Raw genomic sequence first — 115,343 nt, forward strand, 5'->3', positions numbered from 1 at the left:
GACCGCGCCCGAGCGGGTGTCCGTCGTCTTCCAGGACTCCCGGCTGCTGCCCTGGCGGCGGGTCCTCGACAACGTGCTGCTCGGCACGGGCGGCGCCAAAGCCGCCGAACGCGGTCGCGCCGCCCTCGCCGAGGTCGGGCTCGCGGGGCGGGAACGGGCCTGGCCGGGCGAGCTGTCCGGCGGTGAGGCGCAGCGCGCCGCGCTGGCACGCTCCCTGGTCCGGGAGCCGGAACTGCTGCTCGCCGACGAGCCGTTCGGCGCGCTGGACGCGCTGACCCGGATCCGGATGCACGCCCTGCTGCGCGAGCTGTGGGAGCGCCACCGGCCCTCCGTGCTGCTCGTCACCCACGACGTGGACGAGGCGATCGTGCTCGCGGACCGGGTGCTCGTGCTCGAACACGGCCGGATCAGCCTCGACCTGACCATCGAACCCGCTCATCCCCGCTCGTACCGCGACCCCCTTTTCAGTGAGTACCGGGAGCGGCTGCTCGCCGCGCTCGGCGTGACGGAGGAACACCAGTGACCCAGCCGCCGACGGCACAGCGCCAACTGCGTCTCAACGCCTTCCTGATGAACACCGGGCACCACGAGGTCTCCTGGCGGCTGCCCGAGAGCGACCCGTACGCGAGCGTCGACCTGGGCCACTACCGGGAGCTGGCCCGGATCGCCGAGCGCGGGACGTTCGACTCGCTGTTCCTCGCGGACGGCCCGGTGCTGTTCAGCAGCGTCGGCCAGCGCCCGTCCGGCGCCCTCGAACCGATCACCCTGCTCACCGCGCTGGCCACCGCCACCGAGCACATCGGGCTGATCGCCACCGCGTCGACCTCGTACAACTCGCCCTACAACCTGGCCCGCCGGTTCGCCTCCCTGGACCACCTCAGCGGGGGCCGGGCCGGCTGGAACATCGTCACCACCGCCGGCGCGGAGGCGGCCCGCAACTTCGGGCTCGACGAGGAGCCCGCCCACGCCTCGCGCTACGAGCGGGCCGCCGAGTTCCTGGACGTGGCGCTCAAGCTCTGGGACAGCTGGGAGGACGACCTGGTCGTCGCGGACAAGGCGTCCGGTGTCTGGGGCGACGAGACCAAGATCCATCCGCCGCATCACCGGGGCACCCACTTCCGCGTCGAGGGCGCGCTCAACGTGCCGCGTTCGCCGCAGGGCTATCCGCTCCTCGTGCAGGCGGGCTCGTCGCAGGACGGCAAGCGGTTCGCCGCCCGGTACGCGGAGGCCGTCTTCACCGCCCAGCAGACCCTGGCCGACGCACAGGCGTTCTACTCCGACCTCAAGTCCCGTGCCCGGGCGGCCGGACGGGACGGCGACCACCTCAAGATCCTGCCCGGCATCGTCCCGGTGATCGGCTCCACCGAGGCCGAGGCCCGCCGCCACGAGGAGGTGCTGGAGAACCACATCGTGTACGAGCACGGGCTGCACCGCCTCGAACACCTGCTGCACCTCGGGCCGGGGACGCTGGACCTGGACGCGCCGCTGCCCGCGGAGCTGCTCCCGGAGAGTGCCATCGAGGGCGCCAAGAGCCGCTACACGCTCGTGGTCGAGCTCGCCCGGCGGGAGAATTTGACGGTCCGCGAGCTGATCGGCCGGCTCGGCGGCGGGCGCGGTCATCTGACCTTCGCCGGCACGCCCGAGCAGGTCGCCGACGCGATCGAGACGTGGTTCACCGAGGGCGCGGCCGACGGCTTCAACATCATGCCCGCCGTCCTGCCGTCCGGTCTGGAGCTCTTCGTCGACCACGTGGTGCCGATCCTCCGCGCCCGCGGCCTGCTCCGCACGGAGTACGGCCCGCGGCGGACCCTGCGGGAGCGCTACGGGCTTCCGCGCCCCGCCAACCAGTACGTCACCGGGGCCCCGGCCGGCGCCGGCTCCGTCCCCGCCCCCGCTCTCACCGTCAGCTGACCCACCCACCGCTGCACCCACCGGAAGGACCACCGCACATGTCCGAGATCAGCATCCGCAAGGTCACCGCCCGCATCGGCGCGCCCAGGTGTCCGGAGTGGACATCGGCAGGCCGCTCACCGAGGAGACCGTCACCGCCCTGCGGTCCGCCCTCAACGAGCACAAGGCCCTGGTGTTCGACGGCGTCGGCCTGGACGACGCGGGCCAGGAGGACTTCGCCCGCCACTTCGGTGACCTCACCACCGCCCACCCGACCGTGCCGGCCGTCGAGGGCGCCCCGAACGTGCTGCCGGTCGACAGCGAGCGGGGCAGGGCCAACCACTGGCACACCGACGTCACGTTCGTCCTCGACCCGCCGCAGGCCAGCACCCTGCGCAGCATCACCGTCCCGCCGTACGGCGGCGAGACGCTGATCGCCAACGCGGCGGCCGCCTACCGGGACCTGCCCGAGCCGCTGCGGCTGTTCGCCGACACCCTGTGGGCCGACCACACCAACGACTACGACTACGCGGTGCCGGAGGAGTCCATCGACGAGGAGCGGGCCCGGCAACGCGCCCAGTTCACCTCCATCAAGTACCGCACCGCCCATCCGGTCGTGCGCGTGCATCCGCTGACGGGCGAGCGGGGGCTGTTCATCGGCGGCTTCGCCCAGCGGATCGTGGGTCTGTCGGCGGGCGAGTCCCGCAGGGTCCTCGACCTCCTCCAGGCGTACGTCACCCGTCCGGAGAACGTGCTGCGCTGGCGCTGGTCCCCGAACCAGCTGGTCCTCTTCGACAACCGGATCACCCAGCACTACGCCATCGACAACTACGACGGGCAGCCGCGCCGCCTCAACCGGGTGACGGTCGCCGGTGACGTGCCGGTGGGCGTGGACGGCAGGGAGAGCTACTCGATCGAGGGTGACGCGTCGCACTACACGCCGGTCTCCGGGACCGGCGCGGTCGCGGCGGCGGCGTAGCCGCGGCGGTACACGAACGGCTCCACCGCTCACCGGCAGGCGCACGCAGGAACCCCCCGCGAGGGCGTGACTCGCGGGGGGTTCCGACGGGAAGGGGGCCGCGCTCCCGCGGCCGCCCGGCTCACAGGTTGCTGAAGTCCGGGCCCTTCGTACGGGTGCGCTTGATCTCGTAGAAACCGGAGACCGAGGCGACCATGAGCGTGCCGTCCCAGAGCTTGGCCGCCTCCTCGCCCTTCGGGGCGGGCGTGACGACCGGCCCGAAGAAGGCGAGCGGCTCGCCGTCGGCTCCGGGCACCGCGATGACCGGCGTGCCGACGTCCTGGCCGACCTTGTCGATGCCCTCCTTGTGGGAGGCGCGCAGCTCGGCCTCGTACGGCGTCTCGTCCCAGTGCCCGAGGAGGGAGGCCGGCAGGCCCACGTCCTCGAGTGCGCCGGCGACGGCCTCCTTGGTCGGGCCCTCGCCGTCGTTGTGGATACGGGTGCCGAGCGCGGTGTAGAGGTCGCCGAGAACCTCCTGCCCGTGCTCCTGCTGAGCCGCGATGACGATACGGACCGGGCCCCAGGCCTTCGTGGCGAGCATCTCCCGGTACTCCTCGGGCAGCTCGTCCAGCTTGGGCTCGTTGAGCACGGCCAGGCTCATCACGTGCCAGCGCACCTCGATGTCCCGGACCTTCTCCACCTCGAGCACCCAGCGTGAGGTCATCCAGGCCCACGGGCACAGCGGGTCGAACCAGAAATCGACGGGGGTCTTCTGCGGCATGACTCTCCTCAAGAGATCGGTTACGCGGTCCGTGACAGGGCCCGATCCTGCCTGCGGGAACGCCGGGGGGCGTCGTGGCCATTCCCGGATGTCCGCCGTCAGGGGCACATGGCAGGATCACTCCTGTACCGATCTGTAGAGCGAGCCCAAGGGAGTGCCGCCCGTGCCCGGAGAGAATCTGTCCCGCGACGAGGCCCGGGAGCGGGCCGCGCTGCTGTCCGTCGACGGGTACGAGGTCTCCCTCGACCTGCGGTCCGCGATCGGGGAGCCCGCGGCCCCGGACGGCGACGCGCGTACGTTCCGGTCGGTGACCACCATCCGGTTCCGCTGCGCCGAGCCGGGCGCGGCGAGCTTCGCCGACCTGGTCGCCCCGAGCGTCACCGCCGTCTCGCTCAACGGCACGGACCTCGACCCGGGCGAGGTCTTCGACGGCGCGCGGATCCGGCTCGACGACCTCGCCGCGGAGAACGAGCTGGTCGTCGACGCCCGGTGCGCCTACTCCCGCACCGGCGAGGGCATGCACCGCTTCGTCGACCCCGAGGACGGCGAGGTTTACCTGTACACCCAGTACGAGCCGGCCGACGCGCGGCGCGTCTTCGCCAACTTCGAGCAGCCCGACCTGAAGGCGCCCTACCGCTTCGAGGTGTGCGCCCCCGAGGGCTGGACGGTGTGGAGCAACGGCACCGGTGAACTCACCGACGGGGTGTGGCGGTTCGCCGAGACCAAGCCGATCTCGACGTACATCACGGCGGTCGTGGCCGGCCCGTACCACCATGTGACGGACTCCTACACGCGCGCCTTCGACGACGGCACGACGCTGGAGATCCCGCTCGGCGCCATGTGCCGCAAGGGGCTCGCGCCGTACTTCGACGCGGACGACGTCTTCCTCGTCACCAAGCAGGGCCTGGACTTCTTCCACGACCACTTCGACTACCCGTACCCCTTCGGGAAGTACGACCAGGCGTTCGTGCCCGAGTACAACCTGGGCGCCATGGAGAACCCGGGGATGGTGACCTTCCGGGAGGAGTACATCTTCCGCGGGAAGGTGACGCGAGCGTCGTACGAGGGCCGCGCCAACACGATCCTGCACGAGATGGCGCACATGTGGTTCGGCGACCTGGTCACCATGGAGTGGTGGGACGACCTGTGGCTCAAGGAGTCCTTCGCCGACTTCATGGGCTCGTTCGCGAACGTCGGCGCGACCCGTTTCAAGGACGCCTGGATCACGTTCGCCAACCGCCGCAAGGCGTGGGCGTACCGCGCCGACCAGCTCCCCTCCACCCACCCGATCACGGCCGACATCCGTGACCTGGAGGACGCCAAGCTCAACTTCGACGGCATCACCTACGCCAAGGGCGCCTCCGCGCTCAAGCAACTGGTGGCGTACGTCGGGCAGGACGCGTTCCTGGAGGGCGCGCGGCGCTACTTCAAGCGGCACGCGTACGGCAACACCCGGCTGGGCGATCTGCTGTCGGTCCTCGAGGAGACCAGCGGGCGGGACATGGCGGCCTGGTCGCGTTCCTGGCTCCAGACGGCGGGCGTCAACTCGCTGACCCCGCAGGTGCTGCTGACCCAGGAGGGCACGGTCGACGAGCTGGCCGTGGTGCAGGAGGCCGCGGAGTCCCACCCCGAACTGCGCCCGCACCGGGTCGCGGTCGGCCTGTACCGGCGTACGGCCGAGGGCGCGCTGGAGCGGTACGCGCGCGCCGAGGTGGACGTCGAGGGACCGCGCACGGTGGTGGCGGAGCTGGCCGGCGCCGAGGCGCCCGAGCTGGTCCTGGTCAACGACGACGACCTCACGTACTGCAAGACGCGCTTCGACGAGACCTCGCTGGCCACGCTGCGCGAGCACCTGGGCGCGCTGACCGACCCGCTCGCCCGCGCTCTGTGCTGGTCGGCGCTGTGGAACCTGACGCGGGACGCGCTGATGCCGGCACGCGACTTCGCCGACCTGGTCCTGCGGTTCGCGGGGCGCGAGTCGGACATCGGCGTGCTGCAGATGCTGCACGCCTGGACGGACACCGCGCTCCTCCGCTACGCGGCGCCCGCCTGGCGCGAGGAGGGCGGCCGGCTTCTCGCCGAGGGCGCCCTCAAGGAGCTGCGGCTCGCCGAGCCGGGCAGCCAGCACCAGCTGACCTGGGCCCGGTTCTTCGCCCGGGTCGCCTCCGGCGCGGCCGATCTGCAGCTGCTCCAGGGCCTGCTGGAGGGCACCGAGAAGATCGACGGTCTGGACGTCGACCAGGAGCTGCGCTGGGCGTTCCTGGAGCCGCTCGCCGCGCACGGGGCGGCGGACGAGCGGGTCCTCGCGGCCGAGCTCGCCCGCGACGACACGGCGTCCGGCAAGCGGCACCAGGTGCGCTGCCTCGCCGCCCGGCCCTCGGCGTCCGTCAAGGCGGAGGCCTGGGCGTCCGTGGTCGGTTCCGACGCCCTGTCCAACGCGCTGGTCGAGGCGACCATCGCGGGCTTCGACCAGCCGTCGCAGCGGGAGCTGACCGCGCCGTACGCGGCGAGGTACTTCGACGCGATCGAGCGGGTCTGGGCGGAGCGGTCCATCCAGATCGGCATGGACGTGGTCAGGGGACTGTTCCCGTCGTTCCAGGACTCGCCGGCCACGCTGGAGGCGACGGACGCGTGGCTCGACGCCCACCGGGACGCGCCGCCGGCGCTGCGCCGCCTCGTCCTGGAGGCCCGTGACGACCTGGCCCGCGCGCTGCGCGCCCAGGCGTGCGACACGGCGGCGGGCTGACGGCACCGGCCCCGCCCGGCACACGCGCGCCCCGACCGGCCCCGTCGGCACGTCAGACGGGGCCGGTCGGCCGTTCGCGCGTCGCCGGGCGGTGTCGTGCGTCGCCGGGCGTTGTCGGGGTGCCGGTAACTGGTGGTCGGCTCAGACCGGGAGCGGCAGACCGGCGGCGTGGAAGAGCCGGTCACGGGAGGCCGCGGCCTCCTCGAAGACGGCGTCGCCTCCCTTCAGTACACCGTTCTCCTTGAGGATGGCACCGGCCACCACGACCAGGTCGACATTGCCGGCGTGGCCGCCCGCGACGATCGTGGCCGCGACGTCCGTGGCGGGCAGCATGTTGGCGTGATCGAGGCGGATCATGATCAGGTCTGCCTCCTTGCCCGGGGTCAGGCTGCCGGTGCGGTCGTCGATCCCCGCGGCCCGTGCGCCCTCGATGGTCGCGAAGGACAGCAGGTCGGCGGCGTTGAACGTGGGCAGGCCGGGAACACGGTCCATGGGGCCGGCCGCACCGGCGAGGATCAGCTGCTGGTAGGCGAGGGTCGCCCGCATGACGCCGAACATGTCACCGCTCACGATCGTCTCGGTGTCCACGCTGAGGCTCGGGCGGACACCGGCGGCCAGCAGCCGGTTGGTGGCCGGCTGGCCCAGGCCCGGCATGAAGACCTCGAGGGCGCCGGCCACGGACGCGGTGGCGCCGCGTGCGGCCAGCATTCTCAGCTCCTCGTCGGTCGACGTGCACAGGTGGATGAACGTCATGTCGGAGGCGAGCAGCCCGGCCTCCTCCAGTTGCCGTACGGCCTGCTGCTCCGCCCCCCACTCGCCGAGGCCCACGTGCATGCTGATGCGCAGGCCCAGTTCACGGGCGAGGCGGATGTCACGCTCGGACACATCGGGGGTGGACAGCTCCGGTCCGCGGAGCATTGCGTTGAGGGTCACCCGCGCCGAGTCGTCGGAGAGCACCTCGTTGCGGATGCGCCGAATGTCGTCGGGGTGGGTGCGGTCGCTGCCGAACTGCCACTGTTCGGCCTCCGTCGACGGCCAGCCGTGGTCGAAGACGGCACGGATGCCCGACTCCCAGTGCGCGGCGATAGCCGCGTCCGAGTGCTCGGGGCTGTTGCTGATGTGCGATTCGTCCCGAACGGTCGTCACCCCGGAGTCGAGGGACATCAGGTCCGCCGCCAGGTTGCCGCTGTGTACGTCCCGGGGGTCGAAGTACTGTCCGAGGCCGATCTGCACCTGGCTGCGGTACTCCTGGTAGGTCCAGGCGGGGCCGAGATTGCGCAGCGCTCCCTGCCAGTTGTGGCGGTGGGTATCAATGAAACCGGGCAGCACGGCGTTCCCTGTGCCGTCGATGACCCTGGCCCGGTCGTCGGACAGGTCCCGGCCGACCTTGAGGATCCTGCCGTGGGCGAGGATGTCGCCCACGAAGTTGCCGAGCTTGTCGTCCTGCGTCATCAGGTACGCGCCCTTGATCAGGATGCGTTCGTTGTTCTGCGGCTGGTTCTGGGACACCTGTGGTTCCTTTCGTGCCGTGGGCGGCACTGTGTTGCTTCTCCATCGAGAGAGGGGTTGGTGGGTCGGGTCCGCGTCCGGTCCGGGCGCGGTCGTGGATCACTTCGCGGTGGTGTCACGAGGGCGTCGGGAGGCAATCCAGACGGCGCCGAACGTGAGGAACGCACCGAGGACGGTGAGGCCGGAGGGGGACCGACCGCCCGAAGGGACCAGGAAGTCCAGGGCGATCGAACTGGCGAGCTGCCCCGCGACAGAGGCCATGCTCAGCAGCAGGACACCGATCCGGCGCACCAGGAACGCCGAGGCGCCGATGAACACCACGCCGCACAGACCACCGAGGTAGACCCACAAGCTGGTGGGCAGCGGGTCCCCCGCGGTCCCCTGCACGAGTGCTTTCACCCCCCAGGCCGCGGCGAGGAACACCGCACCGACAAGGAAGTTGAGCCAGGTCGCTGCGATCGGCGAGCCCGACGCGGCCGTCGTCGCTCCGTTGAGTGCCTGCTGCACACCGAGGAGGAAGCCGGCGGCGATGGCGGCGAGGGCCGGCAGGATGATCGTGGCCGGCGCGAGGGTGTCAGCGAAACGGGGCAGGGCGGACACGATTGCGGCCACCAGGATGACGGCCGCTCCCGTGAGCCGGGCGGCGCCCGGGCGCTGCCGCAGGCCGCCGCCGATACCCCGGCTGTCCACGATCAGACCGCCGAGGGTCTGACCGGCGATGGCCGACACGGTGAACACGGCGACTCCAGTGACCAGCGCGGCGGTGGACTGGGCCAGGGCGAACGTGCCGCCGAGCACACCGGCCAGCAGGTACCGGCGGGGGAGCCGGCCATCCCGTGAAGCGCCGGCCAGGCGGCGCAGCGCGCCGCGCAGCCCGGGGGAGAAGAGCGCGAGGAGGGACAACAGGACGAGTCCGCCCGAGAAACTGATCGCCGCCGCGGCGATGCCGTCGTCGAGGCGATGACTCAGCTCGCCGTTCAGACGGGCCTGTACCGGCACCACCATGCCGGCTGCGATGGCTGCCGCGACGGCCGGCGAGCCGCCGCGAGGCACGGATGGGCGGGACTGTTCCGCCGACTGGGGACCGGGCCCAGCAGGGCGGCGATGACCTGACCCGGTTGGAGCGGTGGGAGTACTCATGTCGAAGTTCCTCAAGAAGGGTTGCGGCCGGGCAGGGCCCGGTCGGCCCGGCCGCCGATGGCCGGTCGGGTTCCGCCTGCGGCGGGGCCCGGGGCGCGGGCCTTCCTCAGAAGTCAGTACGCGCGATGTCGTCGAGGACCGACGGTCCCGTGGGGGCCCAACCCAGGACACGCCGGGCCGTGTCGCCCGAAGCCTGCTGGTCGAGGAGAAGGGCCTCGCCGAGCAGGCCGAGCCGGTCGAGCGTCTGCACGACGGGTTCGGGCTCGACGCGTCCGGCCAGGCCGACGGAGCGGCTCACCGCTTCGGTGATCTCCCGTACGGTCGGGTTCGTACCGCTGGCGCCGATGAAGTACGAACCGGCCGGGGCCTTCTCCAGCGCGAGCACGTAAAGCTCGGCCAGGTCGTCCACGTGCACGGTGCTCCAGTGCTGGTCACCGGAACCGATCATGGTGAGCGCCGGGGTGCTTCCGGTGGTTCGAGGACCGGCGGCGACGAGGTTCAGCAGACCGCCGCCGTGGCCGTACACCACTGCCGGTGCGATGACCGAGGTCCGGACGCCCTGCGCGTCGCGCACGAGCTTGCCGAGCGGCGCCCGCCAGGCGGTCAGCCGCGGGGCGTTCATGCCGGCCGACTCGGTGATCGCCGAACCGCTGCCGTGCAGCCAGACGCCGGTGGTGTGCACGAACGGCCGGTCCGTGTTCCGCAGCGCGTGCAGGAAGCTGGTGACGGCCACCTCGTCGACGGTCGCGCTGGTCTCGTCGCCCGGCGACGCCAGGTGGATAACGCCGTCGCTCGCAGCCGCGAGTTCCTCCGGGGCGTGGCCGTCTGCCAGGTCGGCAACCGCAGGCTCGGCGCCCTTGGCCCGCACCAGCTCGGCCTTCTCGGCTGAGCGGACCAGGGCAGTGACCTGGTGGCCGCCGGAGAGGAGCCGATCGAGCACCGCGGCTCCGATGTAGCCGGTGCCGCCGGTGAGCAGTACGCGCATGGTCATCCTCTTTCGCTGACGTTTCCTGGTCCGGGCGTCGGCCCGCACGACAACAGTCGCCATGCCCAGCTATCGTGTCCAACGAATGTTTTCGAATTATCGATCGGACATTCCGATTAATAAGGAGGGGTGTGGACCAGAAGCGGCTGGAGTACTTCATCACCGTCGCCGAGGAGCTGAACTTCACGCGGGCGGCCCAGCGGCTGCACGTCACTCAGTCCACGCTCTCGGCCGGCATCAAGGCCCTGGAGCACGAACTCCGGACCGAACTGCTCCTCCGCTCCACGCGGTCGGTCAGACTGACGGAGGCCGGCTCGGCGTTCCTGCCCGAGGCGCGGACCGCGATCGAGGTACTCGACCGGGCCCGGGCGGCCGTGGAGCCGCTCTCCACGGGGCTGCGCGGCAGCCTCACCGTTGGCGTCCTCAGCGGGCTGACGGTGATCGACGTACCCGCGCTGGCCGGTGAATTCCACCGCCGTCATCCCGAGGTCCGGTTGCGTACCGAGACCTCCCAGCGGGGAACCTCCGGGCTGATCGAGCGGATCAAGGAGAGCCACGTCGACGTGGCCTTCGTAGGAGCCGACATCAAGGACGAACGCCTCAGATCGAGGGCCATCAAGAGGTACGAGGTCCAGCTGCTGGTCCCCGCCGATCACCCACTGGCCCGCCGGAAGCGTGTGCGGCTCAGCGACATCGCCGGGGAATCCTTCGTCGACATGCCCGCCGGTTTCGGGCAACGCCAGATCGCGGACGACGCGTTCACGAAGGAGGAGCTGTCCCGGCGGGTCCTGATCGAGGTCTCGGACATCACCACGATCGCGGACTACGTGGCGCACGGCTTGGGCGTGGCGCTGTTGCCCCCGGACTTCGCAGCGGCGGCCGGGGACGCCGTTTGTACCGTCCCCCTCGCGGACGCCCGACTGGCCTGGACGCTCAGCGTGGTCGCCTCCGCGACCCGTCCGCCGACGCGGGCGCTGCACGCCTTCCTCGACCTGATCCCACACCACATCCGGCGCAACCGCGTGTTCTGAACGGACATCCCCGGCCGTGTCCGGATCACTTCCCGAAATCCACCGGGCTCGCGGGGGCGGGGTACTTGCTCATGCCCGGTGACCCGGTTGAAGGCGTTCATGGAGATCGCGATCCAGATCACCGCGCCACGAGCCCGGGCAGCCACGCGTCGGGGTCTCGCCACGCGAGACGCCTGTACGGCCCCCGCTCGCAGTGCTGCGCAGGTTCATTTGTTCTCCACGGTGGATCGCGCCGCCTGGGCCCCGGGGAAACCGGCCGTACTGCGTATAGAACTTCAGCAATACGGCGAAGCCCAGTCGCGTCGCGCCTCGCTTGCCGGACACAAGTCCCTGCTCGTCCTTCAGCAGCGTCCAGTACTCGACCAGGTCGTCCAGGGCCAAAGGAGTACGGGCCACAGTCGCCGATCGCCCTCTCGGAACCTCACCCCGCGCAGCTGTACGAACCCCGGACTCACCCGCACGGGTGACACCCCACGAGATCACCACCTTTTGCGGCTGGTGACACGTCCTTACCGGCACCCCGTGTCGTGCGTCGATGAGCGCCGTTGTGCGTTGCCGTGCGCCGACGTGCGCCGCCGTGCGCTTGCGTCAACTTCGCGTAAACGACAAAAGGATGGTCTCAGCGGTTACGAAATACACGTATTCAAAGCCGTAACCCCGATGAACACCCTGTCGGACCAGCGGCTTTCGGTCGTCGAACGCGCGTACTTTAGGACGTCCCTGTCCGGGTTTGTCGACGAGCGTGTAACAGTGGTTGGAGGGTGCGCCGGAGTTGGGGACATTGCGGGTCATGAACCACGACACCCCGCTCTCCGCCCGCCCCCTGAGCCGGCCGTCCGACGTCCGGCTGCGCGTCGTGACCCACGCGCAGCTGCGGGCGCAGGGCGTCACCGCGGCCGAGACCAACGAGCGGTGCCGGCCCGGCGGACCCTGGCAGCAGATCCTCCCCGGCGTCTGCCTCCTCCACCCGGGCCCGCCCACCGGGGAGGAACGGCTGCACGCCGTACTGGCGTACGTGACCCGCTCGCCGCAGCGCGAGGCGGCGCCCGGTGTCCCCGTCCAGCCCGGCGCCGGGCGGCCGCGCCCGCCGCGCCGCCCCGACGCCCTCGTCACCGGCCTGGCCGCGCTCACCCTGCACGGCTTCTCGTCCGCACCCCCGCTGCTCGCGCTCGACCGCGTCGACGTCCTGGTCCCCCGGCTGCGGCGGCTGCGCGGCTCCGGTTTCGCGCGGATCGTCCGGACGGCCGCGCTGCCGGACGCGGAGTACGTCGACGGGGTGGCGGTGGCCCCGGTCCCGCGCGCCCTGGCCGACGCGGTGGCGGAGCCGTCCGACCCGGAGACCGTGCGCCGGATGCTCACCGAGGCGGTCCGCGGCGGCCACTGCGAACCGGCGGCGGTGGTACGGGAGCTGACCGCGGCCCGGCTGCTGGGCCGTCCGCACGTGGTGGACGCCGTGGACGCCCTGCTCGCCGAGGGCCGCGCGGTCGCCGAGGACCGGCTGTACCGCATGGTCGGCGAGTACGGTCTGCCCGACCCCGTGTGGAACGTCGACCTGCGTCTGCCCGGCGGCCCGCACCTCGGCGGCGTGGACGCGTACTGGCCCGAGCAGGCCGTCGCCGTGGAACTCGACACCCGGGCGCCCCGGGGGGACGAGGACGCCCAGTGGGCCGCCCACGCCCGCAAGCGCGAGCACCTCGAACGCCTGGGCGTCACCGTCGTGCACCTCACCCCCCGCAAGCTCCGGGACGCGGCGGAGCAGCAGGCCACGGTCGTGCGCACCGCCCTGATGGCGTCGGGCGACCGCGAGCCCGCGGCGTACGTGGTCGTCCGCCCCCGCTAGCACGGCGGTCCGGCCGCGTCAGTCCTTGGGCCGCCCCGGTTCCGTGCACGTCAGGCCCTCGGCGTCGGGCAGCGCCTCCAGGATGTCCGCCCGGGCGTCGGCGACACCCGGGCCGACCTCCCAGTCCTGCCGGTCCCGCGCGTGCACCGGTACACGGACCAGGGTGCGGACGCCCGGCTTCAGGTCCTCGCGCGCGAGGCCGTCCAGGGTGACGGCGAACGTCGGGTGGTCCGCCGCCGACCGCTCGGGCCGGTAGTACCGCTTCACCTCCAGGACGACCCGTACGTCCCCGTCGGCGCGGGGCGTGAGGCTCACGACGGTGCCCTCGACGAGGATCCTGGAGCAGGCGATGTGCATCGCGGGCCCGCCTGCGGCCGTGTCCCCGCCCGCCGCCTTCGCGGCGGACTCGTCCGAGACGCCGCCCGCCACACCGCCCGGCCCCGCGGTGACGAGCCAGCCCATCGTCCCCACCACCGTCGCCGCGCCCGCCGCCGCGAGGACGCCCAGGGCGAGGCGCAGCGGGCGGCGGCGGCCGGCCGGAGCGGCGGCAGGGCGGGGCTCGCGCCGCCGCTTCTCCCGGACCGCCTTCGCCGTCCGAGGGGGGCGGGCCAGTTCGTCCCCGATGGCCGTCAGCTGTTCGCGCAGCAGCGCCACGTCCGCCTCGGCCGCCCGGTGCTCCGCCATGAAGGCCGGGTCGTCCCGCAGCTCCGGGGTGAGGGGCTCGCCGGTGAGGGCGGCGAGCAGTGCGTCCACGGCCCCACCGCCGGCGCCGCTGTCGCGTTCGTTCCCGGCCACGTCACACCACCTCGTCCTCGTGCAGGCGGGACCGCAGCGCGCGGACCGCCGAGTGCAGCCTGCTCTTGACCGTGCCCTCCGGGACGCCGAGCCGTTCGGCGATCCCGCGCACCGGCAGGTCGGCGTAGAAGCGCAGGACGAGGACCTGACGCTGGGCGTCGGGCAGTTCGTCGAGGCCCCGGGCGACGGCGAGCGAGAGCAGGCCGGCCTCCTCGTCGCCGCCGTGCTCCGGTGCGCGCAGTGCGGCGAGACGTTCGCCGAGCCGCTCCTGGCGGCGCCTGGCCCGGTGCCAGTCCATCGCCAGGTTCGAGGCGACGACCGCCGCCCACGCGGACACGTCGCGCGGCGCCTCGTCCCCCTTGGCCGCGCGCTCCAGCAGCCGCAGCCGGACCTGCTGCACCCCGTCCGCCAGGTCCGCCCGCGGCACCCCGCCGAGCGCGAGCACCGCCCGCACCCTGTCCTCCTGGGCCGCGTCCAGGGGATCGTCCGTCCCCCGGCCGCGGCGCCCTCTTCCGAGCAGCACAGCCGCACCCTCCCCTCACCGCGTTTCCCCTACGACGCCGCACCGGGCCGAAACGTTCGGCTGCCGCCGGACCCGGCCGCCGGATTCTCCCTCCGCCGCCCTCCCGGCGTTCCCGCGGCGCCCCCGGGGGCCCGCTCCGGCGCCTCTCCGACGCCGGCCGCTCTGTGGCGCACGTCACGCGGATCCGGAAACCGGGACAAGGCTCACACCCCCGCGGCTGCCCCCCGTCCCATTCCTCGGGCAAAGAATTGGACAGGCGGGGCCGGGAGGGACGCATGATGGGTCACTGGGCCTTGTCGTACAGACGCAGGGACGCACGCTAGGAGTCACCGTGAAGGTAGGAATCGTCGGCGCCACCGGTCAGGTCGGCACGGTCATGCGCAGGATCCTCGTCGAGCGGGACTTCCCCGTCGAGGAGCTGCGCCTGTTCGCCTCGGCGCGGTCGGCCGGTTCGACGATCGACTTCAAGGGCACGGCGGTGACCGTCGAGGACGCCTCCGTGGCGGACTACTCGGGCCTGGACATCGTGCTGTTCTCGGCGGGCGGCGCGACCTCGAAGGCGCTGGCCGAGAAGGTCGCCTCGCAGGGCGCCGTCGTCATCGACAACTCCTCCGCCTGGCGCAAGGACCCGCAGGTGCCGCTGGTGGTCTCCGAGGTGAACCCGCACGCGATCGCGGACCGCCCCAAGGGCATCATCGCCAACCCGAACTGCACGACGATGGCCGCGATGCCCGTCCTGCGCCCGCTGCACGACGAGGCCGGGCTCGAGGCCCTGACCGTCGCCACCTACCAGGCCGTCTCCGGCTCGGGTCTCGCGGGCGTGGCGGAGCTGCACGGCCAGGCCCAGAAGGTCGTGGCGGAGGCCGACCGGCTGACCCACGACGGCGGCGCGGTCGACTTCCCCGAGCCGCAGGTCTACCAGCGCCCCATCGCCTTCAACGTCGTCCCGCTCGCGGGCAACATCGTCGACGACGGCCTGCACGAGACCGACGAGGAGCAGAAGCTCCGCAACGAGTCCCGCAAGATCCTGGAGATCCCCGGCCTCAAGGTGTCCGGCACCTGTGTGCGCGTCCCCGTCTTCTCCGGTCACTCCCTCCAGGTCAACGCCCGGTTCGCGCGCCCGCTGAGCGTGGAGCGCGCCACCGAGCTGCTGGCCGGCGCGCCGGGCGTCGCCCTCTCCGACATCCCGACGCCCCTGCAGGCCGCCGGCCAGGACGCCTCGTACGTCGGCCGCATCCGCGCGGACGAGACCGCCGAGCACGGGCTCGCGCTGTTCATCTCCAACGACAACCTGCGCAAGGGCGCGGCGCTCAACGCCGTGCAGATCGCCGAGCTGGTGGCGGCCGAGCTCAAGCGCTGACCGGACGAAACCGGACCGGCACCGTCCGGTTCGACCCGGTAGCGCCCGGTCCGGCCGGGGTCCGTGAAACCGGCGACACGGCCATGGTGTTCGTGTGAAGATCACGCCATGACGCGGATGGACAAGGGTGCGAATCTGCCCGTTCCCATGGAGACCCTGCACGTGGCGGTGACCTGGCAGCAGGGCCCCGGCGTTCCCGACGTGGACGTCTCGGCCCTGCTGCTGGACGCGACGGGCCGCGTCCGTTCGGACGCCGACCTCGTCTTCTACAACCAGCGCGAGCACCCCTCCGGCACCGCGCGGCACCTCGGCAAGGCACAGGGGCCCGGCGGCACGACCGCCGACTGGCTCGGTCTCGACCTGGCGCGGGTCGAGGCGACGGTGGACCGCGTCGTCGTGGCGGCCTCGGCCGACGGGGGCGCCTTCGGACAGATACCGATGCTGGACGTCCGGGTGACGCTCCCGGCGGGGCAGCCCGTCGCCTCGTTCGCGATCGGTGACGCGACGACGGAGACCGCCTTCGTCTTCGGCGAGTTCTACCGCAGGAACGGCGGCTGGAAGTTCCGAGCCGTCGGCCAGGGTTACGCCTCCGGGCTGGCCGGCCTCGCCACGGACTTCGGGATCGCCGTCGAAGGCCCGGGCCCGGCTCACCCCCCGGTCCAGCCCCCGGCGGCGCCGCCCGCGCCCGCCCCCGCGTACATCCCCGCCCCCGCCCCGATGCAGGCCGCACAGCCTCCGGTGCCGCAGGCGCACGCCCCGGCGGGGCAGTTCCCCGGCGGTGACTTCGCGCCCTTCGTCCACCAGGCCACCGGCAAGCAGCGCGTCACCTGTCCCCCGGTCATGCCGCCCGGAGGCCGGGTGGTCGTGGAGATCGAGTGCCGCGACAGCATCTCGGTGACGGTGCAGTCCTGCGACGAGTACGGCCGCAGCGACGAGTTCCTGCTGGAGAGCTACGAGGACGAGGTGCACGGCCGTACGGTGGCCACCGTCCCCACCGACCGACCGCTCGCGCTGAACGTCGAGGCCGACACCCCCTGGACCCTGCGGGTGCTGCCGCTCGGCCACGCCCGCCGGCTGGAGCACACCCTGCACGGCAACGGCCCGGACCTGCTCGTCTACGAGGGCGGGCAGGGCGTCCTGTCCTTCACGCACCAGGGCGAGAGCAACGTCACCATCTGGCACCACACCCGCCCCGCCGACGGCTACCTCGAGGACGACCTCGACCTCCTCGTCAACGAGGTCGGCCGCGTCGACCTCATGGCACCGGTGCAGGGCCCGGGACTCCTGCGGATCGGCGCCGACGGCCCGTGGCGCATCGCGGTGGGCGGCTGACGGCCGCGACGGGCGCCCGCGCACGCCTCAGGGCCTGCGCACCTCGTACAGGAAGCAGCCGTACTCGACGGCCCGGACGTGGACCAGGGCCACCTCCGGGTCGGCGAACGCCTCCTCGACCGACGCGGCGAGCCCGTCGGTCGTCTCCACGAGGCGTCCGCCCAGGATCCGGCCGTCGGCGGAGTAACGGCGCACGGTCCGGTGGGCGCCCGTGAACGGGTGCCCGCCGCCCTCCAGCCCGGCGCGCTCCGGCCCGGCGCACTCGTCCGCGTGCACGAAGACGGGCCCCTGCTCGTCGTAGGCGCCCGGTTCGGCGCCGGTCGCGGCCGCCCAGCGGCGCAGCGGGGCGTACGAGACCAGGGCGATCCGCTCGCCCGGCCGGCCGCGGCGCAGGCAGCAGCGGAGCGGCGCGCCGCCCTCGTCGTCGGTGAAGGGGACGCACGGCCGCCCCGCGTCGTCCGTGTCACGGAGCCGGGCCAGGACGTCCGGTGCGATGGGAAGCGGGGTGTACGGCGCGATGTGTGTCGTCATGCCCCCAGGCTCGCGCGGCGCGGCCCGGTTGCCCGGCGGGAAACGGACATCGCTTTCGGCCCGGCTCCCGTGGAAGGATGGCGCAACCCACACATAACGAGGAGATGACCGCGTGCCTGGCACAAACCTGACCCGCGAAGAGGCGCAGCAGCGGGCCGAGCTGCTCACCGTTGACTCGTACGAGATCGACCTCGATCTCTCCGGCGCGCAGGAGGGTGGCACCTACAGGTCGGTCACCACGGTGCGCTTCGACTCCGCCGAGACCGGCGCGGAGTCCTTCATCGACCTGGTCGCCCCGGCCGTCCACGAGGTCACCCTCAACGGCGACCCGCTCGACGTGGCCGACGTCTTCAAGGACTCCCGGATCGCGCTGCCCGGTCTGCTGGAGGGGCGCAACATCCTGCGGGTCGTCGCGGACTGCGCCTACACCAACACCGGCGAGGGTCTGCACCGTTTCGTCGACCCGGTCGACGAGCAGGCGTACCTGTACACGCAGTTCGAGGTCCCGGACGCCCGGCGCGTGTTCGCCTCCTTCGAGCAGCCGGACCTGAAGGCCACCTTCCAGTTCACCGTGAAGGCCCCGGCCGGCTGGACCGTGATCTCCAACTCGGCGACGCCCGAGCCCAAGGACGACGTCTGGACCTTCGAGCCGACGCCGCGGATCTCCACGTACATCACGGCGCTGATCGCCGGCCCGTACCACTCGGTGCACAGCGTGTACGAGAAGGACGGGCAGACGGTGCCGCTGGGCATCTACTGCCGTCCCTCGCTCGCCGAGTTCCTCGACTCCGACGCCATCTTCGACGTCACCCGCCAGGGCTTCGACTGGTTCCAGGAGAAGTTCGACTACGCGTACCCGTTCACGAAGTACGACCAGCTGTTCGTGCCGGAGTTCAACGCGGGCGCGATGGAGAACGCGGGCGCGGTGACCATCCGCGACCAGTACGTCTTCCGGTCGAAGGTGACCGACGCGGCGTACGAGGTGCGCGCGGAGACCATCCTGCACGAGCTGGCCCACATGTGGTTCGGCGACCTGGTCACCATGGAGTGGTGGAACGACCTGTGGCTGAACGAGTCGTTCGCCACCTACACGTCGATCGCCTGCCAGGCCGCCGCGCCCGGCTCGCGCTGGCCGCACTCGTGGACGACGTTCGCGAACTCGATGAAGACCTGGGCCTACCGCCAGGACCAGCTGCCGTCCACGCACCCGATCATGGCGGACATCAGCGACCTGGACGACGTCCTCGTCAACTTCGACGGCATCACGTACGCCAAGGGCGCCTCGGTGCTCAAGCAGCTCGTGGCGTACGTCGGTGAGGACGAGTTCTTCCGGGGCGTGCAGGCGTACTTCAAGCGGCACGCGTTCGGCAACACGCGCCTGTCCGACCTGCTCGGCGCCCTGGAGGAGACCTCGGGCCGCGACCTGAAGACCTGGTCGAAGGCGTGGCTGCAGACGGCCGGCATCAACGTCCTGCGCCCGGAGGTCGAGACGGACGAGCGGGGCGTCATCACGTCCTTCGCCATCCGCCAGGAGGCCCCCGCGCTGCCCGCAGGGGCCAAGGGCGAGCCGACGCTGCGCCCGCACCGCGTCGCGGTCGGCCTGTACGACCTCGACGAGGCGAGCGGCAAGCTGGTCCGCGGGGAGCGGCTGGAGCTGGACGTGGACGGCGAACTCACCGCCGTCCCGCAGCTGGTGGGCAAGGACCGCCCCGCGGTGGTCCTGCTCAACGACGACGACCTGTCGTACGCGAAGGTCCGTCTCGACGAGCGGTCTCTGGCCTTCGTCACCGAGCACCTGGGCGACTTCGAGGCGTCCCTGCCGCGCGCCCTGTGCTGGGCGTCGGCGTGGGACATGACGCGCGACGCGGAGCTCGCGACGCGCGACTACCTGTCGCTGGTGCTGTCCGGCATCGGCAAGGAGTCCGACATCGGCGTCGTGCAGTCGCTGCACCGCCAGGTGAAGCTGGCCATCGACCTGTACGCGGACCCGACGGCGCGCGAGGCGCTGCTGACCCGCTGGACGGACGCCACGCTCGCCCACCTGCGGTCCGCCGCGCCGGGCAGCGACCACCAGCTGGCCTGGGCGCGTGCCTTCGCGGCGACCGCGCGGACGCCGGAGCAGCTCGACCTGCTGGACGCGCTGCTCGACGGCTCGCAGACGGTCGAGGGCCTGGCCGTCGACACGGAGCTGCGCTGGGCGTTCGTGGAGCGGCTGGCCGCGGTGGGCCGTTTCGACGAGGCGGAGATCTCCGCCGAGTATGAGCGGGACCGTACGGCGGCCGGCGAGCGTCACGCGGCGACCGCCCGGGCGGCCCGTCCCACCGAGGAGGCGAAGGCGGAGGCCTGGGCCTCGGTCGTCGACTCGGACAAGCTGCCGAACGCCGTGCAGGAGGCGGTGATCGGCGGGTTCGTGCAGACCGACCAGCGTGAGCTGCTGGCCCCGTACACGGAGAGGTTCTTCTCCGTGGTCAAGGACGTCTGGGACGCCCGCTCGCACGAGATGGCCCAGCAGATCGCGGTCGGGCTCTTCCCGTCGGTGCAGGTCAGCGCGGACACGCTGGCGCGTACGGACGAGTGGCTGGCGTCCGCCGAGCCCAACGCGGCCCTGCGCCGCCTGGTCTCGGAGGCCCGTTCCGGCGTCGAGCGGGCCCTGAGGGCCCAGGCGGCGGACGCGCGTTCCTAGCCGCTCCGGCGTTCTCGGAGCGGGGAGCGGGGAGCGGGGTCCGGGGCGGAGCCCGGGACGGGACGGGAAGGGGCGGAGAGGGCGAACGAATCCCTCCGCCCCGCCCGGCACCTCGCCGCGGCGACATCGTGCCGTCCGGTCGCCCCGGGGCGGATACTCGTGCCATGAACACGCCCCGTTCCCCGCACCCGAGTGACCAGGACGGCCGGGACGACCAAGGTCACCCGGACGGCCGGGACGCCGTGGACGCGATCGTCGCGCAGTGGGCCGAGGTCAGGCCGGACCTCGACCCCACCCCGATGGCGGTCTTCGGCCGGATCTTCCGCCTCGCGCGGGCGATGGGCGACCGACTGGAGGAGGCGTACGCGCGGTTCGGCATCGCGCGCGGCGAGTTCGACGTGCTGGCGACACTGCGCCGCACGGGCGAGCCGTACGCCCTCTCGCCCCGGCAGCTCTCGGAGACCCTCATGCTCACCACCGGCGGCATGACCGGGCGGCTCGACAAGCTGGAGCGGGCGGGACTCGTCCGCCGCTCGCCCGACCCGCACGACCGGCGCGCACTCCAGGTGACGCTGACCGGCGAGGGACGGCGCCTCATCGACGAGGCGGCCGAGGCGGGGCTCGCCGTCCAGGCCCGGGCGCTGTCCCGCCTCGACGGGGAGCGTGCCGGTGAACTGAACGCGCTGCTGCGTCAGCTGCTCGCGGGCGCCACGGACTGAGGCTCGGCGCGGCCCACCCACTCGGCGACCGCGCTCTCGATGTCCCGCCCGCTCGCCGCCTCCGCGGCCCAGGCCACGTAGCCGTCGGGCCGCACCAGCAGCGTGGTGCGCTTCCCACTCGCCCAGCGCTCCACGGTGAGGCGGTCCTTGCGCTCCCCCGCCTCGTACGGCTCGGGGGTGATGAGCACGAACCGGCCGCCGCGCAGGGCCTCGTAGAGCCGCCCGTTCTCCAGGGCCACGTCCGGGACGCGCCTGCCGGTCGCCCGGTGGGCGCCGCGCGGCGCCGGGTAGGTGTAGCCGACGCCGGTGACCTGGCCGACGGCCCGCCTGCGGACCGGGCCCGCGTGGTCGAGGAACGTGGTGAGCGCGGTCCGGAAGGCCAGCGTCCAGGGGTACTTGGCCATCGCGAGCCGTACGATCCCGCCGCTGCTGCGCAGCACCGACCTGCCGACGGGGTGCCGTTCGGTCTGGTAGGTGTCCAGCAGGGCGGCGTCCGAGCGGCCGTCGACCACCGCGGCGAGCTTCCAGCCGAGGTTCGCCGCGTCCTGGAGGCCGGTGTTCATGCCCTGGCCGCCGGCCGGGGTGTGCACGTGCGCCGCGTCCCCGGCGAGGAAGACCCGGCCCACGCGGTACGAGGGCGCCTGGCGCTCGTCGCTGTGGAAGCGGGACATCCAGCGGGGGTCGTGCATGCCGTAGTCGCGGCCGAGGGCGAGCCGGGCGATGTTCTGGACCTCGTCGAGTTCGAGCGGGGCGTAGTCGGGGACGTTGCGGCCCCGGTGCCAGCCGATCACCCGGTAGTAGCCGTCGCCGAACGGGGCGATGAAGGCGAAGGCGTCCCCCACGGCGTTGACCGTGAGCAGCGTCTCGGGCTCCTCGCGCAGACGGACGTCGGCGAGGACGACCGAGCGGATCGCCGAGCGGCCGGGGAAGCCCAGCCGCAGCGCCTTGCGGACCACGCTGTGCAGCCCGTCCGTGCCGACGACGTACCCGGCGCTCATCCGCTCCCGCCCGCCGTCGGCGCCCCGCACGTCGAGCGTCACCCCCTCGGCGTCCTGGGTCAGCCCCGTCACCTCGGTGTCGTGGACGAACCGCACCCCGGCCTCGGTCGCGCGCCTCTCCAGGGCCTTCTCCACCTCGTACTGCGGGAGGACGAGGAGGTGGTTGAAGCGGGAGTGGAGGGTGTCGAGGCGGAAGGAGAGCCGGCCGAAGAGCTGGATGTCGTCGAGGGCCTGGCCCTTGGCCTCCAGCCCGTCGGCGAGACCGCGGGCGTCGAGCTGCTCCAGCGTGCGGGCGTGCAGGACGAAGGCGCGGGAGAGGTTGCTGATCTCGTGGGGGCGTTTCTCGACGAGGGTGACACGGACACCGGCGGTCGCGAGGTCGCCGGCGAGCAGGAGCCCGGTGGGGCCGCAGCCCACGACGATCACGTCGGGGGAAGCGGTGGAGCGGGTGTTGCCGTTCATGGCGGCCTCCTGATGCCGGGGCGTGTGCGGTCCGGCGCGCACGCTCTGCTCTCCGCGGTCCGCGGCCCGCCGTCCGGTCAACGCTTGTTGGTCAACGCTTGTTTGCCAACATAGGGTGACCCTCTCTGGACTGTCAACACATGTTGGCCTACGTTTGTTGGCATGGCTGATACTCATCCCTCCACCCTCGCCGGACCGCTCTCGCCCGACGGCACCGCGCGCCCGCCCCGCCGCTCCGACGCCACCCGGGGCGCGATCCTCGCCGCCGCCCGCGAGCGCTTCGCGGCCGACGGCTACGAGCGCGCCACGATCCGCGCGATAGCCCGTGACGCGCGGATCGACCCCTCGATGGTCATGCGGTACTACGGCTCCAAGGAGGGCTTGTTCACCGCCGCCCTCGACGTCGACCTGCGGATACCCGACCCGGACCGGATGAGCCCGCAGGAGGTGGGCCGCGTCCTGGTGGCCCATTTCCTCGATCTCTGGGAGGAGAACGAGGTGCTCACCGCGCTGCTGCGGGTCGGCGTCACCAACCCGGCCGGGGCGGAGCGGATGCACGCCATCTTCCGGGCCCAGCTGCTGCCGGTAGCCCTGCACGTGTGCCCCGATCCCGGGCAGGCGCCGGCGCGGGCGGCGCTCAGCGCCTCGCAGGTGCTCGGCATGGCCCTGACCCGCTACGTGCTGCGGTTCCCGCCCGCCGTGGAGCTGAGCCGGGAGGAGGTGCTGGCCTGGCTCGCGCCGACGGTGCAGCGGTACCTCACCGCCGCGCACCCGTGACGCGGGCGCGCGGCCGCGGGCACCGCTCGCACGGCCGGCCGCGGCGCACCTCGCACGGGCCGGCCGCCCACCCGCGCCCGGCGGCCCGTCAGAACGCGGGCATGAACGCCACGAACGCCACGAACGCGTCGAGGGAGTCCGCGCACCCCCACGGGTGCGCGGACTCCCTCGACGGAGAACTCGGGCCGGACAGGCCCTGGCGGCCGGTGACCGGCCGTCGCGTCAGCTCTGCTTCCGCGGCTTCCGCGACTTGTCGCCGGCCACCACGAGGCCGGCGATGACCAGGAACAGCACGATCGGCGCCGCGACGTACAGACCGAGCGTCTCGGCGACGCTCAGGCCCGTGCCCGGGTTGTCGCCGTCGTCGCGCATCAGGGCGAGCGCGGGGGTCGACATGAGCAGCATCATCAGCGTCGTACCGGCTGCCAGGGCGCCGGCCCGCAGGGCGTTCTTCTTGTCCACGGTGCAAACGTAGCGAACACCCGAACGGCGCGCGCGCCCGGGGTGCCGTACGGGGCCGCGCCGCCCCGCGGCCGCCGTGCGGAGCTCACTCCCGCAGCACGTCCAGCAGGGCGTGCAGGCGCGGTGAGACGGCGAGCTCATCCAGGGTGACCACGCGGCCCCCGGAGTCGGCGATGGGCAGCCGCCAGTTCGGATACTCCTCGCAGGTGCCCGGCAGGTTCTGCGGGCGGCGGTCGCCGACCGCGTCCGGGAGCCAGACGCCGATCATCCGGGCGGGGGTGCGCAGCAGGAACCGGTGCACGGCCTGGATCTCGGCCTCCTCGGACGCCGAGGGCCCCCCGCCGCCGGGCCCGGTGAGCAGCCCGAGCCGGGCGAGCAGGGCCAGCCACTCCCCCGCCTCGGCGGTGGCGGCGGCCCGCTCCTCCTCCGGGTCGCCGGTCAGCAGGCCGAGTCTCTCGCGCAGTCCGACATGGTCACCGGTGAGCCGGGAGGCGGTCGGGGGCAGGTCGTGGGTGGTGGCGGTGGCCAGGCAGTCGGCCCGCCAGCTCTCCGGCGGCAGCGGCGCCCCGCCGCCCTCCCAGTCCCGCTCGAACCAGAGGACGGAGGTGCCGAGCACCCCGCGCTCGTGCAGCGTCTCGCGCATGCCCGGCTCGACGGTGCCCAGGTCCTCGCCGATCACCAGGGCCCCGGCCCGCGAGGCCTCCAGCACCAGGACCGCGAGCATCGCCTCGGCGTCGTAGCGGACGTAGGTGCCCTCGGTGGGCGGGCGGCCCTCGGGGACCCACCAGAGCCGGAACAGGCCCATGACGTGGTCGATGCGCAGGGCGCCCGCGTGGCGCAGCAGGGCGTGCAGCAGCCGGCGGTAGGGGGCGTATCCGGAGGCGGCGAGGCGGTCGGGGCGCCACGGGGGCAGGCCCCAGTCCTGGCCACGGGCGTTGAAGGCGTCGGGCGGGGCGCCCACCGACATGCCGGCGGCGAGGTACTCCTGCTGCGCCCAGGCGTCCGCGCCGCGCGGGTGGACGCCGACCGCGAGGTCGTGGACGAGCCCCACGGGCATCCCCGCGTCGCGCGCGGACCGCTGGGCGGTGCCGAGCTGGGCGTCCGTCAGCCAGGCGAGGCGGCTGTGGAAGTCGACGCGGTCCAGCAGCTCGCCCCGGGCGCGGGCGGTCTCCGGTGAGCGGGGGTCGCGCAGGCCCTCGGGCCAGACCGTCCAGTCGGAGCCGTACACCTCGGCGAGCGCGCACCAGGTGGCGTGGTCCTCCAGCGCCTGGCCCTGAGCGGCGAGGAAGTCGACGTAGGCGGCCCGCCGGCCGGGGGCCAGGGGCACGGCGCGGAGCAGCTCCAGCGCCTCGCGCTTCAGCTCCCAGACGGCGTCGCGGTCGATCAGCGCGCCCTCGTGCAGCACGGAGGCGCGCAGCCGTGCGGCGCGCTCCAGGAGCGTCCGCATCCGCTCGCGGGTGCCCTCGTCGGCGTACGGGAACTCGGGGACGTCCTCGACGCGCAGGTGCACCGGGTCGGGGAAGCGGCGGGAGGAGGGCCGGTAGGGCGAGGGGTCGGCGGGGGTGCCGGGCACGGCCGCGTGCAGGGGGTTGACCTGGACGAAGCCGATGCCGTGCGCCCGTCCCGCCCAGGCCGTCAGTTCGGCGAGGTCACCGAGGTCGCCCATGCCCCAGGAGCGGTCCGACAGGAGGGAGTAGAGCTGGACGAGCAGGCCGTGGGCGCGCCGCTCGGGCGTGGGCAGCCGGGCGGGCGCGACGACGAGGTGGGCCTCGGCGGTGCGGCCGTCGGGCGCGACGGCCTTCAGCGTGTGGACGCCGTGCGGCAGCCCGTCGGCCGAGGTCCGCGTCTCGCCCTGCTCGGTGCGGACGGTGAGGCGGGTGCCGGCGGGCAGGGCGGACAGGGCGGGGCAGGGTTCGCCGTCCCAGCAGACCGCGGTCGGAGGCAGCAGCCGCCGCCCGAGCTCCGCCTCGGCCGCGCCGAGGGCGCGGGCGGCGGCGTCCGGGGTGCTCGCGTCGACGCCCAGGGCCGCCAGGGCCGCGACGACCGCGGCGTCCGAGGCGGCGACGGTACGGCCGGGAGACGGACTGTAGGAGGTGGCGACGCCGTGCAGTGCGGCGAGCCGGGACAACTCCATCTAGACCCCCGATGCGGCGCCGGTGCAGGTGGGTTCGCTGGTCAGCGGGGCGGCGTCCGCGAGGGGCGGCTCGCTGGTGAGGGGCGCGGCGTCGGGCAGCGGCGGCTCGCTGGTCAGCGGCACGTCGGCGCAGGCGCCCTCGGCGCTGAAGACGCACACGTGGGGCTCGGCGGGACCGGCGGACACGGTGGTGCCGTCCATCAGTCCGGCGGCCGGGTCCGCCGAAGGTTTGGAGAGGGCCGAGAGCAGAAGGTGTGCCGATGCGGCCACGGGGGACTCCTTGTCGTCGTACGGCTGGCGGGTCACGGCAGCCCTACCCAATGGGCGCGTTCGCAGACGTACGGATGTGAACAAGGTGTCCGTCGTCACATCGTGTCCGGTTCGGACCACTTCTCTCCGTCACCTCTTCCTCGTCGCCTCCCGCCGCGGACCTGCCCCGGCCGGTGCGGCACGCCCGTGCGACGCGCCATCACGGTCACGACACACCGTCATGTACCGCTACACAGCGTGCAGGTTAGGGTAATCGCCGCACTACCGGCCACTCCCGTTGACACCCCGCCGCACGAGTGGTGGGCTCGACGCCCGTGCGGAGCCACGGGGGTGGGACCGAGCGTCGAGGAGGGGCCGTGGAGTTGCGGCGGAGGAAGCGGGCGGCCGCCGTGGCGTTCGCCGTCGTCGCGAGTGCGCTGGGCACGGTGCCCGCCGTCGCCGCGCCGCATCGGGCCCCGGCGTCCGCCGGTGACCGTGAGGCCGCCGGGACCGGCGTGCCCGCGGTGTGGCCCCGGCCGCAGTCGCTGCGCGCGGCCGGCGGCACGGTCGCCGTCACCGACGAGGTGGTCCTGGTCCTCGACGCGGCGCCGACGACGGCTCCGGGCGTGACGCCCACCGCGACCGGCGCGGCGCCCGATCCGTACGCCCTCGACGCGCTGCGCGCGCTGCTCCGCGAGGCGGGCGCGCGGACGGTCACGACGGTGCGCGAGGGCGAGGCGGTGCCGGCGGGCGCGCTGGTCGTGCGCGTCGGCGAGGAACCGGCGCCGGCCGGCCCGGCCCCGGGGGCCTCCGGTCCGGGTGCCGTCTCCCCGCTGCCCCTGCGGCCCGCCGCCTCGCTGGACGGGACGCTCACCGCGCTCGGCGCCTCGCCCCGCGCGGATCTGCCCTCCGGCGGTTACCGGCTGGCGGTCGGCCGGGTGGGCGGCCGCGACGCGGTGGCGCTCGCGGGCGTGGGCGGCGACGGCCTGTTCCACGCCGTCCAGACGCTGCGTCAGCTGACCGCCGGCGCCGCCCCCGGCCCCGGCCGGATCGCCGGTGCCGTCGTGCGCGACTGGCCCGGCACCGCCGTGCGCGGCACCACCGAGGGCTTCTACGGGACTCCCTGGACGCACGGACAGCGCCTGGCCCAGCTGGACTTCATGGCCCGGACCAAGCAGAACCGCTACGTGTACGCGCCCGGCGACGACCTCTACCGGCAGGCCCGCTGGCGCGAGGCGTACCCGGCCCGGCAGCGGGCGGAGTTCCAGGAGCTGGCGGACCGGGCGCGCCGTGACCACGTCACCCTCGCCTGGACGGTGGCGCCCGGGCAGGCGATGTGCTTCTCGTCGGAGGCCGACGTGCGGGCGCTGACGCGCAAGGCCGACGCGATGTGGGCACTCGGCTTCCGGGCGTTCCAGCTGCAGTTCCAGGACGTCAGCTACAGCGAGTGGCACTGCCACGCGGACGCGGAGGCGTTCGGTTCGGGCCCCGAGGCGGCCGCGCGGGCGCAGGCACGGGTGGCGAACGCGATGGCCCGGCACCTGGCCGCGCGCCACCCCGGGGCGGCCGCCCTGTCCCTGATGCCGACCGAGTACTACCAGGACGGCTCGACGGAGTACCGCGCGGCGCTGGCGGCCGCGCTGGACGAGGGCGTGGAGGTCGCCTGGACGGGTGTCGGGGTGGTGCCGAGGACCATCACGGGGCGCGAACTGGCGCGCACCCGCGCGGTGTTCGGCGGGCATCCGCTCGTCACCATGGACAACTACCCGGTCAACGACTACGCGCAGGACCGGGTCTTCCTCGGCCCCTACACGGGCCGCGAGCCCGCCGTCGCGACCGGTTCGGCGGCGCTGCTCGCCAACGCGATGCAGCAGCCCCGGGCCTCGCGCATCCCGCTGTTCACGGCCGCCGACTACGCCTGGAACCCGCGGGACTACCGCCCCCGGGAGTCCTGGCAGGCGGCGATCGCGGATCTCGCGGGCGGCGACGCCGGGGCCGAGGGGGCGCTGCGGGCACTGGCGGGCAACGACGCGTCCTCCGTCCTCGGCGGCGACGAGTCGGCGTACCTGCGTCCGCTCGTCGAGGCCTTCTGGAGGACGCGCACGACGCCGGGCGGGGCGGCGGGCTCCGGTGCGGACGGGGGCGGCGCGGCCCGCCGGCTGAGTGACGCGTTCACGGTGATGCGGCAGGCGCCCGGGCGGCTGGGCGACGCGGCGCTCGCCGAGGAGGTGGCGCCCTGGACGGAGCAGCTGGCCCGCTACGGCGAGGCCGGTGAGACGGCCGTCGCCATGCTGCGCGCCCAGACCGACGGCGACGCCACGACGGCCTGGCGGGACTACCGCGCCCTGGGCCGGCTCCGCGACGCCCTCGCGGCAAGCCGGGTGACCGTCGGCAAGGGGGTGCTCGACCCGTTCCTGAAGCGGGCGGCGAAGGCGTACGAGGCATGGGCGGGCCTCGGCCACGAGCCGGCCGCCGACAAGGGCGCGGCGGGTGACGGCCGTACGGTCCGCTTCCCGCGGGTGCGCGCCCTGGACGCGGTGACGGTGCTCGCCGACCCCGGCACCACCGGCACCGTGGAGGCGCACGTCCCCGGTGAGGGCTGGCGCCGGGTCGGGGACCTGGCGCCCGGCGGGGCGACGGAGACGGGCCGCGTCGAGCGGGCGGACGGGGTCCGGGTGACCGGGGCCGACGCCTCCCGCGTACGCCATCTCGTGCCGTGGTACGCCGAGTCCGCCGACGCCTCGGTGGAACTGGAGCGCGCCGGGACGGACGTCGAGATCGGCGGCGGGCGGCGGGTGACCGTCCGTCTGACGTCGCTGCGCCCCTCGGACGTCCGCGGCAGGCTGACCGCGAAGGCCCCCGCGGGCATCGAGGTCCGCGTCCCGGGGGCGTCGACCCTGCCGCGCGGCACGTCGGTGGACGTGCCGGTGGAGATCACCGTGCCGCCGCGGACGCCGTCGGGGACGTACGAGGTCCCGCTGACGTTCGGCGGGACGACCCGCACCCTGACGGTCCGCGCGTTCCCCGGCACGGCGGGCCCGGACGTGGCCCGCACCGGCACGGCGTCCTCCTCGGCCGACGAGACGAAGGACTTCCCGGCCCGCGCGGCGAACGACGGCGACCCGGACACCCGCTGGTCGTCCCCCGCCGAGGACGGCGCCTGGTGGCAGGTGGAACTCGCCGCCCCGGTGCGCCTGGGCCGGGTCGTGCTGCGCTGGCAGGACGCGTACGCCTCCGGCTACCGCGTCCAGGTCTCCGCGGACGGCCGCACCTGGCGCACCGCGGCGACGGTCCGGGACGGACGCGGCGGCGAGGAGTCGGTCCGCATGGACGAGCGCGACGTCCGCTGGATCCGCGTCCAGGGCGACAAGCGCGCCACCCGGTACGGCTACTCGCTCTGGTCGGTGGGGGCGTACGCGGTCGCGGACTGATCCGCTCCGGCGCGATTGCCGCCCGCGTCCGTGAACCGTCGGCCCGTCCCCGGCCGATAGACCTGGTGTGAGACTGTTCCGCCCCATGAGGGGCCACCGGGAGGACGCCACGGACGGTGCGCTGCTGCGTGCCGTCGCGGGCGGGGACACGGCGGCGATGACCGTGCTGTACGACCGGCACGCCGGGTGGCTGCACACGCGCCTGACCCGGCGCTGCGGCGATCCCGAACAGGTGCGGGAGGTGTTGCAGGACACCTTCGTGACCGTGTGGCGGTCGGCGTCCTCGCACCGGGGCGCCGACGCCGGCGGCTGGCTGTGGACGATCGCCGCGCGGCGTCTGGTGGACGCCCGCCGGACCCAGGAGCGGACGGACCGGGTCGAGTACGCGGCGCCCGTGCCCGCGCCCTCCGCCGAGGAGCGCGTCCTGGCCGGTCTGGAGTACGGGGACGTGGGCGCCGCACTGAACCGGATCTCCCCCGAGCTGCGGGAGGTGCTGCGCGCCACGGTCGTCGACGGGCTGACCACCCGCGAGACCGCCCGTCTCCTCGGCATCCCCGAGGGCACGGTCAAGACCCGCGCCATGCGTGCCCGCGCCGAACTCCGCACGGCCCTCGCCCACCTCGCCCCGTCCCCGCTGGGAGGACCCGCATGAGCGGCTGGCACGCTCCCGGCGACCTCGTCGCCCGCTACATCGACGGCTCGCTTCCCGAGCCGGACGCATGGTCGCTGGAGAAGCACCTGGAGGGCTGCCGGCCGTGTGCGGCCCGGGTCTCGGACGCTGCCCGCGCGGGCGGCGCCGGTCCCGTACTGGCCCAGGTGAGGAGCGCGGTGCTGGACGCGGCTCCCGCACCGGCGAGGCCCCGAGCCGCCGGGGGGCGGCTCGGGGCCTTCCGGGGGGTTCCGGGGGCCGGAAGGTTCACGCGCGTCCTGTGGGCCGCCGGTCCCGCCGTGCGCGGGGCCTGGCCCACCGCCGTGCTGCTGGTGGCCGTGGGCGCCGTCGTCCTGGCGTACGCGGCCGGTTTCGAGGGGACCGGGCCGTGGCTGCTGGCGCTCTCGCCGGTCGTGCCCGTCACGGGCGTCGCCCTCTCGTACGGCCGGCACGCCGATCCGCTGCACGAGATCGCCGCGGCGTCGCCGTACGGCGGGCTGCGTCTGGTGCTGACCCGGACGGTCGCCGTGCTGGCGGTGAGCGTGCCGCTGCTGACGGTGTCGGGGCTGCTGCTCCCGACGCCGGGGCCCGGCCTGCACGAGGCGCCGCCGGCCGCCGCCTGGCTGCTGCCCGGGCTCGCCCTGACGCTGGCCTCGCTCGTGCTCTCCGGCTACGTGGGCTGCCGTACCGCCACGGCCGTGACCGGCGGCGGCTGGCTGTTCGCGCTGGCCGTTCCCGTCCTGGCGGCGACCGGCCCGACGGCCGGCGGCCGCCTCACGGCGGGCCTCGCCCACCAGCTTTCCCTCTGCCTCACCGGCGCGGCACAGCAGGGAGGCTGGGCGGCTGCGACCGTGCTGTGCGCCGCCCTCCTCGCCGCCCGCCGCACCGCCTACGACCGTTCGGAGACGATGTGAACCCCTTCGGCACGACAGCCCCGCCCGGCCCACGGGCCGCCGGTTCTCCTCCCGGCGGGGCCACCGTCCGGGTGTCCGGGCTGACCGTCCGGCACCGCAGGGCCACCGCCCTGGACGGCGTCGACCTGGACTTCGGCCCCGGCGTGCACGGGCTTCTCGGGCCCAACGGGGCGGGCAAGACCTCGCTGATCCGGGTCCTCGCGACCGTCGCCGCCGCCACCGAGGGCCGGGTGGAGATACTCGGCGGCGACCTCGGCGGCCACCGCGAACGGGCCGCGGTCCGCCGCGAACTGGGCTATCTCCCGCAGGACTTCGGGTACTACCCGGGCTTCACCGTGCGGGAGTTCGTCGCCTACGTGGCGTGGCTGAAGGAGATGCCCGCCCCGCTCGTCCCGGAGGCGGTCGAGCGGGCGGTGGCCCGGGTCGGCCTCGGCGACCGCATCGACGCGAAGGTCAAAACCCTGTCCGGCGGGATGATCCGCCGCGTCGGCATCGCCCAGGCCGTCGTGAACGACCCCCGTGTGCTGCTCTTCGACGAGCCCACCGCCGGACTCGACCCGGAGCAGCGGGTCGAGTTCCGCGCGCTGCTGCGGGAGCTGGGCACGTCCGCCACCGTGATCGTCTCCACCCACCTGGTGGAGGACGTGGCCGCGGCCTGTACCCAGGTGACCCTGATCGAGGCGGGCCGCGTCGCCTACCGCGGCACACCGGCCTCGCTCGCCGCCCTCGGCGCGGGCGGCGACGACGCCGACGGCAACGCCTTCGAGCGCGGCTACACGGCGGCGCTGCGCGGCCACCGCGTGGCCACCACGACGGGGGCCGCCCGGTGAGCACACGCACCCCCGTCCGGGAGGCACCGCCGGAGCCGCGGTCGCGGCGGACCGCGGCCTCCAGGGCCTTCGCACCGCACCCGCTGCGCGTGGAGGCGGTACGCGGCTTCGCCCCCTGGGCCGGCCTCGCGCTGCTGGCGGCGCTCGCCTGGCCCCTCGCCGCCACCGCCGACCAGTGGCAGGGCAGCTGGGGCGAGACCACGAGCCGGCTGAGCGGCGCCGCCGGCCTGGTCGGTGTGCCCTTCGCCCTCGCCGCCGGGGCCTGGCAGGGCGGCCGGGACCGCAGGCTGCGGATGACGGAGCTGCGCGCCTCGGCCGCGCGTACACCGCTCGTCCAGGTTCTGACCGCCGCGCTGCCCCTGGCGGGCTGGCTGGCTGCGGCGTACGCGCTGGCGGCGGCCGGAGCGCTGATCGCCTGCGCGCCGTACGCGTCGGCGGGCACTCCGGCGCTGACCGTGTTCGCAGGGGGCGCGCTCACGCTCGGCGCCTCCGCGCTGCTGGGCCACGCGGCGGGCCGGGTGGCTTCCTGGCGGCTGACCGCTCCGGCCCTCGCCGTCTGTGGGTACGTCGTCCTCGGCCTGGGCAACGTCTCCCGGTCCGGGCTGCGCGCCCTCGTCCCGTCCTCGCTCCGCCTGGTCGGCGACCACCGCCTCCCGGTGTGGTGGTTCCCGCTCATGTCGGCCCTGTGGGTGTGCGCCCTCGCCGCCGCGGCGGTCCTGGCCGTCGCCGCGAGCCGCCGCTCCACGGCCCTGCTGCCGGCCGCGGCCGCCGTGGGCGCCGCCCTCCTGCTGGTCCACACCGGCGACGGCGCGCTGCGCGACAACCCGCTCGCCCACCGGCAGGTGTGCGACGACTCCACTGCCCCGCGCGTCTGCGTCAACGCCACCACTCCGGGCCTGCTGCCGGAGGTCACCGCCGCGCTCGCGCCCCTGATCGGCCGGCTGGAGGGGGTGGACAACCTTCCGGTCCGCTTCGAGGACGCGAGACGCCGTCCGCGGGAGGACGAGGCGGAACTGCCGATGCTCACCCCGTTCGGGTGGAGCGTCGTACGCGGCAAGTTGACCGACCCCTCGCAGTACGCCTGGGAGGCCGCGCAGATGCTGGTCCGGCCGGACTGCGAGAAGTCGCCGTCCGCCCAGCGGGTCCGCGTCACCGACGAGGCGGTGCTGCGCTGGCTGGCCCCGCTGCCCTCGCGGGACCACATGCGCGAGACGGCACGGAAGACCGGTGACAAGGAGGCGCTCGCGCTGTACAAGGCCGAGAACAAGGCGTACGCGCGGCTGTCCGCCATGAGCGGGGACGAGCGCCGCGACTGGCTCGGCCGCTACTTCGCCACCGGCGAGGTCTGCGACCCCGGCCCGGGCGAGGTGCCGTCCCTGTGAGCACTCCACGCCCGGCCCGGCTGAACCCGCTCGTCCTGTACGGGCGTTCCCGCGGCCTCCTGGCTGCGTCGGCCGCCCTCGTCTGCGCCGCGCTGATCACGCTGTGGGTGGCCGGCCGGCCCGACGCCTACCTCGACCCGTACCGACGGGTCCCTCTGCTCTCGCTGGCGCCGCTGCTGGCGTCGGCCGCGACCGGGGTGAGCCTGCACACGTCCACGCCCGAACTGGACCGTACGGCCGTGCGTGCCTGGTGGCCCAGGCGCCTGGCGCACCTGCTGGCGCTCACCGCCCTCGCGGCGGCGGTGCTCGCACTCGCCGTGCCGGGGCACACGCAGGTCTTCGGTGCGGCGGGGATGGTCCGCAACACCCTCGGCGCCACCGGGCTCACCGCGGCCGGGGCGGTCCTGCTGGGTGCCAGGGCGAGCTGGATACCGGCGACGCTGTACCTCAGCGCGGTGTACCTCTCGGCCGCCTCACCGCGCCTGAACGGGCAGGCGGCGCTGACCTGGCCCGTGCAGCCGGGACCCCAGCCCGGCGCCTGGGCCGCCGCCGTCACGCTGTTCGTGCTCGGCACGGCCCTGTACACGGTGTGCGGCGCCCGCGCCGAGGGGCCCCGCGGCTGACGCGGGGCCCCGGGAGACACGGAAGGCCCGGGTCGTCAGGCGGAGATGCCGCCCACCCGGGCCATGCCGTCGATCCGGGCCATGGCGTCGTCCGCTCCGTACGGTTGCAGGTAGGGGAGCCAGCGCGGGTCGCGGTGGCCGGTGCCGATGATGCGCCAGGCCAGACCCGTCGGCGGGGCCGGTTTGTGGCGCAGGCGCCAGCCGATCTCGACCAGGTGGCGGTCGGCCTTGACGTGGTTGCAGCGGCGGCAGGACGCCACCACGTTGTCCCAGACGTGCTGACCCCCGCGGGAGCGCGGGATGACGTGGTCGACGCTGGTTGCGACGCCACCGCAGTACATGCACCGGCCGCCGTCCCGGGCGAACAGCGCCCGCCGGGTCAGCGGAACGGGCCCCCGGTAGGGGACCCGCACGAACCTCTTCAGCCGGACCACGCTGGGTGCGGGGACAGTAACGGTCGCGCTGTGCATGAAGGCGCCGGATTCCTCGAGGCAGATGGCCTTGTTCTCGAGGACGAGGACGAGCGCGCGGTGGAGCGGTACGACGCCGAGTGGCTCGTACGACGCGTTGAGGACCAGGACATGCGGCACGGATGCCTCCTTGTACGCCGGCGGCGCGTGGCTCGCGCCGGGACGATCTGCAGTCAGTCTCCCCTCATGCCTGGTGGAAGCGCCACCATGTCCCGGTAACGGGCTGGGAGTGTTTTCGACCACACCTTGTTCATCCCCAGGTGAGCACAGTCTCTCCCCCGGACATGGCGACGATCCACACACGATGCCCCGTTAGTGTGGTGGGTCTGCCCGTCGGTGCCCCTCGTGTCCTCATGCCGTCGGCAGACCGTTACGCCTGGAGGTACCTGCCGTGTTCTTGTCCGTCCTGCCGGTCGCCGACTCCACCCCGGAACCGACGCGCCGCACGCTCCAGGACGCCCAGGAGAGCGCGAACAACGCCGCGAGCTGGGTCGAGCAGAACTGGTCCACCTGGCTCAGCATCGGCCTTCGGGTGCTGCTGATCCTGGTCATCGCGGCGGTCCTGAGAGTCGTCGTGCGGCGGGCGATCACCAAGCTGATCGACCGGATGAGCCGCACCGCCCAGGCCGTCGACGGCACCGCGCTCGGCGGCCTGCTGGTGAACGTGGAGCGGCGCAGGCAGCGCTCGCAGGCCATCGGCTCGGTGCTGCGCTCGGTCGCCTCGTTCCTGATCATGGGCACCGCCGCGCTGATGATCCTCGGCACGTTCGAGATCAATCTGGCGCCGCTGCTCGCGTCGGCCGGTGTGGCCGGTGTGGCGATCGGCTTCGGCGCCCGCAACCTGGTCACGGACTTCCTCTCCGGCGTCTTCATGATCCTGGAGGACCAGTACGGCGTCGGCGACACGATCGACGCGGGCGTCGCCTCGGGCGAGGTCATCGAGGTCGGACTGCGCGTGACCAAGCTGCGCGGCGACAACGGCGAGATCTGGTACGTGCGCAACGGCGAGGTCAAGCGGATCGGCAACCTCTCCCAGGGCTGGGCCACGGCGGGCGTGGACGTGACGATCCGCGCGAGCGAGGACCTGGACAGCGTGAAATCCCTGCTGGGCGACGTCGGCGAGCGGATGAGCAAGGCCGAGCCCTGGAACGAGCTGCTGTGGGGCCCCATCGAGGTACTGGGCCTGGACAGCGTCCTGCTGGACTCGGCGGTCGTCCGGGTCTCCGCCAAGACGATGCCCGGCAAGTCCGTGACCGTGGAGCGCGAGCTGCGCTGGCGCATCAAGCGCGCCTTCGACGCCGCCGACATCCGCATCGTCGGCGGTCTCCCGGCCCAGCGCGAGGGCGAGCCGGCCCTCGACCCCACCGAGGGCATGGCGGCCCCCTCCGCCTACGCCTCCTCCACCTCCCCGCAGTCCCTGGCGGCCTCCCCGATCACCCCGCCGAGCGTGACGAAGTGACCGGCATCCGCGTGGACCCCGCCGTCCGGCGGGGTCCACGCGGGTAACGACTTGGCCGGGGGCCGTGACCGGTATTGACGGCCGGTCCCGGCGCGGCCTACCTTCCTCCGCATTAGGAAAGTTTCCTAACAGTGGATGAGGCAGGTGCGGCAGATGGCAGGACCCGCCGGTACGCCGGGCACCCCGCGCGTCCTGCGCGCCATGAACGACCGCGCCGCCCTGGACCTGCTGCTCGCCCACGGACCGCTGTCGCGGACCCGCATCGGCAAGCTCACCGGACTGTCCAAGCCGACCGCCTCCCAGCTGCTCGCCCGGCTGGAGGCCGCCGGACTCGTGCTGATGACCGGCACGAGCGAGGGCCGCCCCGGGCCGAGCGCCCAGCTGTACGAGGTCAACCCGGCCGCCGGGTACGCCGCCGGGCTCGACGTCACCCCCGAGCGCGTCCTCGCCACGGTCGCCGACGTCACCGGCCGGACCGTGGGGACGTACGAGCTGCCCACCCCCGGGCGCCGCGCCGCCCCGCCCGTCGTACGCCAGGTCACCGAGGCCCTCGACGGCGCCGTGAAGGCCGCCGGACTCGCCCGCGGGGACGTCCACCGCCTCGTCATCGGCACGCCCGGCGCCTTCGACCCCAACACGGGACGGCTGCGGTACGCCTCGCACCTGCCCGGCTGGCACTCCCCCACCCTCCTCGACGAACTCGCCGCCGCGCTGCCGATGCCGTTGGAGTACGAGAACGACGTGAACCTCGTCGCCGTCGCCGAGCAGCGCCTCGGCGCGGCCCGGGGGCACGACGACTTCGTACTGCTGTGGAACGAGGGCGGCCTCGGCGCCGCCCTGGTCCTCGGCGGACGGCTGCACCGGGGCTGGACCGGCGGCGCCGGCGAGGTCGGCTTCCTGCCGGTGCCGGGCGCGCCCCTGGTCCGGCACGTGACCAAGGCCAACAGCGGCGGCTACCAGGAGCTGGCCGGTTCACAGGCGCTGCCGAAGCTGGCCCGCGAGCTGGGCATCCAGCCGGTGCCGACGGGCCCGTACACCGACGTGGCCGCCGCCCTCGTCGCCCAGGCCGCCGCCGTCGACGAGGGCCCCCACCGCAGGCTCCTGGAGACGTACGCCACGGGCCTCGCCACCGGTCTCGCCTCGCTCGTCTCCGTGCTCGACCCCGAACTCGTCGTCCTCAGCGGCGCCTCGCTCACCGCCGGCGGCGAACCGCTGCGGGCGCTGGTCCAGGCGGAGCTGGAGGAACTGGCGGCGTCCCGGCCCCGCCTGGTCGTCGGCGACGTCCACGAACACCCCGTACTGCGGGGCGCGCTCGAGAGCGCCCTGGCCACGACCCGCGACGAGGTCTTCGACACGTCGCGCTAGCCCCTCACACCGCACCCGCACGACCCCACCTTCCCGTCCCAGCCCTGCCCAGGGAGCCCCCGTCATGCCCGGAATGTCCCGCACAGCGGTCGCCGCGCTCGCCGCCTCGGCCTCCATCGCCCTGCTCACCACCGGCTGCACCGGCCAGTCCGGCAGCGGCGCGAACGACGACGCCTCCAAGGAGACGACGATCAACTTCTGGCACGCCTGGAGCGCACCCGGTGAGGTCAAGGCCGTGAAGACGCTGGTCGCGGGGTTCGAGAAGGCGCACCCCAACATCCAGGTGAACGTCGTCGGCAACATGACCGACGACAAGATCAACCAGGCGCTGCGCACCGGTGGCGACAAGGCGCCCGACGTCATCTCGTCGTTCACCACGAACAACGTCGGAAAGTTCTGCTCCTCCGGGGCGCTCGTCGACCTCGACCCGTTCTTCGAGAAGTCGGGGGTGGACCCCGCCAAGACGTTCCCGAAGACGATGAACGAGTACACGCGGTTCGAGGGCAACCGCTGCACCGTCCCGCTGCTGGGCGACGCCTACGGGCTGTACTACAACAAGACGGCGTTCAAGAAGGCGGGGATCGACAGCCCGCCGAAGACGTGGTCCGAGTTCGAGTCCGACGCGAAGAAGCTGACCGTCACCAAGGGCGACACCTACTCCCAGCTCGGCTTCATGCCGAACTACCACGGCTGGGAGTCGACGACCGAGCACTACTTCGGGCAGTTCTCCCCCACGTACTTCGACAAGGCCGGCAAGTCGAACCTCGCCGGGGACCCCGCCTTCGAGGCCGGGTTCACGCTGCAGAAGAGGCTGGTCGACGAGCTCGGCGGATTCCGCAGGCTGGAGAAGTACCGCTCCGAGCTCGGCGACGAGTGGGGCCCCAAGCACCCCTTCCACACCGGTCAGGTCGCCATGCAGCTCGACGGCGAGTGGCGGCTCGGCATGGCCGAGGAGGCGAAGCCGGGCTTCGAGATCGGCGTCGCGCCGCTGCCCGTCCCCGACGGCCAGGCCGACCAGTACGGGAAGGGCTACATCACCGGCACGATCGCCGGGATCGCCGCCACCAGCAAGAAGCAGAACGCCGCCTGGGAGTTCGTGAAGTACATGACCACGGACACCGACGCGGTGGTCGGCTTCGCCAACTCCATCCACAACGTGCCCTCCACACTCGCGGCCCTCAAGTCGCCGAAGCTGAAGTACGACCCGAGGTTCAAGACCTTCCTCGACATCGCCGCCGACCCGGACTCGACGACGACTCCCGCCTCCCTCAACGGCGGCACCTACCTCGTGACGATCCAGCAGTTCGGCTACGACTACGAGAGCGGCAGGGCCAAGGATCTGAAGGCGGGTCTGAGGAAGACCGCCGAACAGATCGACACGGACATCGCGCAGGCGAAGTAGCGGAGCCGTACGGAGATGAGCACCACGTACACCCTGCGCGCCAAACGCCGCAGAGCGGCGCTGCGGACCGCCGCCTTCATGTCGCCCTGGCTGATCGGCTTCGCCGTCTTCTTCGCCTATCCGCTGCTGTCGACCGTCTACTTCTCGTTCATGCACTACGACGGCTTCCGGCCGCCGGTCTGGAGCGGGACGAAGAACTGGACGTACGTCTTCGAGAACTACCCGCTGTTCTGGCCGGCGCTGCGCAACACGCTGTGGCTGGTCGTCGTGATGGTGAGCCTGCGGGTCGTCTTCGGGCTCGGCGTCGGCCTGCTGATCACGAGGATCAGGACGGGTACGGGCGTCTTCCGGACCCTCTTCTACCTGCCCTACCTCGCCCCGCCGGTCGCCGCGACGATGGCCTTCGCCTTCCTGCTCAACCCCGGTACGGGGCCGGTGAACTCGCTCCTGGAGAGCGTCGGCGTCCCCGCGCCCGGCTGGTTCAACGACCCCGCCTGGTCGAAGCCGGCGCTCACCCTGCTCGCCCTGTGGGGCGTCGGCGACCTCATGGTCATCTTCATGGCCGCGCTGCTCGACGTGCCGAAGGAGCAGTACGAGGCGGCGGAGCTGGACGGCGCGTCGGCCTGGCAGCGGTTCCGGTACGTGACGCTGCCGAACATCTCGCCGATCGTGATGTTCGCCGTCGTCACGGGCGTGATCCAGACCATGCAGTACTACACGCAGCCGCTGATCGCCGGAAAGGTCGCGTCGGGCGTCATCCAGGGGGCGGGCACGCAGTTCGAGCCCGGCTACCCGGACAAGTCGACGCTCACGCTGCCCCAGCTCGTCTACAACCTCGGCTTCCAGCGCTTCGACTACGGCTCCGCCTGTGTGGTCGCGCTCGTGCTGTTCGCGCTGTCCATGGTGTTCACCGCGTTCCTGATGCGGCGCCGGGGCGGTCTCATCCAGGCAGGTGACTGACCATGACCACCCAGGTTCCACGGACACTGGAGCGGCCCGCCGGGACGGCCGCCGCCTCCCCCGCCGAACGCACGGCCCGCCGCCGCGCCCTGCTGGAGTGGGTCGCGGTGCACGCCCTCGGGCTCGCCGCCGCCCTCTTCTTCGTCCTCCCGTTCGTCTTCGTGCTGCTCACCTCGCTGATGAGCGACAGCCAGGCCCTCAGCCGCGACCTGGTCCCGGACACCTGGCAGTGGGGCAACTACCGCAAGGTCCTCGACACCCCGGGCTTCGTGACCTGGTGGCGCAACACCCTGCTGTACGCGGGGGCCGGCACCGCCCTGACGGTGGTGTCGTCGCTCCCGGTGGCGTACGCCCTCGCCAAGTTCCGCTTCCGCGGCCGCAGTCTGTCGCTGATGCTGGTCATCTCGATGATGATGCTGCCGCCGCAGGTCGTCGTCATCCCGATGTACCTGTTCTGGGCGAAGCAGCTGGACCTGTCGGGCACGCTGTGGCCGCTGATCATCCCGATGGCGTTCGGCGACGCGTTCTCCATCTTCCTGCTGCGGCAGTTCCTGATGACCATCCCGAACGAGTACCTGGACTCGGCGCGCGTCGACGGCTGCGGGGAGCTGCGCACCCTCCTGCGGGTCGTGCTGCCGATGGCGAAGCCGGGCATCGCCGCCGTCGCGCTGTTCCAGTTCTTCTACGCCTGGAACGACTACTTCGGCCCGCAGATCTACGCCTCCGAGAATCCCGGTGCCTGGACCCTGAGTTACGGCCTGGAGTCGTTCAAGGGCGCGCACCACACCGACTGGAATCTGACCATGGCCGCGACCGTGCTGGTCATGGCGCCCGTCATCGTCGTCTTCTTCTTCGCGCAGAAGGCGTTCGTCGAGGGCGTGACACTCACCGGAGTGAAGGGTTGAGAATGCCGCGAATCCCCGGGGGACAGCCCCCGGACCCCCGGCCGGAGAACACCCCCGCACAGGCTGCCAGGAAGCGAGGAAATCCGTAGTGAGACTCACAGTGGTGGGCGGGGGTTCCACCTACACCCCCGAACTCGTCGACGGGTTCGCCCGGTTGCGGGAGAGCCTTCCCGTGGAGGAGCTCGTCCTGGTCGACCCGGCGGCCGACCGCCTCGACCTGGTGGGCGGCCTCGCCCGGCGCATCTTCGCCCGGCAGGGGCATCCCGGCCGGATCGTCACCACCGGTGACCTGGACGCGGGCGTCGAGGGCGCCGACGCCGTCCTGCTGCAACTGCGGGTCGGCGGACAGGCCGCGCGTCAGCAGGACGAGACGTGGCCGCTGGAGTGCGGCTGCGTCGGGCAGGAGACGACGGGCGCGGGCGGTCTCGCCAAGGCGCTGCGCACCGTGCCGGTGGTGCTGGACATCGCCGAGCGGGTCCGCCGGGCCAACCCGGACGCCTGGATCGTCGACTTCACCAACCCCGTCGGGATCGTCACGCGCGCGCTGCTCCAGGCCGGGCACAAGGCGGTCGGACTGTGCAACGTGGCGATCGGCCTGCAGCGGAAGTTCGCCGGGCTGCTCGGCGTGGCGCCCGCCGAGGTCCACCTGGACCACGTGGGCCTCAACCACCTCACCTGGGAGACGGGGGTGCGGCTCGGCGGCCCCGAGGGTGAGGACGTCCTGCCGCGGCTGCTCGCCGGGCACGGCGACACCGTCGCGGACGACCTGCGTCTGCCGCGCTCCCTGCTGGACCGGCTCGGCGTCGTCCCCTCGTACTACCTGCGCTACTTCTACGCGCACGACGAGGTGGTGCGCGAGCTGCGGACCAGGCCGTCGCGGGCGGCGGAGGTCGCGGAGATGGAGCGGCGGCTGCTGGAGATGTACGGCGACCCCGCGCTCGACGAGAAGCCCGCGCTGCTCGCCAAGAGGGGCGGCGCCTACTACTCCGAGGCCGCCGTGGACCTGGCCGCCTCGCTGCTCGGCGACGGCGGGAGCCCGTACCAGGTGGTGAACACCTACAACCGGGGCACACTGCCGTTCCTGCCGGACGACGCCGTCGTCGAGGTGCAGGCGGCGGTCGGCGCGAACGGGGCGACCCCGCTGCCCGTGGCGCCCGTCGACCCGCTGTACGCGGGGCTGATGGCCGCGGTGACGGCGTACGAGGACCTGGCCCTGGACGCCGCGCTGCGCGGCGGCCGTGACCGGGTGTTCCGCGCCCTGCTCGCCCACCCGCTGGTCGGCCAGTACGCGTACGCCGACGCCCTCACCGACCAGCTGGTCGCACACAACCGGGAGCACCTCGCGTGGGCGTGAGCGCACGAGTCCTCGCCATCGACGCGGGCAACAGCAAGACCGACGTCGCCGTCGTGGCCGCCGACGGGGAGATCGTCGCCACGGCGCGCGGCGGCGGGTTCCGGCCCCCCGTCGTGGGCGTCGGCACGGCCGTCGGCGCGCTCGCCGGCATCGTGGAGCGGGCGCTCGCCGAGGCGGGGGCCGGCTCGGTGGAGCACGTGTCGGCCTGTCTCGCCAACGCCGACCTGCCCGTGGAGGAGGAGCGGCTGGCGGCCGCCCTGCACGCGCGCGCGTGGGGCACGACGGTCGAGGTGCGCAACGACACCTTCGCCGTCCTGCGCGCCGGGATCGCCGAGCCGCGCGGGGTGGCCGTGGTGTGCGGCGCGGGCATCAACTGCGTCGGCATGAGGCCCGACGGGCGCACCGCCCGCTTCCCCGCCATCGGCCGGATCTCCGGCGACTGGGGCGGCGGCTGGGCGCTCGCGGAGGAGGCGCTGTGGCACGCGGCGCGCGCCGAGGACGGGCGGGGCGGTCCGACGGCGCTGGCCCGCACACTGCCCGCCCACTTCGGCCTCGGCTCGATGTACGCGCTGATCGAGGCGCTGCACCTGGAGCACATCGAGCACGGCCGGCGGCACGAGCTCACCCCGGTGCTGTTCGCGACCGCCGCGGACGGCGACCCGGTGGCCCGCGCGGTCGTCGACCGGCTCGCGGAGGAGGTGGTGGCCATGACGGCGGTCGCCCTGTCCCGGCTTGACCTGCTGGACGAGGAGGTCCCGGTGCTGCTCGGCGGCAGCGTCCTGGCCGCCGGTCACCGCCTGCTCGACGACCGGATACGGGACCTGCTCGCGCACCGGGCCCCCAAGGCGGCCCCGAGCGTGGTCCGCGCCCGGCCCGTCCTGGGCGCCGCGCTGCTGGGCCTGGACCGCGTGGGGGCCCCGGAGGAGGTCCACGCGCGCGTGCGGGCGTACTACGAGGGGGGCACGGCGGCCGGGACCGTCTGAGAGTGGCGGACGAAACCGTCTGAAGGCGGCGGCCGGAGCCGTCTGAGGGCGGCGGACGGCCCGGGAAGATTTCCGGGCACCGCGGGGAACGAATCGCCGGGCGACCTCCTCTGGTGGGTGTCGATCGTGCCGATCCCCACCGCAGGAGGCCCCATGTCCGACCACACGGCCCGGCGAACCGCCGTACCCACTACGCGGCGGCGAGCCACGGGCCGCACGGCGCGGCGGGCCGGTGCGCTCCTCGCCTCGGTGCTCACCGCCGACGCCCTCGCCCACCTGTACTGGACGACGGGTTACACCTGGCCCGCCGCCGACGACAGGAGCCTGTCGCACGCGGTGCTGGGCATGGAGGCGCCGTTCACCCCGCCGGTCCTCGTGCCGCTCGCCACGCTCCTGCTGACGGCGAGCGGCGTCGTCCTCGCCCAGTCCCGGCGCCCGCACCGGCTGCTGCGGCTCGGCACCCTCGCGGTGGCGTCCGGGCTGTCGCTGCGCGCGCTCGCCGGGGTCTGCTGGCTGTTCACCCGGGACACCGGATCCGCCTTCTACCGGCTCAACCTGGGCCTGTACACGCCGCTGTGCGTGGTGCTGTGCGCGGCCGCCCTCCAGGTCGCGGGCCGGCCGGACGCCGCCGGGAAGGCTGACGCACCGGGCCGGACGGGCGGATCCCGCCGGGAAGATGGCGTACGTGTCCGATGAGAACGACGCGGCGACGGTCCGCCGGGTGCGCGCGGCGCAGCGCGGCGACACCCTCGCCATGGCCGAGCTGCTGGACGAACTGGCCCCGTACGTGGGGCGCGTGTGCGGAGCCATCGCGCTGGACCAGGGGCCGGACGCGGCCCAGGAGGCGCTGGTGGCGGTGTTCCGTTCGCTGCGTTCGCTGAGGAACCCGGCCGCCCTGCGGGGCTGGGTCCGCGCCATCGCGGTGCGCGAGGCGGTCCGCACGGCCCGGCGCGACGCGCGCGCGGTCCCCGCCGACCTGAGCACCCTGCCGTCGCGCGGCGATCCCCAGCTCGCCGCCGACATCAGGGACGTACTGGACCGGCTCTCGCCCGAACACCGGGCCGTACTGGTGCTGCGCGACGTGGAGTGCCTGGACGAGCGGACCGCGGCCGAACTGCTCGACCTGCGGGTCGGCACCGTCAAGTCCCGGCTGCACCGGGCGCGCGACACCTTCCGGAAGGCGTGGACCTCATGACCCCTGACGACACCGGCGGCTGGCCCGCCGCCGAGCTGGACCCGGTGCGGCGGCTGCGGGTGCTCGCCGCCGGCATCCCCGGCGCACACGTCACGGAGGGCCGGGTGGACGCCCCGTACGCGCGCGTGGCGGCTCTGCTGGGCGATCTGGAGGGCGACTTCGGGCGGATAGTGCCCGACATGGAAGGGCTGCGGGTGGTGCGGCGCGAGGGCGTCCGGGTGGAGGCGCTGGCCCGCAGCCGGTACGGGATGCGGGCGCGGCTGCGCGGGGAGCAGCGGCCCGGCTGGTGCTGGATGCAGAGCCGGTTCCTGCTGCTCGGCGCCGCGGCGGCGCCGGACGGCGACGACGGCACCCGGGTGGCGTTCACCGGCGGGGTGCGGGTGCCGGGGCGCGCCGCGCTGGTGCCGTTGGGTGTGCGCCGCGAGGGCGAGCGCAGCCTGCGCCGGCTGAACGGGCTGCTGCGGACGGGGGGATGAGCGCAGGGACGGTGAACGGCGGGGTGGCGGGGCGGCGCGGCGGGCCCGCGCGGCGGCAGGGCGGCAGGGAGGCGGGCGGCGGGAACCGATCGGTCGTGGAACGCGTGTTCCTGCGTGGGGGCGCTCTCGCGCACGGCGGCGCTCCCGCGCCCGCGGGACGTGCGCGTGGGGGCGTCCCGGGGGCATCGGGGGTGCCGTCGACGCGTCCGGTGTGCTGCAATCCGAACAAGATCCAGTCAAGACCTGTGCGGATGTCAGTCCCGGCGGCGATACTTGCGGCCGTACACCTCTGCCCGCGCTCCGGCGCACCGGGACAGGGGCGGGGGAGGCGACCGACGGACGACCTGGGGGAGGTCACGTGACACACCCGCCGCGGGGCGGCACCGCGCCACCGGCGCAGGCCGCGCCCACGCTGCCGGCCGTGCCGCCGCAGTCCGGACCGCCCTTCGCCGCCGCGCCGCCCACGGGCACGCCGTCGGCCGCTCCCGGTGACCCCTCCGGTGCCGCGCCGGGCGCGGCGCGCCGTACCGCCTGGGCCGAGGGCGTCGACCGGCTGCGGACCTCGGCGACGACGGAGCCGGGCCGCCTGCGGATCATCGGTGCCTTCCTCGCCCTGCTGGTCGTCGCCTTCGGCGCCGTCACCGCCTGGCAGATGACGGAGCGTTCGGCCGCCGCCGACGACGTGCTGCACAGCAGCCAGCCGCTGAGCGCGGGCGCGGCGGACATCTACCGTTCGCTCGCCGACGCCAACACGGCCGCGTCCAGCGGCTTCCTGGCGGGCGGCCAGGAGACGGCGTCCTCACGCGAGCGGTACGAGAGGGACATCAGGACCGCCGCCGAGAAGCTGATCACCGCCGCCTCCAACTCCGAGCCGGGCTCGCCCTCCGCGCGGACCATCTCCAAGCTGAACAAGCTGCTCCCGGAGTACAAGGGCCTGATCGAGCGGGCCCGCGCCAACAACCGGCAGGGTTTCCCGCTCGGCGGCGCCTACCTGCGCTACGCGAACGAGAAGATGCAGCGGGAGATGCTCCCGGCCGCCGAGGACCTGTACACCAGGGAGAACCAGCGGCTGCGCTCCGACTACGCGGACGCGACGCCCTACCCGTGGGCGGCGATCGGTCTCGGCGTCCTCGCGCTCGGCGCGCTCGCCTGGACCCAGCACCGCAACTACCGGCGCACCAACCGGGTGCTCAACCACGGACTGGTCGCCGCCACGGCCGCCTCCACCGTGGTTCTGCTCTGGCTCGTCGTCGGGCACGGTGTCGCCCGCGCCGAGCTCGACTCCTCCTACGACCACGGCGTCCGCTCCCTGAACGTGCTGCACGACGCCCGTATCGCCTCGCTGAACGCCCGGGGCAACGAGAACCTGACGCTGGTCAGCCGGGGCGCCGAGACCAAGGAGCTGGCCGACGGCACGGTCGTGGACCTCTTCGACTACGACTTCCGCCAGGAGATGGACGACCTCACCGGCAAGCTCGCCGCCGCCCAGCGGCTCGCCGACGACGCGGCGGGCCGCGAGCCCGTGCGGACCGCGACGGCGAACATGAAGGTCTGGAAGTCCCGCCACAAGGAGGCCCGCGCCGCCGATGACGCGGGCAACTACCAGGGCGCCCTGGACAAGGTGATCGGCGCGAAGAGCGACGAGCCCACGCGCGAGTGCTTCGACGGCGTCGACACCAGCCTGAAGGCGGCGATCGCCCATGAGCAGGAGGAGTTCCACCAGGCGGCGAGCGACGGCCGGGACGCGATGACCGGCCTGCCGGTCGGCGCGGCGGCCCTCGCGGTGCTGGCGGCGGCGGCCGCGCTGCTCGGCGTCGGGCGCAGGCTTTCGGAGTACCGGTGAGAGGGGACGCGGTGAGGGGAGGAGCGGTGAACGGGCGGGCGTCGTACGGACGGACGCCGGAGCGGACGGCCCGCGCACGCGCGGCGACGACGGCACGACGCCTGCGGGCGAGCCTGAGGGGCTGGGGCGGCGTCGGCGCGATGGCCGTCGCCTGCGCTCTCACCGTGGTCTTCGCGCTGCTGGTGCCGCTCAGCGGCTCCCGCGGCGACGACGGCCCGGGCCGGGGCGGCCAGGGCGTGGCCCGGGGCACCCAGGCGAAGGCCGGGGAGTGCACGGACCCGCAGGACCGGAGCCTGTCGCCGGACGGCGGGGACGGTCCGACGATCGACGCCATCAAGGCCCGCTCGGGCAAGGACCGCCGGCTGGTCGTCGGCGTCGACCAGAACAGCTTCCGCTGGGGCTACCGCGACCCGAACAACACGGAGAGCGGCAGCGACCTGGAGGGCTTCGACATCGACCTCGCGCACCGGATCGCCGAGGAGGTGCTCGGCGACCCGGACGCCGTGCAGTTCCGCGCCATACCCACCAACCAGCGCATCCCCGCCATCCAGGGCGGCAAGGTCGACATGGTGGTGCGCACCATGACGATCACCTGCGACCGGCTGAAGGACGTCGCGTTCTCCGCGCCCTACTTCGAGACCGGCCAGCAGGTCCTCGCGCCGAAGACCTCGGACATCACCGGGTACGACACGTCGCTGGAGGGCCGGCGGATCTGCACGGCGGCGGGCTCCACCGCGCACGACAAGCTGGAGGCCGACCAGAAGGCCGGCCGGCTCGCCGCGTCCGTCGACATCTCCACGACCGTCCCCAACCAGCTCGACTGCCTGGTCCGCCTCCAGCTCGGCGAGGTCGACGCGGTGGTCACGGACGGCGCGCTCGCCGCGAGCCAGGCCGCCCAGGACCCGACGGTCGCGCTCAAGGGCAAGCCCTTCACGACCGAGTACTACGGAGTGGCGATGAAGAAGGGCTCCGACGACCTCGTACGCCGGGTCAACAAGGTCCTGGAGGACTACCGCAAGGACGGCTGGCAGGCTTCGTACGACAAGTGGCTGAAGCCGAATTTGAGGTCGGACTCGCCGTCGTCCGAGCCGCCCGCGGCCCACTACCGGTGAGCACGGCGGGCGGCCGCCGGGGCTGAGCGCCGCGAGCGGCCGGCACCGCGACCGAGCTGATACGACAGGAGAGTCACCCGGGCGCGCCGGACGCGCGCGGGGGACGACCGAGAGCGAGAGGTGATCGATGGGCGACACGGGAGCCGACGGACCGGTGATGGACCGGGACGAGGTGGACCGTGCGCTGGCGCGGCTCGGCGCGGAGCACGAGGCCATCGAGACCTCGCTGTTCGCCCTCCAGGACCACGCGGGCCGCAGACTCCTCGAAGGCGCCGAACTCACCGGCACGACCAAGGAGCGCTGGGCGGCCGCCGAGGCGTCCATCACGCTGCTGTGGGCGTACTTCGACGCCTACACGGACGCGCTGCGCTCCGCGCGCGAGATCCGTTCCCGCCGGCGCTTCTCGAGCCGGGAGGACCTGGCCGCGCTGACCGAGCTGCTGCGCGGCGAGTGCGTCACGGTCGCGGGCAGCGCGACGGCCACGGCGAACGCCCCGACGCTCGCCGGCTCCGGCCGGCTCAGCGAGCGGTTCTCGCTGGCCGGGCTGGTGGACCGGATGAACGAGCTGTACGCGTCCTCGCTGGACATGGTCGTCGCCGCCGACGCGGTGTGGTCCGCGCTGCCCGCCCGGATCGATTTACTGGCCGCTGAGCTCCAGCGCACCCGGCAGCTCGCGCACTCCGTGGGCGTGCGCCCCGGCGAGCACCCCTCGGGCGACGACCTGGAGCGCATCACCCGGACACTGACGGTCCTGCGGGAGCGGGTGGTCTCCGACCCGCTGGCGTACTGGACGCCCGCGCGCGGCAGTTCGGCGCCCGGCGGCGGACGCCCGGACACGACGGCGTACGACCGCGAGGCGCGCGCCCTGGAGGACGTGCGCCGGGAGATCGACGCGGTGCTGACCGTCCGCCAGGACGCGGAGGCCCGGCTGCTGCGGCTGCGGGACGTGCTCTCGCGCGCCGACCGCACGCTCGCCGAGGCCCGCAGCGCCCGCGGCGAGGTACTGGCGAAGATCGCCGCGTCCGAGGTGCCCGCGGTGAGCGGCCCTCCGACGGCGCTGCAGGAGCAGCTGGCCGCGGCGTCCGAGTACCGCAGGCACGCGCAGTGGCACCGGCTGTCGCCGCTCCTTGAGTCGCTGGAGGAGAAGGCGGAGGACGAACTGCTGCGGGCCCGTGAGTCGTTGACGGCGGTCACCGCGCCGCTGGCGGTCCGCGCCGAGCTGCGCGGCCGGCTCGACGCGTACAAGGCGAAGGTGGCCCGGCACGGGCTCGCGGAGGACCCGTTCCTCATCGAGCGGTACGACGCGGCGCGCCGGATGCTGTGGAGCGCGCCCTGCGATCTGCGGGTCGCCGAGGAGGCGGTGCTCCGCTACCAGCGGGCCGCCGCGGAGCAGTTGAGCCCGCGCGTGCCCGAGCAGGGCGGGCTCGCCGACCGGAGGGGACCCTCGCCCTCGTCGAGTGACCGAGGTGATGCGGTGTGAGTGAGCAGTCCGTGAACCAGCCGCCGGCGGGCCGGGCGCCCGCCGGGCCGCGGCCGTGCCAGCGGCCCGGCTGCGGCGGCTCCTACGAGGACGTGGGCGGCGGCGAGCTGTACTGCGACACGTGCGGTCTGGCACCGGTCGTGTCGTCGCGGGGCATGGTCGGCTCGCCGGCCACCGGGATCACCGGCGGCGGGGACTCGCGGGGCTCCGGGAGCTCCCGCGCGGCGTCGCGCTCGCAGCGCTCGTCGCGTTCCTCCCGGTCCTCGCAGTCGCGGCGCTCGGTGTCGGGACGCCTCTCGCGCTCGCTGTCGGGCGGCGTCAGCGGCCGCTCGGTGTCCGTGCGCAGCTCGGGTTCGAGCACCGGGTCGTCGGGGCGCGGCCGCCTCGGTGCCGGTCTGGTGCTGGTCCCTGACGTACCGCGGCCTGACCCGCGCGCCATGGTGCAGGAGAACCCGGAGGTCCCCGAGCGCAAACGGTTCTGTTCGCGTTCCGACTGCGGGGCGCCGGTGGGGCGGGCGCGCGGCGAACGGGGCGGACGCACCGAGGGGTTCTGCACGAAGTGCGGCCACCCGTACTCGTTCGTGCCGAAGCTGCACCCCGGAGACATCGTGCACGGCCAGTACGAGGTCGTGGGCTGTCTGGCGCACGGCGGGCTCGGCTGGGTGTACCTCGCCGTCGACCGCGCCGTGTCGGACCGCTGGGTGGTCCTCAAGGGCCTGCTCGACACGGGCGACCAGGACGCCATGGCGGCGGCGATCTCCGAGCGCCGCTTCCTCGCCGAGATCGAGCACGCCAACATCGTGCGCATCTACAACTTCGTCGAGCACCTCGACCAGCGGACGGGGTCGCTGGACGGGTACATCGTCATGGAGTACGTCGGCGGCAAGTCCCTCAAGGAGATCGCCAACGGCCGCCGCACACCGGACGGGAAGCGCGACCCGCTGCCCGTGGAGCAGGCCTGCGCGTACGGCATCGAGGCTCTGGAGGCCCTCGGCCACCTGCACAGCCGCAACCTGCTGTACTGCGACTTCAAGGTCGACAACGCGATCCAGACCGAGGACCAGCTCAAGCTGATCGACATGGGCGCGGTGCGCAGGATGGACGACGACGAGTCGGCCATCTACGGCACGGTCGGCTACCAGGCGCCCGAAGTCGCGGACATCGGCCCGTCCGTCGCCTCCGACCTGTACACGGTGGCCCGTACCCTCGCCGTCCTCACCTTCGACTTCCAGGGCTACACGAACGTCTTCGTGGACTCCCTGCCCGACCCGGACACCATCGACGTCTTCCGCCGCTACGAGTCCTTCTACCGGCTCCTCGTTCGCGCCACCGACCCCGATCCGGCCCGCCGGTTCGCGTCGGCGCAGGAGATGGCCGAGCAGTTGACGGGTGTCCTGCGCGAGGTCGTGGCGCTGCAGACGGGCCGCCCCCGCCCGGCCCTCTCCACCCTGTTCGGACCCGAACTGAAGGTGGTCGACACCGAGTTGTTCGGCCGGCTGGAGGGCGACGTGTCGCGGCTCGGCGGCCGCCGGGTCACGGGACGCCGGGCCGTACCGGCACGGGCCGCGGGCGCCGCCGTACCGGCACAGGCCGCGGGTGCCGCCGGCCCGGTGCCGCCGGGGCCCGGCCCCGGTCTGGTCAAGCCCGTGCAGGCCGCCGCCACCTCGCTCGCGCTGCCGGTCCCCCGGGTCGACCCCGCCGACCCCAACGCCGGGTTCCTGGCGGGTCTGGTGACGTCCGCGCCCGCGGAGCTGATCGCGGCGCTCGCGGCGGCCCCCACCGAGTCGGCGGAGACGCGGCTGCGCCGGATCAGGGCGCGGCTGGAGAGCGGCGACACGCGCACCGCCCTCGACGCCCTGGCGGGCCTGGAGGCGGAGCGGCCCGACGACTGGCGGGTGGTCTGGTACCGGGGACTGGCGTCCCTGGTGACGGGCGACCAGGAGCAGGCCGCGCTGTCCTTCGACGCGCTCTACGACGCCTTCCCCGGCGAGCCCGCTCCCAAGCTGGCCCTCGGGCTGTGCGCCGAGGTGCTGGGACAGCTGGACAACGCCGCCGAGTACTACCGCCTGGTGTGGGCGACCGACCCCAGCTATGTCAGCTCGGCGTTCGGCCTGGCCCGCGTCCAGCTGGCGGCGGGCGACCGGCGCGGAGCCGTGCGGACGCTGGAGTCCGTGCCGGAGTCGTCCATCCACTACACGGCGGCGCGGGTCGCGGCCGTACGGGCCCGGCTGCGGCAGCGGCTGGCCGAGGAGGCCGCCGCCGCGGCGTTCCTCGACGACCTGACCGCCGCCGCGGGCCAGGTCGAGGCCCTGGAGGGGTACGGACTCGACGCGGTCCGGCGCGAGCAGTTGTCCACAGAAGTCCTTGGCTCCGCGCTGGACTGGGTACTCTCCGGTAGCCAGGGTTCCGCCCCGCCTCCGGGCGGCGGACGGGTGCTGCTCGGCAGCGGCCTCGACGAGCGTGGACTCCGCTTCGGCCTGGAGCGCTCGTACCGGACACTGGCCCGTCTCGCGCAGCGGGGCGAGGAGAGGATCGACCTGGTGGAACGTGCCAACCGTTACCGCCCCCGGACGTGGGTGTAGTTGATGTCGCAGATGCCTCAGCCGACGGCTCTTTCGAGGTGCCCCAGTTGCGAGGAGCCCCTGGAGTCGGGTGATCGTTTCTGCGGTGCGTGCGGGTTCGACCTGTCGGCGGTGCCCGCACCGCCCGACGACACGCCCACGATCACCATGAACGGGACGGCGCCGCGCCCCGCGCCGGCGGCCGGGTCCGTGGACTGGCCCGTCGCCCCCGTGACCGACAGCTCGGACACGCCCGCGCCGGTGCACCGCTCGGCGGACGTCCCGGGCACCGACTCGGGCGGATCCGAACTCCCGCCGGAGCCCGGCCCGTCCGCGGGCGTGCGGTTCGACCGCCCCGCCGAGCCCGACGAGTACCCGCTGGCCGCGCCGCGGCCGGGTACCCCGGCGTCCGCCGCGCCGGAGCCGGGCGGCCGGGCGGAGGGCGCGCCGGACTCCCCCGCCGACCCGCGCGCCGCCGGCCTGCCCGTGCCGCCGCCCAACATCACGCTGTGCGTCGCCTGCCGTTCGGGCAGTGTCGACAGCGACGGTTACTGCGAGAACTGCGGGCACGCGCAGCCCCGGGAACGCGACCACATGGAGCAGGAGCTGAGCACCGTCGCGGCGGTCAGCGACCGCGGACTGCGCCACCACCGCAACGAGGACGCGTTCGCCGTCTCCTCGACCGCGCTGCCCGACGGCTCGCCCGCCGTCGTCGCGGTCGTCTGCGACGGCGTCTCCTCGGCCACCCGGCCCGACGAGGCGTCCCTCGCCGCGTCCCGCGCGGCGGGCGAGTCGCTGCTGGAGGCGCTGCCGCGCGGCACGCATCCGCAGCAGGCCATGCACGAGGCGATCGTCGCCGCCTCGCACGCCGTCAACTCCCTGGCCGGGGAGCCGGGTGAGGCCCGCGAGCACGCCCCCCAGCAGAACGCGCCGGCGTGCACCATCGTGGCGTCCGTCGTCACCCCCGCCCTGCTGGTCGTCGGCTGGATCGGCGACAGCCGCGCCTACTGGATCCCCGTCGACCGCTCCGCTCCCCCGGCCCGGCTCACCGAGGACGACTCGTGGGCCGCGCAGATGGTCGCCGCGGGCCTCATGAACGAGGCGGACGCGTACGCCGACGAGCGCGCCCACGCCATCACGGGCTGGCTCGGCGCGGACGCGTACGAACTGGAGCCGCACACCGCCTCGTTCAAGCCGGACGGGCCGGGCGTGGTGGTGGTCTGCACGGACGGACTGTGGAACTACGCCGAGTCCGCCGCGGAAATGGCCGAGATCGTCCCCCCCGACGCCGACCGGCGGCCGCTGCACAGCGCCCAGGTACTGGTCGGTCACGCCCTGGACGGCGGCGGCCACGACAACGTAACAGTGGCCGTCCTGCCGTTCCCGGCACCGCCGCAGGGGGCAGGATCGGCCTGAGGCCGCGCGACGGGACCGGCCTCGGACCGGAGGGGACCGGTCCGCACACAGTCGTCCCCGGCCCGCTGCGCCGAGACCGCGCGGGCACGGGGGCCTGAGGGGGAGCAGAGAAGGCATGGCCAATTTCTCGAAGTCGAACGTGCCGCAGTTCTCGGTCGACGTCTACCAGAACGAGTACCTGCCGGAGGGCGGCCGCGAGGTCAACGCCATCGTCACGGTGAGCGCCACCGGCGGCGGCACCGTCGGGAACGCGGTCGCCGCGCCGCACCTGTACGCGCCCGGGCAGGGCCCGGACGCGGCCGTCGCCGTCATGGTCGACTGCTCGGGGTCGATGGACTTCCCGCGGGCCAAGATGCGCGGCGCGCGGGAGGCGACGGCCGCGGCGATCGACAGCCTGCGCGACGGCGTCCACTTCGCGGTGATCGGCGGGACGCACGTCGGCAAGGAGGTCTATCCCGGCGGCGGCCGGCTCGCCGTCGCCGGCACGGCCACCCGTGAGCAGGCGAAGAAGGCGCTGCGCGGGCTGAGCGCGGGCGGCGGCACGGCGATCGGCACCTGGCTGCGGCTGGCCGACCGGCTGCTGTCCTCGGTGGACGTGCAGATCCGGCACGGCATCCTGCTCACCGACGGCCGCAACGAACACGAGTCGCCCGGTGACCTGAAGGCCGCCCTCGACTCCTGCGCGGGGCGTTTCACCTGTGACGCGCGGGGCGTCGGCACCGACTGGGAGGTCAAGGACGTCACCGCCATCGCCTCCGCGCTGCTCGGCACCGCCGACATCGTCGCCGACCCGGCCGCCCTGTCCGCCGACTTCACGCACATGATGGAGACGGCCATGGGCAAGGAGGTCGCCGACGTCGCCCTGCGGCTGTGGACGCCCGTGGGCACGGCCATCAGGTTCGTGAAGCAGGTGGCGCCCACAGTCGAGGAGCTGACGGACCGGCGCACCGAGGCGGGACCGCGCGCCGGTGACTACCCCACGGGGTCCTGGGGCGACGAGTCCCGCGACTACCACGTCTGCGTGGAGGTCCCGGCGGCCGGTATCGGCCAGGAGATGCTGGCCGCCCGGGTCTCGCTGGTCATCCCGCAGGGCGACGGCGGCCCCCAGGCCCTGCCGGGCGCCCAGGGGCTCGTACGGGCGGTGTGGACCGACGACATGACGGCCTCCACGTCGATCAATCCGCAGGTCGCGCACTACACGGGTCAGGCGGAACTGGCACAAGTCATCCAGCAGGGTCTCGATGCCCGTAAAGCGGGAGATGTCGACGGGGCGACCGCCAAGCTGGGCCGCGCGGTGCAGCTCGCCGGCGCCTCCGGAAACGCGGATACGGCGAAACTGCTCGCCAAGGTGGTGGACGTGGTCGACGCCGCTGCAGGTACTGTGCGATTGAAGGCGAAGGTCGAGGACGCCGACGAGATGACCCTCGAGACGCGGTCCACAAAGACTGTTCGTGTAAAGAAGTGACCTGACGCAGACGCGAGCCCGGTCCCCCGAGGGACCGGAGAACCCGGCCGCAGCGGCCGGACAGGAGAGGGGGAAGCGCCGACATGCCGACCTGCCCGAACGGACATCAGTCGGGTTCCGAGGACTGGTGCGAGGTCTGCGGTCACCGCATGGCCGGGGCCGTGCCCCCGCCCCCGCCGCCACCGCCCCCGGCCGGTTACGGCTACCCGGCGCCCGGCTCTCCGCCGCCCCCGCCGGGCGCGGGCGGACGCCCGCCCGGCCCCGGCCCGATGGGCGGCGGCGTGCCCGCCTCCGAGCCGGAGCTCTGCCCGCAGTGCCGTACGCCCCGTGAGGGCGGCGCGCCGTTCTGCGAGGAGTGCCGGTGGAACTTCCTGACGAACACGGCGACCTCGTACACCCCGGCCGCCCCGCGCCCGTCGTCGTCCGTGCCCGGGGGCCCGAACCCGGCGCTGCGGTTCCAGCAGCAGCCGGGACAGCCGGGCGGCCCCGGAGTGCCCGGCGGTGCTCCCGGTCCCGGTCCGGCGCATGATCCGTACGACTATCAGAGCTCGCGGCCGTCGCAGATGAACCGGCCGGCCGAGCCGATCCCGTCCGGCCCCTTCGGCGGCGACCCCTCGCGTCCGGTGCCTCCGCCGCCCGGCCCCCATCCCGGCGGCCACGGTGGTCACGGCGGCCCCGGTGGCCACGGGGGTCCCGGCGCACCGCAGGCGTTCACGCAGCAGCCGGCCCCGGCCGGGTACCCGCCGCAGGGCGGGCAGCGGCCCGGCGGTGACGACGACTGGGTGCTCTCCCCTCCGTCGCACGCCGCGGGCGGTCCCGGTGGCCCCGGTCCCGGCGGTCCGGGCGGCCCCGGCGCGGGTCAGGGCGGTTACGGCTTCCCGCAGCCCGGCGGCGGCCCGCAGGGGCCCGGCCCCGGCCTTCCGGGGCCGGCCTCCTGGTCGGCGACGATCGGTCCCGACCGCGACTACTTCCTGTCGATGATGCAGCGCTCGGGTCCGGAGGCCGCGGGTCTGAACCTGCCCGCGTACTCCCCCGAGCAGCAGCGCCCGCTCACCGGCAACCAGATCACGATCGGCCGCCGCCGCCACTCCACCGGCGACACCCCGGACATCGATCTGTCGGTGCCGCCGGAGGACCCGGGCGTCTCGCACCAGCACGCGGTCCTGGTCCAGCAGCCGGACGGCGGCTGGGCGGTCGTCGACCAGAACTCCACCAACGGGACCACGGTCAACGGCGGTGAGGAACCGATTCAGCCGTTCGTGCCGATACCGCTCCAGGACGGCGACCGGGTGCACGTCGGGGCGTGGACGACCATCACCGTGCACCGGGGCTGACGGCCACCACGCACCCGTAGCGGGACCGCCGCGGCCAGCGGGAACCGTGGGCGGCACCCCGGAGCGCGTTCCGCGTCAGGGCAGTGGCCAGGTGTGCGGCCCCTCGGGGTCGTCCAGCCACGCCCGGGCGCGGCCGTCGTGGACGGTCACCCCGTACCGCTCGCGCTCCGGCCGGTCCTCGCGCTCCCACAGCGCGTACGCCTCGCGCGGGGTGAGGCCGCCCTCGCTGAGGCCGAGCAGGAAGACGAACAGGTCGTGGTTCCTGGCCCGGCGCGGCATCTCCTCCAGTGACGGGGCCGGGAGCCCGGGCGCCGAGCCGCCGCCGCGCAGCGGCACGAAGTAGGCGGACGTGTGCAGGAAGCGGCCCTCGGCGTGACCGGCGTCCCGCACGTCGAGGGCCACCAGCCCGGTGGCCAGCGGGGTGAGGATCCGGGCGCCGGGCCGGCACTGGCCGAGCCAGGGCCGCGGGATCGACGGCAGCGCGCAGGTGGCGATGATCCGGTCGTAGGGGGCGTGCTCGGGACAGCCGCGCGCCCCGTCGCAGGTGACGACGGCGGGCCGGTGTCCGGCGGCGGCGAGGTGCCGCCGGGCGGACTCGGTGATCTCGGTGTCGAGGTCGACCGTGGTCACCAGGCCGTCGCCGAGCCGGTGGGCGAGCAGGGCCGCGTTGTAACCGGTCCCGGCGCCGATCTCCAGGACCGCGTCGCCGTCCCGTACCTCCAGCGCCGCCAGCATCCTCGCCATCAGCGACGGCTGGCTGCTGGAGGACACCAGTTCCCCGTCCTGCACCCGGGTCGCCAGCGGGGCGTCGGCGTAGGCTCCGCGCAGCCAGCGCTCGCGCCGGGCCGGGTCGGGGTGCTCGCCCCACAGCCGCTCGTAGCCGCCCGTCACGCCGACGTAGTAGTACGGGACGAACAGGTGCCGCGGGACCGCCTCGAACGCCTCGCGCCAGACCGGGTCGGTGTCCCAGGCGCCGCTCGCCTCGATCTCCCGCACCAGTTCCGCCCGCGCGGCGGTGGCGAGGGCGTCCGTCTCCTGGCCGCGAGCGTGCGTGCTCATGCCTCCACTGTGCTGCGGAACACGGCGCGAGGCGAACGCCCGTACCCGTGGAGTGCCGCGGCCCGCGCGGCGGGGGCGGCGGGCCGGGAGCGGAGGCCGCGGCGAGGGGGCGGCATCCCCCGCCCCCTCCTGGGAAGTCCTACGCCTCAAGTCCTCGGTCACGGCGTCTGAGACCATGGACGGCGTGAATGAGATTCGGCGCGGCACGCTTCAGGAGCAGTCCTTCTACGAGCAGGTCGGCGGCGAGGAGACCTTCCGGCGCCTCGTGCACCGCTTCTACGAGGGAGTCGCCGAGGACGCCTCGCTGCGGGCCATGTACCCCGAGGAGGACCTGGGCCCGGCCGAGGAGCGCCTCACGCTGTTCCTCATCCAGTACTGGGGCGGGCCGAACACGTACAGCCAGGAGCGCGGGCACCCCCGGCTGCGGATGCGGCACGTGCCGTTCGCCGTGGACAGGGCAGCGCACGACGCGTGGCTGAAGCACATGCGGGTCGCCGTCGACGAGCTCGGCCTCTCCGAGGAGCACGAGCACACCCTCTGGAACTACCTGACGTACGCGGCGGCGTCGATGGTGAACACGCCGGGCTGAGGCGCGCGTTCCGGTCTCCCGTCGCCGGAATCCGGTCACGATCCGGTCAAGCCCGCCGCCCGGGCGGTTACCCCGGCTCCCCGCCCTCTGACAGCATCGCTCCGAGATCAGGACCGGGGGCGTTCAACGGGCTGAGCGGGGGCCGAGTGACGGGGTTCGTGCTTCTTCGGGTGCGGGCGCACCGCCTGCTGCTCGCGGCGGCGCTGCTCACCGTCCTGCTGACCACGACGGTGCTCGCCACCCTCACCGCGTACTCCGGCGCGATCGGCGACGCGGCCCTGCGGCACGCCCTGCGGGAGCCCTCGAACGCCGCCGACACCGCTCTGATCGTCAAGGCCGACGTCGGCGAGGGGCAGCGCGAGGCCGCCGGAAGGGCCGTACGGGAAGGGGCGCGGCGGACCTTCGACGGGCTGCCGGTGACCGTGCGCACGCTGGTGCGCTCCGGCCCGTACGCCCTGCCCCGCTCCCCGAGGCCGTCCACCGGCCGGGCCTCCGGCGCGGCGGACGGCTCCGCTCCGGCGGGCGACGGTGCTCCCACCGACCCGGATCTCACGCACTTCGCCGCCCTGGACCGCACGCAGGTCCGGGTCACCGGCGGGCGGCTGCCCCGCGGCACCGCTCCCGGCAGCGGCGAGGACATCGAGGTGGCCCTGCCCGAGACCGCCGCGGGGCGCCTGGGGCTGCGGACGGGGACGCGCCTCGCCCTCGTCGACCGGCTCGGCGGACCCACCGTGCGCGTCCGGGTCACCGGCCTCTACCGGCCCGCCGACGTCACCGCGCCGTACTGGCGGCTGGACGATCTGCGCGGCCGGGGCGTCAGGAAGGTGGACTTCACGACGTACGGGCCCCTGCTCGCCGACCCCGCTGTCCTCGCCGGCGGCCGGGTGAGCGCCGGCACGTCCGGATGGCTCGCGTCCGCCGACTTCTCGACGCTGACGACCGGACGCATCGACAGCCTGCGGGACGCGGCGCGCGACGGTACGACGGCCCTGCACGCGTCCGCTCTGAGCGGCACGACGGCCGTGACGACCGACCTCCCCGGCGTCCTGGACCGCGTCCGGCGCGCCCTGCTCGTCTCCCGCTCGACCCTGCTGATCGTCGCCCTGCAACTCGTCCTGCTCGCCGGATACGCGCTCCTCCTGGTGGCCCGGCTGCTGAGTGCCGAACGGGCGGGCGAGACCCGGCTGTTGCGGGCGCGCGGCGGATCGCGGGGCCGGGTGGCGGGCCTGGCGGGCCTGGAGGCGCTGCTGCTCGCCGTGCCGGCGGCGCTCTGCGCGCCGCTGCTCGCCGGGCCGCTGACCGGGCTGCTGGCCGGGCAGGGCGCGCTGGCCCGGATCGGGCTGCGTCCGGACACCTCCGACGGGCGCGGCGCGGTGTGGCTGGTCGCGGCGGGCGTGGCCCTGGGGTGCGCGCTCGCGGTGACCCTTCCGGCGCTGACGTCCGGGTCCGGGGGCGGCGGGAGCGGAAGCGGCGCGGGCGGCCGCGGCGGGATCGGTACCGGCGGAAGCGGCGGCCGCGACGGAGACGGTACGGGTGGCCGGGGCCGGTCGCTGCCCGCCCCGGTGCGCGCGGGCGCGGACGTCGGTCTGCTGGTGATCGCGGCGGTGGCGTACTGGCAGCTGGACCGGCGGACGTCGGGGGCCGTCAGCACGGACGCCTCGGGGGCGCTCGGCGTCGACCCGCTGCTCGTCTCGGCGCCCGCGCTGGCGCTGCTCGCCGGGACCGTACTCACGCTGCGGCTGCTCCCGCCGGCCGCCCGGCTCGCCGAGCGCCGTGCCGCGGGCGGCAGCGGTCTGCCCGCCGCCCTCGCGGGATGGCAGCTCAGCCGCCGCCCGGCACGCGGCGCGGGTCCGGTGCTGCTGCTGGTCCTCGCCGTCGCCATGGGCACGCTCGCGATCGGCCAGGGCGCCTCCTGGGACCGCTCGCAGGACGACCAGGCCGACTTCGCGGCCGGTACGCCGGTGCGGGTGCTGACGGGCGGCGAGGACGGCCTCGGCCGGGCCGGGCTCTACGCGGCGGTCCCGGGGGTGCGCGGGGTCGCGCCCGCCGTCCGTACGACCCTGCCGCTGTCCGGCGACCGGACGGCGGACGTGCTGGCCCTGGACACGGAGCACGCCGCGGACGGGGTCCTGATGCGCGGCGACCTCGCGGGGAAGCCGGTGCGTCCGCTGCTGACCGGGCTCGGCGCGAGGACCGGGACGGCGGGCACCCGTCTGCCGAGAGGGACCGAGCGGCTGCGGGCGGCGCTGCGGATCCGCGACGACCTGGTGGACGAAGCGGGCGGCGGGGAGGCCGACGTCGTCGACGTGGACGTGACGCTCACCCTGGTGGACCGCTACGGCACGCCGTACCGGGTTGCGCTCGGCCACCTCCGCGCCGACGGCGGGACGCGCTCCATGGCCGTGGACCTCGCGGGCGGCGCCGAGGTGCCCGCCGAGCCGCTCACCCTGACCGGTCTGCGACTGGATCTGCCCCAGCCCGTGGAGCGGGCGCGGCAGCACCGTCTCTCGGTGGAGGAGCTGAGCGCGGTGGACGCGGACGGGAAGGAGCGGCGGCTGCCTCTGGCCGGCTCGTGGACGGCGTCGTCGCACACCGACGCCGCGTCCGCCGCGCCCGGCGACGGGGCCCGTCCGGGGAGGCCGAGCGTGCGGACCGGCGCCGGGAAGACCCTGACCGTCGCCTACGGCACCGGGTCCGTACCGCGTGACGCGGCGTGGCAGGCCGACTCGTTGACGGTCCGCGTCCAGGTGCCCCAGCCGAACGGGCCGTCGACGGCCGCGAAGCCGAACCGTGGCGCGAAGCCGTCCCCGTCGCCGGGAGCGGCCGGGTCGTCGGGGGCGGCCGGGCCGTCGAGGACGTCGGCCCCCGAGGTGACGGGCGTGGCGACCGGACGGTTCCTGGAGTCGGCGGGTGCGCGGAAGGGGCAGTGGGTGGACGTGGCGTTCGGCGGCTCGACCGTCGCGGTGCGGATCGTGGACAGCGTGCGGGCGCTGCCGACCACGGGCCGCACCGCCGACGGCGCCGGCGCGGGAAGCGGCGGGCAGGGCGCGCGGCAGGCGGCCGGGGACGGCGGGGCGCTCCTGGTCGATCTGCCGTCCGTGAACCGGGTGCTGGAGGCCCGCTACGGCGAGAGCGTGCTGCCCACCGAGTGGTGGCTCGACACCCGCGCGGGCGATGCCGCGCGCGTGGCCGCGGCCCTGCGCGCGCGGCCCGACGTGGAACCGTCGCAGGTCCTGGTGCGCGACGAGATCGCGGACCGGCTGCGGGACGACCCGTTCGGGGCGGGCCCCCAGGCCGCGTTCGCGGCGGCGGCCCTGGTGGCGGCGGCGCTGGCGGCCGTCGGCTTCGCGGTGAGCGTGGCCGGTTCGCTGCGGGAACGCGGCGCCGAGTTCGCGGTGCTGCGGGCCCTGGGCGCCCCGCGCCGCCTGCTGGCCCGGATGATCGCCGCCGAGCACGGCGTCCTGGTGGCGCTGGCACTGCTGGTGGGCCTGGCCCTCGGCACGGTACTGACCAGGGCGGTCGTCCCGCTGATCGTGCTGACCCCGCAGGCCGCCCAGCCCGTTCCGGCGGTACTGGTCGAGCTGCCCCTCGCCCAGGTCGCCGCGCTGCTGGCCGCGGTGGCGCTGGCCCCTCTCGTCGTCACCGCCTGTCTCGCCCTGCGCCGCCCCGAGGCGGCGGCCTCCCTCCGCTACCAGGGGAGTGAGTGACATGCCCCCCGAGCCGTCTCCGCCCGCCGGGACACCGCAGCCTGTCGAGTCCCCTACGTCCCAGGAGTCCCACACCTCCCCCGCCCCTCCCGCGTCCCCCAGGCCCCTGACGGCCCCGCCTCTCGTGGCCCCCTGGGTCCGGACCCGGCTGCGTGCCGCTCCCGGCGCCGCCGTGGCCCTGGCCCTGCTCGTCGCGCTGACCGCCGCGCTCGCCGCCGCCTTCCCCCGCGCGGTCGACCGGTACGAGGACGCGGGCCTGCGCGACGCGGTCGCGGCGGGCACCCCCCGGCGGACCACCGTGCAGATCTGGGCCCAGCAGCCCGCCGTGGAACTCTCCCCGCGGCAGCGGGAGGAGGCGCTGGGCGCCGAGACCCTGCGGCGGCAGTACGCGCAGGTCCTGGCGAGCGCCGAGTGGCCGCTCGTCGCCGACCGCGACCAGTCCTCGTACGGCGTCCGCACCGCCACGCCGCAGGCGGTGCCCGACCGCTGGCTGCCGAGGCCCAGCGGTCTGCCCGCCCGCGTGGCGCTCGCCGCCCAGCAGGGGCTCGCCCGGCACGCCCGGCTGCGGGAGGGCCGCTTCCCGCGCGCCGACGGCACGGTCACCGCGCGGACCCGCGAGGTGGAGGCCGTGGTCACCGCCGAGACGGCCGAGCACCTGCGGATCACCACCGGTGCGGTGATCCACGTGCCGGGCGTGGAACGCTCCCCGCTGGCCGTACGGATCACGGGCATCGTCGTCCCCCGCGTGCCCGGGGGCGCCTACTGGGCGACCCAGCCGCTGCTGCGCACACCCGCGCTGATCAGGTTGCCCGGACCGGACGCGGACACCTACTGGCTGGGCGCGCTGCTGCTGGCCCCGGACGCGGCTCCGGCCATGCTGGGCACGGCCGGCAACCCGTGGCGCTACTGGGACCTGGCGCCCGACGTCTCCGTCCTCACCGCGCACGGCCTGCCCCGGCTGCGCTCCGCCGTCGCCGCGCTGGAGTCGGGACCGGGCCTGGAGCGGGTGCGCCGGTACACCGATCCGCAGGCCGAGGCGGACACGGACCTCGACGACGTGGTGGCCTCGTACGAGCGGCTGCGGTCCGGCATCGGTCCGCTGGTCGCGGTCGCCGCCTTCGGCACCGCCACCGTCGCGGCCGTCGTCCTGCTGATGGCGGGCGGCCTCGGCGCCGGCCGCCGCCACCCCGAACTCGCCCTGCTGCGCGCCCGCGGCGGCTCCCTGCCCGGCATCGCGGGACGGCTGCTCGCCGAGACGGCGGTGGTCGCCGTCCCCGCCGGGGCGGCCGGCCTCGGATGCGCGCTGCTCGCCGTCCCCGCCGGCCGCACGTCCCGGGCGGTCCTCGCCGCCGTGGTGGTCACGCTGCTCGCCTGCGCCGCGCTGCCCGTCCGGGCGGCGGTCGCGCACCGTGCCGTCCGCGTGCACGGCGCCCGCGAGGACCTCGCCTCCGCACGCCCGTCACGCCGCCGCACGGTCGCCGAGCTGACCCTGCTGGTGCTGGCCTCGGGGGCGGTGTTCGCGCTGCGCAGGAGCGGCACGACCGGGGACGCGGACGGGCCGGGCGGTGCCCTCGTGTCGGCGGCGCCCGTGCTGGTCGGAGTGATCGCCGCCCTGGTCCTGGTCCGGCTGTACCCGCTGCCGCTGCGCGCGCTGGCGCGGCCGGCCGGCCGGCTGCGCGGCGTCGTGGGCCCGCTGTCCCTGGCCCGCGCGGCCCGTACCTCCGTCTCCGCGGTGCTGCCCCTGCTGGCCCTGCTCACCGCCCTCACCACGGCGGCCTTCGGCGGCTGTGTCCTCGCCGGGATCGCGGACGCCCGGGACCACGCGGCCCTCCTCGCCACGGGCGCGGACGCCCGGATCGAGGCGACGCGGCCGCTTCCGGCGTCACTGCCCGGACGGATCGGCTCGGCTCCGGGCGTGCGGGAGGCCCTGCCCGTGAGCATCGCCTACCAGGCGAAGCCGGACGACGGGACGCGCACCGTCCCCCTCGCGGGCGTCGAACCGCATGCCTACGCGGACCTCGCCCGGCGCACCGGCCTCGGCGCCTTCCCGGAGCACGCCCTGCGCCCGCACGGCACGGGCTCCGGGGCCCGCGCCGGTTCCCGCGCCTCACCGCTGCCCGCGCTCGCGTCCCCGGCCGTCGCCGACCTGTACGGGCGGCGCCCGTTCACCGTGCGGATGGAGGACGGCAGCCATGTGACCGTACGGATCGACCTCGTCCGGTCGCTGACACCGGCCCTGCCCGGCAGCGACTTCCTCGTCGTCGACCGGAGCGGCCTCGGCACCCGCCCGGCCCGTCCGACGGCGCTGCTGATCACCGGGGAGCACCTGGACGGCGCCGCCCTGCGCGCCGCGGCGGACGGCGCGGCCGTACGGCTGAGGTCCGGGACACGGGCCGCGTACGTCGACTCGCCCCTGCAGTCCGGCGCCGAGCGGATCTACGCGGCGGCGGTCGTGGCGGGCGCCGGGTACGCCGCGCTGGCGCTGCTGCTGGCCCTGGTGCGGGCCGCCCCCGAGCGGGCCGCGCTGCTGGCCCGGCTGCGCACGATGGGCCTGACCCGGCGCCAGGGCCGCGGCCTGCTCGTGCTGGAGGCGCTGCCCCAGGCCCTGCTCGCGGCGGCCGGCGGCACCCTCACCGGCTGGGCGGCCGTCCGGCTGCTCTCCCCCGGGATCGACCTCACCGCGGTCGCCCTGGCCGCGGCGGACGCGACCCCGGCGGACGGCGCCCGGCTGCGCGCGGACGCCCTGTCCCTGCTGGTGCCCGCCGGGTCGGTGCTGCTCCTCGCCGTGGGCGTCGCGGTGGCGCAGGCCTGGTGGACGGGGCGGCGGCGCTCGGTGACGGAACTCAGGGCGGGCGACACACGGTGAGCGACAGGACACCCGGGACGAGGAGTGAGCCGATGGCCCCCGACAGCACCCCCACGTTCGCGGATCTCGCCCGGCGCGCGGCCGCGCGCCGCGACCGGCCGGCGTACGGCCACGACGCGCTGATCACCTGCGACCGGCTGGTGCGGATCTTCTCCACCGACGGCGTGGAGGTACAGGCGCTGCAGGGGCTGGACCTGCTGGTCCGCGAGGGCGAGCTGATGGCGCTGGTGGGCGCGTCGGGCAGCGGCAAGTCCACGCTGATGAACATCCTCGCCGGCCTGGACACACCCACCGCGGGCGCCGCCACCGTCGCGGGCCGCGATCTGCTGACGATGGGCGGCAAGGACCGTCTGCGCTACCGCCGCGAGGTCGTCGGCTTCGTCTGGCAGCAGACGGCCCGCAACCTGCTGCCCTATCTGACGGCGGCGCAGAACGTGGCCCTGCCGCTGCAGCTCGGCTCCTCCCGCGTCCGCCGCCGCGCCCAGGAGCAGCGCGCCCTGGAACTGCTGACGCTGCTGGGTGTCGCCGACTGCCGGGACCGGCGTCCGCACCAGATGTCCGGCGGGCAGCAGCAGCGCGTCGCGATCGCCGTGGCCCTCGCGGGCGAGCCCTCGGTGCTCCTGGCCGACGAACCCACCGGCGAGCTCGACTCGCACACCGCCGGGCAGATCTTCGCCGCCTTCCGCACCGCCAACGAACGCCTGGGCACCACCATCGTGATCGTCACCCACGACCAGGCGGTCGCGGACGAGGTCCGGCGCACGGTCGCCATCCGCGACGGCCGCACGTCCACGGAGGTGCTGCGCCGCACCGAGGTCGACGCGGACACCGGCCAGGAGTCGGTGGTCGCCCGCGAGTACGCGATGCTCGACCGCGCGGGCCGGCTCCAGCTCCCCGCCGACTACACCGGAGCCCTCGGCATGCGCGACCGCGTCGGCCTGGAACTGGAGGCGGACCACATCGGCGTGTGGCCGGACGACAGCGACCGCGGGTGACACAGCGGCCGGGGGTACGCGGGTGACAGCGGCCGGGGCGACGGGACAGGCGGCGTCCAGGGGAGGAAGGGGCGGCCGGGTGGCCCGGTGGCGCGGTGGTCAGCGGACGCTGACGCCCAGTGGGCCGAGTCCCGCCCTGCGGACGGCGACCGATCCGTACGGGGTGCGCAGCCGGAGCCACGCGCCCGACGAGTACAGCCCCAGCGGCTCCTCACCGCGCACGGCCGGTGCGGTGGCCGGCTCGTCGGCGGCCCGGGCCGGGGCCCGCTCGGCGGTGGCCCGGGCCGAGGGCCGCGCGGGACGCAGGAAGCCGAGGGACTGCGCCGCGTGGGCCGCCCGCACCGGAAGCCCGGTCGCGCCGATCGTCCGGGACCAGATCTCCCGCCCGACACGGTCCAGCTCGGCGCGCGTACGCGCCTCGGGCTCCAGCTCGCCGGTACGGGCCCGGAACTCGGCCACCGCCGCGCTCACCAGCGTCCGGATCTCGTCGGGTCCGGGCAGTCCCGCTTCGTGCCGCCAGCCGCCGCGGGGCGGCAGGACCCCGGCCCACGGCGGGCCGGTGACGGCGGCGGGCACGACGAGCGTGGCGTCGCTCTCGTCGAGGCCCTCCAGGAGCTCGCCGGCCGAGACGGTCACGTCCAGGGCGACGTCGAGACCGTCCTCGTAGGGCTTGGCGAGCCGTGCCGTGCGGATCGCCAGCACCTCGAACGACGGCGGGCGCCCGAACACCGCCAGCGCGGTCCCGGACGCCTGCAGCCGCACGGCGGCCGCCCGGTCGTAGTGGATCAGCCGGGCGAGGAAGGCGGCGACGTCCGCCGCCTCCCCCTCGTCGGCCAGCTGCAGGACCGTCATGCGGCGACGGCCCCCGCCGAGTCCGCGTCGGCGGGCTCCGCCCCGGCGCCGGGCGCGTCGTCCGTGTACTCCTCCAGGAACTCGCGTTCCTCGGCGGTGATCCGGCGCGGCCGCTGCGCCTCGAAGTCGAACGGCACGATGACCGTCGAGGCCCGGACGTACACCTGGTCCGGGTCCTTGACCTCGTACTCGAGCGTGAACGACGCCGCCCTTATGCGCGTCACCCACAGCTCGATGTCCACGGGCGCGTGCCGGTGGACCAGCTGCCGCTTGTAGTCGATCTCATGGCGCGCCACCACGGACCCCTGCTGGAAGTCCTTGTCCGGGCGGAACAGGAAGTCGATCCGCGCCTCCTCCAGGTAGCGGAGGAAGACCACGTTGTTGACGTGGCCGTACGCGTCCATGTCCGCCCAGCGCAGCGGGCAGCGGTAGATGTGGCGCAAGGTCAGCCCCGGGTCAGCTTCTTGTACGTGGCGCGGTGCGGGCGGGCCGCGTCCGGGCCGAGCCGCTCCACCTTGTTCTTCTCGTACGACTCGTAGTTGCCCTCGAACCAGAACCACTTGGAGTCGCCCTCGTAGGCGAGGATGTGCGTCGCCACCCGGTCCAGGAACCAGCGGTCGTGGGAGACGACCACCGCGCAGCCCGGGAAGTCGAGCAGCGCGTTCTCCAGCGAGGACAGGGTCTCCACGTCGAGGTCGTTGGTCGGCTCGTCGAGGAGGAGCAGGTTGCCGCCCTGCTTGAGGGTGAGCGCGAGGTTCAGGCGGTTGCGCTCACCGCCGGACAGGACGCCGGCCGGCTTCTGCTGGTCGGGGCCCTTGAAGCCGAAGGCGGAGACGTACGCCCGCGAGGGCATCTCGACCTGGCCGACGTTGATGTAGTCCAGCTCGTCGGAGACGACGGCCCACAGGGTCTTCTTGGGGTCGATGTTCTCGCGGCTCTGGTCGACGTACGAGATCTTGACGGTCTCGCCGACCTTGATGTCGCCGGAGTCCGGGGTCTCCAGGCCCTGGATCATCTTGAACAGCGTGGTCTTGCCGGCGCCGTTCGGGCCGATGACACCGACGATCCCGTTGCGCGGGAGGGTGAAGGAGAGGTCGTCGATGAGGACCTTCTCGCCGAAGGCCTTGTTGAGCTTGTCGACCTCGACCACGATGCTGCCCAGGCGCGGGCCCGGCGGGATCTGGATCTCCTCGAAGTCCAGCTTCCGCATCTTGTCGGCCTCGGCGGCCATCTCCTCGTACCGGGACAGACGCGCCTTGGACTTGGCCTGCCGCCCCTTGGCGTTGGAGCGGACCCACTCCAGCTCTTCCTTGAGCCGCTTCGCCCGCTTGGCGTCCTTCTGGCCCTCCACCTTGAGGCGGGAGGCCTTCTTGTCGAGGTACGTGGAGTAGTTGCCCTCGTAGGGGTGGGCGCGGCCGCGGTCCAGCTCCAGGATCCATTCCGCGACGTTGTCGAGGAAGTACCGGTCGTGGGTGACGGCGACGACGGTGCCGGAGTACTTGGCGAGGTGCTGCTCCAGCCACTGCACGGACTCGGCGTCCAGGTGGTTGGTGGGCTCGTCGAGGAGGAGCAGGTCCGGGGCCTCGATCAGCAGCTTGCACAGGGCGACGCGGCGGCGCTCACCACCGGAGAGGTTGGTGACCGGCCAGTCGCCGGGCGGGCAGCCCAGGGCGTCCATGGCCTGCTCCAGCTGGGCGTCGAGATCCCATGCGTTGGCGTGGTCCAGGTCTTCCTGGAGCTTGCCCATCTCGTCCATGAGGGCGTCGGAGTAGTCCGTCGCCATGAGCTCGGCGACCTCGTTGAACCGCCTGAGCTTGCCCATGATCTCGGCGGCGCCGTCCTGCACGTTCTCCAGGACCGTCTTGGACTCGTCGAGCGGCGGCTCCTGCAGCAGCATGCCGACGGTGTAGCCGGGCGAGAGGAACGCGTCACCGTTGGACGGCTGCTCGAGCCCGGCCATGATCTTGAGAACGGTGGACTTGCCGGCGCCGTTGGGGCCGACCACGCCGATCTTCGCGCCGGGCAGGAAGCTCAGCGTGACGTCGTCAAGGATCACCTTGTCGCCGTGCGCCTTACGCGTCTTGCGCATGGTGTAAATGAACTCAGCCAAGAGAAACCGTCCGGCAGCTTGAGATCTGGCAGTGGGCAGTACAACCCATCTTGCCTGACGGCCACCCTCCGACGGAAACCCGTTCCCCCGCGCACTCCCGCCGAAGGCCTCCTCGGGCGGGAAACGGCGGGACGGGAGGGGGGAGGAGACGCGGACGGCCCCGGCCGCTTGGAGAGGCGGGCCGGGGCCGCATTTCGCTCACGGGGTCACCGTGCGGTCACTCACGGTCGAGTCGTCGGGGTGCTGTGCCCCCCGCCCCTTCGCTCACCGTGCCGCACCGTGACGGTCCCATCGGTCGTTCAGCCCTGGGCCGCCGCCTTCTTCTTGCGGAGGAAGAAGACCGCTCCGCCACCGACGACGACCAGGCCGACGGCGATGCCGGCGATCGTCGGGGTCGCGCTGGAGCTGCCGGTCTCGGCGAGGTCGCCGCCGCCACCGGTGGTGGAGCCGGTGGTCGCCGGGGTCTCGCCGCCGCCCTGCGGCTTGTCGCCGCCCGGCGTGCCGGTCTCCGAGTCGGTCTTGCAGTCGAGGACACCCTTGAAGGTCTGCTCGAAGCCGTTCGGGCCCTTGATCGTGAAGTCGTAGGCCTGGTCCTCCTTCACGGGGACCGTCACCGTCTCGGACTTACCGGCCTCGATGGTGTGCTCGGTACCCGCGAGCTCGAAGGTGAACGGCTTGTCGCCCTCGTTGGAGGCAGTGATGTCCACGCCGCCCTTGGCGCAGTTCTTCTCGGCGGACAGCGCCGGGATCGGACCCTTGGCGGCCCAGTTCGCGGTCGCCGTGGCGGAGACCGTCGACTCGCTGGAGCCGGCGAGGATCTGCGTCTGGCTGCGGCTCACCGAGGCGAAGGCACGGCCGACCGGCACGGTGGTGGACGCCTGCACGCTCAGCGTGGCCGAACCGTCCGCGGCGTCCTTCGGGACGTCGAAGAAGATCTGGCCGCCGTCGGCCACGGAGGTGATGACCTTGCCGTCCTTGTCGACGACCTTCACACCGCTCGCGGCGGAGTCGGCCGGCGGGGCGACCGTCACGCTGTCCGCGTTGGTGTGGACGGTGATCGGGCCGAGCTTCTCACCCGGGTGACCGGAGACGGCCGGCGGGTCGAGCGTCAGGGAGGAGCTCGGCTCCGCCAGATTCTGCGCGCTCTTGTAGAGGTAGTCGGCGAGCTTCTCCGCCTTGGGGTTCAGCGCGTCCACGTCGGCGTGGTCCGAGTAACGCCAGATGGCGACCTGGGTGCCGGCCGCGGCGTTCTCCTCGCTGAGGTTGCCCACACCGGCCTTGTCGGCCAGCGCCGCGAGGTCGTTGACCTGCGGGTAGGAGTTCTGCAGGATCCAGCGGATCTTGCCCGCATCCCCGTTGCCGTTCAGCGAGGTGCCACTCCAGGGGGTCTCCTGGTACTTGGCGTCCTTCTGGGTCGGGTTGTGGATGTCGATGCAGTAGGTCTGCAGCGTGCCGCCGTTGTCGACGGTCATCTCGAACAGACCGGCGGAGACCTTCTGGTCCTTGCCGTTGTCGTGGATGACGGCGGGGCCGGCGACCTTCAGGCCACCGATGGTCGCCGTCGCACCACCCTGGTGCGGCGCGTCGTCGGCGGCGGCGCTACCCGCGGTGGCCGCCGCGGTGGCGAGGACGAGTCCGGACACGAACGTCGCGGCGGCGAGCCGTCCGACCCCCCGGCTGCGTGTGGTCAACGCAGAGAACGAAGAAAGCACAGAATTCCCCTTCGAACAGGACGCTTTGACGTGCGGGGGCAGCGGCCCCACCAGCAGCATCAGCAGCCCCATGAGCTATGCCCGGCATCCTAGGGACGGTGGCCCCCCGCGCTCCCCGGTCAGGTAGTCACACAAGCGATCGACTCGGAATCGTTATCGCCAACTACGCATTGAACTGGGCTTATCGACAAATCAACGTGGGATTCTTCAGAACGCTTTCACCGATAAGCCGCAGTTCGGTCAGGCCCGCTAACGAACGCGTGACGTCACGTCACCCCGGCGGGCGCACGCCGCCGTTGGGACCGTCCCGCGGACCGGGCCGTCGCCGCGGACCGCGCTCCGGCCTCCGCCGCCCGACCCGCGTCCGGCTCCGGACCCGGCACCGTGTCAGGCTCCGAGTCCGGCGCCGCGCCCGCCCCCGGGGCCGCCCCCGCGGCCGTCTCCCACGCGGGTTCCGGGCCGGCCGTCGCGGCCGGTGCCGCACGCGTCCCCGTCTCCCCCTCCCGCGCCGGCCGCCGGAACGCCGAGGTGCCGCGGGAGAGGTCGTGTCCGACGGCCACGGCGTCGATGTCCGCCGACGTCCTGCTCTGCCCGTCACGCACCTCGGTGCGCACCTTCAGCCTGCCCTGCACGATGACGGGGTCGCCCACCGACAGCGAGGCGCCCACGTTCGTGGCCAGCGCGCGGCCGGTCCACACCGTGAAGAAGTTGGTGTGCCCGTCCGTCCAGGCGCTCTTCTCCCGGTCCCAGTACCGCGAGGTCACCGCGAGCCGGAACCTCGCCGACGCGCCGGACACCGTCTCCCGGTAGACCGGCTGCGTCGCCACGTTCCCCACCGCGCACACCATCGTCTCGTTCATTCTGCGGTCCCCTCTTTCTGCGGCTGCCTCGCGCGGCGTACGGCACGGCCTCGCGTCGGCTCCTCACGGCCACCGCCTCGTCGCGGTCGCCGCGGGATCAGACTGCCGCGAACGGGCCGGACCCGCTGAGCGCTGTGGGCCACCGCCCGGTTGTGGACAACCGCGTCACCCCTCCGCCCACCGCACCCCGCCACCCCGCCACCCCGCCACCCCGCCCGCCACGCATACGCCACCGCCCGACCGTCACCGCGCATGCGCCACCGCACGACCGGCACCACACGACCGTCACCGCGCGCCCGTCACCGCGCGGACACCACCGCCCCCCTGACCCGCCCGTACTGCTCCCGCACCTCTGCGTACCGCAGCAGTTCCGCCGCCACCGGATCCAGGACGCGGGCCCTGCCGCAGCCCGACGCCGCCTCGCGCAGGCGCCGTTCGGCCTCCAGCCCGTACCTCCGCGCGGGCCCGCGCGCCGCCATCCGGCTGCTCCACTCGACGGCCGGGCCCCCGGCGATGCCCAAGAGCATCAGCAGCACCGGCACCCCGAGGTTCGGCGCCATGAACCCCACGATCTGGCCCACCAGCCACAGCCCGCCGACGATCTGCAGGATCGTCATCGAGGCCTGCGCGAGCACCGCGACCGGCCACCAGCCGGGCCGCGGTGGCCGCCCCGCCGGGGCCGACGCCCGCGCCGCCAGCTCGTCCAGTGCCTCAGGAAGCCCCTGCGCCCCGCGCACCGCCGCCTCCCGCACGGCCTGCGCCCACGGCGCGGGCAGCCCGCGGGCCGCCCGGTCCGCGACCGTGCGCACCGCCTGCTCGACCCGCTGCCGCGCCGTGGCCTCCTGGTCCGCGTGGGTCCGCGTGGCCGGTCGGCCCGTCGCGGGGTCGCCCCGGTCCTGGTACCAGTGCCACAACCGCAGCCAGGGCGTGCCGCAGGCACGGTTGGCGTTGCGCCGCCAGGCCCGCTCGGCCGCCTCGCCCGCGGCGGTGGCGCCCACCGCGTCGGCCAGCCGGTCGGCGAACTCCTCACGCGCCTCCTCGCTGAGGCCGACGCGCCGTCCGCTCGCGTAGACGGGCCGCAGCCGGGCCGCGGCCAGGTCCAGGTCGGCGGAGATCCGGCGCGCCGCCGCGCCGCGCTCGGTGACGAACTGCGACAGGGACTCCCGCAGTTCGCCGACGCCGTCCCCGGTGAGCGCGGAGAGCGCGAGGACGGTCGCCCCCGGCTCCCCGTGCTCGCCCAGCGCGATCCCGTCCTCGTCGAGCAGTCTCCGCAGATCGTCGAGGACCTGGTGGGCGGCCTCACCGGGCAGCCGGTCGACCTGGTTGAGGACGACGAAGGTGACCTCGGCGTGCCCGGCCATGGGCCGCAGATAGCGCTCGTGCAGCACGGCGTCCGCGTACTTCTCGGGGTCGACGACCCAGATGACCGCGTCGACCAGCGCCAGGACGCGGTCCACCTGTTCGCGGTGCTGGACGGCCGCGGAGTCGTGGTCGGGCAGGTCGACCAGGACCAGTCCGCGCAGCTGTTCCTCGGCCTCGGCGCTCTGCAGCGGGCGCCGGCGCAGCCGTCCCGGGATGCCGAGGCGGTCGAGGAGCGTGGCCGCGCCGTCGCTCCAACTGCAGGCGATGGGCGCGGCGGTGGTCGGCCGCCGGACGCCGGTATCCGAAATGGCCACTCCGGCCAGTGCGTTGAAGAGCTGCGACTTGCCGCTTCCGGTGGCCCCGGCGATGGCGACGACGGTGTGCTCCCCGGACAGTCTGCGCCGCGCCGACGCCTCGTCCAGGACGCGGCCCGCCTGCGCGAGCGTCCGGCTGTCGAGCCGCGTACGGGACAGCCCCACCAGTTCCCTGAGCGCGTCGAGCCGCCCCCTCAGGGCCCGGTCGTACGTGAGGGACGGCACGGCGCGTGGGGCGGGCCTGGGCTCGACGGCCGTGCCCCGTGCCGGTTCCGCGCCGTCCGCCGTCTCGGAGGCGCGGCGGGCGATCAGCCCGTCGTCCCAGGCCGGGTCCGGTCCGGACCGCCCGTCCGGGGTGCCGGTCTCCCGCGGTTGCGAGTGCCCGGTGTCGGGGCGCACGCGCGCGTGGCCGCCGGCGCCCTCGGGGTCCGCCTGCCGCGCACCACGGTCCCCGTGCCGCGTGTCCCCGTGCCGCGTGTCCTCGTACCGCGCGTCTCCGTCCCGCGAGTCGCCGGAAGGGCCGTCGTCCGCGGAGGCCGTGCCCGCGGAGCGCCGCACGCCTGCCGCTCCCCCGTCGCCGGTGCGCCGGTCCCCGTCGGGCCCGGCTCCCGGGGAGGGAGCCGCCTCCGTCGGCGCCCCCGTCGGCACCTCCGCCTGCGCGCCCGTTGCCGGGCCTCCTCTCCCGGCTCGCTGCTCCTCGCCCGCCCCGTCCCCGGAGGAGGCTCCCTCTCCGGCGGGCTCGGCGTGATCCGTGCGGTCAGTGACGGCAGTCACCGGTTCACCTCTCCTTCTGCAGTACGGACAGCGCGGCGATGAGTTCGGCCTGGGGTTCCGGGTGGACGTCGAGGGCGTCCAGGGGAGCGAGGCGGCGCTCGCGCTCGGTGTACAGCGCCCTGTCGACGTAGTCGGCGAGCAGCCGTCCGCCGCGGTCACGCAGCCGCAGCGCTCCGTGGGCGCCGATCCGCTCGGCGAGCCGCTCGCCCGCGTTCCGCGCCCTGCGGCCGCCCAGCAGGGCGGTGGCGACGAGCGCGGCGGCCACCTCGGGGTCCGGCGCCAGGCTCTTGTCGAGGTCGCGGACCTCCTCCTCGGCGTACTCCTCCAGGACCCGCCGCCAGCGCCGTACGGCCATCCCGATCCGGTGCTCGGCGGTCTCCTGGGTGGGATCGCGGTCCGCCAGCCCGGGTGCCCGTGCGGCGGGCTCGCGCCGCCAGGCGTCGTCCACCCGCTCGTCGGCCGCCGACACGGCGCACAGCAGCAGCGCGCTGAGGCTCTCGACGAGCGCGTCGAGCAGTTCACCGGCGGTGCAGTCCAGCGGATAGGCGCGCCACCGGGTCAGCGCGTCCCCGGAGAGCACGGCCCCGGCCTGCAACCGCCCCTTCACGCGCGCGTACTCGCTGTCGTACGCGAGGTCGACGGCCGCGGTGAGCCGCAGCGCGGCGGAGTACTGGGCGGCGGCGGCCCCGGCCAGTTCGGGCATCCGCGACCGGAGCGAGTCGAGGACCCCGTGAGCGGTACGGGCCAGCACCTGCCCGCGTGCCACGGGGTCCAGCGCGTGGTGGGTGAGCCACGCGCGCAGCGACGCGACGGCGGTGGCCGGGAGCAGCCCGCTGCCCCACGCGGACTCGGGCAGTTCGGGCACGGTGAAGCGCGGTACGTCGCCGAGTCCGGCCTTGGTGAGCAGGGCGCCGTACTGCCGGGAGACCTCGGCGACCACCTGGTGCGGTACCCGGTCGAGGACGGTGACGAGGGTGGCGTTGTGCTCCTTGGCGGTGCGCAGCAGGTGCCAGGGCACGGCGTCGGCGTAGCGCGCGGCCGTGGTGACCATGACCCAGACGTCGGCCGCGCTGATGAGTTCGGCGGCGAGCACGCGGCTGTCGGCGGCCAGGGAGTCGACGTCGGGCGCGTCGAGGAGGGCGAGCCCCGGGGGGAGGGTGTCGGCGGTCTCGATGCGCAGCACGCGCTCGCCCTGCTCTGCGGGGACCGGACCGTCGTCGTCGGGCTCCTGGTAGGGCGTCCACACACGCGCGAGGTCGGGCAGCACCCGCATCCCGCTGAACCAGTGGTGGTCCTCGGGGTGGCACACCAGCACCGGTGTGCGGGTGGTCGGCCGCAGCACGCCGGCCTCGCTGACGCGGCGTCCGACGAGCGAGTTGACCAGCGTCGACTTTCCGGCGCCCGTCGATCCTCCGATGACGGCGAGGAGCGGCGCCTCCGGGTCTCTGAGCCGGGGCACCAGGTAGTCGTCGAGCTGGGCGAGCAGTTCGTCGCGGTTGGCACGCGCGCGTGGAGCCCCTGCCAGGGGCAGCGGAAAGCGTGCGGCGGCGACACGGTCGCGCAGGGCGGAGAGTGCGTCGAGCAGCTGAGGCCGTACGTCCAAGGTCACCACATGCGAAGAATGCCCAATTTTGGAGCCTTTCTGAAGCATATGGGCATGTCTGCGCGCCGATACGTCGTCCGCGGCGGAGGAGATGGCAGGGGGCGCAGGCATAACGAGTGCACAACACCCGGTGCGCGAGACGCCAAAAGCGATGCACGATTCGCACCTGCCTGCGATTATCAGGACCGCTTCACCGAACCTCCACATCGAGCCACGGAGGCGAAGCGCACGGGACACGGATGCGGGAGCCCTATCCTTGTCCCCGGCAACGTCAAGGATCAGCCCACACCCGGGCACCAGGACAGAGGCCACCACACCCGGCCCCCGTAGCTCAGTGGATAGAGCAGGCGCCTTCTAAGCGCTTGGCCGCAGGTTCGAGTCCTGCCGGGGGCGCCCGTCTCCGCCCTCCCTTTGGGGAGGGCTTTTTGCCGGTCAGGCCATGTCTCACTCGATGCGGCGAAGCCCCGAACGCTCCCCCGATGATCAAGGGGAAGGTCCGGGGCCGTACGACAGTCACCGGGTTTTCGCGGGAAGATCCCCGGCGGCTTCGAGGCGCTTGTTCAGGTCAGGCAGCTACCCCTCGACGCATCGCGCATAGGTGGCCGGGAGCGCCGGGACGTCACTCCCGGCCAGTTCGTCACCCTTGCGCGTACCGCGCCATGCCCGGCGGATGACCGAACCGAGTCGGCAGGCTGATCGCGCAACCTCAGCCTGTCGTCGTTCCCTCCTTCGAGGGCGCGCGGCGAGGTGTCGCATTGTCCAGATGGACCACCACGCTGGTGTAGAAGCGGTGCACCGCGTCGTCGACGCTTCGGATGAAGCCCGACTCCGCGTTCCCACGGCTGCTCCCCATGCCCTTGAGGAGAGAAAGCCGGAAGCCGGCGACCTGGGCGGCGGACTCCTTGGGCAGCATGTCGGCCGGCTCCGGGCGGAGGCGTTCGAGCGTTCCCCGCGGGCCGGCCGTTTCCCCCTCGACGAGAGTTTCGATATGAAGATCCGCGGGCGCTTCGGCCAGGCGCCGGACGAGACGCTTCGCCCACGACAAGGGGTAGCCCTGCTCGGGAGCCGGGATCTCGATGGAGGTGCGGAGCTTGCCCGTACGCAGGTCCGCGCTGATCGCCAAGACGCCGGGCGTTCCCTCGATGCGCAGCTCCGATTGAAGCCGCCCGTCGAGGCAGAACTGGTCCGCGAGGCGGGCACGGAGTGCTTTCGGATCTGTTCCTCGCCTGGTGCGCTGGACCGGCAGTACCTTCTGCCCCAGTTCGCCACCCAGCCGCAAGCAGACCTGCCGGATGAGGCGCTCCCAGCTCTCGACGACCTCCAGCGCGCGCGGGTCTCCCTGGCACAGGGTTTCGTCGTCGATTCCGTTGCGTACCGGCACCCAGGCCGGCCCCATGTTCTGGAAACCGTGGCAGCCGGAGTTCTCGTGCAGCAAGTAATGCAGCAGCTCCTGGAGGAGCCAGGCGTGCGCCGCATTGCCGACGCCCTCGTGCCTGATCAGCATCTGCGCTTGATGGGCGACCTCGGCCCATGACAGGTGCCAGAGGGCTACCTTGTGTTTGCGCCTTCCGTCGATCTTGACCTCGACGAGCGGGCTGCCCTCCAACGCGACGTCGTTCGACAGCGTGATCACGGCTTCGTAGCCGCGGCGCGCGGCGATGTCCATGTACGCCTGTACCTGGTCGCTCTTGAGGGCGCTGCCGTTGGTCTTCGTCTCGACGAGTGCCGTCCACAGCTTGCCGGCGCGTTCGACTCGGATCACTCCATCAGGGCGTCGCGGGGTGTCACCGTGCGGAAGGGTGACTTCGGTGAAAGTCTCCATGCGACCGGCCGGTGCTCCGAACGCGGCGGTGAGCCTCCTGCCGAATTCGGGCACCTGAGCCATAACGGACAGCAGCACCGAGGTTGCACGCGTTTCACGCTCACGGTCGCTCTTGAGTGCCGACGCGGGGAAGAGCCGTGCGTCCTTCCATGACTCGTTCTCCGCCAGTGTCTTTCTGGCCGCCTTGGGCAGAGTGATCTTCTTCTTGGCCGTACGAGGTCGCGCGGTCGGCTTCCTCGGCCGATCCTCGCCTTCAGGGCGACGAGGGGAAGGAACCGCCCCCAGCGTCTCTTGTCGCTTCGGCCCGTCGGGCGACGGCGTTGCCATCGCGTCCGTCTGAATCTCGCCAGCGGCCTCGTCCGGCGCTTCCTCGGCCGTCGCATCGTCGTCGACGTCGACCCCGAAGTCCGCGGCCAGGCCGGCAAGGCCCGCGTCGTAGCCCTGCCCGACGGCACGGAACTTCCACTCTTCCCCACGCCTGTACAGCTCGCCGAAGATGATCGCGCTCACCGCATCGGCTTCGTCGATGGCGAAGCGGAGGAGTTCTTCACCCCCGCCGTCCGCCAACGCCAGCTTCACGCCTTCCAGTTCCCCGAAGCGGGCACCCTCGTAACGGCTGGCAGCCAGGACGATGCGGTCGACCTCGGATGACACTGCGGTCAGATCGAAGCTGATCCGGTCCTCGTTGCCGTCCGCCGTCGGCGTTTTACCCAGGAGCTGCACACTTCCGTCTGCGGCTACCGGATTGTTGTAGAAGTAGAAGTCGGCATCGCTGCGGACCTTGCCGTCCGCGTTGAGCAACAGGACGGACACGTCGGCGTCCCCTTCGCCGGTCGAGCTCCCCCAGCCCAGACTGACGATCACCGAATCGACGTTCTCGCTCAAAGTCGCAAGAGATACATTCGACCCCTTGACCATTTCACGCATGAAACCCCCACAATGGCGCAACTCGGGTGATACTACTCCGCCGCCCCAGTAGCCTTGCGTTTGGCGTTTTGGGGTGATCGGTGCGCAGAAGACTGTAGTGACCACATGGCGCATCTGCAGGAGTCGCGTGGAACCCGTGCAGGATCCGTGGAAAGATCGGCGCTTTGACTGCCCGCGATCGTGGATGCCTGCCCGACATCGGGCTGCAGTTCGCGCCGGCGGATGCCTCGCTACCGCTCCTCGTCCAGTACCTGCGCAGCCGCGCGTGGGTCCATCAGGTTGGACCAGGCCTGTTCGGCCGGGAGCAGGTCGCGTTCCGGCAGGGCGTACTCCGGATACCAGCCCTCAGCCTCGCAGCCGGGGACATTGCGCAGGATCAGCACGGTCAGGTTCGGCGGTACTGAGCCGGTGATCCGGACGGCGAGGTAGGTCTCGTGGCCGTCATCCGCACGCACCTGGAGACCAAGGGTGAAGGTGTCGAACTCGCGCGTGTGCTCACGGCCGTCGCGCAGCGTGGCGTGCGCCAGGTCCAGCAGAGTCGCCCGCATGCGGCGCACGAAGCGGACACCGGCCTCGGCGCGGTACCGGACGTGGTCCTCGCGTGCGGGCAGGAGGTGAGCGGTGTGTGTCGCGGTCTTCAGTCCGTCGGAATGTTCCGCGTTGTAGCGAGCCCGGACAGCGCGGCCCTCAGCCTCCAGCGCCGCATAGAAGTCATCACCCGAGCCGTCCTCGCGCCGGCCCGCCGCGACCAGCCACGGCAGATCGGCGTCCAGCCACACCGCGCCGCGCCATCGCTGCACCTTGACCTTGAACAGCACCTGGTCGTCCACAGACCGGATGCGTTCGTGCTTGGCGTCCACGTCCGCGAACTGCGCGGACGCCTTGGCCAGCACCGGATGGTCGATCTCGTCCAGCGGCACCGTGACCGGCGGCATCGCGAGGCACACATCCTCGCGTAAGCAGCGCAGCGTCGGGCGGGCCGGGCGCAGCGGGCCGGGTTCGCTCATTCGTCGACTCCCCCGACCGCGTCGATCTCCTCTGCGGTCAGCCCGGTCAGCAGCATCACGTCTGATTTCAGCGAGTCATCCAGCACACTGAGCGCCTCCACCATTCCGGACCGCAAGTCCTCACGACGCTGCTCCAGATACATCCGGACCGCCTCGGCCACCAGGTCCTTCTTCGTCAGCCCCAGGAAATGAGCACCCTGGCTGATCAACTTGTCCGTCGCCGGGTCCACCTTCAGCGGGGACTGGCGTACCGGCTTCGCCGCCGTCGTCATCGTCGACACCTCCATCGCCATGGTACCTAAATACCTCAGAGGGGAAGTCGTTTCCGGCGTCACATCCGATCGACCCGGCGACGTCGCTCCCGGCCGGACCGCACCCCCGGCCACCTCACCCGGCCACGACGCAGGGCGACTCCTCGGGTTTTCCTTACTCACCGGTAGCCGGGGTAACACCGACAATTCCAACGCAGAACTTTCTCAAGAATTTGCTGCCACGCCGTCACGCTATTTATTGTGACGGGCATCACAGGGCCGTCTTCTGGACACGGTGCGCGCATCCCGTTTCGATAGACGCCACGAAGCCGACGATCTTGGCTTCGGATTACGGGGGAATTCCCGAATCTTGTCGTTGGCAATGGCGCTGAACGAGAGGTGGGAACGTGTCAGTGATCCTGACGTGTGCGACGTGTGTGAAAGAAGAGAACCGGGCCCGGCTCCGGTTTCCCGGCCGGACGTCCCATGTCCCGGGCCGGACGTCCTACGCTCCGGGCCGGACGTACCACTGTCCGGGCGACGGAGCGGCCCGACCATGCTGAGCCGCTTACTTCCGGTGCGCGGGCCGGCGCGCACTCTCGCCGGCATCACCCTGGTGCACACGCTGGGACAGGGCCTGTGGATGGCGCTCAACGCCGTCTACGCCACCACCGTTTTGCATCTGTCACCCGGTCGGTTCGGGATCGGGGTCGGCCTCGCCGCCGGGGTCGCCCTAGCCGTGAGCACCCCGACCGGCCATCTGGCCGACCGGGTCGGCCCGCGAGCCGTGCAGATCTGGTCGTTCATCGCCCTCGGCCCCCTCACCGCCGCACTGCTCGCCGTCCAGGGATTCGGCATGTACGTGCTGGTGGTGTGCGTGCAGGCGATCGCCTACAGCGCCAGTCGCAGCGCCCGTATGGCCATGGTCGCGGGTCTGGTACCCTCCGACGAGCGGGTCTCCGTCCGTGCTTATCTGCGGGCCACCGCCAATGTCAGCGTCTCCCTCGGCGCCGCCCTCGCAGGTCTGCTCCTCGTCCTCGACTCCGTCCGGGCGTACGAGCTGGCCGTGGTCTTCACCGCGTCCACCTACCTGATCACCGGTCTGCTGTCTCTGCTGCTGCCCCCGGTCCCCCCTCAGCCGGCCCGCCCGGGGCCCGCCCTGGTCGTGCTGCGCGACCGGCCGTTCCTGGCCTTCGTCGTGCTCGACGGGCTGCTGTCCATGCACAACCTGCTGCTCGACGTCGTCCTGCCGCTGTGGGTCCTGCGCCACACGGGCGCACCGCGCTGGATGGTCGCCGCCATCCTGCTCACGAACACCGTCGCCGTGGTGCTGTTGCAGGTCAGGGCGGCGCGAGGCACTGACGAGCCGTCGGCTGCCGCGAAGGCGTCCCGGTCGGGTTCCCTCTGCCTGACGGTCGCCTGCGTGGTCTTCGCCCTCACCGACGGGGCCTCCGGAGTACTCGCCTGCGTTCTGCTGCTGGCGGGTGCCCTGGCCCACGTCCTGGGCGAGATCCGGCAGTCGGCGGGGAGTTGGGGCATGTCGTTCGGGCTGGCCCCGGAGCACGCGCAGGGCCAGTACCAGGGCACGTACGCGATGGGGGCCGACATCGGCAAGATGATCGCGCCGGCCCTGCTGACCTGGCTCGCCATCGAGCACGGGGTGGTGGGCTGGGTGATCATGGCGGCCGGCTTCGCCCTGATCGGTGCGGCCATGCCCTCGGTCGCGGCCTGGGCCCAGCGCGACAGGAAAGCGGCTACGGCTCCCCTCACGGCGTGACCGGCGGCCTGCCCCGCGCCGACCGCCGGCCCTGAGGTCCACGTCCCTACCGAGAGGCGCGCACCGCCTTTCACCAGACCAGGAATTCCGCAGACGTATTTCCAGACGTTCAGCACTTCCCGCCGATGTGAGTGAACGCGGGAAATCGAGAACGCGTCGCGGTGAGGACGCCGTCTCGAATACGTCGTCGTAAAGACGTCATCGCAAGAACATCGCTGTGAGCACGTCGCCGCGAATCCCTCGCATCGCGGCGAGACGAGAAACGCGGAACGGCCTTTCGCGGAGGCTCTCTTCGGCATGCCCGAAAGCCGAGGTTCCGCGGCCGGTGCACGCCGGCACGAAAAGCACGACAGCAGCACGCCAGCAGCACGACAAGCGGCACGACGAGCCGAGTGGATCCGAAGAGAGGAGCACGACAGTGGGCGACCTTTCCGCCGCCGCGCCGACGGGCGCGGCACCGGCCCTGCAGTTACCCGTCAGGGACACCGAGGGCGGCGTGGCACGGGCGGCGGCCACCGTCACGCACTCCTGGTCCGGTGACCGCCTCGTCCCGGCGGGGGCCGCCACGGCCCCGGACCTGCTCCACGCGGCGTTCGCGGTGCTCCTGCACCGCTACAGCGGCCAGGACGACCTCGTCCTGGCGCGTGCGGGCGGCACGGACGGGGCGCCACCGGACCGGCCCGTCGCCGTCCGCTCCCGGGCCGCGGAAAACCTGGCCTTCCCCGCCCTCGCCGCCGCCCTCGGCGCCCGCTACCGCGAGACGGCGGCGTCGGCCCCCGGTGCCCCCGCCGACCTGGGCACCGGACTGCGCGCGGGGTTCGTCGAACTCGACGGCACCGACGCCGCGTACGGCACGGGCGAGGCCGTCCCCGGCGGCTTCGCGCTGCTCCTGGAGGCCCGGCTCACGCCGGACGCCACGCGCCTGACCCTCCACTACGACGGCGCGCTGTTCACCGACGCGCTGATCTCCCGGATGGCCGCCAACCTCGACACGCTGCTGCGCGACGCCGCCCGGCGTCCCGACGCGTCCGTGGGCGGGCTGGCCCTGCTGTCCGACGGGGAGACGCGTCACCTGCTGTCCGGCGTGAACGGCACGGCCCGCCCCTACGCGGACGGCACCCCCGTGCACGCCCTCGTCGAGGCCCAGGCCGCCCGCACCCCGGACGCCGTCGCCGTGGAGTGGCGCGGCACCGTGCTGACGTACCGGCAACTCGACGAGCGGGCCGACCGCCTGGCCCGCGCGCTGGCCTCCGGGGGGATCGCCCCCGGGTCCCGTGTCGGCGTCAGCGTGGCCCGCACCCACCGCTGCGTCGCCCTGCTGCTCGCGATCCACAAGGCGGGCTGCGCCTACGTACCGCTCGATCCGGCCTATCCCGCGGACCGGCTGAACGCCATCGCCGCGACGGCCGACCTGGCCGCCGTCGTCCACGACGGCGAACGGCCCCCGGGCGGGCTCGACGCGGCCGGGGTAACCGCGCTCCCGTTCACGGAGCTGTGGGAGAAGGCGTCGGCCGAGGACGGCGGCCCCCCGGCGATCACGGTCGGCCCTGCGGCTCCCACGCACCTCATCCACACCTCCGGCTCGACCGGGCAGCCCAAGGGCGTGATCGTCACCCACCGCAACGTGGCGGCCCTGCTGGCCTGGGCCGAGGACACGTACACGGCCGGCGAACTGGACCGGGTGCTGTTCTCCACCTCGCTCAACTTCGACCTGTCGGTCTTCGAGCTGTGGGCCCCGCTCACCCGTGGCGGCCGCGTCGTCGTCGTCGACAACGTCCTCGCGCTCACCGAGGACGACGGGCTGCGTCCGACCCTGGTCAACACGGTGCCGAGCGCGCTGAACGTGCTGCTCCAGCGCTCGGCGGTGCCCGCGTCGGCCCGTGTCCTGAACGTCGCGGGTGAACCGCTCTCCAAGGAGCTCGTCAACACGGCGTTCGAGACCACCGGCGTCCGGCGCCTGTTCAACCTGTACGGGCCCTCCGAGGACACCACGTACTCCACCTGGAAGTGCTTCACCGGACCCATTACCGGCGCCCCCACCATCGGGGTGCCGATCCACAACACGGTCGCGTACCTGCTCGACGCGCACGGCAGGCTGGTGCCGCACGGCGCCACCGGCGAACTCCACCTGGGCGGCGCCGGACTCGCGGACGGCTACATCAACGACCCCGAGCGCACCGCGGCCGCGTTCGTGCCCGCCCCGGCCGCCCTGACCGGGGTGCCCGGGAACCGGCTCTACCGCACCGGTGACCTGGCCCGCTGGACCGAGGACGGCGAACTGCGCTTCCTGGGCCGGGGGGACAGCCAGGTGAAGGTCCGGGGCTTCCGGATCGAGCTCGGCGAGATCGAGTCCGCGCTGCGCGAGGTCGTCGGCCCGCGCGACATCGCCGCGCTCGCGGTGCGCACCGAGGGCGACACCCGGCTGGTCTGCTACGTGGGCCTGGACGGCGCCGCCGTCACCGTCGAGGCGATGGGCGGTCACCTGCGCGCCAAGCTGCCGCACTACATGGTGCCCGCCAGGATCATCACCGAGGACCGGCTGCCCCGGCTGCCGAACGGCAAGGTCGACCGCAAGGCACTCGCCGCCCGGCCCGTCGACTGGGGTGCGGGCGCCGCCTCCCCGACGGGCGCCGCCTCCCCGGCCGCCGCCCCGGCCGGCGACGACCCCGACGAGACCGCCGTCGCCCGGGTCTGGTCCGATCTGCTGGGCATGCCCCAGGTCTCCCCCGGTCTGGACTTCTTCTCCGTGGGCGGTCACTCGCTGCTCGCCAACCTGCTGGCCGCCCGACTGTCGGACACCGCGGGCCGGGCCGTGCGCGTCGCCGAGGTCTACGAGCACCGCACCCTCGCCGCCCAGGCCGCCCTGGTGCGCCGCCTGCGCGACCGGGCGCCCGGCACGGCGGCCGCGACCGGAGCCGCCGGCCGGCGGGCCGCCGTCGCCGAGACGCTGCACGCGTCGGCCCGCGGCCACGGCGTCCCCGGCGCCGGAGTGGCCGTTCTGGCCGACGGCACACTGGAGTTCACGTACCACGGCGTCAGCGACACCGACACCGGTGCCGTGTACGGGGCGGACACCCGGCAGCGCGTCACCTGCATCACCAAGCCGATGCTGGCCTTCGTCGCGCTGCGTCTCGTCGACCGGGGCCTGATCGGTCTCGACCAGCCCCTGCACGAGGTGCTGCCCGAGGCGTTCCGGCGCCGTGACGGCGGCACGGTACGGGTCACCCTGCGGCACCTGCTCTCCCACACCAGCGGCGTCGACGACTCCTACGAGGTCTGGCACGACACCGACCTGCCCGGTCTCGACGCGTACATCGGCACACTCGCCGGCTACGGCCAGCTCTTCGAGCCGGGCGAGGTGTTCGCGTACTCCGCGGTGGGCACCTCCATCGTCGCCGCGCTGATCGAGCGGCTGCTCGGCGTCCCCTGGCGCCGTGCCGTCAACGAGCTGATGCTCACCCCGCTCGGCATCGAGAACATCCCCGGGACGCTGGCGGAGGACGGCCACTACGGGAGCACCGTCTCCGTGGGCTATGTGTGGAGCGAGCGGACCAAGAGCTACGCGCGGCACGACCCTCCGCGGCAGACCGTCGCCGACGACGCCGCCGGTTCGTTCTCCGTCTGCCTCACCCTGGAGGAGCTGGCGAGGATCGCGCGGCTCGCGCTCGACGACGGGGTCACCCCCGACGGCGAGCGGCTGCTCTCCGCCCCACTCGCCGAGCAGATGCGCACCCCCCAGATCCCCGTCCCCGGTCACCACTTCATGCACGCCTGGGGCCTGGGCTGGCTGATGTTCGGGCCGTCCGCCTTCGGCTTCAACTCCAACGGCAGCGGCCACCACAACTTCGTCCAGATCTTCCCCGAGCGGCGTTCCTTCCTGCTGCTGCTCGCCAACGCCTACCCGGCGTTCGGTCTCTACGAGGACCTGCTGCGCGCCCTCACCGGCGAGGGGCTGATCCGCACCGGCCGGCCGTTCGAGATGGAACTCGACGACTGCGCGGGCCTGTACGAGTCCGACGGCTACCGGCTGAACGTCCTGCGGGGCGCCGGCCACCTGGGCTACGAGTACTCCGAACGCGCCCCGGACGGCACCTGGCTGCGGCTGGACGAGGGCGACCTCGTGCTGTCCGGCGCGGGCGGTTTCAGCTCCATGTCCGCGAAGAACATCCTCGCCGGTTCCATCTCCTTCATCCCCGCCCCTGGCACCGAGATACCGGGCTTCGTCCGGATCGGCCAGCGATTCGCAAGGAAGACGCGATGACAGAGCCAACAGAGCCGACAGGGCCGACAGAGCCGCACGATCCGGTGGGCGAAGCCGCCGGACCCCGGCGGCACGTGGTGTTCGTGACGTGGAAGGCCGGCAACGCCCCGGCGTTCGAGGCGGCCAAGCGGCTCGGCCACCACGTGACACTCGTCCGCTCCCTGCTGATGGAGCAGTCCCAGAACATCGACTTCACCACCTCGCCGTACGCCCGCTTCGTCGACGACGTGCACGTCCTCAAGGACGCCACCGACGCCGACGCCCTGCGCGCCCGCGTCCTGGAGATCCACCGGGAGCGTCCGGTCGACGGGTTCGTGGCCACGGTGGACGCGCTCGTGGTCCCGGTCGCGTGGATCGCCGAGGAGATCGGCGTGCCGTTCACCGACGCGCGCGCCGCCGAGGCCGCGAAGCAGAAGAACCGCTGCCGGGAGATCCTCGCGGCGGCGGGCATCGACAGCACCCGGCACGCGGTCGTGACGGACTTCGAGGAGGCCGCCGCGTTCGCGGCCTCCACCGGGTACCCCGTCGTCGTCAAGCCCGCCCGGGGCTCCGGCAGCGAGGGCGTCCATGTCGTCGCCGACGAGGACCGGCTGCGCGAGGTCCTCGGGCAGGTGGCGGCGGACGGCTCCCACCAGGCGGGCGTCCTGGTCGAGGAGTATCTGAGCGGGCGGTTCGTCTCCGCCGAACTCGGCCTCGCGCGGGGCAGGTTCCTGCGGCTCGCCGTCAGCGAGCGCTCGACCTGGCACCGGCACGAGGCGCTGGAGACCGGCACGACCATCCCGGCCGGGATCAGCGCCGCCGACCACGACCGCGTCATGGAGTTCGCCGAGGCCGTCGTCGGCGCGGTCGGCCTGGGACTCGGCGTCTTCCACGTCGAGATCATGCTCGGCGACGACGGGACGCCCCGGCTCATCGAGCTCAATCCGCGCCTCATGGGCTCCTGTCTGCCGAACCTCTTCCGGCTCGCGGGCGGCGCCGACATCTTCGATCTGCTCGTCCGCATCCATCTGAACGAGGAGATCGAGCGGGGGCCCACCGCGTTCGACCGGTACGCGACCGTCCGCTGGTTCGGCGCCGCCGACACCGCGCCGAACCCGGGCCGCGTCCCCGATCTCGCCTGGGCGGCCGCCGAATACGGCGACCACCTGCACGCCCTCACCGTCCGCTTCCCGGAGGGCGACATGCTCCGGCCCTGCCGGGGCAACCTCGGCAACTTCGGCGAGGTCCAGGTCGTGCACCCCGACCGCGCGGAGTCGATCCGCATCGCAGAGGAGATCGTCGCGCGGACCGCCCGCCGGCTCGGTATCGAGGTGACCGGATGACCGCCACGACCGCCTTCTACGAGCAGACCCGGGCCCAGCTCGCCCGGCTGGGACTGCCGGACGGGGACCTGGAGTGCGCCGCCGGTTCGGAGGGGGCCTTCGCCGACGGGGGCCACTTCCGGATCGAGGTGCCGACGGTCAACTCCTCGCGGGCCGCCGAGACCCTGCTCGCCGAGAGCCGCCGCCGCGGCTTCACCGTCAACCGCGTCACCGAGACCCGCGGCATGCACCGGCACACGGCACGGGAGATCGCCGAGTACGTCGCGCTGGGCCGTGAGTACGGGGCGGAGATCCTGATGTCCGTGGGCCCCCGCGCCTCGTACGACATCGGGGCGAGCGTGCAGACGCCGGAGGGCAGCCGCATCGGCTACCGGCTGCGCGGCCAGGAGCAGATCGTGCGCGCCGTCGAGGACGTCAAGCGCGGCCTCGACCTCGGGGTGCGCGGATTCGTGGTCTACGACGAGGGCCTGCTGTGGGTCCTGGGGCGGCTGCGCACCGCCGGTGAGCTGCCCGGCGACATCCATCTCAAGGTGTCCGCGCACTGCGGCCAGGGCAACCCCGCGTCCGCCCAGATGCTGGAGATGCTCGGCGCGAACAGCTTCAACCCGGTCCGCGACCTGACGCTGCCGATGATCGCCGCGCTGCGCCGGGCGGTGACCATCCCGCTGGACTGCCATGTGGACAACCCCCGGATGTCGGGCGGCTTCATCCGCACCTACGAGGCTCCCGACATCGTCCGCGTCGCCGCGCCGGTCTACCTGAAGACGGGCAACAGCGCGCTGGAGGGACACGGCGTCAGCCCGACCCCGGCCCAGCTGGACGACATCCTGCGGCAGGTCGAGATCGTCGTCGAGTTCCTCGGCCGGCACTACCCCGCCGCCCGCCAGAGCACCGCCCGGCGCCTCCTCGAACCGGCCGGCGCCGGCCCCCGGACGGAGGTGTGACCCATGTGCCGTGTCTACGGCTGCTTCGGCGGCGAACCCGTCGGCCCGGACGTACTGGGTGCCGTCTCCGGGGCGATGCGCGAGGGCGGGCCCGACGAGCAGACCGCGCGGGCCGGTGACGGCTGGGCGCTGGGCACCAACCGGCTCGCGATCCAGGGCATCGCCCACGGGCACCAGCCCTTCGAACGCCGCGGGCTGGCCTGCGTGTTCAACGGCGAGGTGTACAACCACAGGCAACTGCGCGCCGAACTCGCCAGCCAGGGCCACTCCTTCGAGGGCGACTGCGACGGCGATGTGCTGCTGCCGCTGTACGAGCTGTACGGCGACGCGTTCGTCTCCCGTCTGGAGGGCATGTTCGCGATCGCGGTCGTCGACCGCCGCGCCGAGCCGGTGCTGAAGCTGTTCACCGACCACGCCGGCATGAAGTCGCTGTACTACTACCTCTCCGCGGACGGCCGCCGCCTGTGCTTCGCCTCCGAACTGCGGGCGCTCGGCCGCTTCCCGGACTTCCCGGACGAGATCGACCCGCTGGCCGTCGACCGCTACCTCGGCGGCCGGGCCGTCTGGGGACCGGGCACCGTCCACACCCGCGTCCGCACCCTGGAGCCCGGATCGGCCCTGACCTTCGCCGGAGGGCGGCTGTCGCTCACCCGCACCCGGCCGGAACCGGCCGAACCCGACTGGCCCGCCGGCGGGCCGACCGTCGCCTCGGCCGCGCGGACGCTCGACGAGCTGCTGCGCCTGGAGCTGGACCGCATGCTCGACGCGGACGTCCCCGTCTGCGTCATCACCAGCGGCGGCCTCGACTCCAGCTACACCACGGCACTGGCCGCGCACCTGCGGCCCGACGTCGCCTCCTTCAACATCGCCTACAAGGGCGACTGGCCCGCCGACGAGCGCCACTACGCCGAGGAGGCCGCCCGGCACTGCGGCACCCGGCACCACCAGGTGCTCCTCGACCCGGACGGTTTCCCCGCACTCGTCGAGCGGTTCGTCCGCCACCTCGACCAGCCCAACAACGCCCCGCACAGCCTGAGCACCTACGCGCTGTTCGAGGCCGTCCACGACGCCGGGTTCAAGGTCGCCCTGACCGGCGACGGGGCCGACGAGCTGTTCGCCGGGTACGCCCGCTACCACAAGGCCGACCGGGACGGCTCCCGCACCTGGCACCGCGCGTACCAGGGCACCATGGCCGCCGCCCAGACGGCGACCCTGGAACGCCTCTACACCCCGGACTACCTGGCGCACGTACGGGCCGCGGGCGGCCTCTTCAGCGACCGCAGCGGGGACGAACTCGACCGCCGGGTGCGCGCGGGCCGGGCGGGCAAGCTGGAGACGCTGCTGCGCTACGACCAGTACGAGCGCTTCCCGTACTACATCCTGCGGCGTGTCGACCATCTGAGCATGGCGCACTCGGTGGAGGCCCGGATCCCCTTCCTCCAGCCCTCCGTGGTCCGACTGGCGCACGCGCTGCCGGCCGGCGTCAAGGTGGTCGGTGACACCGTGAAGGCGCCGGTCGCCGAGGCCGCCCGCCGCTGGGTGCCGGCGAGCGTCGTGAACCGCCCCAAACAGCCCTTCACCCTGCCGATCGCGGCGATGATCAGACCGGGCGAGGCGCTGTACGACATGATCGGCGACCTCCTGCTCCGCCCCGGCGCCCGCAGCCGCGACTACGTCCGGCAGGACACCGTCCGCGACCTGTTCCGTCTGCAGACCGAGAGCCCGGGGGCCCACGCCGCCGAGCCCCTCTGGTCGCTGCTGATGCTGGAGACCTGGCTGGCGGCGCGCCACCTCACGCTTCCCCTGCCGCCTTCCCCGGCCCCGTCCGCCTCCCCCGCCCCGCCCGCTTCCCAGGCCACGCCCACTTCCCGAGCCCCGTCCGCGACCCCGTTCCCGACCGCAGGAGAGAGCCGATCATGACCGACACGCCCACGCCCGCCATCACCTCGATCCTGGCCGGCGTCACCAAGGACGACATACGCCGGGACCCGTTCCCGCACATCGTGATCCACGACGCGCTGCCGCAGGACCTGTACGACGCGCTGGCGAAGTCGATGCCGACCGCGGAGTACATCGGTGAGCGGATCGGCAAGCCGATCACGTCGAACGAGCGCTACAACTACATGTCCGAGATGATCCTGGGCGACGAGACGATGGCGCGGGTCTGGAAGGACTTCGTCACCTACCACTCCTCGCCCGCCTTCTACGAGGAGTTCCTCGACCTCTTCCAGGAGGACCTGCTCGCCAACCTGCCGAAGGCCGAGGAGCAGCTCGGCCCGCTGCGCGACCTGCGGGTGGGCCGCCGCCGCCGGGACACCTTCGACACCCACGACATCCTCATGGACTGCACGGCCGTCATCAACTCGGCCGTCACCGGCAAGCCCTCGGCCTACCGCGGCCCGCACGTCGACAAGCCGTACAAGCTCTTCGGCGGCCTGTTCTACATGCGCCTGCCCGAGGACGACGCCGTCGGGGGCGACCTGGTGCTGTACAAGTACCGGACGCAGGCGCACAAGTTCCACACCAGCGCCTCCGAGTACGGTGACAACCGCTTCGACATCGACCCGAGTTACGTCGAGGAGGTCACCACCGTCCCGTACCGGAGCAACACCCTGGTGATGTACCCGATCAACCCGCTGGCGCTGCACGGCGTCTCGGTGCGCGCCCTCACCCATCACCAGCGGCGCTTCGTCGCCCTCGTCGGCGACCTCCAGCACCAGCTCTTCGACCTCGCGCTCTGAACGGAACGGAAGCACCGTGATCCCCTTCGACCAGCGCACCGGGAAGATCTGGTACGACGGCCGGCTCGTCGACTGGCCCGACGCCACGCTGCACGTCCTCAGCCACGGACTGCACTACGCCTCCAGCGTCTTCGAGGGCATCCGCGTCTACGGCGGCAGGCCCTTCATGCTGAGGCAGCACATCGCGCGACTGCGCTCCTCGGCCCGCGTCCTCGACTTCGACCTCGAACACGACGACGAGGCCCTGCACACCGCCACCCTCGACGTGGTGACGGAGGCGGGTCTCACCGACGGCTACATCCGCATGAACGCCTGGCGGGGCTCGGAGGTCATCCAGACCGCCGCGCTCAAGACGTCCGTGCACACGTCCGTGGCCGCCTGGGAGCTCCCGGAGGGCTACTACGCGGCGGCGGACGCGCTCGACAAGGGCATCCGCCTGACGACCGGGCGCTACCGCAGACCCGGCCCCGAGGGCGCGCCGGTCAAGAGCAAGGCGGCCGGCAACTACATGATCGGGACCGTGAGCAAGAACGAGGCGCTGCGGGCCGGCTACGACGACGCGCTGCTCCTGGACGACCGGGGCGACTTCGTGGAGGCGACCGGCGCCCATCTGTTCTTCACCAAGGACGGCGCGCTGTTCACGCCGACGACCCGGTGCACGATCGACGGCATCACCCGGGCGTGCGTGATGGCGATCGCGCGGCGCGAGGGCATCGCGTGCACCGTCGGTGATCTGGCGCCCCCCTTCGCCGGGGAGGCGGACGGCGCGTTCGTCTGCGGCACCGCGTGCGAGATCCTTCCCGTCGCGCGGATAGACGAGCACCACTACGACCTCGCCGGCAACGAGGTGATCCGGCGCGTCGTCCACGGTTACCGGGAGCTGGTCGCGGGCCGCGGCGACGTGCAGGTCCCGGACACCTGGGCCTGAGACCACCGGCCGGTGCGACGAACGAAGAAGTAGGCCCCCTGACCCGGGAGCCGTGAGAGCAAGGGCACGTGCATGGGAGCGGTAGAGGCTCTGGAGAAACTGGCGCCGGTGGTGCTGGCCTTCGGTTGCGGGGTTCTCCTCGCGAGACGGAAGGTGGTGCCGGCCGAGAGCTCCAAGGTCTTCGCCGACTACGCCTTCCTCTTCGCGGTGCCGTGCTTCCTGTTCGGCAACATCTACGCGAGCGATCTCGGTGCCCTGTTCGACTGGCGGGCCATCACCGGTTACGCGTCCGCGGCCCTGGTCGCGGCCGTGCTGACCGGTGCGCTCGCCAGGGCGTTCGGCGTCCGCGACCCGCGCGGTGTGGCCCTGCGCATCATGGCGGCGGTCCAGGTGAACACGGCGTACTTCGCCGTACCGGTGTTCATCATGCTGTTCGGGAACGCGGCACCGATCTTCCCCGTGCTGCTCTTCCAGGTCTGCGTGCTGTCCCTGATCGTCATCTCGATCATGGAACTGGGCCGCCCGGAGCGCGTCGGCGGGCCGGGGAAGCGGCTCGGCGCGGCCGTCGTCGCCTCCCTGCTGACCCCGGTGGTGATCGCCTGCAACGCGGGGATCGTGCTCAACCTGCTGCCCGTGCGGCTGCCGGGGGTCGTGCTCGACTCGTTCGCCTTCGTGGGCGACAGTGCCTCCCCGGTGGCCCTGTTCGCCCTCGGGCTGCACCTCGGCGGGTCGGGCCTGAAGGTGCGCGGCACCACGGCGGAGGAGATGTGCATCATCGCCTTCAAGTGTGTGGCGTTCCCGCTGCTGGCCTACGCCGTCTGCCGGTACGGCTTCGGTGTCGGGGGCGACTGGCTGAAGTACCTGGTCCTGATCGCCGCGATGCCCGCTCCGCAGAACCTGTTCATCTTCGCCCAGCGCTACGACGTCGGCGTCGAGATGTCCGCCTCCCTCGTGGTGAAGAGCTCCGTCGTCGCGCTGCTGCTGCTCCCGCTGTGGATGCAGTGGGTGGCGCACACCGCCTGAGGGCCGCCCCCGGACCGGCGCCCCGGGCGAACCCTCCATCGACAACCGCTCATCGAAAGGCAGAACCGTGCCCCAGACCATGCAGCCCACCCGAATACACGTCCGGCAGGTGGCCGGCCGCATCGGTGCGGAGATCTCCGGCGTCGACCTGCGCGAGGACCTGGACGACGCGACGGTGGCCGAGATCCGCCGGGCCGTCCTGGCCCACCGTGTCGTCTTCTTCCGCGGCCAGGACATCGACCATGCCCGGCACATCGCCTTCGGCCGCCGCTTCGGCGCCCTCACCCGGCGCCCCGGCACGAAGCACGGCGTGCATCCCGAGGGCCACCCGGAGATCCTCACCGTCGACCCGAAGGCCGACACCGAGCGCTACGGCGCGGACTTCGAGGAGCACTACCGCCGCAAGTGGGTCTCCCCGCTCGCCGGCTGGCACAGCGACCTCACCCAGGCCGTCAATCCGCCCGACCTGTCGATCCTGCGGGCCGAGCGGACCCCGGAGTTCGGCGGCGACACCCAGTGGACGAACACGGTCGCCGCCTACGAGGCCCTCTCCGCCCCGCTGCGCGCACTCGTGGACGGGCTGACCGCCGAGCACGCCTTCTTCAGCGCGGTCCACCTGCGCCACTCCGACGAGCGCGACCGCGGCATCCTCAAGATCTACTGCGAGGACCCGCAGGTCGCGGTGCACCCCGTCGTCCGCGTCCACCCGGAGACCGGTGAGAAGGCCCTGTTCGTCAGCCCCGGCTCGACGACCCGTGTCACCGGATTCAGTGAACTGGAGAGCCGCCACCTGCTGGACCTGCTGTTCCAGCACCTCACCAGCGCCGAGTTCACCGTGCGCTTCCGCTGGGAGCCGGGCAGCATCGCGTTCTGGGACAACCGCAGCACGTGCCACTTCGCCCCCACCGACTTCGGCCACCTCGACACCGACCGCGTCATGCACCGCGTGACGGTCCTCGGCGAACCGGCGAAGGGACCGACCGGCTTCGTCTCGCAACGCGTCGAGGGCGAGCCGCTGCTGCCCTGGTAGCCGGGGGGGCGCGTTCAGTCCGCGCCGGGCGCGCAGTGGTCGAGAAGCGCCCCGGTGCGTGAATCCGTCAGCCGGTAGCGCACCACACGGCCGTCCTTCTCTCCCGCCACGATCCCCGCCGTGCGCAGCAGCCGCAGGGCCTGGGAGACGGCGGGGTCGTTCATCCCCGTCGCGATCGCGAGGTCCGAGACGGCGAGCGGACCCGCCCGGTGCAGGGCGAGCAGCAGCGCGAGGCGGTGCGGTTCGGCGAGGAGGGAGAAACGGTCGGCCCAGGTGCGTACGTGCCCGGGCTCACCGATGGCGGCGACGGCGTCACAGACCCGGTGGCCGTCGATGGAGCGGCGGTCGGCGCGCTCGGCGGGGACGAGGTGCATGGCGTCATCCTCGCAGCAGGGCGCCGGTCCGCGTCCACCACGGCCCGGCTTCCGCGTCCGCCACGGCCCGGCTTCCGCGTCCGCCACGGCCCGGCTTCCGCGGGGCCCTGCGGCCCGGCGGGAGCCGCGGGGCGGGCGGCGGCGCGGCCCGCCGGGCCGTCAGCTGCCCGGGTACCGCACGCCGTTCGGCGTTTCAAACCCGATGTGATCTTCGATACCTGCGCAGGTACGCAGCTTTGCAGCGGAGGGCGCGGGTGCCTACGGTTGGCGTTGCCGTGGTGTTCGGGAAGACCGGTGACGGCCTCTTCGATGTCGGAGGGGCCCAGGCCGGAGCGGCCCTCGCCACTGTGATCGGGCCTCGGGGCCAGGTCCGTACGCACGCGTCGGCACGCGCGCGTACGACGTGACCCGGGGCGCCCCGTTCCACTTCGGCCACTGGCCGCCTCACAGGCGGCCGGGAAGGCGGGACGGTGCGGACCCCCGTCAGCCAGGAGACCGGCCACGGCATCTCACGAAGTGATCCACGAGGTGCTGGAGCGTGAACACCATGACCCTGCCCGACCATGTCTCCTTCCGCTGGCGGCGCGAGGACACCGTCCGGACCGCCGTACTGCTGGCGGTGATCGCCGCCCTCCACGTCGTCGCCTTCGGCGTGCTGTTCCTTCTGGTGGTGCCGGAGCACTACCAGGTCGGCTCCAAGGCGTTCGGTATCGGTCTGGGGGTGACCGCGTACACGCTGGGCATGCGGCACGCCTTCGACGCGGACCACATCGCCGCGATCGACAACACCACGCGCAAGCTGATGGCCGACGGCAAACGGCCGGTGTCGGTCGGCTTCTGGTTCGCGCTGGGGCACTCCAGCGTGGTGGTGGTGCTGGCCGCGCTCATCGCGGGCGGCACCCAGCTGGCCGGCCGGATCATGAACGAGGACTCCAGCACCCATCAGACGCTCGGCGTCATGGGCACCACCGTCTCCGGGTCCTTCCTCTACCTCATCGCCGCCCTCAACCTGGTGGCCCTGACCGGCATCCTGCGGGTCTTCCGGGCGATGCGCTCGGGCACGTACGACGAGGCCGAGCTCGAGTCGCACCTGGACTCGCGGGGCTTCATGAACCGGATCCTGGGGCGTTTCACCAAGTCCATCAGCCGCCCCGGCCAGATGTTCCCGCTCGGCTTCCTCTTCGGGCTCGGCTTCGACACCGCCACCGAGGTCACGCTGATGGTGATGGCGGGCAGCGGCGCGGCGGCCGGGATGCCCTGGTACGCGATCCTGTGCCTGCCGCTGCTGTTCGCGGCCGGGATGAGCCTGTTCGACACCCTGGACGGCACGTTCATGAACTTCGCCTACCAGTGGGCCTTCTCCAACCCCGTGCGCAAGGTCTTCTACAACCTCACGATCACCGGTCTGTCCATCGCCGTGGCCTTCGTCATCGGCACGATCGAACTGGTCGGGGTGCTCCACGAGAAGCTCGCCCTGAGCGACGCGGTCACCGGCTGGATCGCCGAACTCGACCTCAACAACGTCGGGTTCATCATCGTCGGGCTGTTCGTGGCCGTCTGGGCGGCCGCCCTCGCGTACTGGCGGCTCGCCAAGGTCGAGCAGCGGTGGGCGGTGCGTGCCGCCGACGGGAGCTGAGGCCGGCGGGCGGGCGGGGGCCGGCCCCGCACCGGCCGGCGGCGCCCGCTCCCCCGGCCGCCGGCCCGGTCCGTACGGGCTGGTCCCCCCGGGTGAACGCCGTGACCGGTGAGGGCGCGGGCGCGTTGAAGGGGGAGTGCGATCGCCCCCGCGACCGCACTCACCGAGTCAGAAGGAGAACGTGATGTCTCGCATCGCGAAGGCAGCCGTCGTCGCTGTCGGTACGGGTGCCGTCGTGCTCGGCGGGGCCGGTCTGGCCCTGGCGGACGCGGGTGCCGGGGCCGTGGCCGCCGGTTCCCCCGGAGTCCTGTCGGGCAACGTCGTCCAGGTCCCGATCCACGCCCCGATCAACGTGTGCGGCAACACCGTCAACATCGTCGGCGTGCTCGACCCGGCCTTCGGCAACACCTGCGTCAACGACGACGGTGACGACCGGCACGAGGCCCACCACGACAGCAAGAACCACGGCAAGCGCGGCCACTGACGGCCGTGGACACGAAGCGGCCCCCGGCGGTTCAGACCGCCGGGGGCCGCTTCGCGCGTGGACGAACGCCGTGGTCCGTCAGCCTTTGAGGGGGACCCCGCCGAGGAGGCGGCCCGTGCCGCCGTTCGCGTTGAGGGTGTCCGTCACGCCGCTCACGGAGTGCAGCATGGAGCTCTGGTTCTCCGTGTCCAGGAGGTTCGGCTGGGACTGGAGACCGCTCACGTCGAGGGGGCCGCCGGCGACCGGGTCGAGGCCGCCGTTCAGGCTGGTCGGCGTGAGACCGGTGACGCCCTGGGCAAAGGCGGGTGCGGCGGCGGTGGCCATGACCAGCGACCCGGCGACGACGGCGGCGGCCTTCAGGGACTTCATCGTGTTCCTTTCTTCGGCGACCCGTGTCACCGGAGGGAGTTGTCTCGGACCCGGCCTCGTACGCGCCGGGTCTCGCACTGCGCTCTGGTTAACGAGTCCCGGCCCCGCCGGAAACCCCGTGCGGGCAAGTTTTCCGCGGCCCGTCCCACGTCAGGGGTACGCGGGGGACTCGGGCGGCCTCGGGTGAATCGGGTGGCATAAGACAGCCGTGGGGGGGGGGGGGGGGGGGGGGGCGCCGGCGGGGGGGGGGGGGGGGGTATGTCCAACTACACCCCCCGCGGGGGGGGGGGGGGGGGGGGGGGGGGGGGGGGGGGGGGGGGGGGCCCGGGGGGGGGGGGGGGGGGGGGGCCCCCCCCCACGGCGGGGCGGGCGACTGCTTCGCCTCAGACACCGCTCCCTTGGGTCAGGAGGCCGACGGGGCCGCCGGGATCAGGGCCGGCAGCGTCGTCACCGTGCCCGGCGACGTGGTCACCGTGCTGGGCGTGGTGGCGGCGCCCGGCGTGGTGGCGGTGCTCGGCGTGGTGGCCGTGCCCTGCTCGGCCGCATCGCCGGCGACCGTGGTGGAGACGACGTCGACGGCTGCCGTCATCACGTCGTCGACCTCCTGCGCCACCTGCTCGCTCGCGCCGGAGGTGATCGCCTCCACCAGCTCGTCGACGGCGTCCTGGAGGGAGGAGAGCGCCTCGTCCATGGTCGTCGCCTCGGCGGGCTGCGCCTTGGCCTCCGCGCTCTGCGCGACCGGGGCCGCCGGGGCCGCCGGTGCGGCGGGCTGGGCGCTCGTCGGGTCGGCCGGAGTGGCCGGAGCGGCCTGGTTCGCCTGGGCCTCGGGGGCGGCCGGAGTGGCCGGGGTCGCCTGGTTCGCCTGGGCCTCGGGGGCGGCCGGGGTCGCGGGGTTCGCGGGCGTGGCCTCGGCCGCGGGGGCGGTCGCCTCGGTCGGGGGCACGGCTCCGTCGGACGCCTGGACCTTGGCGATGGCGTCCTTGACGGCCTGGGCGTACTGCTGCGCCTCGGCCGCCGCGAGCTTGCCGTCGTCCGCCTTGAGGACGGCGCTCAGCAGGTCGGAGACGGGGATCAGTACACCGCCGGCGTCGGCCAGCGACTGGACCTGCGCCATGAGCGCGTCCGCGCCGGGGACGGGCGCCGCCGCGTGGGTGCGGCCACGTGCCGAGTCGCTGTCCGCCGCTATGGCGACCGGAGCGGCGATCCCGAGGAGGAACGTGGCGCAGAGAGCGGAGGACGCGATGCGCCGTGCGGGCAGAGCAGGCATGGGAGGTTTCCTTTCGACGGTTCCGGGGCCCCGGGACGCCGTGTCCGACGGCGCCTGGGCTGTTTTCACCGTGGAATCGCCCGTGGCCGTCTGCAACCGTCCGACCGCCCGCCGTAGCCGCCCGGTCCGCTCCCGTCCGGCATCTTGCCTGGTGGGGCGGTGTTCCCGGAGAAGGAACCCACTTCCCCCCATTCGGGGCAACGCGAACCGGCCGCCCTCCCGAGGGGAGGACGGCCGGGCCGGTGCAAAGAGTCCGCGACGGACGTCAGTCGTTGACGCAGAGGTTGCCGTGCGTCGGGTTCAGGGCGCCGATGACGGTGACGGTGTTCCCGCAGACGTTGACCGGAACGTGGATCGGGGCCTGGACGACGTTGCCCGACACGACACCCGGGGAGTGCTTGGCGACGCCGTGCGCGCCGCTGTCGGCGGCGGCGATACCGGCGGTGCCCGCGACGGCGGCGGCGGCAACGGAGGTCAGGGCCAGGCCCTTGGCAATACGCGACATGGGGAAGTGCTCCTTGGAATCGATACAGCATCCGGGCGTGAGTGCCCGGCTCTGAAATCAACGCGCGGCGGGCCCTGGGGTTGTGCCTCCGAAGGAGTGATCTCCGAAGCTCCAAACCTGCACAGTTCCGACACAGTTGCCCCTTTTCCCCGATATGCGTTGAGATCGGCTAATGTGGCGCACCTTCCGGGCCATCCGAAAGCACTCAGGCCCCAATCGGTCCAGAACAGTCAAGGCTTGATCTGGTCCACATATTCTTTGCTCCTCGAAAGGGCACCGCCGGTCATGCGCAATTCCCCGGGTCCGCTGCTGCGCCGTGTGATGGCCGGCTGCTCCGCCCTCGCCGCCCTCTGCGTTCCGGGCGGTCTCGCGACGGCCGCGCCGGGCGGGCCCGCAGCCGATCCCCCCGGATTCACCGAGCGTTACCAGGCTCTGCGGCACGGAGGGATCGTCCGGGCGGCCAACTCGTCGATCACCTGCCGGGCGGCGGCCGCACTCCCTGCGGCCGACCCCTGCCTGGCCGCGCGTGCGGGCCGGGACGCCGCGAACGACGACTTCGACATGGCGTACATCGACGTCGACGACGACCCGAACACCTACAACTCCAGCCGCGCGCACCTCGATCTGCCGCAGGGCGCACGGGTCGCGTACGCCCGGCTGTACTGGGGCGGCAACCTGCGCGCCGGCGAGCAGAAGCCGCCGGCGGACAACGGGCGCGTGCTGTTCGCCGAGCCCGGCGGCTCCTACCGGGCCGTCCTCGCCGACACCGTCGCGCGGCACACCCCGGACCAGGGCGCGGCAGGAGGCGCCGACGCGTTCCAGGCGTCGGCCGACGTGACCGCGCTGGTGCGCTCCAGCGGCCCGGGGCTCTACACGGTGGCCCAGGTCAACGTCGCCATGGGCCGCTCCGCCGCCGGCGCCTGGGGCGGCTGGACGCTGGTGGTGGCGTACGAGAAGGAGTCGGAGCCGCTCAGGCGGCTGGCGCTGTGGGACGGCTTCACGGCGCTCGCCCCGGTCGAGGAGCGGGGCAGGAAGCGCGGCGGACCGGACGCCGGGCAGACCGTCCGCCTGCCGTTGGCGTTCCCCGCCGGGGCCGGCGGGCAGGTCGGCCTCGTCGCCTACGACGGCGACCGCGGCCGCGACGGCGACAGCCTCACGGTGTCCGCCGGGGGCGGGGCCGCGACCGCGCTGAGCGGCGCCGCGGGATCCGCCGACGACGTACTGGACTCGACGATCGGCGGGCCGGGTGCCCAGCCGTGGCGGATCCCCGCGTACGAGAACACCCTCGGCTACGACTCCGACGTCCTCGACCTGGCCCCGGCGCTGCGGTCCGGCGGCGACGGGCTGGCCTTCCGGCTCGCCTCCCGGCAGGACGCCGTCTGGTTCGGCGCGCTGTTCGCCGCCGTCGACGCCACGCGCTGACGCGCGCCCGCGTACACGCCCCGTGAACGAGGAGCCGCGCATGCCCATGCCACCGACCGTCTCTCCCCGGCGCGTCCTGCACGTCACCCAGCCCGTCGACGGCGGCGTGGCGCGCGTCGTGACGGACCTGGTGCGCGCCCAGTCGGCCGCCGGGACGCACGTCACGGTGGCGTGCCCGGACGGCGGCGGCCTGGCCGGCGCGGTCGGCTCGCTCGGCGGCGACGTACGGCACTGGGCGGCGACGCGCGCGCCGGGTCCGGCGCTCGGCGGGGAGGTGCGGCGGCTCGCCCGGGTGATCGCCCGGGTGCGTCCCGACGTGGTGCACGCGCACAGCGCCAAGGCCGGGCTCGCCGCGCGGCTCGCGCTCCGGGGCCGTGTCCCGACCGTCTTCCAGCCGCACGCCTGGTCGTTCGAGGCGGTCGGCGGCACCACCGCGTCCCTCGCCCTGGCCTGGGAGCGCCGGTCGGCGCGCTGGGCCTCACGGGTGGTGTGCGTGAGCGAGGCGGAGCGCGCGCGGGGCGAGCGCGCCGGGATCGCCGCCCGGTGGGCCGTGATCCCCAACGGTGTCGACTGCGCGCGCTTCGGCCCCGCCCCGGCCGGGAGCGCACGGGCCGGGATCGAGCTGCTCGGCGGGGTCGGTCCCGCCGCCCCGCTGGTGGTCTGCGTGGGACGGCTGTGCCCCCAGAAGGGGCAGGACGTGCTGCTGGCGGCGTGGGACGCGGTGACCCGGCGGATCCCGGGGGCCCGGCTCGTGCTGGTCGGGGACGGCCCGGACACCGGACGGCTGCGTGAACTCGCCCCCGCCGGCGTGCTGTTCGCGGGGCCGGTCGCCGACGCCGTGCCCTGGTACCGGGCCGCCGACCTGGTCGTCCTGCCGTCCCGGTGGGAGGGCATGGCGCTGGCCCCGCTGGAGGCCATGGCCTGCGGCCGGCCGGTGGTGGTGACGGACGTGGACGGCGCCCGGGAGAGCCTGCCGGCACGGCTGCGCCCGCACTGTCTCGTCCCCCCGCGGTCCCCCGCCGCACTGGCCCGCGCCATGGTCGGCCTGCTGGCCGATCCGGCGCTGCGCGACACCCTGGGCCACGAGGGACGCCGTCACGTACGGGCCGGACACGACGTACGGCACACAGCCGACGCCGTCGCGGCCCTCTACCGCGAACTCCTGGCCGAGGAGCGGGCCGGGCGCGAGAGGCGCGCCGGGCGGGCGCCGCGCCGGGGCGTCCGCCCGGGCGGGCCGCCCGTCCTCGCGACGCGTTCGGCGGCGTGCGCACCGTACGCCGCCTCGGCGCTGCCACCGGAGCACGCGCCCCCCACGAGGCGTACGGAACCGGCCACTCACACCCCACCCCCGTCCCAGCCCGCAACGCAGCAGACGCAGACCGCGCAGACGCAGACCGGGCGGGCGCGCCTCGCACACGTCCGAGGCGCGCGGTGCACCCGGTGCGCCGACGGCGCCCGGCACTGCCCGGCAGGCGCGGAAGACACCGAGTGCAGGGAGTCCATCCACCCGTGACCGCGGAAAGCACCGTTCCCTCCCCCGGCGGACAGCCCCGGGAGCACGTATTCTCGCCCGTCTCGGTCATCCCGGCCCAGGGGATCACCGAGAGCCCAGGACTCCCCGGCGGACCGCGGCGCCCGGCGCGGCGCGCTTCCGGGCTGCCGCTGCTCGCCGCGGAGACCGGCGCGGCGCTGCTCGCCGCCCTCGTGTCGGCGCGCCCCGCGGACCACCCGCTCCTCGTGCTCGTCCTGCTGCTCGGGGTGCTGGCGCTGAGCGCGCGGGCCACCCTGTCGCGGACCGAGGAGGCGCCCGCCGCCCGGGCGCCGCTGGACGAACTGCCCGCCGTCTGCGGGCGTTCCGTGGTGGCCTGGTGCGTGCCGGCGGCACTGGTCGCCGCGCTCGACCCGGCGCACGCGCTCTCCGCCGGCGCACTCGCCGCGGGCTGCGCGCTCCAGGCGGCGGTGGGCTGCGCCGGGCGCGGAGCCGTCCACGCGTGGCGGCGCCGCACCCTCGTACGCCACCCCGACGCGGCCCTCGTCATCGGCCCCGTCGGCACCGCCCGGCGCGTGGCCTCCGCGGTCCTGCGGCACCCCCGGTGCGGGGTGCGCCCCGTGGGGATCGTGTCCGCCGAAACGGCCGGCGGCGAGGGGCTCCCGGTGCTCACCACCGGCGAGGAGGTGCAGCGGGCGCTCATCCAGAACAGCGTGCGCGCCGTTCTCGTCGTGGAACCGCACATCGAACGCGCCCCCCTGCTGGAGGAGCTGGCCCGGACCGGTTGCGCGCTGTGGGAACTCGACGCGGACACCCCCTCGTACCGCTCCCGGCACCGTCCCCCGCACGACGGCGGGAGAGGACGGCTCGCCGGGTTCCCCTGCCGTCGGCTGCACCTGCTGCCGCCCCGGCGCGGCGTCGGCAAACGGGCCCTGGACATCGTCGTGTCCGGGGCGCTGCTGCTGCTGATCAGCCCCGTGCTGCTGGTGTGCGCGACGGTGCTGCGGCTGAGCGAGGGGCCGGGCGTCGTCTTCCGGCAGGAGCGCGTCGGCAAGGACGGGCGGCCCTTCACCCTGCTGAAGTTCCGCACCCACCGCCCGGTCGACGCGCACGAGTCCGCGACCCGGTGGAGCGTGGCGAACGAGCGGGAGATGAGCCGGTTCTGCCAGTTCCTGCGGCGCTCGTCGCTGGACGAGCTGCTCCAGCTGTGGAACGTCCTCAGGGGCGACATGAGCCTGGTCGGCCCGCGCCCCGAACGCCCGTACTTCGTCGCCAAGTTCAGCCAGACCCACCCCGGATACGCGGCCCGCCACCGGATGCCGACCGGCATCACCGGGCTGGCCCAGATCCAGGGGCTGCGCGGCGACACCTCGATCGAGGACCGCTGCCGCTTCGACAACGCGTACATCGACGACTGGTCGCTGTGGCAGGACGTCTGCATCCTGCTGCGCACGGCCGCCACACTGGTCCGCCCGACGGGGAGCTGAGCCGGTGAGCCACACCCTGCCCCTGGCACCGTCGCCCGCGGCCTGTCTGGCGGCCGCGCTCGGGCGCGCCCTGCCCGTACTGCCCGTGGTGGCCGTGATCGCCACGCTCGCGCTGCCCGTCCTGCCCAGTACGGAAGGGGGAGCGACCGCCGCCGACGGGGTCTCGGGCCTCGTCGTGGTGTGCTGCGCCGTACGTCTCCTGCGGTACCGGCGGCGGCCCCTGTCCCCCACCGCAGCGGTCGTCCTCGGCCTCCCGGTGCTCGGCGTCGCGGTCGCGGCGGCCGGAGCGGGCAGCACCGGTGCGGCGGCCTCCGGAATGGTCCGCTATCTGCAGGTCTTCGTCCTGGTTCCGCTGGCGGTGCTGCTGCTGGTCCGCGGCCGGCGCGACTTCCGGCTGCTCGCCTGGTCGTTCGTCGGCCTCGCCCTGTGGCAGGGGGCGATCGGGGTGCGCCAGTACCTGACGGGGACCGGCGCCTCGTACATGGGGGAGGACATCCGGGCCGTGGGCACCTTCGGCGCCACGGACGTCATGGGGATGTCGACCGTGGTCTCGCTCGGCCTGGTCTGCGCGGCCGGGCTCGCCCTCGGTGACGGCCCGGCGCGGCGGCGGACCGCCGCCGGGGCGTGCGCGCTGGTGCTCTGCGTGCCGCTCGCGCTGTCGTTCAGCCGGGGCGCCTGGATCGCCACGGTCCTCACGTGCGCCGCCCAGCTGCTGCTGGCCGGGCCGCGGCGCGCCGTGCGGGTCGGCGCGGCCGTCACCGCCGCCGCCGTGATCCTGGTGGGCGGCGTCGGAGCCGGATCCGCGATGCTCCAGGAACGGATGACCAGCATCACGCGGGTCACCGGCACCCCGGACCAGTCGGTCGTCGACCGGTACACGATGTGGGCGGCGGCCGTCGACATGTGGCGGGCCGAACCCCTCACCGGCGTCGGGCTGAAGGGGTTCCCCGACCACCGCGACGGGCACGCCTCGCTCGCCCTGTCCTCCGGCAGCGACGTCGAGGGCGCGGGCGCGCAGTACCGCAGGCAGCCACTGCTGTCCCCGCACAACATGTACCTGCTCGTGCTCGGCGAGCAGGGGCTCGTCGGGCTGGTCGCCCTCGCGGGGAGCTGGCTGGCGCTGCTCGTGTGCGCGCTGCGCGGACTCGCGCGGGTGCGGCGGACCCCGTCGGGGCTCGACTGCGCGCTCGTCGCGTGCGGGCTGCTGGTCTGGCAGCTGACCGACTTCGTGTACGCGGACATCGGCGGCCCGTCCACCGTGCTGACCGCTGTCTGCCTGGGCCTCGTGGGCTGGTGGGCGCTGATGGACGGGACATCCGGCACCTCGCCCGCGACCAGCGCCTCCGCGCGGCCGGGGCCGGACGCCGGACCGGTCCCGGGCGCGGGTTCGTCGTCGGACGTGTCACCGCCCCCGGGTGCGGCCCCCGCGCCGGAGGGTCCGGAGCCGTCGTCGGCGCCCCGGAGTCCCGGAACTCCCGAGGAGGCGTCCGCGCGATGACGGTGACGCCCTCCCGGGCCGACGGGGCGGTGGCGCTCGGTCCGCCGGCACGGTCCGCCGCTTCTTCCGCCACCGACGCGGCCGACGCCACCGACGCCACGAAGACGACCTACGCCACCGAGACGGCCGAGACGGCTGACGCCACCGACGCGGCCGAGGCGGCCGGAGGCAAGGGCGCCCGCGGGGATTCCGGCGCCCCCGCGTCCGGCCGGTTCCTCGCGCGGGCCGCGCTGGTCACCGTCGGGCTGTCCCTCGCGGGCGCGCTGCTCGGTCTGGGCCGGGACCAGGCGCTCGCCCATCTGTTCGGGGCCGGGTCGGATACGGACGCGTTCCTGGTCGCCTGGACCGTGCCGGAGTTCGCGGCCACGCTGCTGATCGAGGACGGGCTCGCCTTCGTGCTCGTCCCCGCGTTCAGCATGGCCGTGTCCCGGCGGGCCCGGGGCGGTGCCGGTGATCCCGTCCGCGCCCTCGTCGCCTCGACGCTGCCCCGGCTGGTGCTCGCCTTCACGGCGGTGACGGTGCTGCTGGTCGCGGCGGCGCCCTGTCTGGTCGAGGCCCTGGCGCCGGGGCTGCCCGACAGGAGGCTGGCCGTCGACTGCACCCGGCTGACCGCGAGCTGCGTCCTGAGCTTCGGGCTCGCCGGGTACTGCAGCGCGGCCCTGCGCGCGCACCGGCGGTTCGTGGCGCCCGCGGCGATCTACGTGGCGTACAACGCCGGCATCATCGCGGCGATGTTCGTCCTGGGCGCGCACTGGGGCGTACGCGCGGCGGCCCTCGGCGTCGCGGCCGGCGGCGCCCTGATGGTGGCCACGCAACTCCCGTCCCTGCTCGGGCGGCTGCGCCGGGGCCGGTCCGCGCCGGGCGAGGCGCACGGCGTACACGGCGACGAGCGCCCGGCACCGGTGGCCGGGCCGGGCAGCGGTCCGGGCGGCGGGCCGGCGCGGCCCATGGGGATCGCCCTCGTCTCCACCGTCCTGCTCTTCGCGCTGTGCCGTCAGTCGCAGGTCCTCATCGAGCGCTTCCTCGCCTCCTCGCTCCCCGCCGGGGCGATCTCGCACCTGAACTACGCGCAGAAGATCGCGCAGATGCCGATGGTGCTGTCGCTGATGCTGTGCACCGTCACGTTCCCCGTGGTGGCGCAGGCGCTCGCCGAGGGCGACACCGAGCGGGCGCGCGAGCGGGTGGAGCGCGATCTCGCCCTGGTCTCCTGCACGGTGCTGCTGGGCACGGCCGCGGTGGTCGCGTGCGCGCCCCAGCTCGTCCAGCTGCTGTTCCAGCGCGGCGCGTTCACCGCCCAGGACACCGCGGCCACCGCGTCCGTGATGCGGGTGTACGCGCTCGGGCTGCTCGGCCACACCCTGGTCGGCGCCCTCGCCCGGTCGTACTTCTCCAGGGGCGTGCCCACCTGGTACCCGCTGTTCGCGATGGTTTCCGGGCTCCTGGTGACCTCCGCGGCCGGCGCGTGGGCGGTCGGCCCGTTCGGGGTGTGCGGCATCGCGGCGGCCAACGCCGTCGGCATCACCTTCTCGGCCGGGCTGCTGCTGGCCGGGATGGGCGAGCGCAGCGTGCCGATCCGCACGCGCCGGGTGCTGGCCGAGTTCGCCAGGCCGGCCGCCGCGGCCCTGGCCGCCGCCGTGGCCGGGACGCTCTGCGCGGGCCGCCCCGGCTCCCCCCTGCTCGGCCTCGCACTCGGCGGCGCGGCCGTGACGCTCGTCTTCGCCCTGCTGGCCCGCGCCCTCGGGGTCAAGGGCCTCGAACCCGCCGTCCGTTCCGTCACACGAAGGCTTCCGCATGTCCGTTTCCGCTGACCCGACAGCAGATGGCCCGCCGCGGCCCGTGGCGCTCACGACGACCGCGCCGCCCGGCCGCACCGCGGGGCCACGGCCCGCCGCCGTCCCCTGGGTCGCCATGTACCACTCCGTGGGCGACTGCTCGGACGACCCCTACCGCATCACCGTCTCCCCGGACCGCCTCGACCAGCAGCTGGGCCGGCTGCGGCGGCGGGGACTGCGGGGCGTGGGCATGGCGGAGCTGCTGACGGCCCGCGCCCGGGGCGGGGGCGGGGACCTGGTGGGGCTCACCTTCGACGACGGGTACGCCGACTTCGTCGAGCACGCCCTGCCGGTGCTGCGGCGTCACGGCTGCGGGGCGACGCTCTTCGTGCTGCCCGGACGGCTCGGCGGCGACAACGCCTGGGACCCGCTCGGCCCGCGCAGACCGCTGCTCGACGAGGCGGGCATCCGGCTGGCCGCCGCCGAGGGCGTCGAGATCGGCTCGCACGGCCTCACCCACGTCGACCTGACGCGGGCCGACGACGCCCTCCTGCACGCCGAGGTCGCCGGGAGCAGGGCGCTGCTCGCCGAGCTGACCGGCGCCGCCGTCGACGGGTTCTGCTATCCGTACGGGACCGTCGACCGCCGGGTGGCCGACGCCGTACGGCGTGCCGGATACCGGTACGGGTGCGCCATCGACCCCAGCGCGCTGACCGGCCCGTACGCCCTCCCCCGCGTGCACGTCGGCCAGAACGACAACGCCGTACGCCTCTACCTGAAGCTGCGGCTGCACCGGCTGCGCCGCCGCCCGGCCGAGGGCGTCTTGTGAAGGCGCTGCACGTCATCACCGGACTCGGCGTCGGCGGCGCCGAGCAGCAACTGCGGCTGCTGCTGCGGCATCTGCCGGTCGACTGCGAGGTGGTGACGCTGACCAATCCGGGCGCCGTCGCCGACGGACTCGCCGCCGACGGGGTACGCGTCGTCCACCTGGGCATGACCGGCAACCGCGACCTGTCCGCGCTCCCCCGCCTGGTGCGTCTGATCCGGGCGGGCCGCTACGACCTCGTCCACACGCACCTCTACCGGGCCTGCGTGTACGGGCGGGTCGCCGCGCGGCTCGCGGGGGTGCGGGCGGTCGTCGCCACCGAGCACTCGCTGGGCGACTCGCAGATGGAGGGGCGCGCGCTCACCACGGGCGTCCGCGCGCTGTACCTGGCGAGCGAACGGCTGGGCCGTTCGACGGTCGCCGTGTCGCCCACGGTCGCCGACCGGCTGCGCCGCTGGGGCGTGCCGGGCCCGCGGATCGAGGTCGTGCCGAACGGGATCGACGTGGCCGGCTTCCGCTTCGACCCGGGGCTGCGCGAGCGCGCCCGCCGCCGGCTCGGGCTGCCGGAGGGGGCGTACGTCGTGGGCTGCGTCGGCCGGCTGACCGCGGGCAAGCGCTTCGGGGTGCTGATCCACGCGCTGGCCCGGCTGCCCGGGGACGTGTGGATGGTGGCGGTGGGCGGCGGTCCCGAGGAGAACGTGCTGCGGCGTGCCGCGCAGCGGGCGGGCGTCGCGGACCGGGTGCTGTTCACGGGCGAGCGCCCGGCCGGCGGCTGTCCCGGGGCGGACCTGCCGTCGCTGATAGCGGCCATGGACGTGCTCGCGTCGCCGTCCGCCGAGGAGGCGTTCGGCCTGGCCGTCGTCGAGGCCATGGCCGCCGGGCTGCCCGTGCTCTACGCCTCCTGCCCGGCGGTCGAGGACCTGCCGGCCGCCGCGGCCCCCGCGGCGCGGCGGGTGGAGGGCGGCGCGGACTCGTTCGCCCGGGCCCTCACCGAGGTCCGCGACCGGGGACCGCACCCCCGTTCGGCGCCGGACGCCGCCCATCACTACAGCATCGCCCGCAGCGCCGCACGGCTCATGGACGTGTACGCGGCCGCTGTCTCCTGCACCTGACTGGGAGTGAGTTCCACATGACCGACAACCCCACCGGACAGCGTCGTCCCACCGGCGGCGCCGTGGGAAGGGTTCTCGCCCGCGCGAAGACCGTCCCGCCGTGGTCCCTGCTCGCGACGGGAGCCCTGCTCGGCGGGCTGGCCGGCGGCGCGTACGGCGTCCTGACACCACCGGTGTACACGGCGACGAGCTACGTGATCGCCGTGCCGACCGCGAAGGCGGACCCGGCCGCGGCGCTGGGCTTCGCCCAGGCGTACGGGCGGGTGGCGACCCAGCTCGCGGTGCTCGGCGACGCCCAGGTGTGGGCCGGCGTGCCGGTGCGGACGCTGCGCGAGAGCGTGACGACCGCGACCTCTCCGGACGCCCCGATGGTCGCCGTCTCGGCCACGTCCTCGCGCCCGGACCTGGCCCGTGACATCGCCAACGCCGTCACGCGGTCGCTCACGCGGCACGCGGGCGACAGCAAGGACAGCACCCATGTCGAACTCGTGCAGTTCTCCCGCGCGGTCGCGCCCGGCACACCCTCCTCGGCGTCGCCGACGGTGACGGGCCTGGTGGGCGTCGCCTCCGGGGGGCTGCTCGGCGGGCTCGTCCTGCTCGTACGGCCCCGGCGCGCGGCGGACCAGCCCTCGCCCACCGCGTCCGTACCGAGCCCGGCCGCGGCCGCCGACGCCCACGGCCAACTGTGACGGCGCGCCACACCGAACGGGTCGCCGAGCCGGCCGCCGGGCCGGGCGCGGATCTCGTCACCGAACCGGTCACCGAACTCGTCACCGAACTGGTCACCGACGAGCGGGTGTTCGCCGGGCTGGCTCCGGAGTGGGGGCGGCTGTACCGGCGGTGCGCCACGGCCACGCCGTTCCAGAGCCATGCCTGGCTGCACTCCTGGTGGCTGTCGTACGGCGTTTCCGGCCGGCTCCGTCTCGTGCTGGTCCGCGACGCCGACGGCGAACTCCTGGCCGCCGCGCCCCTGATGCGTGTCCACCGTCCGGTGCCCGCCTGGGTCACGCTGGGCGGGGCCATCTCGGACTACGGGGACGTGCTGCTCGACGACCGGGACACCGGCCGGGCGGCGGACGCGCTCACCGAGGGACTGTCCCGGGCCGCCCGCGGCGCGGTGATCGACTTCCGGGAGGTGCGGCCGGGGGGTGCCGTGGAACGGGTCTACGCCCGCTGGCGCGGGCCGCGGCGGCGCGTGCGGGACTCCCTCTGTCTCGAACTGCCCGCCCGGCCGATGGACGAACTGCTGACCCGGCTCCCCGCCCAGCGCGCCCAGCGCGTACGGGCCAAGCTCCGCAAGCTGACCGCGCTCGGTATCGCCCACCGGGTGGTGGGCCCCGAGGACGTCGACGCGGCGCTGCGCGCGCTGCTGGAGCTGCACCGGCTGCAGTGGCGGGGCCGCAAGGTGACGTCCGAGCATCTGCGGCCCCGGTTCGCCGAGCACCTGGTCCGCTCGGTGGGCCGGATGGTCCGCTCCGGGGACGCCCGGGTGACCGAGTTCCGGCTGGAGGACAGGGTGGTGGCGGTGGACGTCACGCTCATGTCGCCGCGGCTGGCGGGCGGCTATCTGTACGGGGCCGACCCGCGGCTTCGGGAGCTCAAGGCGGACGTGGCGACGATGCTCCTCGACGCCTGTGCCGAGCGGACGGCGGCGGGCGGACACCGGGTGCTGAGCCTGCTGCGCGGTGACGAGCCGTACAAGCACCCCTGGCGCCCCGGGACGGTGGTCAACCAGCGGCTGCTGCTGGCCCGGCGGCGGACGGCGGTGCTGATGTCCGCCGTGCTCGCCGCGGTCGCCGCCCGCGACCGCGGCAAGGAGCTGCTGAACCGGTGGAGGCGGCGCGGTGACGCGAGGTCGTGAGCCCTCCGGCGGCGCGGGCGTCTCACCGCTCGCCCGGCCACCAGCCGAGGCGCAGACAGAGCTTCCGGCCCATCCAGTGCTCGGCCCACGCGCCCAGCGGCACGGGCGAGCAGTCCGGCGACGGCTCCCGCCCGGTCTCGGCGGCGGGCACGGCGGGCACGGCGGGGGGCGTTGCCCCGGGTGTCTCGGCGGGACCGGTGCGGCCGGACATCATCGCCCGGTACACCCGCGACGCCCTGGGGTTGCCGTGGCACTGCCACACGCCGTGCGGACAGTAGTCGGTGAGCGTGTTGTAGACCGGCTTGTGCTCGTCCATCCAGGTGAGCATGCGCCGCATGTACGTCGCGTTGTCCCCGTTGCGGAAGAGTCCCCATTCAGGATACGAGATGGGCTTGCCGTGGGCTTCGGCGAAATCCACCTGGTCCTGAAGGCCGTACGGTTCCTTCACCTGTTCGTCGAAGGAGATTCCCCGCGGCTGGTCGTAAGAATCCATGCCGATGATGTCGACGGTGTCGTCCCCCGGATAGCACCGCGTCCAGGGAATGGCGTCCCGGCCCCGGTTGGGGGCGAAATCGAACCGGAATTCCTGGCCCGGCACCGAACGCATGGTGGTGACGATCCTGTTCCAGTACTTCTTCCAGGCCTCCGGGTCCGGGCCGCAGCGATGGGTGTACGTGATGCCGTTCATCTCCCAGCCGAGCACGATGACGGTGTCCGGCACCCCGAGCCGGACCAGCCGGTCGGCGAGGGCGCGGAAGTGACCGTCGAACTCGCCCGCCGCGCCGCGCGCCAGCAGGCCGCGCACCTCGTCGTCGGGGACGTGGTCCTCGTTGCGTTCCAGCATGGGGACGTTGAGGACGAAGGTCCGGTCGTCCCCGGCGCGGCGCCAGTCGGCCCACACGTCGAGGAAGCCGGGCGCGCCCTCGATGTTGCTCCAGCGGTCGCCCGGCAGATACGTGTGCCCGACGCTCAGCCCGGCACCGCCCAGCCACCGGCTGAGCTCGGACATCCGGCTCACGCCGAGGGCGCCGTAGTCCAGGTAGGCGCCGAACGCGGCGGTGCCCCCGGTGCCGCCCGCGGCGGACCCGGGCGGCTCGGCGGGGGCCGGGGGCACCGCGGAGGCGTCCGGTCCGGTGACCGGGGCGGGCAGGGTGTGGACGTCTTCCGGCGGCACGGGCGTCTCCTCGCCGATGGGTGAGGAGACCGGTGGCGCGGGCGGCGTGATCGCGGGCACGGCCGGCGTCGGCACGGCCGGCCGGGGTGCCGGCGGGTCGGCCGCCGGCCCCACGGCGTGTCCCGGGCCCGCCGCCAGGACGGCCGACGCGACGACGCCGGCGGCGACGGCCGCGAACCTCCCCGTCCGGGACCTCTGCTGCTGTGGGTCCATTCCCGATCCTCTCCGTACGCTCCGCCGGCTGGGCCGCATTCCGCCGTTCTCCTTTTCCGCACGGCTACTGACACTCAGTCACATGATTGACCGGTCCGCCAATCGAGGTTCCGGCCTCCGAGTGTGCTGATCACCCGTAAGAGTGACCGATCCCGAAGGAATTCGTTCGTGCCAGTCCTCGACACCCGTGTCCCCGCCGTTCTTCTGCGAACCGACCGGAATCCCTTTCACCACGGAACGCTGGGAGCGGTGCGCTCACTCGGCCGCGCGGGCGTGGACGTGCACGTGATCGCGGATTCCGCGAGAAGTCCCGTGTCCCGCTCGCGTTTCGTGAGCGCGCTGCACCCCGCGCCGCCTCCGGACGCCTCGCCCGCCGACATCGCCGCCGCACTGCGCCGGGTGGCCTCGGCCCTGCACGGGCCCGCCGTACTGATCCCGATGGACGACGCCGGCGCCCTCGCCGTCGGCCGGACGCGTGACAGCCTCGCCCCGCACTATCTGCTGCCGCGTCAGCCCGAGGCGCTCGCCGAGCGTGTGGCCGACAAGGCGCTGCTGGCCGGGGTCTGCGCGGAGGTGGACGTCCCGCACCCGGTGACGCTGATGCCCGACAGCGCCGGACGGGTGACCGGCGCCGTACGGCAGCTGGGGCTGCCGGTGGTGGCGAAGTGGAGCCGACCGTGGCTGCTGCCGCCGGGGACGGGGCTGCGCAGCACGGTGCTGGTGCACTCGGCGCGGGAGGCGCAGGCGCTGTTCGAGCGGTCCGGCGAGGCGGGCAGCCGGCTGCTGCTGCAGGCGTTCCTGCCCGAGACTCCCGACGGCGACTGGTTCTTCCACGGGTACGCCGACCGGTCCGGTACGACGCGCGCGGGCGGCCCCGGCCGCAAGGAGCGCGCCTGGCCGCGCGGCGCCGGGCTGACCGTGGTCGGCCGCTGGACGCCGAACCCCCGGGTCGAGGCGCTCGCCGAGCGGCTCGTCGGCGCGCTGGGCTACCGCGGCATCCTGGACCTCGACTTCCGCCGGGACGCCGCGACGGGCAAGTACCACCTGCTCGACTTCAACCCCCGCCCCGGATCCCAGTTCCGGCTCTTCACCGACGCGTCGGGCCTGGACGTCGTACGCGCCCAGCACCTGGACCTGACGGACCGTCCGCTGCCGGAGCGGTCGCCGCGGCCCGGCCGCAGGTTCGTGGTGGAGAACTACGCCCCGCTCACCGCGCTGCGCCGGGGGCGGGCCGGCCGCGAGGCGGCCTGGCACGCCCGGGACGACCTGGGGCCCGCCCTCGCGATGTGGTCCCTGTGGCCGGGCCACGCGGCCCGGCGTCTTCCGCCGCGCGGACGGCGGGCGTCCGCCGCGCCGGGCCCGGCGGACACCGGGGGCCTGATCGTGCGGCAGACCACCGCATCCCTTCCGGGTTCACTGACCGACGACGAGAAAGCGAGCAGTTGCTGATGTACGACCTGTTGGTGGTCGGAGCGGGCCCCTACGGCCTGTCCATCGCCTCCCACGCCGCGGCCGCCGGGCTGAGCCTGCGCGTCCTGGGCCGGCCCATGGCGTCCTGGCGCGACCACATGCCGCGCGGCATGTTCCTCAAGTCGGAGCCGTGGGCGTCCGACCTCTCGGACCCCGCCGGGAGGCTGCGCCTCGACGCGTACTGCGCGGGCCAGGGGGTGACGGCGCGGCACGGTGAACCCATCCCCGTCGAGACGTTCGCCTCCTACGGCCTGTGGTTCGCGCGCACCGCAGTCCCCGCCGTCGACGAGCGCATGGTGTCGCGCGTCGAGGCGTGTCCCGGGGGCTTCGAGGTGGTCACCGAGGACGGCGAGATCCTGCACGCCAGGACCGTGGCACTGGCCGTCGGCGTCATGCCGTTCGTGGAGGTGCCCGCCGCCCTGCGGGGGCTGGGCCCCGCGTACGTCTCGCACAGCAGCCACCACGCCGACCTCGACCGCTTCCGCGGCGGGGACGTCACGGTGATCGGCGGTGGCCAGGCCGCGCTGGAGACGGCGGCACTCCTCGCCGAACAGGGCACCAGGGTGCGGGTGCTGGCCCGCGCGGAGCGGCTGAACTGGAACGGGCTGCCCCCGGCGCTGGAGCGTTCGTGGTGGGAGTCGGCCCGCAGCCCGCTCAGCGGCCTGGGCCGGGGCTGGCGCAACTGGTGCTACGCCGAGCGTCCGGGCCTCTTCCGCAGCCTTCCGGAGACCACCCGGACCCGGGTCGCGGCGACCGCGCTGGGCCCGGCGGGCGCCTGGTGGGTGCGGGACCGGGTCGAGGGGTCCGTCGAACTGCTGCTGGGCCGGGAGGTCGTGGCCGCGTGCACCTCGGGGGACGGTGTGCGGCTGGAGACGGCCGGCCGCGCCGGGGAGCCGGGGGTCCTGGAGACCGGGCACGTCATCGCCGCCACGGGCTTCAGGGCGACGTGCGACCGGCTGGCACTGCTGTCCGGGGACGTACGCGGGAGTCTGGCGGCGCTGCCGGACGGTTCACCGCGCGTCGGGCGGGACTTCGAGTCGTCGGTGCCCGGGCTGTTCATGGCGGGCCTGGTGACCGCGTCCGGCTTCGGGCCCGCGATGCGTTTCGTGTACGGGTCGTCGTTCACCGCGTCCACGCTGGTGCGCGGGGTACGGCGGCGGCTGCGCGAAGGGCCGGCGCGCGGACGGATCCCTGCGCCCGGTGACAGGAGGAACGGGCGCGGGGCGCCGGCCGCGGCCGGCCGGTGATGCGGGCGGGTGCCGGACGCGAGGCGTCCGGCACCCGCGGCGTCAGCGACGCGCCGCCGCCCGGCTGCGCCGGTAGAGGACGGCACCGCCGACCAGGAGCGCGGCGCCCGCGGCCGAGGCCCCGAGGACGCCGTCACCGCCCGTGTGGGCGAGGGTCGGGGGCAGCGCCTGCGGCGTGGTGTGCTCCGCGGGCGGGGTGTGGCGGGTGGGAGGCGTCTTGTGCTCGACCGGAGGTGTGACGTGCTTCTCCGGCGGCGCCTCCTCCTCCGAGGGGCCGTTCACGCACTCGTTGTCGGACGTGCGGTTCAGCAGGCCGACCACGTCGATCGTGTTGCCGCAGGCGTTGACCGGGATGTCCACCGGCACCTGGACGGCGTTGCCGGAGCCGACACCGGGCGAGCCGTGCGTCTCGCCGTACGCGGAGGAGCCGGCGTGGCCGTCGCCGGAGCGGTCCGCGTCGTCCGAGGAGGCGGCGCTGTCGTCGGAGCCGTGCGCGGCCCGCGAACCCTTCGCGTCCTGCGCCCCCTTGGCGTCCTGCGATCCCTCGTCGGACTCCTTCCCCTCGTGCCCACCCGAGCCGTTGACGCAGGCGTTCCCGAAGGCGGGGTTGAGCGCGCCGATCAGGTTGACGGAATTGCCGCAGGCGTTGACCGGCACATGCACCGGCACCTGCACGTTGTTGCCGGACAGGACGCCGGGCGAGTCGGAAGCGTTTCCGTTCGCATGGGAGTCCGCGAACGCCGGGTTGCCGTAAAGGGAGAGGATGCTCGTCGCGGCAGCCGCCACGACCACTCCCCTACTCAGGTTCTGTCGCAATCTCGTTGTCTTCTCTGCTCGAACAAATGGGAATACCGGCCCCGGTGGGAAGGGCAGTTCAGGGCCGGCCGTGACACAGGCCGGGTCGGTGCGTGTCGCGTCTGGCGTGCCGCGGACGTCGCCGCCCCCGGCATTTCAGCGCGACGATCACGTCGGTCGGGTCACCGCACGCGCTGACGGGAATGTGCACTGGTATCAACAGGACGCGCCCGGTTTGGTTTCGGCGCTTCACCCGTTTGGCCGCCCCCGGCGGCTCCCACCGGGAATCCGGCCCGCCCGCGAGGCGCCTCCCCGGACCGGGCTCCCGGCGGGCCCGACGGCCGCCCGGGGCACTGCCGCCCGGGCGCGGCCCGGAACTCCGCCCCCGTCCCTGCGCCCTTCGAGCCGTCTTTCCGATTTTCGCCAGCGGGCCGCCGGAATTACGGCGGACGCTGTTCTACGTTCGTCGCGTGACGGAGAAAAAACGCCTTTCCACCCGCTCCCGGACAATGCTGCGGCGCTCGGTCGTTCCGGGTGCCGCCCTGCTGGCCGCCGCCACCGTGCTGGGTAATTCCCCCGCCCAGGCACCGGCCGCGCCGAAACACGGCACCAATATCCTGCTGATGGGAACCGACGGCCGGAACACCATCACCGCCAAGGAGAAAAGCACGTACTACGCGGGCGGTGTCGCCTGCAACTGCACGGACGTCATGATGCTCGTGCACGTGTCCGCCGACCGGAAACGGCTGGACGTCGTCAGCATGCCCAGGGACTCCCTCGCCGAGATCCCCGCCCACCGTGACGCCTCGGGCGGCACACGGCCGGCCCACCGGGCCAAGCTGAACGGGGCGTACGCGGAGGGCGGCCCCGCGCTGACCGTCCGCACGGTCGAGAAGATGACGAAGGTCGACGTGGACGGCTATGTCCAGGTGGACTTCCGGCGCTTCATGGACTCCGTCGACGAGGTCGGCGGCGTCGAGGTGTGCACGCGACGCCGGCTCCAGGACTCCGCGACCAGGCTGGACCTGGCTCCCGGCAGTCACCGGCTGAACGGCGGCCGGTCCCTGCAGTACGTCCGCTCCCGGCACGTGGACGCCAGCGCCGACCTGGGCAGGATCCAGCGGCAGCAGCGGTTCCTGGTGTCGGCGCTGCGCGGGCTCCAGGACCGCGGGGCGCTGCGCGACCGGACGGCGATGTCCCGGCTGGCGGACACCCTGCTCGGTTCCGGGCGGGTCGACCAGGGCCTCGGTGTCGGGCAGCTGGTGGACCTCGCCGGGGCGCTGAGCCGGATCTCCCCGTCGGCGTCCGCGTTCACCACCGTGCCCATCACCGGTTTCAACCCGCTGATCCCCGGCGTCGGTTCGACCCTGCGCTGGGACGACGCCAAGGCGAAGGCACTGTTCCGCAAGGTGCGCGAGGACCGCCCGCTGATCGCCGGGGGCAAGAACCCCAAGGCCGCCGACCCTCCGGTGTTCGGGCACGAGAAGCCCGTGCGCGGGACCGCGCTGGCCTGTCCCTGACGCGGAGCGCGCCCGGCCCGGGCCGGGCGCGCCTCACCGCTCGTACAGCGCGTCGATCTCCCGCTCGTACGCCGCCGCCACCGCGTGGCGCTTGATCTTCAGGGACGGGGTGAGCAGCCCGTTGTCCTCGGTGAACTCGCCGGGGACCACGGTGAACTCGCGGATGGACTCGGCGCGGGAGACCGCCTCGTTGGCGTGGTCGACTGCCTTGCGCACGGCGGCCCGTACCCGCGGGTCGTCCACCACCTCGGCGAGCGGGGTGTCCGGGGGCATCCTGTGCAGCGCGAGCCAGTGCGCGACGGACTCGGGCTCCAGGGTGATCAGCGCGGCGACGAACGGGCGGTTGTCGCCGACGACCATGCACTGGCCGATCGGGGACCGGCTGCGCAGCCGGTCCTCCAGCACGGCCGGTGAGACGTTCTTGCCGCCGGAGGTGACGATGATGTCCTTCTTGCGGCCGGTGATGGTGAGG

89 protein-coding genes, 1 tRNA gene, 2 pseudogenes and 1 riboswitch (2 of these 93 running past the window's edge) are annotated in these 115,343 nt (G+C 73.7%); of the genes and pseudogenes, 62 read left to right on the forward strand and 30 right to left on the reverse strand.

What is annotated here, in order from left to right:
• From ACFY93_RS08855 to ACFY93_RS08865, 3 genes and pseudogenes are all read left to right on the forward strand, one after another.
• A protein-coding gene (locus ACFY93_RS08855) for an ATP-binding cassette domain-containing protein (RefSeq protein ID WP_391355044.1) crosses the window boundary here: on the forward strand, positions 1–523 show its 3' portion. The gene continues 242 nt to the left of window position 1, outside the view; the window shows 523 of its 765 coding nt (coding positions 243–765); its start codon lies beyond the left edge, outside the window; it ends in the stop codon at positions 521–523.
• A complete protein-coding gene (locus ACFY93_RS08860) occupies positions 520–1,911 on the forward strand; it encodes an NtaA/DmoA family FMN-dependent monooxygenase (RefSeq protein ID WP_391355047.1) in 1,392 nt (463 codons plus the stop codon). The genes ACFY93_RS08855 and ACFY93_RS08860 overlap by 4 nt, the downstream gene beginning before the upstream one ends.
• Positions 1,912–1,949: 38 nt before the next feature.
• Positions 1,950–2,869, forward strand: a pseudogene (locus tag ACFY93_RS08865) (TauD/TfdA dioxygenase family protein).
• Positions 2,870–2,990: 121 nt separating this feature from the next.
• On the opposite strand, the gene ACFY93_RS08870 reads toward ACFY93_RS08865, so the two are convergent.
• The gene (locus tag ACFY93_RS08870; protein WP_391355050.1) at positions 2,991–3,629 is read right to left on the reverse strand and encodes a DsbA family protein; all 639 of its coding nucleotides are present in this window, start codon (positions 3,627–3,629) and stop codon (positions 2,991–2,993) included.
• 163 nt (positions 3,630–3,792) lie between these two features.
• Here ACFY93_RS08870 and pepN (ACFY93_RS08875) point away from each other — a divergent pair, with 163 nt between their 5' ends.
• On the forward strand, positions 3,793–6,375 hold the full coding sequence (pepN, locus tag ACFY93_RS08875) for an aminopeptidase N (protein ID WP_391355053.1): 2,583 nt from the start codon (positions 3,793–3,795) through the stop codon (positions 6,373–6,375).
• A 141-nt stretch (positions 6,376–6,516) separates the two neighbouring features.
• Here pepN (ACFY93_RS08875) and ACFY93_RS08880 read toward each other — a convergent pair whose 3' ends face one another.
• The 3 genes from ACFY93_RS08880 to ACFY93_RS08890 all read right to left on the reverse strand — a co-directional run bounded on the left by ACFY93_RS08880 (position 6,517) and on the right by ACFY93_RS08890 (position 10,009).
• Positions 6,517–7,884 carry an amidohydrolase family protein gene (locus ACFY93_RS08880; protein WP_391355056.1) on the reverse strand — a complete coding sequence of 456 codons (1,368 nt, stop codon included), beginning with the start codon at positions 7,882–7,884 and terminating at the stop codon, positions 6,517–6,519.
• Positions 7,885–7,983: 99 nt separating this feature from the next.
• Positions 7,984–8,937, reverse strand: a complete 954-nt coding sequence (locus ACFY93_RS08885) for a DMT family transporter (protein WP_391355058.1) — start codon at positions 8,935–8,937, stop codon at positions 7,984–7,986.
• A 193-nt stretch (positions 8,938–9,130) separates the two neighbouring features.
• A complete protein-coding gene (locus tag ACFY93_RS08890; protein ID WP_391355060.1) occupies positions 9,131–10,009 on the reverse strand; it encodes an NAD-dependent epimerase/dehydratase family protein in 879 nt (292 codons plus the stop codon).
• A gap of 131 nt (positions 10,010–10,140) precedes the next feature.
• Between ACFY93_RS08890 and ACFY93_RS08895 the strand changes: the two genes are divergently transcribed.
• On the forward strand, positions 10,141–11,040 hold the full coding sequence (locus ACFY93_RS08895) for a LysR substrate-binding domain-containing protein (RefSeq protein ID WP_391355061.1): 900 nt from the start codon (positions 10,141–10,143) through the stop codon (positions 11,038–11,040).
• A gap of 790 nt (positions 11,041–11,830) precedes the next feature.
• Positions 11,831–12,880: a hypothetical protein gene (locus tag ACFY93_RS08900; RefSeq protein ID WP_391355063.1), complete on the forward strand. Its 1,050-nt coding sequence runs from the start codon at positions 11,831–11,833 to the stop codon at positions 12,878–12,880.
• Positions 12,881–12,898: 18 nt separating this feature from the next.
• On the opposite strand, the gene ACFY93_RS08905 is transcribed toward ACFY93_RS08900, so the two are convergent.
• On the reverse strand, positions 12,899–13,675 hold the full coding sequence (locus ACFY93_RS08905; RefSeq protein WP_391355064.1) for a hypothetical protein: 777 nt from the start codon (positions 13,673–13,675) through the stop codon (positions 12,899–12,901).
• A gap of 1 nt (position 13,676) precedes the next feature.
• Positions 13,677–14,198 (reverse strand): sigma-70 family RNA polymerase sigma factor, encoded by a 522-nt coding sequence (locus tag ACFY93_RS08910; protein ID WP_391355066.1) that lies wholly within the window; start codon positions 14,196–14,198, stop codon positions 13,677–13,679.
• Positions 14,199–14,529: 331 nt separating this feature from the next.
• On the opposite strand from ACFY93_RS08910, the gene ACFY93_RS08915 reads away from it, so the two are divergent.
• A complete protein-coding gene (locus ACFY93_RS08915) occupies positions 14,530–15,558 on the forward strand; it encodes an aspartate-semialdehyde dehydrogenase (RefSeq protein WP_391355069.1) in 1,029 nt (342 codons plus the stop codon).
• A 108-nt stretch (positions 15,559–15,666) separates the two neighbouring features.
• On the forward strand, positions 15,667–16,890 hold the full coding sequence (locus ACFY93_RS08920) for a TerD family protein (RefSeq protein ID WP_391355072.1): 1,224 nt from the start codon (positions 15,667–15,669) through the stop codon (positions 16,888–16,890).
• Between the two features lie 27 nt (positions 16,891–16,917).
• Here the strand turns inward: ACFY93_RS08920 and ACFY93_RS08925 are convergent, their stop codons facing one another.
• Positions 16,918–17,421 carry a DUF1203 domain-containing protein gene (locus ACFY93_RS08925; protein WP_391355075.1) on the reverse strand — a complete coding sequence of 168 codons (504 nt, stop codon included), beginning with the start codon at positions 17,419–17,421 and terminating at the stop codon, positions 16,918–16,920.
• Positions 17,422–17,533: 112 nt separating this feature from the next.
• Between ACFY93_RS08925 and pepN (ACFY93_RS08930) the strand changes: the two genes are divergently transcribed.
• Positions 17,534–20,104 (forward strand): aminopeptidase N, encoded by a 2,571-nt coding sequence (gene pepN, locus ACFY93_RS08930; protein ID WP_391355077.1) that lies wholly within the window; start codon positions 17,534–17,536, stop codon positions 20,102–20,104.
• A gap of 164 nt (positions 20,105–20,268) precedes the next feature.
• Positions 20,269–20,823, forward strand: a complete 555-nt coding sequence (locus tag ACFY93_RS08935) for a MarR family transcriptional regulator (protein WP_391355079.1) — start codon at positions 20,269–20,271, stop codon at positions 20,821–20,823.
• Here ACFY93_RS08935 and ACFY93_RS08940 read toward each other — a convergent pair.
• Positions 20,796–22,283 carry an FAD-dependent monooxygenase gene (locus ACFY93_RS08940; protein ID WP_391355082.1) on the reverse strand — a complete coding sequence of 496 codons (1,488 nt, stop codon included), beginning with the start codon at positions 22,281–22,283 and terminating at the stop codon, positions 20,796–20,798. The two genes, ACFY93_RS08935 and ACFY93_RS08940, sit on opposite strands and share 28 nt — an antisense overlap.
• A 162-nt stretch (positions 22,284–22,445) precedes the next feature.
• Here ACFY93_RS08940 and ACFY93_RS08945 point away from each other — a divergent pair, with 162 nt between their 5' ends.
• The gene (locus ACFY93_RS08945) at positions 22,446–23,060 is read left to right on the forward strand and encodes a TetR family transcriptional regulator (protein WP_391355085.1); all 615 of its coding nucleotides are present in this window, start codon (positions 22,446–22,448) and stop codon (positions 23,058–23,060) included.
• Positions 23,061–23,282: 222 nt separating this feature from the next.
• On the opposite strand, the gene ACFY93_RS08950 is transcribed toward ACFY93_RS08945, so the two are convergent.
• The 3 genes from ACFY93_RS08950 to ACFY93_RS08960 form a co-directional block, all read right to left on the reverse strand.
• A complete protein-coding gene (locus ACFY93_RS08950; RefSeq protein WP_391355088.1) occupies positions 23,283–23,522 on the reverse strand; it encodes a hypothetical protein in 240 nt (79 codons plus the stop codon).
• 85 nt (positions 23,523–23,607) lie between these two features.
• Entirely contained in the window at positions 23,608–25,656 is a 2,049-nt protein-coding gene (malQ, locus tag ACFY93_RS08955) for a 4-alpha-glucanotransferase (protein ID WP_391355091.1), read from the reverse strand.
• Positions 25,657–25,926, reverse strand: coding sequence for a hypothetical protein (locus tag ACFY93_RS08960; protein WP_391355094.1), 270 nt, complete (start codon positions 25,924–25,926; stop codon positions 25,657–25,659). It lies immediately after the preceding gene.
• 356 nt (positions 25,927–26,282) lie between these two features.
• Here ACFY93_RS08960 and ACFY93_RS08965 point away from each other — a divergent pair, with 356 nt between their 5' ends.
• The 6 genes from ACFY93_RS08965 (at position 26,283) to ACFY93_RS08990 (ending at position 33,734) form a co-directional block, all read left to right on the forward strand.
• Entirely contained in the window at positions 26,283–29,336 is a 3,054-nt protein-coding gene (locus ACFY93_RS08965; RefSeq protein ID WP_391355096.1) for a beta-N-acetylglucosaminidase domain-containing protein, read from the forward strand.
• 85 nt (positions 29,337–29,421) lie between these two features.
• Entirely contained in the window at positions 29,422–29,988 is a 567-nt protein-coding gene (locus tag ACFY93_RS08970) for a sigma-70 family RNA polymerase sigma factor (RefSeq protein WP_391355099.1), read from the forward strand.
• Positions 29,985–30,899 carry a zf-HC2 domain-containing protein gene (locus ACFY93_RS08975; protein WP_391355100.1) on the forward strand — a complete coding sequence of 305 codons (915 nt, stop codon included), beginning with the start codon at positions 29,985–29,987 and terminating at the stop codon, positions 30,897–30,899. Before ACFY93_RS08970 ends, ACFY93_RS08975 begins: the two co-directional genes overlap by 4 nt.
• Positions 30,900–30,970: 71 nt before the next feature.
• Complete coding sequence (locus ACFY93_RS08980) at positions 30,971–31,729, forward strand: ATP-binding cassette domain-containing protein (protein WP_391355103.1); 759 nt, start codon at positions 30,971–30,973, stop codon at positions 31,727–31,729.
• Positions 31,726–33,111 carry a hypothetical protein gene (locus tag ACFY93_RS08985; protein WP_391355106.1) on the forward strand — a complete coding sequence of 462 codons (1,386 nt, stop codon included), beginning with the start codon at positions 31,726–31,728 and terminating at the stop codon, positions 33,109–33,111. The genes ACFY93_RS08980 and ACFY93_RS08985 overlap by 4 nt, the downstream gene beginning before the upstream one ends.
• Positions 33,108–33,734 carry a hypothetical protein gene (locus tag ACFY93_RS08990; protein ID WP_391355109.1) on the forward strand — a complete coding sequence of 209 codons (627 nt, stop codon included), beginning with the start codon at positions 33,108–33,110 and terminating at the stop codon, positions 33,732–33,734. The genes ACFY93_RS08985 and ACFY93_RS08990 overlap by 4 nt, the downstream gene beginning before the upstream one ends.
• Positions 33,735–33,769: 35 nt before the next feature.
• Here the strand turns inward: ACFY93_RS08990 and ACFY93_RS08995 are convergent, their stop codons facing one another.
• Positions 33,770–34,324, reverse strand: coding sequence for an HNH endonuclease (locus tag ACFY93_RS08995; protein ID WP_391355112.1), 555 nt, complete (start codon positions 34,322–34,324; stop codon positions 33,770–33,772).
• Between the two features lie 271 nt (positions 34,325–34,595).
• Here ACFY93_RS08995 and ACFY93_RS09000 point away from each other — a divergent pair, with 271 nt between their 5' ends.
• From ACFY93_RS09000 to ACFY93_RS09080, 17 genes are all read left to right on the forward strand, one after another.
• Positions 34,596–35,663, forward strand: coding sequence for a mechanosensitive ion channel domain-containing protein (locus tag ACFY93_RS09000; protein ID WP_391355115.1), 1,068 nt, complete (start codon positions 34,596–34,598; stop codon positions 35,661–35,663).
• Positions 35,664–35,816: 153 nt separating this feature from the next.
• On the forward strand, positions 35,817–37,028 hold the full coding sequence (locus ACFY93_RS09005) for an ROK family protein (protein WP_391355117.1): 1,212 nt from the start codon (positions 35,817–35,819) through the stop codon (positions 37,026–37,028).
• A gap of 64 nt (positions 37,029–37,092) precedes the next feature.
• Positions 37,093–38,430 (forward strand): extracellular solute-binding protein, encoded by a 1,338-nt coding sequence (locus ACFY93_RS09010; protein WP_391355119.1) that lies wholly within the window; start codon positions 37,093–37,095, stop codon positions 38,428–38,430.
• Between the two features lie 15 nt (positions 38,431–38,445).
• On the forward strand, positions 38,446–39,390 hold the full coding sequence (locus ACFY93_RS09015; protein WP_391355122.1) for an ABC transporter permease subunit: 945 nt from the start codon (positions 38,446–38,448) through the stop codon (positions 39,388–39,390).
• A gap of 2 nt (positions 39,391–39,392) precedes the next feature.
• On the forward strand, positions 39,393–40,295 hold the full coding sequence (locus ACFY93_RS09020; RefSeq protein ID WP_391355125.1) for an ABC transporter permease subunit: 903 nt from the start codon (positions 39,393–39,395) through the stop codon (positions 40,293–40,295).
• An 88-nt stretch (positions 40,296–40,383) separates the two neighbouring features.
• On the forward strand, positions 40,384–41,649 hold the full coding sequence (locus tag ACFY93_RS09025; RefSeq protein ID WP_391355128.1) for a 6-phospho-beta-glucosidase: 1,266 nt from the start codon (positions 40,384–40,386) through the stop codon (positions 41,647–41,649).
• Positions 41,640–42,632 (forward strand): BadF/BadG/BcrA/BcrD ATPase family protein, encoded by a 993-nt coding sequence (locus tag ACFY93_RS09030; protein WP_391355131.1) that lies wholly within the window; start codon positions 41,640–41,642, stop codon positions 42,630–42,632. Before ACFY93_RS09025 ends, ACFY93_RS09030 begins: the two co-directional genes overlap by 10 nt.
• A gap of 153 nt (positions 42,633–42,785) precedes the next feature.
• Complete coding sequence (locus ACFY93_RS09035; RefSeq protein WP_391355133.1) at positions 42,786–43,328, forward strand: DUF3995 domain-containing protein; 543 nt, start codon at positions 42,786–42,788, stop codon at positions 43,326–43,328.
• Complete coding sequence (locus tag ACFY93_RS09040) at positions 43,309–43,827, forward strand: sigma-70 family RNA polymerase sigma factor (protein WP_391355135.1); 519 nt, start codon at positions 43,309–43,311, stop codon at positions 43,825–43,827. The genes ACFY93_RS09035 and ACFY93_RS09040 overlap by 20 nt, the downstream gene beginning before the upstream one ends.
• Positions 43,824–44,303 carry a hypothetical protein gene (locus ACFY93_RS09045; RefSeq protein WP_391355137.1) on the forward strand — a complete coding sequence of 160 codons (480 nt, stop codon included), beginning with the start codon at positions 43,824–43,826 and terminating at the stop codon, positions 44,301–44,303. The genes ACFY93_RS09040 and ACFY93_RS09045 overlap by 4 nt, the downstream gene beginning before the upstream one ends.
• Positions 44,304–44,661: 358 nt before the next feature.
• Complete coding sequence (locus ACFY93_RS09050; protein WP_391355140.1) at positions 44,662–46,146, forward strand: hypothetical protein; 1,485 nt, start codon at positions 44,662–44,664, stop codon at positions 46,144–46,146.
• Between the two features lie 140 nt (positions 46,147–46,286).
• A complete protein-coding gene (locus ACFY93_RS09055) occupies positions 46,287–47,258 on the forward strand; it encodes a transporter substrate-binding domain-containing protein (protein WP_391355492.1) in 972 nt (323 codons plus the stop codon).
• 127 nt (positions 47,259–47,385) lie between these two features.
• Positions 47,386–48,738: a hypothetical protein gene (locus tag ACFY93_RS09060; RefSeq protein ID WP_391355143.1), complete on the forward strand. Its 1,353-nt coding sequence runs from the start codon at positions 47,386–47,388 to the stop codon at positions 48,736–48,738.
• Between the two features lie 11 nt (positions 48,739–48,749).
• Positions 48,750–51,320: a tetratricopeptide repeat protein gene (locus ACFY93_RS09065; protein ID WP_391355495.1), complete on the forward strand. Its 2,571-nt coding sequence runs from the start codon at positions 48,750–48,752 to the stop codon at positions 51,318–51,320.
• Entirely contained in the window at positions 51,321–52,715 is a 1,395-nt protein-coding gene (locus tag ACFY93_RS09070) for a protein phosphatase 2C domain-containing protein (RefSeq protein WP_391355145.1), read from the forward strand.
• 115 nt (positions 52,716–52,830) lie between these two features.
• The gene (locus ACFY93_RS09075) at positions 52,831–54,180 is read left to right on the forward strand and encodes a hypothetical protein (protein ID WP_391355148.1); all 1,350 of its coding nucleotides are present in this window, start codon (positions 52,831–52,833) and stop codon (positions 54,178–54,180) included.
• An 83-nt stretch (positions 54,181–54,263) separates the two neighbouring features.
• Entirely contained in the window at positions 54,264–55,514 is a 1,251-nt protein-coding gene (locus ACFY93_RS09080; protein ID WP_391355150.1) for an FHA domain-containing protein, read from the forward strand.
• 75 nt (positions 55,515–55,589) lie between these two features.
• On the opposite strand, the gene ACFY93_RS09085 is transcribed toward ACFY93_RS09080, so the two are convergent.
• Positions 55,590–56,573: a methyltransferase domain-containing protein gene (locus ACFY93_RS09085; RefSeq protein ID WP_391355153.1), complete on the reverse strand. Its 984-nt coding sequence runs from the start codon at positions 56,571–56,573 to the stop codon at positions 55,590–55,592.
• 175 nt (positions 56,574–56,748) lie between these two features.
• On the opposite strand from ACFY93_RS09085, the gene ACFY93_RS09090 reads away from it, so the two are divergent.
• The 4 genes from ACFY93_RS09090 (at position 56,749) to ACFY93_RS09105 (ending at position 64,730) form a co-directional block, all read left to right on the forward strand.
• The gene (locus ACFY93_RS09090; RefSeq protein ID WP_391355155.1) at positions 56,749–57,162 is read left to right on the forward strand and encodes a globin; all 414 of its coding nucleotides are present in this window, start codon (positions 56,749–56,751) and stop codon (positions 57,160–57,162) included.
• 158 nt (positions 57,163–57,320) lie between these two features.
• Positions 57,321–60,869: an FtsX-like permease family protein gene (locus ACFY93_RS09095; protein ID WP_391355157.1), complete on the forward strand. Its 3,549-nt coding sequence runs from the start codon at positions 57,321–57,323 to the stop codon at positions 60,867–60,869.
• 124 nt (positions 60,870–60,993) lie between these two features.
• Positions 60,994–63,735 (forward strand): FtsX-like permease family protein, encoded by a 2,742-nt coding sequence (locus ACFY93_RS09100; RefSeq protein ID WP_391355159.1) that lies wholly within the window; start codon positions 60,994–60,996, stop codon positions 63,733–63,735.
• 32 nt (positions 63,736–63,767) lie between these two features.
• Positions 63,768–64,730 (forward strand): ATP-binding cassette domain-containing protein, encoded by a 963-nt coding sequence (locus tag ACFY93_RS09105; protein WP_391355162.1) that lies wholly within the window; start codon positions 63,768–63,770, stop codon positions 64,728–64,730.
• 99 nt (positions 64,731–64,829) lie between these two features.
• Here the strand turns inward: ACFY93_RS09105 and ACFY93_RS09110 are convergent, their stop codons facing one another.
• The 7 genes from ACFY93_RS09110 to ACFY93_RS09140 all read right to left on the reverse strand — a co-directional run bounded on the left by ACFY93_RS09110 (position 64,830) and on the right by ACFY93_RS09140 (position 74,326).
• A complete protein-coding gene (locus ACFY93_RS09110; protein ID WP_391355164.1) occupies positions 64,830–65,582 on the reverse strand; it encodes a hypothetical protein in 753 nt (250 codons plus the stop codon).
• Entirely contained in the window at positions 65,579–66,025 is a 447-nt protein-coding gene (locus tag ACFY93_RS09115; protein WP_391355166.1) for a thioesterase family protein, read from the reverse strand. Before ACFY93_RS09115 ends, ACFY93_RS09110 begins: the two co-directional genes overlap by 4 nt.
• Positions 66,026–66,027: 2 nt before the next feature.
• Positions 66,028–67,692, reverse strand: a complete 1,665-nt coding sequence (gene ettA, locus ACFY93_RS09120; RefSeq protein ID WP_391355169.1) for an energy-dependent translational throttle protein EttA — start codon at positions 67,690–67,692, stop codon at positions 66,028–66,030.
• Between the two features lie 299 nt (positions 67,693–67,991).
• Positions 67,992–69,404 carry a Cys-Gln thioester bond-forming surface protein gene (locus tag ACFY93_RS09125; protein WP_391355172.1) on the reverse strand — a complete coding sequence of 471 codons (1,413 nt, stop codon included), beginning with the start codon at positions 69,402–69,404 and terminating at the stop codon, positions 67,992–67,994.
• 266 nt (positions 69,405–69,670) lie between these two features.
• Positions 69,671–70,264, reverse strand: a complete 594-nt coding sequence (locus ACFY93_RS09130) for a single-stranded DNA-binding protein (RefSeq protein WP_391355175.1) — start codon at positions 70,262–70,264, stop codon at positions 69,671–69,673.
• Between the two features lie 299 nt (positions 70,265–70,563).
• Entirely contained in the window at positions 70,564–72,714 is a 2,151-nt protein-coding gene (locus ACFY93_RS09135) for a GTPase (RefSeq protein ID WP_391355178.1), read from the reverse strand.
• Between the two features lie 4 nt (positions 72,715–72,718).
• Positions 72,719–74,326 carry a dynamin family protein gene (locus tag ACFY93_RS09140; protein WP_391355180.1) on the reverse strand — a complete coding sequence of 536 codons (1,608 nt, stop codon included), beginning with the start codon at positions 74,324–74,326 and terminating at the stop codon, positions 72,719–72,721.
• 311 nt (positions 74,327–74,637) lie between these two features.
• On the opposite strand from ACFY93_RS09140, the gene ACFY93_RS09145 reads away from it, so the two are divergent.
• Positions 74,638–74,710: transfer RNA gene (locus tag ACFY93_RS09145), tRNA-Arg, on the forward strand.
• 313 nt (positions 74,711–75,023) lie between these two features.
• On the opposite strand, the gene ACFY93_RS09150 is transcribed toward ACFY93_RS09145, so the two are convergent.
• From ACFY93_RS09150 to ACFY93_RS09160, 3 genes are all read right to left on the reverse strand, one after another.
• The gene (locus tag ACFY93_RS09150) at positions 75,024–77,066 is read right to left on the reverse strand and encodes a TerD family protein (RefSeq protein WP_391355183.1); all 2,043 of its coding nucleotides are present in this window, start codon (positions 77,064–77,066) and stop codon (positions 75,024–75,026) included.
• A 230-nt stretch (positions 77,067–77,296) separates the two neighbouring features.
• Positions 77,297–78,073, reverse strand: a complete 777-nt coding sequence (locus tag ACFY93_RS09155) for a hypothetical protein (RefSeq protein ID WP_391355186.1) — start codon at positions 78,071–78,073, stop codon at positions 77,297–77,299.
• Positions 78,070–78,366 (reverse strand): hypothetical protein, encoded by a 297-nt coding sequence (locus ACFY93_RS09160; protein ID WP_391355188.1) that lies wholly within the window; start codon positions 78,364–78,366, stop codon positions 78,070–78,072. Before ACFY93_RS09160 ends, ACFY93_RS09155 begins: the two co-directional genes overlap by 4 nt.
• 514 nt (positions 78,367–78,880) lie before the next feature.
• On the opposite strand from ACFY93_RS09160, the gene ACFY93_RS09165 reads away from it, so the two are divergent.
• The 9 genes from ACFY93_RS09165 to ACFY93_RS09205 all read left to right on the forward strand — a co-directional run bounded on the left by ACFY93_RS09165 (position 78,881) and on the right by ACFY93_RS09205 (position 92,350).
• Entirely contained in the window at positions 78,881–80,101 is a 1,221-nt protein-coding gene (locus tag ACFY93_RS09165) for an MFS transporter (protein WP_391355189.1), read from the forward strand.
• A 418-nt stretch (positions 80,102–80,519) separates the two neighbouring features.
• The gene (locus ACFY93_RS09170; protein WP_391355191.1) at positions 80,520–84,362 is read left to right on the forward strand and encodes an amino acid adenylation domain-containing protein; all 3,843 of its coding nucleotides are present in this window, start codon (positions 80,520–80,522) and stop codon (positions 84,360–84,362) included.
• Complete coding sequence (locus ACFY93_RS09175) at positions 84,359–85,684, forward strand: ATP-grasp domain-containing protein (RefSeq protein ID WP_391355194.1); 1,326 nt, start codon at positions 84,359–84,361, stop codon at positions 85,682–85,684. Before ACFY93_RS09170 ends, ACFY93_RS09175 begins: the two co-directional genes overlap by 4 nt.
• Positions 85,681–86,628, forward strand: a complete 948-nt coding sequence (locus ACFY93_RS09180; protein WP_391355196.1) for a peptidase — start codon at positions 85,681–85,683, stop codon at positions 86,626–86,628. The genes ACFY93_RS09175 and ACFY93_RS09180 overlap by 4 nt, the downstream gene beginning before the upstream one ends.
• 3 nt (positions 86,629–86,631) lie before the next feature.
• Positions 86,632–88,548 carry an asparagine synthase (glutamine-hydrolyzing) gene (asnB, locus tag ACFY93_RS09185; RefSeq protein WP_391355199.1) on the forward strand — a complete coding sequence of 639 codons (1,917 nt, stop codon included), beginning with the start codon at positions 86,632–86,634 and terminating at the stop codon, positions 88,546–88,548.
• Positions 88,545–89,369 (forward strand): hypothetical protein, encoded by an 825-nt coding sequence (locus ACFY93_RS09190; protein WP_391355202.1) that lies wholly within the window; start codon positions 88,545–88,547, stop codon positions 89,367–89,369. Before asnB ends, ACFY93_RS09190 begins: the two co-directional genes overlap by 4 nt.
• A gap of 16 nt (positions 89,370–89,385) precedes the next feature.
• Positions 89,386–90,297 carry an aminotransferase class IV gene (locus tag ACFY93_RS09195; RefSeq protein WP_391355205.1) on the forward strand — a complete coding sequence of 304 codons (912 nt, stop codon included), beginning with the start codon at positions 89,386–89,388 and terminating at the stop codon, positions 90,295–90,297.
• 72 nt (positions 90,298–90,369) lie between these two features.
• Positions 90,370–91,320 (forward strand): AEC family transporter, encoded by a 951-nt coding sequence (locus ACFY93_RS09200; RefSeq protein ID WP_391355207.1) that lies wholly within the window; start codon positions 90,370–90,372, stop codon positions 91,318–91,320.
• Positions 91,321–91,387: 67 nt separating this feature from the next.
• A complete protein-coding gene (locus ACFY93_RS09205; protein ID WP_391355209.1) occupies positions 91,388–92,350 on the forward strand; it encodes a TauD/TfdA family dioxygenase in 963 nt (320 codons plus the stop codon).
• Positions 92,351–92,364: 14 nt separating this feature from the next.
• Here the strand turns inward: ACFY93_RS09205 and ACFY93_RS09210 are convergent, their stop codons facing one another.
• Entirely contained in the window at positions 92,365–92,724 is a 360-nt protein-coding gene (locus ACFY93_RS09210) for a metalloregulator ArsR/SmtB family transcription factor (protein ID WP_391355212.1), read from the reverse strand.
• A gap of 259 nt (positions 92,725–92,983) precedes the next feature.
• A riboswitch (cobalamin riboswitch) is annotated at positions 92,984–93,243 on the forward strand.
• Positions 93,244–93,271: 28 nt separating this feature from the next.
• Between ACFY93_RS09210 and ACFY93_RS09215 the strand changes: the two genes are divergently transcribed.
• Entirely contained in the window at positions 93,272–94,360 is a 1,089-nt protein-coding gene (locus tag ACFY93_RS09215; RefSeq protein WP_391355497.1) for a HoxN/HupN/NixA family nickel/cobalt transporter, read from the forward strand.
• 184 nt (positions 94,361–94,544) lie between these two features.
• A complete protein-coding gene (locus ACFY93_RS09220) occupies positions 94,545–94,844 on the forward strand; it encodes a chaplin family protein (protein ID WP_391355213.1) in 300 nt (99 codons plus the stop codon).
• A gap of 78 nt (positions 94,845–94,922) precedes the next feature.
• On the opposite strand, the gene ACFY93_RS09225 is transcribed toward ACFY93_RS09220, so the two are convergent.
• The 3 genes from ACFY93_RS09225 to ACFY93_RS09235 form a co-directional block, all read right to left on the reverse strand.
• Positions 94,923–95,213: a hypothetical protein gene (locus tag ACFY93_RS09225; RefSeq protein ID WP_391355215.1), complete on the reverse strand. Its 291-nt coding sequence runs from the start codon at positions 95,211–95,213 to the stop codon at positions 94,923–94,925.
• 403 nt (positions 95,214–95,616) lie between these two features.
• Positions 95,617–96,480 (reverse strand): hypothetical protein, encoded by an 864-nt coding sequence (locus ACFY93_RS09230; RefSeq protein WP_391355218.1) that lies wholly within the window; start codon positions 96,478–96,480, stop codon positions 95,617–95,619.
• A gap of 265 nt (positions 96,481–96,745) precedes the next feature.
• Positions 96,746–96,985, reverse strand: a complete 240-nt coding sequence (locus ACFY93_RS09235) for a chaplin family protein (protein WP_391355221.1) — start codon at positions 96,983–96,985, stop codon at positions 96,746–96,748.
• A 285-nt stretch (positions 96,986–97,270) separates the two neighbouring features.
• On the opposite strand from ACFY93_RS09235, the gene ACFY93_RS09240 reads away from it, so the two are divergent.
• The 9 genes and pseudogenes from ACFY93_RS09240 to ACFY93_RS09280 all read left to right on the forward strand — a co-directional run bounded on the left by ACFY93_RS09240 (position 97,271) and on the right by ACFY93_RS09280 (position 108,452).
• Positions 97,271–98,407, forward strand: a complete 1,137-nt coding sequence (locus ACFY93_RS09240; protein ID WP_391355223.1) for a DUF3344 domain-containing protein — start codon at positions 97,271–97,273, stop codon at positions 98,405–98,407.
• Between the two features lie 40 nt (positions 98,408–98,447).
• Positions 98,448–99,614, forward strand: a pseudogene (locus tag ACFY93_RS09245) (glycosyltransferase); the annotation flags it as partial.
• Positions 99,615–99,916: 302 nt separating this feature from the next.
• Entirely contained in the window at positions 99,917–101,383 is a 1,467-nt protein-coding gene (locus ACFY93_RS09250; RefSeq protein WP_391355226.1) for an exopolysaccharide biosynthesis polyprenyl glycosylphosphotransferase, read from the forward strand.
• A gap of 4 nt (positions 101,384–101,387) precedes the next feature.
• A complete protein-coding gene (locus ACFY93_RS09255) occupies positions 101,388–102,881 on the forward strand; it encodes an O-antigen ligase family protein (protein ID WP_391355229.1) in 1,494 nt (497 codons plus the stop codon).
• Positions 102,878–104,689 (forward strand): lipid II flippase MurJ, encoded by a 1,812-nt coding sequence (locus tag ACFY93_RS09260; RefSeq protein ID WP_391355232.1) that lies wholly within the window; start codon positions 102,878–102,880, stop codon positions 104,687–104,689. The genes ACFY93_RS09255 and ACFY93_RS09260 overlap by 4 nt, the downstream gene beginning before the upstream one ends.
• Positions 104,690–104,789: 100 nt before the next feature.
• The gene (locus ACFY93_RS09265) at positions 104,790–105,482 is read left to right on the forward strand and encodes a polysaccharide deacetylase family protein (RefSeq protein WP_391355500.1); all 693 of its coding nucleotides are present in this window, start codon (positions 104,790–104,792) and stop codon (positions 105,480–105,482) included.
• The gene (locus ACFY93_RS09270) at positions 105,479–106,591 is read left to right on the forward strand and encodes a glycosyltransferase (protein ID WP_391355235.1); all 1,113 of its coding nucleotides are present in this window, start codon (positions 105,479–105,481) and stop codon (positions 106,589–106,591) included. The genes ACFY93_RS09265 and ACFY93_RS09270 overlap by 4 nt, the downstream gene beginning before the upstream one ends.
• Positions 106,592–106,608: 17 nt before the next feature.
• A complete protein-coding gene (locus tag ACFY93_RS09275; RefSeq protein ID WP_391355237.1) occupies positions 106,609–107,280 on the forward strand; it encodes a lipopolysaccharide biosynthesis protein in 672 nt (223 codons plus the stop codon).
• An 89-nt stretch (positions 107,281–107,369) separates the two neighbouring features.
• A complete protein-coding gene (locus tag ACFY93_RS09280) occupies positions 107,370–108,452 on the forward strand; it encodes a GNAT family N-acetyltransferase (RefSeq protein WP_391355503.1) in 1,083 nt (360 codons plus the stop codon).
• A 22-nt stretch (positions 108,453–108,474) separates the two neighbouring features.
• Here the strand turns inward: ACFY93_RS09280 and ACFY93_RS09285 are convergent, their stop codons facing one another.
• Entirely contained in the window at positions 108,475–109,839 is a 1,365-nt protein-coding gene (locus ACFY93_RS09285) for a glycosyl hydrolase (protein ID WP_391355239.1), read from the reverse strand.
• 168 nt (positions 109,840–110,007) lie between these two features.
• Between ACFY93_RS09285 and ACFY93_RS09290 the strand changes: the two genes are divergently transcribed.
• Complete coding sequence (locus tag ACFY93_RS09290; RefSeq protein WP_391355242.1) at positions 110,008–111,288, forward strand: ATP-grasp domain-containing protein; 1,281 nt, start codon at positions 110,008–110,010, stop codon at positions 111,286–111,288.
• Positions 111,288–112,556: an NAD(P)-binding domain-containing protein gene (locus tag ACFY93_RS09295; RefSeq protein ID WP_391355246.1), complete on the forward strand. Its 1,269-nt coding sequence runs from the start codon at positions 111,288–111,290 to the stop codon at positions 112,554–112,556. Before ACFY93_RS09290 ends, ACFY93_RS09295 begins: the two co-directional genes overlap by 1 nt.
• Positions 112,557–112,598: 42 nt before the next feature.
• On the opposite strand, the gene ACFY93_RS09300 is transcribed toward ACFY93_RS09295, so the two are convergent.
• Positions 112,599–113,348 carry a chaplin family protein gene (locus tag ACFY93_RS09300; protein ID WP_391355506.1) on the reverse strand — a complete coding sequence of 250 codons (750 nt, stop codon included), beginning with the start codon at positions 113,346–113,348 and terminating at the stop codon, positions 112,599–112,601.
• Between the two features lie 473 nt (positions 113,349–113,821).
• Between ACFY93_RS09300 and ACFY93_RS09305 the strand changes: the two genes are divergently transcribed.
• Complete coding sequence (locus tag ACFY93_RS09305) at positions 113,822–114,871, forward strand: LCP family protein (RefSeq protein WP_391355249.1); 1,050 nt, start codon at positions 113,822–113,824, stop codon at positions 114,869–114,871.
• A 33-nt stretch (positions 114,872–114,904) separates the two neighbouring features.
• On the opposite strand, the gene ACFY93_RS09310 is transcribed toward ACFY93_RS09305, so the two are convergent.
• Positions 114,905–115,343: the 3' portion of an AMP-binding protein gene (locus ACFY93_RS09310; RefSeq protein WP_391355252.1), read on the reverse strand. The gene runs 1,484 nt beyond the window's last position; 439 of the gene's 1,923 nt are visible here — the last part of the coding sequence; its start codon lies off the right edge, out of view; its stop codon occupies positions 114,905–114,907.

This window comes from Streptomyces sp. NPDC008313 (assembly GCF_042956125.1).
Taxonomy (GTDB): Bacteria; Actinomycetota; Actinomycetes; order Streptomycetales; family Streptomycetaceae; genus Streptomyces.

Excerpts from the sequence above, each read along its gene's own strand:
- ACFY93_RS08870 (WP_391355050.1), bottom strand. The coding sequence starts at position 3,629 with ATGCCGCAGAAGACCCCCGTCGATTTCTGGTTCGACCCGCTGTGCCCG.
- ACFY93_RS08890 (WP_391355060.1), bottom strand. The coding sequence starts at position 10,009 with ATGCGCGTACTGCTCACCGGCGGCACCGGCTACATCGGAGCCGCGGTG.
- ACFY93_RS08900 (WP_391355063.1), top strand. The coding sequence starts at position 11,831 with ATGAACCACGACACCCCGCTCTCCGCCCGCCCCCTGAGCCGGCCGTCC.
- ACFY93_RS08920 (WP_391355072.1), top strand. The coding sequence starts at position 15,667 with ATGACGCGGATGGACAAGGGTGCGAATCTGCCCGTTCCCATGGAGACC.
- ACFY93_RS08925 (WP_391355075.1), bottom strand. The coding sequence starts at position 17,421 with ATGACGACACACATCGCGCCGTACACCCCGCTTCCCATCGCACCGGAC.
- ACFY93_RS08935 (WP_391355079.1), top strand. The coding sequence starts at position 20,269 with ATGAACACGCCCCGTTCCCCGCACCCGAGTGACCAGGACGGCCGGGAC.
- ACFY93_RS08940 (WP_391355082.1), bottom strand. The coding sequence starts at position 22,283 with ATGAACGGCAACACCCGCTCCACCGCTTCCCCCGACGTGATCGTCGTG.
- ACFY93_RS08945 (WP_391355085.1), top strand. The coding sequence starts at position 22,446 with ATGGCTGATACTCATCCCTCCACCCTCGCCGGACCGCTCTCGCCCGAC.
- malQ (WP_391355091.1), bottom strand. The coding sequence starts at position 25,656 with ATGGAGTTGTCCCGGCTCGCCGCACTGCACGGCGTCGCCACCTCCTAC.
- ACFY93_RS08970 (WP_391355099.1), top strand. The coding sequence starts at position 29,422 with ATGAGGGGCCACCGGGAGGACGCCACGGACGGTGCGCTGCTGCGTGCC.
- ACFY93_RS08975 (WP_391355100.1), top strand. The coding sequence starts at position 29,985 with ATGAGCGGCTGGCACGCTCCCGGCGACCTCGTCGCCCGCTACATCGAC.
- ACFY93_RS09005 (WP_391355117.1), top strand. The coding sequence starts at position 35,817 with ATGGCAGGACCCGCCGGTACGCCGGGCACCCCGCGCGTCCTGCGCGCC.
- ACFY93_RS09010 (WP_391355119.1), top strand. The coding sequence starts at position 37,093 with ATGCCCGGAATGTCCCGCACAGCGGTCGCCGCGCTCGCCGCCTCGGCC.
- ACFY93_RS09015 (WP_391355122.1), top strand. The coding sequence starts at position 38,446 with ATGAGCACCACGTACACCCTGCGCGCCAAACGCCGCAGAGCGGCGCTG.
- ACFY93_RS09020 (WP_391355125.1), top strand. The coding sequence starts at position 39,393 with ATGACCACCCAGGTTCCACGGACACTGGAGCGGCCCGCCGGGACGGCC.
- ACFY93_RS09035 (WP_391355133.1), top strand. The coding sequence starts at position 42,786 with ATGTCCGACCACACGGCCCGGCGAACCGCCGTACCCACTACGCGGCGG.
- ACFY93_RS09040 (WP_391355135.1), top strand. The coding sequence starts at position 43,309 with ATGGCGTACGTGTCCGATGAGAACGACGCGGCGACGGTCCGCCGGGTG.
- ACFY93_RS09045 (WP_391355137.1), top strand. The coding sequence starts at position 43,824 with ATGACCCCTGACGACACCGGCGGCTGGCCCGCCGCCGAGCTGGACCCG.
- ACFY93_RS09055 (WP_391355492.1), top strand. The coding sequence starts at position 46,287 with ATGGCCGTCGCCTGCGCTCTCACCGTGGTCTTCGCGCTGCTGGTGCCG.
- ACFY93_RS09060 (WP_391355143.1), top strand. The coding sequence starts at position 47,386 with ATGGGCGACACGGGAGCCGACGGACCGGTGATGGACCGGGACGAGGTG.
- ACFY93_RS09075 (WP_391355148.1), top strand. The coding sequence starts at position 52,831 with ATGGCCAATTTCTCGAAGTCGAACGTGCCGCAGTTCTCGGTCGACGTC.
- ACFY93_RS09080 (WP_391355150.1), top strand. The coding sequence starts at position 54,264 with ATGCCGACCTGCCCGAACGGACATCAGTCGGGTTCCGAGGACTGGTGC.
- ACFY93_RS09085 (WP_391355153.1), bottom strand. The coding sequence starts at position 56,573 with ATGAGCACGCACGCTCGCGGCCAGGAGACGGACGCCCTCGCCACCGCC.
- ACFY93_RS09090 (WP_391355155.1), top strand. The coding sequence starts at position 56,749 with ATGGACGGCGTGAATGAGATTCGGCGCGGCACGCTTCAGGAGCAGTCC.
- ACFY93_RS09105 (WP_391355162.1), top strand. The coding sequence starts at position 63,768 with ATGGCCCCCGACAGCACCCCCACGTTCGCGGATCTCGCCCGGCGCGCG.
- ACFY93_RS09110 (WP_391355164.1), bottom strand. The coding sequence starts at position 65,582 with ATGACGGTCCTGCAGCTGGCCGACGAGGGGGAGGCGGCGGACGTCGCC.
- ACFY93_RS09130 (WP_391355175.1), bottom strand. The coding sequence starts at position 70,264 with ATGAACGAGACGATGGTGTGCGCGGTGGGGAACGTGGCGACGCAGCCG.
- ACFY93_RS09150 (WP_391355183.1), bottom strand. The coding sequence starts at position 77,066 with ATGCGTGAAATGGTCAAGGGGTCGAATGTATCTCTTGCGACTTTGAGC.
- ACFY93_RS09155 (WP_391355186.1), bottom strand. The coding sequence starts at position 78,073 with ATGAGCGAACCCGGCCCGCTGCGCCCGGCCCGCCCGACGCTGCGCTGC.
- ACFY93_RS09160 (WP_391355188.1), bottom strand. The coding sequence starts at position 78,366 with ATGGCGATGGAGGTGTCGACGATGACGACGGCGGCGAAGCCGGTACGC.
- ACFY93_RS09165 (WP_391355189.1), top strand. The coding sequence starts at position 78,881 with ATGCTGAGCCGCTTACTTCCGGTGCGCGGGCCGGCGCGCACTCTCGCC.
- ACFY93_RS09175 (WP_391355194.1), top strand. The coding sequence starts at position 84,359 with ATGACAGAGCCAACAGAGCCGACAGGGCCGACAGAGCCGCACGATCCG.
- ACFY93_RS09180 (WP_391355196.1), top strand. The coding sequence starts at position 85,681 with ATGACCGCCACGACCGCCTTCTACGAGCAGACCCGGGCCCAGCTCGCC.
- asnB (WP_391355199.1), top strand. The coding sequence starts at position 86,632 with ATGTGCCGTGTCTACGGCTGCTTCGGCGGCGAACCCGTCGGCCCGGAC.
- ACFY93_RS09190 (WP_391355202.1), top strand. The coding sequence starts at position 88,545 with ATGACCGACACGCCCACGCCCGCCATCACCTCGATCCTGGCCGGCGTC.
- ACFY93_RS09200 (WP_391355207.1), top strand. The coding sequence starts at position 90,370 with ATGGGAGCGGTAGAGGCTCTGGAGAAACTGGCGCCGGTGGTGCTGGCC.
- ACFY93_RS09210 (WP_391355212.1), bottom strand. The coding sequence starts at position 92,724 with ATGCACCTCGTCCCCGCCGAGCGCGCCGACCGCCGCTCCATCGACGGC.
- ACFY93_RS09215 (WP_391355497.1), top strand. The coding sequence starts at position 93,272 with ATGACCCTGCCCGACCATGTCTCCTTCCGCTGGCGGCGCGAGGACACC.
- ACFY93_RS09220 (WP_391355213.1), top strand. The coding sequence starts at position 94,545 with ATGTCTCGCATCGCGAAGGCAGCCGTCGTCGCTGTCGGTACGGGTGCC.
- ACFY93_RS09225 (WP_391355215.1), bottom strand. The coding sequence starts at position 95,213 with ATGAAGTCCCTGAAGGCCGCCGCCGTCGTCGCCGGGTCGCTGGTCATG.
- ACFY93_RS09230 (WP_391355218.1), bottom strand. The coding sequence starts at position 96,480 with ATGCCTGCTCTGCCCGCACGGCGCATCGCGTCCTCCGCTCTCTGCGCC.
- ACFY93_RS09235 (WP_391355221.1), bottom strand. The coding sequence starts at position 96,985 with ATGTCGCGTATTGCCAAGGGCCTGGCCCTGACCTCCGTTGCCGCCGCC.
- ACFY93_RS09240 (WP_391355223.1), top strand. The coding sequence starts at position 97,271 with ATGCGCAATTCCCCGGGTCCGCTGCTGCGCCGTGTGATGGCCGGCTGC.
- ACFY93_RS09260 (WP_391355232.1), top strand. The coding sequence starts at position 102,878 with ATGACGGTGACGCCCTCCCGGGCCGACGGGGCGGTGGCGCTCGGTCCG.
- ACFY93_RS09265 (WP_391355500.1), top strand. The coding sequence starts at position 104,790 with ATGTACCACTCCGTGGGCGACTGCTCGGACGACCCCTACCGCATCACC.
- ACFY93_RS09275 (WP_391355237.1), top strand. The coding sequence starts at position 106,609 with ATGACCGACAACCCCACCGGACAGCGTCGTCCCACCGGCGGCGCCGTG.
- ACFY93_RS09285 (WP_391355239.1), bottom strand. The coding sequence starts at position 109,839 with ATGGACCCACAGCAGCAGAGGTCCCGGACGGGGAGGTTCGCGGCCGTC.
- ACFY93_RS09295 (WP_391355246.1), top strand. The coding sequence starts at position 111,288 with ATGTACGACCTGTTGGTGGTCGGAGCGGGCCCCTACGGCCTGTCCATC.